We start from the raw sequence: 111,070 nt of genomic DNA on the forward strand, positions 1-111,070 counted from the left end.
GCATCCGCAAATAGGTCCGACGGGAGTTCGCCGACGCGTCGCATCGGCACCGCTACCACCACGATCTCACTTCCCCGCACCACCTCCGCAATCGTCGCGGGCCGAGCACCGGTCTCCCGAGCCAGGTCCGTAAGCGAATCCGGCCCGCGCGAGTTGGCGATGGCGACCTCGTGCCCGGCCTTGCTGAACAGCTCCGTCAGCGCACCGCCGATATTGCCAGATCCGATGATCCCGATTTTGGTCATGACAACGGCCTTTCTAGCATTGGCCCCCAAGGACCAGTCGCAATCTACCTATTGGCTTTCAATTCGGGTATAAACAGCGCTCCGCACAAGGGTGTCACTACCAGGAGTAGGGAATGGATCGCCTCGCCAGCATGGCCGCCTTCGTCAAGGCGGCGGAGGTTGGTTCCTTCGCTGCGGCCGCCAGCGCTCTGCGCATGTCGCCGCAGATGATCGCCAAGCACGTGACATGGCTGGAAACCCGGCTTGGCGCGCGCCTGCTCAACCGCACGACTCGCCGCCAGAGCCTGACGGACATCGGCAAGGCGTACTACGACCGCTGCAAGCTGGTGTTGGCGGATGCCGACTGGGCGGATTCCCTCGCCGACGAGGCAAAGGGAGCTCCCCGCGGGCGCCTGCGGGTCAATGCGCCGTTGTCGTTTGGCGCACAAAGCCTGACGCCGGTCATCGCACGCTACTTGAGGCAGTACCCCGGGGTGGAGGTCGATCTTGTGCTCAGCGATCGCTTCGTTGACTTGGTCGAGGAGGAGTTCGAGGCGGTGTTCCGTATCGGCCCGCTCGCGGACTCCAGCTTCATGGCTCGCGAGCTTGCGCCTTTTCGGCTCGTCGCCTGTGCATCACCCGACTACCTGCGCGAAAGAGGTGTTCCTGCAACGCCGTTCGATCTCGAGGCACACGAGTGCCTGGCGTATGCGTCGACTTCCGGGCCGATTGCCAATACCTGGCGCTTCGTGCGCGACGAGGAAACCTACACGGTCGAGGTCAAGCATCGCTTGCTGGTGAATGACGCCAAGGCGCTCCTCGTCGCCGCCTTGAACGGGTTCGGCATCGCATTCATCGCCGAGGATCTGGCGCGCGAAGGCTTGCGCTCCGGACGTCTCACCAAAGTGTTGCCTGACTACGAGACGCCGTCACGTCCCATTCACTTGATCTACCATCCCGACCGCCGGCAGACGCCAAAGCTCAAGAGCTTCATTTCCGCCGTGGTCAGCGAGTTGGGCTAATATTGCTCCTGCATGTGCGCGTCGGCGACCGCGATAGCTCGTCGGCGGATCACTTATTTTGGACGCGTTTTCTTGACGCGAACCGGCTTCCACTTCGCTCGAAAACGCTACTTCAGAACCTGCACGACCCAATAGGTCGCGGCTGCGACCGCGGCCGAGGCCGGGATCGTGATCACCCAGGCGTAGACGATCGAGCTCGCTACGTTCCAGCGCACGGCGGACAGCCGCCGCGCGGCGCCGACGCCGACGATGGCGCCGGTGATGGTGTGGGTGGTCGATACGGGGACCCCGAGATAGGTCGCGATGAACAGCGTCGCGGCGCCGCCGGTCTCGGCGCAGAATCCCTGCATCGGCGTCAGCTTGGTGATCCGCAACCCCATGGTGCGCACGATCCGCCAGCCGCCCATCAGGGTGCCCAGCGCCATTGCGCTTTGGCAGGCCAGCACCACCCAGAACGGAATTTCGAACTTGTCGCCGAGATGGCCCTGCGAGTAGAGCAGCACCGCGATGATGCCCATGGTTTTCTGCGCGTCGTTGCCGCCATGGCCGAGCGAATAGAGCGACGCCGAGGCGAATTGCAGGATCCGGAAGGCGCGATCGACCGCGAACGGCGTCGAGCGCACCGAGAGCCAGGACACGATCGCAACCAGCACCAGCGCCAGCAGGAAGCCGACCAGCGGCGACAGCACGATCGCGAGCAAGGTCTTGGTGAGCCCGCTCCACACCGCCGCCGAGATGCCCGCCTTCGCCATGCCGGCGCCGACCAGGCCGCCGATCAGCGCATGCGAGCTCGACGATGGAATGCCGAGCGCCCAGGTGATCACGTTCCAGACGATCGCGCCGACCAGCGCGGCGAAGATCACGGTGGCGTCCACCACCGACGGGTCGATGATCCCGGTGCCGATGGTGTTGGCGACGTGCAGGCCGAACACCGCGAAGGCGACGAAGTTGAAGAACGCCGCCCAGAACACCGCATATTGCGGCCGCAGCACGCGGGTCGAGACGATGGTCGCGATCGAGTTCGCGGCATCGTGCAGGCCGTTCAGGAAGTCGAACAGCAACGCGACCGCGATCAGGATGGTCAGGACCGGAAGACCCAGCGTGGCGTCCACGTGATGTCCCCGACTTATCGTGTTTTCTTGAGCATGATCTCCGCGCAAACGCTTCGCGTTTGTCGCAGGGAAAACCGCTGCACACTTTTCCGGATCATGCTCAAACCTGTTCAATCACGATCGAGTTGATCTCGTTGGCGACGTCGTCGAAGCGGTCGGCCACTTTCTCGAGATGATCGTAGATCTCCGCGCCGACGATGAAGTCCATCGTGTTGGCGTCGCGGTGCTTCAGGAACAATTCCTTGAGCCCGATATCATGGAGATCGTCGACCCGCCCCTCGAGCTTAGTCAGCTCCTCGGTGATCTGGGTCAGCATCGAGACGTTCTGTCCGATCGCCTGCAACAGAGGCAGCGCGCGGACGACCAGATTGGCGCATTCGACGATCAGGGTGCCGATCTCGCGCATCGGCGGCTCGAACTCGCGCACCTCGAACAGCATGACCGCCTTCGCGGTCGCCTGCATCTGGTCGACCGCGTCGTCCATCGACGTGATCAGGTTCTTGATGTCGCCGCGGTCGAACGGGGTGATGAAGGTGCGACGAACCGCGGTCAGGACCTCGCGGGTGACGCTATCGGCGTCGTTCTCGAACTGATTGACACGCTGGCAGAAGACCGGGGTCTCCTCGCCGCCCTTCAGCATGTCCTGCAGCGCCAACGAGCACTGCACGGAGGTCTGGGCGTGGCGGGCGAACAAGTCGAAAAATCGCTCTTCCTTGGGCAGAAAGGCGCGAAACCAGCGCAGCATGTCTCAATTCCATCGTTCCGGGACAGCCCTTTTAGCGACTGTCACAGAACTGTCATAGAGCATCTGGCGTGGAAAATACCCGGATCGACCGCCCGAACGGGCGGTCGTCCACCGCTAAGTCGGCAGCAAATCGGCGCCCTGCCCTACAGCGACCGCCGCAGCAGGTGGGCCAGCTCGCCGACCAGGCCGCGCCGAAACAGCAGCACGCAGGCCACGAAGATCACGCCCTGGATCACCGTCACCCACTGGCCGAAACCGGCGAGATATTGCTGCATGGCGATGATCACGAATGCGCCGACCACCGGGCCGAAGATGGTGCCGAGACCGCCGACCAGCGTCATCAGCACGATTTCGCCGGACATCGACCAGTGCACGTCGGTGAGCGAGGCGTTCTGCGCCACGAACACCTTCAGCGAGCCGGCGAAGCCCGCCAGCGTGCCGGACAGGATGTAGGCCAGCATCTTGTACTGGTCGGTCTTGTAGCCGAGCGAGATCGCGCGCGGCTCGTTCTCGCGGATCGACTTCAGCACCTCGCCGAACGGCGAGTTGATGGTGCGGTAGATCAGGAGGAAGCCGGCAAGGAAGCCGACTAGCACGACGTAGTAGAGCACCGTCGGCTTCGACAGGTCGAAGATCCCGAACAGGTGCCCCTGCGGGATGCCCTGGATGCCGTCTTCACCATGGGTGAACGGCGCCTGCAGATAGATGAAATAGAGCAGCTGCGACAGCGCCAGCGTGATCATCGAGAAGTAGATGCCCTGGCGGCGGATCGAGATGAAGCCGGTGACGAGGCCGAGCAAGGCCGCCGCGGCGGTGCCGGCCACGATGCCGAGCTCCGGCGGCAGCCCCCACACCTTCAGCGCATGCGCCGAGACGTAGCCGGCGGTGCCGAGGAACATCGCGTGGCCGAACGACAGCAGGCCGCCATAGCCGATCAACAGGTTGAACGCGCAGGCGAGCAGCGCAAAGCACAGCGCCTGCATCACGAAGAAGGGATAGATTCCCGTGAACGGCACCACGGCCAGCAGCACCGCCATCACGGCGAATACGATCATCTCGTCGCGCATCGCGCGCGGCGTCATCGGAAGTGTATCGTCGGTCAATGCTGACATATCAGGCCGCCCGTCCCGTCAGTCCCGTTGGCTTCACCAGCAACACCACCACCATCAGGACAAACACCACGGTGTTGGAGGCCTCGGGATAAAAATACTTGGTCAGTCCCTCGATCACGCCGAGCGCGAAGCCGGTGATGATCGAGCCCATGATCGAGCCCATGCCGCCGATCACGACCACCGCGAACACCACGATGATGAGATCGGCGCCCATCAGCGGGCGGACCTGGTTGATCGGCGCCGACAGCACGCCGGCGAGCGCGGCGAGACCGACGCCGAGCCCGTAGGTCAGCGTGATCATGCGCGGCACGTTGATGCCGAAGGCCCGTACCAGCGTCGGGTTCTCGGTAGCCGCGCGCAAGTAGGCGCCGAGCTGTGTCTTCTCGATCAGGAACCAGGTGGCAAGGCACACCACCAGCGAGAAGATCACGACCCAGCCGCGATAGATCGGCAGGAACATGAAGCCGAGATTGACGCCGCCCTTGAGCTGATCCGGGATCGAGTAAGGCAGGCCCGAGGAGCCGAAATAGTTCTGGAACACGCCCTGCACGATCAGCGCGATGCCGAACGTCAGCAGCAGTCCGTAGAGGTGGTCGAGCCCGGCGAGCCATTGCAGCATGGTCCGCTCGAGGATCATGCCGAAGATGCCGACGATGACAGGGGCGATCAGCAGCGCCCACCAGTAGTTGATGCCGCCCAGATTGAGCAGGAAATACGCCACGAAGGCGCCCATCATGTAGAGTGCGCCATGCGCGAAATTGATGATGTTGAGCATGCCGAAGATGACGGCGAGCCCCAGACTGAGCAGCGCGTAGAACGAGCCGTTGATCAGTCCCACCAGAAGCTGTGCGTAGAGAGCCTGCATCGAATGAGCTTTCGCTGGATAGATGAAGCCCGCCGGCCACGCCCATGGCCGGCGGGCATGATCGTCACTTCTTCAGGAGCGCACAGGTGCTCTTGTCGAGCGGCGTGAAGGCCTGGTTGCCCGGCACGGTGCCGACCAGCTTGTAGAAGTCCCACGGACCCTTGGACTCCGAGGGCTTCTTCACTTCGAACAGATAGGCGTCGTGGGTGACGCGGCCGTTGGCCTCGATCTCGCCCTTGCCGAACAGCGGATCGTCGGTCGGGATGGTCTTCATCTTCGCGACCACCTTGGCGCCGTCATGCGGATTGCCGCCGAGCGCTTCCAGCGCCTTGAAGTAATGTGTGAGGCCCGCATAGACGCCGGCCTGCACCATGGTCGGGGGAGCGCCGCTCTTCATCTTCTCCGAGAAGCGCTTCGAGAACGCACGGGTCTTGTCGTTGAGGTCCCAGTAGAACGTCTCGGTGAAGTTGAGGCCCTGCGCGGTCTCGAGCCCGATCGCCTTGACGTCGGTGAGGAACAGCAGCAGCGCGGCGAGCTTCTGGCCGCCCTTGACGATGCCGAACTCGGCCGCCTGCTTGATCGAGTTGGTGGTGTCGCCGCCGGCATTGGCGAGACCGATGATCTTGGCCTTGGAGGCCTGCGCCTGCAGCAGGAACGAGGAGAAGTCGGCGGTGTTGAGCGGGTGCTTGACGCCGCCGACCACCTTGCCGCCATTGGCGGTAACGACCGCCGCGGTATCGCGCTCCAGCGCCGCACCGAAGGCGTAGTCCGCGGTCAGGAAGAACCAAGTGTCCCCGCCCGCCTTCACCAGCGCCTGGCCGGTGGCGTGGGCGAGCATGTAGGTGTCGTAGGTCCAGTGCACCGTGTTCGGCGAGCACTGCGCGTTGGTCAGGTCCGAGGTCGCGGCGCCCGAATTGATGTAGACGCCGTTCTTCTCCTTCACGATGTTGTTCACAGCGAGCGCGACGCCGGAATTCGGCACGTCGACGATGGTGTCGACCTTATCGACGTCGAACCACTGGCGGGCGATGGTGGTGCCGATATCGGGCTTGTTCTGGTGATCGCCGGAGATCAGGTCGATGGTCCAGCCCTTGGCCTTGAGGCCGGAATCCTCAATTGCCATCTGTGCCGCCAGCGTCGAGCCGGGGCCGGCAAGGTCGGCATAGAGGCCGGACTGATCCGACAACACGCCGATCTTCACTGTCTTGTCGTCAGCGGAGGCGACGCCTGCGACGGAGAGCACCATCGCGGTGCCAAGCAGAAGCGCTGAAATCGTATTCCTCATGGCGTATTCCCTCAGTTCTTAAATTTTCTGGCTCCGGCGATTTCAAACGCCGAGGTAGGTATGCAGCTTGTCCATGTTGGCCGACAGCTCCGAATTGGCGAAGCCGTCGATCACCTTGCCGTGCTCGACGATGTAGTAGCGGTCGGCAACGGTCGAGGCGAAGCGGAAATTCTGTTCGACCAACAGGATGGTGAATCCCTCCGACTTCAGGCGCGCAATGGTGTGCCCGATCTGCTGAATGATGACCGGCGCCAACCCTTCGGTCGGCTCGTCCAGCATCAGGAAGCGCGCGCCGGTGCGCAGGATGCGCGCAATCGCCAGCATCTGCTGCTCGCCGCCCGAGAGCTTGGTGCCCTGGCTGGTGAGCCGCTCCTTCAGGTTGGGAAACAGCGTGAAGATCTGGTCGAGCGGCAGGCCGCCCGGGCGCACCACCGGCGGCAGCAGCAAATTCTCGCGCACGTCGAGGCTGGCGAAGATGCCGCGCTCCTCGGGGCAGAACGCGATGCCGAGCCGTGCGATCTTGTCGGAGGTGGCGCGGATGATTTCCTTGTTGTCGAAGCGGATCGAGCCCGTGCGCTTGCCGATGACGCCCATCACCGACTTCAGCGTCGTGGTCTTGCCGGCGCCGTTGCGGCCGAGCAGCGTCACCACCTCGCCCGCCCTCACGTTGAAATTGATCCCGTGAAGAATATGGGATTCGCCGTACCAGGCCTGCAGATCGCTGACCGTCAGCACCTCGGCGCCGGCCGCAGCCACGGGCCTCTCCGCCAGTTTTGCCTCAGCCATGACCCGCTCCCAGATAGGCTTCCTTCACGCGCTCGTCCTTGGAGAGGTCGGCGTAGTTGCCCTCCGCCAGCACCTGCCCGCGCGTCAGCACGGTGATGATGTCGGAGAGGTTGGCCACCACCGAGAGGTTATGTTCGACCATCAGGATGGTGTATTTGGCGGAGATCCGCTTGATCAGCGCCGCAATCTTGTCGATGTCCTCGTGGCCCATGCCGGCCATCGGTTCGTCGAGCAGCATCATCTCGGGGTCGAGCGCAAGCGTCGTTGCAATTTCGAGTGCGCGCTTGCGGCCGTACGGCATCTCGACCGCCGGCGTGTTGGCGAATTCGCTCAAGCCGACGTCGTTCAGCAGTTCATGGGCACGCGGATTGAAGCGGTCGAGCACGGTCTTCGAGCGCCAGAAATCGAATGACGAACCGTGCTGGCGCTGCAGCGCCACGCGGACGTTTTCCAGCGCCGTCATGTGCGGAAATACCGCCGAGATCTGGAACGAGCGGACCAGCCCGAGCCGCGCCACGTCGGCCGGCGGCATCGCGGTGATGTCCTGGCCCTTGTAGCGAATCTGCCCGCCCGTCGGCTTCAGGAATTTGGTCAGCAGATTGAAACAGGTCGTCTTGCCGGCGCCGTTCGGCCCGATCAACGCATGGATACTGCCGCGACGCACCTTCAGCGCAACGTCGCGAACAGCAAAGAAACCCGCGAATTCCTTGGTCAATCCGCTGGTTTCGAGAATGAACTCATCGGCCAAAAAGATTCCCCCATACGCCATCGCCGCGAAGCCCGTCGCCCGCGTGGCCAGCCTTTTTCGTGTTCGACAGGTTGTCCGTACGTCTTGGAAACCGTCCGGGGGCCTGTCGCCTCCGGGCCGGAATATGCCGTCATCTGCGGCGGTTACGCAAGGTGGAAAGCTGTGCAGTGCAGTATTCGCACGACCAGTTCCGGTTGATCCTTAGTCGAATGGCCTTCGAGCGCGCTTTGCGCCTCGGAAAGCCGCCGTTAAGGGTGTTTTGCTCCGGTCTTTCCTTTTCATAGAATATTTCCGCCTCTCGCCGAAGCTCCCGCCATTGTATTCTGGACGGCCAGAGCCTTGCATTTCGAGAGCGCCAATTCCTCCGTCATCAAGTCGATCCGGCAACGTGATTTTCTGAACACGTGGCTGCGACTTTATGCCCGTGGCCAAACCATCCCGCGGATCGATGAATTCCAGCCGGAGCGGATCGAGGAAGATCTGCCGGACATCGTGTTCTTCACCGTCGACGCGGCAGCCGAGCCGCCACAACTGACGATCGAGAGCGATGGCACGCGGATGGCCAGCGCCTACGGTCACAGCGGCAAGGGCCGCCTGCTCGACGACTATCTCGGACCGCGGCTCGCGCCGGTCGTGATGCCGGTCTACCACGCATGCATCGCGCGGCGGCTGCCCGCCTACACCATCACCGATATCGACGACATCTACGGTCACGTCGTGGCCTATGAACGGCTGCTGCTGCCGTTCGCGAATGGCGGCGCTGTCACGCATCTTGTCGCCTCGCTGAAGACGATCAGCGAGAGCGGCAGTTTCGAGATCCGCAATCTGATGCGCGGCAACGACGCGCTGCCGAACTTCAAGCTGTGCGCGATCATCGACCGCGACCTGTTCCACCGTGCCCCCGGCCGCATCCCGCCCGGGGATGTGCTTGAGTTCAGCTAGCCCATGCCATTCAGGAGTGCCGATCCATCGGTGGTCAAATCGATCACGCAGCGGGTGCTGCTGAACGCCTGGCTGCGCGCGCGGCGCATGCCGGACGCCCTTCCCTTGCTGTGCGATTTCCACACCGACGGCACCGCCGACGAGCGTGCCGACATGATGGGTTTTGACGTCGTCGGCAGCGGTGACGCCGCCCGCTTCCTGATCACGCAGGAAGGCGCGCGGCTGACGAGCGCCTATGGCAACGAGCATGTCGAGCCGCGGCTGCGCACCAACCGCTACCTCGACGACGCGATCGGCCCGGAACGCTATGCCGGCGTGATCCTGTCCTATCGCGCCTGCCTGGCGCGCAAGCGTCCGACCTACACGGTTGCGGAGGTCACCGACGCCGACGGCAAGGACGTGTCCTATGAACGGCTGCTGCTGCCGTTCGGACGCGGCGATACCGTCGAACACATCATCGGCTCGTACAAGGCGATCAGCATCGAGGGCGGATTTCGGCTGCACAATCTGATGGGCGTAAAGGCGAAGGCCGTGCCTGTCGTCACGGTGCGGGCGGTGATCGACCGCAGGTTCGTGCCCGCGGACCGTCCGGCGAGCCAGGATTCGGTCGAGCTGATCTAGGTCCAGCACTCATACTCATAAACCTTCGCCGATGTCCGGTTCGCCCCGACACCGACCGCCTTTGTGCGATCGCAGCAAATGTCGGGATGGGCTACAAGCCGAAGGTCTGGGATAAGCTACTGAATAAAATCAGCCCAGCGGTTCGGCTCCAAACCGCCGCCAGAGATTCGGATAGCGGCGGGCCAGATGTTCCTGATCTTCCCGGAAGAGCTCACCGGAAGGCCCGGATCCGCCCAATCCGGCTTCGGGCTCGGAATAGTCGCGCACGTCGCCTTTGCCACCTTTCTCCGCAAAGATTCGGTTCGCGACGTAGTAGATCTCCTCGAACTCCCACGTGCCATCAGGACCCGGTCGGAGTTGCAATTGCGCCAAGCTGTCGGAGTCGGCCAGCGCAGGCTCATACACATCCCGTCCCTTCGACACGAGCCAGCGCCGGAAGTATTCGAAGCCATCATCAGAGCAGCCGCCATGGATCACGTATGCTGCTCCCCACAGATCCCAAGTGTATGCTTTATTGAGATAGCGCCGAAACGCCACCTCGAAGGATTTGATTTGATCGGCAGTTAGCCCGCGCAACTCCGAGCGCAGGGCATCTAGGTGAGCGGCCGGATTATCGTCGAATCGCGCAGCGCGCTCCATAATCTCCCAGAACTGATCGGCCAGCATCCCGGATGCAGTCATATGTTCCACCTGTGGCTGCTTTTCACGTTGGTTGCACCCGCTTATACGACCCAGCCCCCAAAGTCTGCAACGGGTCCATAAGCAACCATTGGCCGCGATCCCTCTTTTCTCAACCTGATCGGCATGTCGTTGTGGGTTCGAATGCTGCTTTGCGCGACCGGACTTTGAGTTCTATGGCTTTCCGGGCAGTTTCCCATGGCACCGCAAGCGTGCCCGTCATCCGATCAATTGTAACTTTGCCGTCGAACTGAATATCGCGCGTTATACCTTGATCCCATTCAATCGAAACTGAAAATGATAATTGGCCGGACCCTCGATCGTAGTTAGTGACTTTAGCGGCGACGGGCTGCTTCAGTGCGCCTTCAGACCAACTCAGCCTGATCACCGGGAAAGGCTTACCGTCCGAGACGATGACAATATAGCCGCCGATATCCCCGCTCTCTCGTTCCACGCAACTGTCAGTGTAATAGACGGTCTTGTCTGCAAATGCAGGCGAACAAACCGCTCCGATAACAACCATTGCAGCGGCTGTAAACCAGCACACGTCGCGCTTGCATCGTCTGGTTACCACGGTCGATCTCCTTAAATGTCGAGCTACACGGACCGGGCTTCTGTCGGAGGCCATAGCGATGTGGATGCATCGAATGACTCGGCTGGGTCATTTTCGACGGACTGGTCAGCGATTGTCAGCAGGTTGATGTCCGCTTCTGTCCGTAAGCGCCGAACGGGAGCCGAACGCGAAGTGTCCTGGTTGCCCGGACTCCCGTGATTCACATCCCCAAACTGGGGTTCGCGCAGAACGCGTCAGCCCTTCTTGCGCGCCTTTGCCGGCACTTCCTTGGCATAGATATCCGGCTTGAAGCCGACGACGCGCTTCGGCCCGAGATCGAGCACCGGGCGCTTGATCATCGACGGCTGCTCGGCCATCAGCGCCAGCGCCTTGCGCTCGTTCAACCCTTCCTTGTCGGCATCGGGCAGTTTCTTGAAGGTGGTGCCGGCGCGATTGAGCAGCGTTTCCCAGCCGATCTCGTCGCTCCACTGCTTGAGCTTGTCCTTGGCGATGCCGGCGGTCTTGTAGTCGTGGAAGTCGTAGCCGACGCCGTGATCGTCGAGCCAGGCGCGCGCCTTCTTCATGGTGTCGCAGTTCTTGATGCCGTAGATGGTGATGGTCAAAGCCGTTCCCCGCATGCGATTGCTACGGAGAAACTAGCCTCACTGCAACGGCAGCGCCAGATCAGACCGCGCCGCGAGGATGTGAAGAAGGCGTAGTGCTCATACTCGGTGTCGTCCCCCGGCTCGACCGGGGGACCCAGTACGCCGCGGCGTCTCCGTGATCGGTGCATGGCGCTCGCCAGAAACACCGCCGTCGTCCTGGCGAAAGCCAGGACCCATAACCATCGCAGTTGATTGTGAATGGGATCGCGGCCCCAGCGTCGCGCAATGACTGAGATTTGGGGTAATGGGTCCTGGCTTTCGCCGGGACGACGATGAGGGTGGTAGATCGCACTCAATGCGCATAGTGCGTGAAGACGAAATCGTGATCGCTGGCATGAGCCTCGTGACAGGCGAAACACGTCTCGTGCTGGGCGGCATCGACCGGCTTGCCGTCGATGAAGCGGCCAAAGCCCCAGCCGCCGGTCGAGGCATATTTGGCGGAGTCCTTGACCATGACCTGGACGGTGGTCGCCTGCCCCGTGATGAAGGCGCCATCGAGGCCCGCAACCGGCTTGCGCTTCCAGGCGAGCTTCACCAGCACGGTGCCGTCGGGGAAACGCGCGGCGCCGTCCTGATAGGCCTTCACGGCGGTCGCGTTGCCTAGCACGCTGCGCAGTTCGTCGAGCCCGGTCTCCTCGCCGACCGCGATCAGCTTCCAGTCGCGATAGCCGTCCGGAATTTTCACGCCGAAGATCGGCGATGCCGGCGCCGCGTCATCGGCGTGCCCGACGGCAAACGGCAATGACGCACTGATGCAGGCTGCCGCGATCGCGGCAGCTGCCCATTTCACACCCTGTCTCATGATCCCTGTCCGCGCTCTCGATTCTTGTTTGACGCGTTTTCTTCACGCGAACCGGTATCCACTTCGCTCGAAAACGCTCTAGACCTTGCTGACGTCGATGATGGCCTGGGTGAAGGCCTGCGGCGCTTCCTGCGGCAGATTATGACCGATGCCGCCGGTCAGGGTCCGATGCTCGTAATGCCCGGAGAACTTCTTGGCATAGGCCGCGGGCTCCGGATGCGGCGCGCCGTTGGCATCGCCCTCCATCGTGATGGTCGGGATCGCGATCACGGGCGCCTGGGCCAGCGTCTTCTCGAACGCGTCGTACTTCGCCTCGCCTTCGGCGAGACCGAGCCGCCAGCGATAGTTGTGGATCACGATATCGACATGGTCGGGATTCTCGAACGCAACAGCGCTGCGGTCATAGGTGGCGTCGTCGAACTTCCACTGCGGCGAGGCGAGCTGCCAGATCAGCTTGTTAAAATCGTGCCGGTTCTTGGCATAGCCCTCGCGGCCGCGCTCGGTGGCGAAATAGAACTGGTACCACCATTGCAGCTCGGCCTTCGGCGGCAGCGGCATCTTGCCGGCCGCCTGGCTGCCGATCAGATAGCCGCTGACCGACACCATGGCCTTGCAGCGCTCGGGCCAGAGCACCGCCATGATGTTGGCGGTGCGCGCGCCCCAATCATAGCCGCCGAGCACAGCCTTCTCGATCTTCAAGGCGTCCATCAAGGCGATGATGTCGGCCGCGACCGCGACCGGCTGGCCGCTGCGCATCGTATCGCTGGAGAGGAAACGCGTCGTGCCGTAGCCGCGCAGATGCGGCACGATCACGCGATAGCCGGCCTCGGCCAGCGTCGGCACGACGTCGGCATAGCTGTGGATATCGTACGGCCAGCCGTGCAGCAGGATGACTGCGGGACCCGACGCCGGGCCCATTTCGACATAGCCGGTATCGAGCACGCCGGCATTGATCTGCTTGACCGGACCGATCGTGGTGTGGCTCCCGGCCTTGACCGCTGATAGCGCCGGCTTGGACTGGGCCTCGGCCGATCCGATGAAGCCGAGCCTGGAAACGGCAAGGATCCCGCCGGCGATGCCAAGGAAGCGGCGGCGTTGCTGATTGATGGATTGCGACATGGCGATCTCCTTAAGTCTGGTGTCGGCATCGACTATTGCAGAGACCGACCCCGCCCGCTTTCAGAGGACGTGGATATGTCCTTCAGACCGTCGTGATTTTGGCCCCACGCCGCCTGTGCTAGGTTCCGCCCTGGATTCAGCCGCCGGCCGCCGGACTCTTCGATTTGACCTACCATTTCAACGACTTGACCCTCGACTCCGAGCGCCGGGAGCTGCGCCGCGGCGATGCCCTGGTGGCCGTCGAGCCGCAGGTCTTCGATCTGCTTGAGTTCCTGATCCGCGCCCGCGACCGCGTCGTCAGCCGCGACGAGGTGCTGGCGGCGGTCTGGCACGGCCGGATCGTCTCGGAAGCGACGCTGAGCAGCCGGGTCAATGCGGCGCGGACCGCGATCGGCGACAATGGCGAGGAGCAGCGGCTGATCCGCACCCTGCCCCGCAAAGGCCTGCGCTTTGTCGGCGATGTCAGCGAGCACAGCGCGCCCGATCATTCGATTGTGGACAAGGCCGCCCCGCCGCGGCCGAGCGAAGGTCCGTCGATCGCGGTCTTGCCCTTCACCAATATGAGCGGCGATCCCGAGCAGGATTATTTCGCCGACGGCATCGCCGAGGACATCACCACCGCGCTTGCGCGTTGCAGCCGCCTCACCGTGATCGCGCGCAACTCCGCCTTCACCTACAAGGGCAAGGCGGTCGATATCCGCCAGGTCGGGCGCGATCTCGGTGTCGGCTATGTGCTCGAAGGCAGCGTCCGCCGCGGCGGCGACCGCCTGCGCATCACCGGACAGTTGATCGACGCCGTCTCCGGCGCGCATCTGTGGGCCGACCGCTTCGACGGCGCGGCGACCGACGTGTTCGACCTGCAGGACCGCATCACCGAGAACGTGGTCGGCGCGATCGAGCCGACCTTGCTCGTTGCGGAAGCCGAGCGGGTGCGGACGGCGCCACCGGACAGGCTCGACGCCTACGACCTGCTGCTGCGCGCCTACAGCCTGCGCTACGAGTTCACGCCCGAGGGCATGGTTGCCGCGCTCGATTGCCTCGACCAGGCGCTGGCTCTCGCCCCGGCTTACGCGCCGGCGCTGGCGGCGTCGGCCTATTGCCACGCCATGCGTCACGTCCAGGGTTGGCTGAAGCCGAACGACGCCTACCGGGAACGCGCGGTCACGCAGGCCTGGCGCGCAGTCGAGCTCGCGCCGGGTGACCCGCAGGTCCTCTGGATGGCGGCGTTCGCGATCTGGAACATGGCCGACGAGATCGAACCCGCGCGCGAATTGTTCGAACGGTCGCTTGCGATCAACCCGAATTCGGCGATGGCGCTCGTCCTGTGCGGCTGGATCGAGGCGATGCGCGGCAACCAGCAGGCCGGCCGCGCCATGATCGAGCGCGCACAACGGCTGAACCCGCGCGACCCGCGCGGCTGGTTCGCCTCCGCAGCGCTGGCGATCTGCGCGGTGCTCGACCAGAACTTTGCCGAAGCGGTGATGTGGGCCGACAAGGCGCTAGCGCAGAACCGCCGCTTCGCGGTGGCGCTGCGGGTCTTGATCGTGGCGCTGGTCAAGACCGGCGAGACCGAGCGCGCGACCCAGATCGCGCGCGAACTGCTCAAGGTCGATCCGGAGTTCACGATCTCCGGATTCCTGTCACGGATTCCGTTCCCGGTGGAATCGATGTCCGTGACTTATCGTGAAACCCTCAAGGCCGCCGGCGTCCCGGACTGATACTGCCCGGAGGACGCGACGATCATTCATCCGTGGTGCGCCGGGCGGCTTGTTTGGCAGCATCGGCCTGATGGCAGTGCATCCCTCGTCGTCGAGTTCGTAGCGCATGATTCGGCCCGCTTCGGTCAAAGATTCGAATCATGGCTCGGCAGTCAGGCTCATTGAACCCGTGCCGACGGGAGCGGTCGCGATGTGCCCGGAAGCGGACACGCATTATGCTCACCTTGAGTTTTGTCGAGTTTGACCCATTGCAGACATTTTGCACGGCATCATAGAGGGTTCAGAGCGAACCCTGTTGCCTTTGCGCATTCCGCCTGATGGCTGTACTCTCGGAGCGCGGAAGAAAATCGCCGCGCGGAGGATGCGATGCCACATTCGAGCGAGCAGAACTCTGAGGACCATCCATCACGTCTCAACCGGCGCGACATGCTGCTCGCGGGCACAGCGATGGCGGTGGTTTCCACCGCAACGGTTGCGATGGGGACTGCTCCGACATCCGCACAACAACCCCAAAAGCCAAACGTTGTTTTCATTCTCGCCGATAATGTCGGTTATGGCGATTTGGGGTGCTATGGCGGCGGAGAGTTGCGTGGCGCACCAACACCGCGTCTCGACCAATTGGCGCGCGAGGGATTGCGGCTTACCCAGTTTCTGGTCGAACCGGCCTGTACGCCCTCCCGCGCGGCTCTCTTGACGGGCCAATACTCGATCCGCAACGGCTTATCACTTATAGCTATCGAGGGTTCCCCTAATACGCTTCCCGCCCGCGCCTTCACCATGGGCGAGCTGTTTAAGGGCGCAGGCTATGCCACGGCGATCTTCGGCAAGTGGCATCTCGGCGGCGAACCGCAGAGCTTGCCGACCGCACACGGCTTCGACGAGTACTATGGCATCCCTCCAAATATCTCTTGGGACGCGGCAACCTACGTCAGCACGACGGAACTAACGCATTCAGTCGCGGCCACTCCGGCCGAGCTTCTAGCGCGTGGGCCGCAAATCGTTGAGGCGACTGCCGGGAGAGCGTTGCAGACGGTGAAGCCGTTCACACCAGAAGTGCGCGCAAACATCGATTATGAACTGATCGATAAGTCCATCGACTTCATACGGCGGCAGAAGGCCGCCGCGAAGCCCTTCCTTCTATACCTGCCATTTTCGATGGGACATGTGCCGAACCTGCCTTCTGAGCAGTTCAAGGGCAAATCGCGGATCGGCAATTACGGCGACAAGATCATGGAGGGCGACTATCACGTCGGCCAAATCCTCGACACACTGAAAGAACTTGGAATAGACGACAGCACCCTTGTGGTCTTTGCGTCCGACAATGGACCCTATGGTCAAACCACGCGGGAGTTCGGAAATGATGGGACGCCCGATATGGGCAATGCCGGTCCCTTCCGTGGCGAGTTGGGAGAAGCGACGGAGGGCGCAATCCGGACGGTGGCCCTCATCCGCTGGCCCGGAAAGATCCAGCCAAACACAACCTCCTATGCGATGTTCTCAATCATGGATTTCATGCCGACCTTCGCCCACATTGTCGGTGGCACGATGCCAACTGATCGTCCTATCGATGGCGTAGACCAGACCGACGTGCTGCTAGGCAACAGCGCCGCGGGACATCGCGAAAATCTCCTGAGCTTCATTGGTGCCGATCTGGTCGCCGCCCGATGGAAGCAATGGCGCATCTACTTTACCGACGTTCATCCTACTGGCGACGGACCTCAGCGGCAGCCCGGCATTTTCTCGGCCAGCGCTCGGATGGCGGGCTACCCGAAGGTCTACAACATCGAGATGGACCCGCACGAGGACCTCATCGTGGGAGGCATGTTTAGCTGGGTGTCAGAGCCGGCGCTCAAGCAGGTCGATGAATATTTGGAAACGGTCAAGAAATATCCCAATCCGCCCGCGCCTAACGTCACGCAGTTCCATGGTGGCCGCGGTTAACTTGGAGACTGGTGTCTATTGTCCGTTGTTGGCCCGAATGCGAAGTCCAGCTGGTTGTTAAATTGTCAGCTTATCAGGGTGAAACCGGAAGTGGCCAGTTGAGGCTCGGATAGGCGCTTTTGATCCTGAGCAGACCGCCGCAACTTCCGGTCTAGCCCGTCTCATGGCCGCTAAGTGCTACAGGGCGACCTCATCGACATCGCCGTGTCCGCTTTACTTCTAGGTGGTACTCCTAAAGGTGGACGTGGGGACTGACGCAGGGTCATGTCCGCTTTGTTGCATTGATTTAGATCAACGTCGTCTCTACCGAACGGTCATACTTCCGGTTGCGCTTTAGGAAAGTCTAGACCGCGCTTCGCCGTCCGCAAACACAAAAGCTACCGCACAGATGCCGATATTGGACCATCGTCCGACATCGACCGAGGATTCCGCCAGGTGGCATGCATCGGCTGGGGGGTAACGCATTGAAAGCGAAGCCTGAGCTAACGCACCATATCGCCATTTGTGATGGTGCTTCCGATATCGATAAAATGATCTGGATACCCGGCGGCACATTTCGCATGGGGTCGGACAAGCATTATCCGGAAGAAGCACCTGCGCATCGCGTTACGGCGGACGGCTTCTGGATGGACCACCACCCGGTGACAAACCGGCAATTCAAGGAGTTCACAAAAGCCACCGGGTACGTCACCGTCGCCGAGATCACACCTGACCCCAAGGATTATCCGGGAATGCTCCCGCATATGATCTATGCGGGCTCGCTAGTGTTTTCTCCGCCCAAGCACGCCGTCAGCCTGCGCGACTTCAGCCAGTGGTGGAGCTTCGCCAAGGGTGCACACTGGCGGCGTCCCTACGGACCCAATAGCAACATCCATGCGCTCGACCATCATCCCGTCGTGCATGTGGCCTTCAACGACGCGCTTGCCTACGCGCAATGGGCTGGCAAAGAATTGCCGACCGAAGCGGAATGGGAGTTTGCGGCGCGCGGCGGGCTCGACGGCGCCGAATATGCGTGGGGCGATGAGTTTATGCCGCACGACCGTCACATGGCCAACACCTGGCAGGGTGATTTTCCGCACCAGAACACCAATGCCGACGGCTTCGAACGTACCTCGCCAGTCACCGCATTCCCACCGAATGGCCACGGACTTTACGACATGATCGGCAACGTCTGGGAATGGACGGCCGACTGGTATTCGCCAAAGCATCAGGCGGAAGCGGCCAAGGCCTGCTGCATCCCGAAGAACCCGCGCGGCGGGCGCGAGGCCGACAGCTACGATCCCCGAACGACCAACGTGAAGATTCCACAGAAGGTCATCAAAGGCGGCTCGCATTTGTGCGCGCCGAACTACTGCCGCCGCTATCGGCCAGCTGCGCGGCACGCGCAGCCGATCGACACCTCGACGAGTCACATTGGCTTTCGGTGCGTCAGGCGAGAAGCCTCCAATGCACCACAACCCGGAGAGTGACCATGTTTGATTGTATTCTCAAGAACAAGCCGCGCGCTGCACCAAGCATGCCGCCGAGGATTACCTCGGGTTGGCACAGGCGGGCCGCGACATTCCTCGGAGCAACGACGCTTGTGACGTTGTCGTTGACCGGGCTGACAAGCATGCCCGCTGCGGCTCAGCAGCAGAAGCCCAACATCCTCTTCATCATGGGTGACGACATCGGCTGGATGCAACCAAGCATCTACCACCGCGGATTGATGGTCGGAGAGACGCCGAACATCGATCGCATCGGCAATGAAGGCGCGATGTTCACGAACTATTACGCCGAACAGAGCTGCACGGCGGGGCGTACAGCTTTCCTGACCGGCATGCAGCCGGTTCGCGTCGGCATGGTCTTGCCAGAAATTCCCGGCAGCCCATCCTACCTGCGGACGGGGACGCCGACGCTTGCCAAGTTCCTGCTCGATCTCGGCTACACAACCGGCGAATTTGGCAAGAACCATCTCGGCGACCACACCGAATCGCTGCCGACCGCGCAAGGCTTCCAGGAGTACTGGGGCTATCTCTATCACCTCGACGCCATGCAAGGGGTGAGCTTCCCGGACATCAACAAAACCCCGGCCCAGCAGACCCTTGCCCCGCCATGCCAGAACACGCCGATCCCGGGCGTGGCCGAGGTCCCCGGCGCTGTGGATCCGAAGACCACGGTCTGCCTGACGCCGCCGCGGCCAATGCTGGCGTGCAAGTCCTCGGACGGCACCGCGAAAAATATGATGTGCAAGGATGAGGGCCCGCTGACCCTCGAGCGATCGAAGACCGTGGACGAGGAAATCTCGGCGAAGGTCGTTGACTACCTCGATCGCAATGACCCGAAGAAGACCAACAAGCCTTTCTTCGTCTGGTACAACCCGGCGCGCATGCATATCACGACCGTGCTGCCGGACAAGTACCTGGCTATGGTTGGCGAGCCCGGAGGCAAGGACTGGGGCGTCAACGAAGCCGGCATGAAGCAGATGGATGACAACATCGGCGTCGTGCTGAAGAAGCTCGAAGACATGGGCCAGCTCAACAACACGATCGTCGTATTCACCACCGACAACGGCGCCGAGACCATCACCTTCCCGGACGGCGGCACCACGCCGTTCAAGGGCGGCAAGCTGAGCACCTGGGAGGGCGGCATGCGCGCTCCGATGGTGATCCGCTGGCCTGGCGTCATCAAGCCCGGCACGATCAAGAATGAAATGTTTTCCGCCCTCGACTGGCTGCCGACTCTCGTCGAGATCGCCGGCGGGGCCAAGGGCGACGCACTGAAGCAACAGGTCGAGGCCGGCTATCCCAATATGGTCAAGACCACCCTCGATGGTGTCAATCAGATCGATTATCTGAGCGGCAAATCCGACAAGTCGCCCCGCGACCACTTCTTGTATTACTCCGGCAAGGAGCCGTCTGCGGTCCGCTACAAGAACTGGAAGATGTACTTCGCGATGGTGTCCGACTCTCCTGCGGGCTTCATTAACGGCGTGCGGCCCTATTCCTGGACCCAGATCGTCAACATCAAGCGCGATCCCTTCGAGACCTCCGTTGGCGACCAGCAGAAGACGCTGTTCGGCATGGGCGGAGCGATCGCGTCTCCGTCGACCGCCTATGTCTATGACTGGAACATGCTGCCTATCGGACAGCAGTTGTGGTTGAGGCACCTCGAGACTTTCATCAAATTCCCGCCGCTGCAGGACCCTGCCAGCTACAACCTGGAACAGGTCATGCAGCGAGTGAGGGAATTGAGGAACGCCGGCGCCAGCGACTAGTCGGACGCCTCAAGTCGCGATTTGCGAACAACAGGAGAGGCGGCCGACCTCAAGGACCGGCCGTTTCTCCCAGGGCATCTAGTTCCGCAGGTAGGGGTGAGATGGCCTTTGCAAGGGGCATCGGGGCGACCCTGACCGGGCAGCGACGCGGCCGTAGTTACGCCGGTTCGCTGAATAGCGGGAAAGGTCTGATTGTGGATTGTGGACGGCCGCTTCTGGCCCAGGCTGTGTGGGCCCATAGCTGACGGTCTGGACGACCATCGAGAACGTCGGTTCTCCGGAGTGAACCGGAAGTCCCAATGTTCGGTCGCAATCGGCGGCTTTTGACCCATAACGGTCATTGTGAAGTTGATGGACATATCAAGGTGTTCCTCCACCGATTAAGCCCGTTACCGTCCAGGATCGGAGTGCCCAACCTAACTGAGGCATGCGAACACCTTGGCTTCCGGCTACCCTCGCAGACAATGTCGCAGCCTACTCGCGCCCAGTGTCCGTCGGCACGCTCGCGGCTTTGAAGGGCGCATCAACACGAGATCGTTAGTCGCGCAATCGATCTTAAATAACGTGCCTTCCATCGAAAAAGAGGAAAAGGGGTTGCGATTATAATCACACGCTCAAGGCCCAGTAACTCGATGAAAATAGGGTTTGATGGATGGCTGCCAAGGAAATTCTAGGAAAGCATTTGCCTGCAGTCGCCATCCTCGTGATCGCCGCGGTGATCGCATGGGCTGCCATTATAGTGTTGCGCAACATGCCGCCGTTCACAATCGCTATGGCGACTGGACCCGAGGGAGGCGCCTATTACCAGTACGGTCAACGCTATCGCGAAGAACTCGCGAAGGCAGGCGTGGATGTGCGACTGGTGACCACTGCGGGCTCGCCGGAAAACATAGCTTTGCTGCAGGACCCACGTTCCGGGGTTAATGTGGGTTTTATCCGGGGCGGCACTGCTGGCGCAAGCGCTTCGCGCGAACTCGAATCGCTTGGGACAGTCTCCTATCAACCGTTGTGGCTTTTCCATAAGCGCGAGTTGCTGCTAGCGGACGGGTTCATGGATCTGCGGGGCCGGAAGATATCAATTGGTCCCGTCGACAGCGGCACTCAAACACTATCGCTCGAACTGCTCAAACGTAACAGAATTGATGAGCGGGTTAGCGAATTGCTGAACCTGGCTCCAGAAATAGCGGGCGAAAAGCTCATGGGCGGGGAGATCGACGCGATGCTAACGCTGAACTCTTGGGAATCACCCATTGTTCAGACGCTTCTCGCCGACGACCGCATCGAGATTACAAGTTTCCCACGTGCGGATGCGTATGTCGCGCTGTATCCCTATCTGAATAAGGTTGTGGTACCTAGGGGTGTGGGCAACCTGGCAAAGGATCTGCCACCAGCCGACGTTGTTTTGCTCGCGCCGAAAGCTAGTCTCGTCGTTCGCAAGGATCTGCATTCAGCAATTCAATACTTGCTGCTGAATGCGGCCGTGCAGATCCATTCGGGGCCCGGCATTTTTCAGCACGCTGCTCAATTCCCAGCCGCTCAATCTATCGACGTTCCCCTAAGCAGTGAGGCAAATCGGTTTTACAAGTCTGGGCCGCCATTCCTGCAGAATTATCTTCCTTTTTGGATGGTTGAACTGGTCGGAAGGCTATTAGTACTGCTCATTCCGGTTATCGGCTTGCTTTATCCGATTATAAGATTTCTGCCGTCATTTTACGATTGGCTAATGCGAACAAAGATTTTTCGGCTGTACGGCGAGCTGAGATTTCTGGATGATACTATATCGAGCCCCACCGAACGCGACACGGCTGCAATGATCGCGAAGCTCGATCAGCTTGAAGAACAAGCTGACAGTCTCAAGCTACCGGCCGCCTACGCGAGTATGCTATATATGTTGCGAAATCACATCGATCTTGTGCGGGCCAAACTGCAAAAAAGGCTGACGAATTGACAAATGGCATCCTCCCGCCTTCGGCCCATCGCATCATATTGCACACCACGAGCTCGCACGCACCGATGAGGTGAATCAAATAGCCAGCCGTGAAGTCTCCTATTGGCCCATCGGCGATCTCGGGAGATACCCGCTTTTCCGCCGCTGTTGCGGTTAAGCGGTCATCAGGCGCCGGCCGCTCAATGAGTGCACGGCTTACGCAGTACTACTCCAGTCGCCTGGCTGCTTCGATGAAGCGAGCACTACAATCCCGGTGATCTCGCCGCCCAAGCCTTGGTGGCCTGGCAGCTTTCCATCGCTCGGAGGTAGGCAGGGCGTGCCGTCGTGCGGGCGAGATAGTCCCGTTCGGCAGGACCGGGGACGTAGTTGCCGGTTCGCATGCCGAGCAGGAGGGCGTAGCTCACCGAGATATCGGCAGCAGTGAATCGGTCGCCGGCGAGATAGGGGCAATCCGCGAGGCGGCGGATAACCAACCCCAGCCGGCTCTCGAAGGTCTCGAGAGCCCAGCAGGTAACCCGGGCATCTCGCTCGGCTGCGGGCGCCAGTTGGCGACCGACAATGACGGCGTTCATCGGCCCGGCGAGCCCGGCCTCGCCCAAGTGGAGAAATTGCAGATAGGAAGCGAAGGCGGGATCGTCCGGAGCGACGGCAAGCGAACCTGAGCCGTGGCGGGCGAGCAGATACTCAAGAATCGCGATCGATTCGACCATGATCGTCTCGCCGTCCTGCAGTACGGGAATGAAGCCGGCGGGGTTGACCGCGAGGAAATCGCGATCCTTCTCGGCTGCGAGCAGATCGACCGGGCGCAGCCGATAGGCCAGTCCTAATTCCTCGAGCAGCCAAACAACACGGAAGCCACGACCTTCGCCATAGACGGTGAGCATAGCTAAGCATTCCTGGATTGGGCTGGATGGGACTAGGCCGTGTACCTAAACCCGGCAGGGGCGCTATTTCTTCGTTACGCGGGGGCGGTCTCGGCGACGATCTCAAGCGGCAGCACCTCGACCGAGCCGCCTGCGGCCGCGCGGGTCTGCTCGTTATAGCGCTTGAACCAGTCGCGGCTTTGCAGCGCCTTGACTGCGGCATCGTCCGTTGGCGTCGCAAGGTGCATATATTCGTCGCTGTCGCGCACCTTCATGCACCGGTAGGAGATCCGTCCGCGCAATTCCGGATCGGCCTCGATCTGCGCGATGAAGCGCTTGATGTCCTCGTGCCAGGCGTCGGCGGTCGCGGTCGTGCGGCGATAACGGATGAGGAACTGCTTCATGTATACCTTTCACAATCTCGGCGCCGGCTGCTCGCCACGAAAGATCGCCGCATGCTTCGCTGCGAACTGGTCGAACGACGTCGGCTTCATCTTAAACACCGCGGCGATCGTCGGCCAGACGTGTGACTCGCCGCCCTTGCGCCGCTCGGCGAACAGTTCGCCCAGCGCGTCAACAAGGTAGGGCGGCAGGCCGGCGGCTAGCTGGGCGCGTTTGGCGTCCTCCGGCGGCACGTTGATGTATTTGACCGGTTTGCCGGCGACGACCGACAGCTTTTGCGCCACCTCGGTCATCGTCAGCGCCTCCGGGCCGGTCAGAGGATAGATCTTGCCTTCGTGTCCCGATCCGGTGAGCACAGCGGCGGCGACTGCTGCGATATCGTCGATGTCGACGGAGGCGATCCTCGCGTCTTCCATCGGCAGGAACAGCGCACCCTTGCCGAGGATCATCGGCACCTGCCGGAAATAGGAATGCATGAACTCGCCGGCACGCAGATGCGTGAACGCGAGGCCGGAGTTTTCGAGATATTTCTCGATCTCGCCGTGCATCCGTCCAAAGCGGAACGCCGACTTCACGTCGGGAATGATGCCGGACAGCTTGACGACATGACGGACGCCAGCCTTTTTCGCAGCATCGATAAAGGTCGATTGCACCTCGGTCATGGTCGGCACCGACGACGAGATCAGCATCGCGCGCGTCACACCCTTGAGCGGCGCGGCGAGCGTCTCCGACCTGGCCATGTCGCCGACGGCGATTTCAACGTGCGGCAGGGCGGCCAGCGCCGCGGCTCTTGCGGGATCGCGGACCAATGCGCGCACCGGAACCCCGCGCGCAGACAACAAGCGCACGAGTGCGCTGCCGTTCAGTCCCGTCGCGCCCGAGACAAGGATCACGCCGTTTCCTTTCCGCTCCGCAACTGAATGCGAGTTAGGCACGCAAGTAGCGACAGTGCAAGTATGGACAAAAATGATACTATGGACGTTCGCAACGGTTCGGCGTTAGATGCCGGCCTCGACGGAGATCTCTGTCATGCCGAACCGGAAAGAGTCGCGCGGTCACCGCTGTCCGGTCGCCGCGTTCCAGAAGCTGATCAGCGGCAAATACAAACTGCGGATCATGTGGGACCTCAAGGATGGGCCGCGCCGCTACGGCGAGATTAGGTCCGGCCTGCTGCGCGGCCTTGCCGGCAGCGCCGAGATCGCACCGCGCGTGCTGTCGCGCGAGCTCAAGGCGCTGGCCGCGAGCGGCCTGATCGAACGCAAGGACTTCGGCACTGTACCGCCGAAGGTCGAGTACCGCCTGACCCGCAAGGGCCAGAGCTTCATTCCGGTCGTCGACGCGATCCGGGGCTGGAGTGCGGGGCATCTCGCCAGAGAGACCGAGGAACTTGCGGCCTGACCGCGCCGGGAAGGACAAACAAAAGGGCGCTGCACGCCGTGAAACTCTCCGCACAGGCGGCGTGTCCGGGAAGGATCATTCGCGTCGTATTGATCGTCCGCCGATGACTTCCGATCTACCCCGGCGAGCCGACATTCCTAGAGCTCGACCGCGTGTCTCAACCGGGCCACAAGCAGCAGCCTTCCGCAAGGTGGGGAGGCAATGTGGCGCATTATGCACTCAAAGCTTGGCGCATATTCGTCATCCTGACGTGCGGGCCCTCCCCACTTTACGGGTTCACGACCCAGGCTGCGGCCGCGAATACGGCGCGTTCCCTCTCCCGCCTGCGACGTAGAAGCCTCAGTTGCAGAAGCCCGCAAATGCCTTATGCGACAGCCTTGGCGCGAGGCAACATTTGCGCAATTTCTGAATATTAGAAGAATATCCCTGAGTTGCCCGACATGTCAAGCTGCTGGTCGAACGCCGGCCGCCGCCGGCTACTTTGCATGGGGTTGTTTTCGATATTTTGGCAGCGCCCCCTGCGACGGCCCCATAACTTCATATTGCTCTAGGTGGTGTGGACTCTAAGGATTCCCTTTTAGGAGCAAATCAGATTCAAGGCTGCTTTTGGGAGGCAGCCTTGGGTGCGATGGACCGATTGGTGTTGAGCGACGCGACGTGGGAGCGGATGGCGCCGCTGATCATAGGGCGCCCCGATCAGAAGGGCTCTACCGGTCGCGACAACCGGATGTTCGTGGAAGGTGTGCTGTGGATCGTGCGTACGGGGTCTCCCTGGCGCGATCTCCCTGAGGTCTTTGGGGATTGGAACAGCGTGTTCCGACGCTTCAGCCGATGGAGCATCAAGGGTGTTTGGTGGCGGATATTCGAGGCGATGTCCGATGACCCGGACTTCGAATATCTGATCGTCGATTCCACCATCGTTCGGGCACATCAGCACGCCGCCGGGGCCAAAAAGGGGGGTCTGAAGATCAAGCGATCGGCCGCTCGCGCGGGGGCCTGAGCACCAAGATACATATGGCCGTTCGAGGCTTGGGATGTCCCGTGCGGTTCACGCTTACCGCAGGTCAGAAGGGCGATGCACCGCAGGCCGCCGCATTGATTGAGGGCTTATCCGCCGAGGTCGTCATGGCCGACACGGCCTATGATGCCGATCACTTGCGCCAAGCCATCGCCGCCAAGGGCGCGCTCGCCGTCATTCCCAACAACCCGTCACGCGCGCTCAAATATCCGCTCGACAAGCATCTCTATGCCCAGCGCCATCTCGTGGAATGCTGCTTCTCAAAGCTCAAGCAGTTCCGACGCGTCGCAACCCGCTTCGAAAAGACCGCCCGAAATTATCGCGCCGTCGTCACCCTCGCAGCCATTGTCCTATGGATGCGCTAGTGTCCACACTACCTAGCCCGTCCCGCCCGGCTCGAGCGCCTCGCCGAGCTCAAGCGGATGCGCCATCGTCTCGTGCAGCGCGGCCTTGTCGAGCTCGCCCTCGGAGAGGCTGATCACGACGCAGGCGACGCCGTTGCCGATCAAATTGGTGAGCGCGCGGCACTCGCTCATGAACTTGTCGATGCCGACCAGGATGGCGATCGACTGGATCGGAATGTCGGGCACGATCGACAGCGTCGCGGCCAGCGTGATGAAGCCGGCGCCGGTGACGCCGGAGGCGCCCTTCGAGGTGATCATGGCGATGCCGAGGATGCCGAGCTCCTGCCAGATCGTCAGATGGGTGTTGGTGGCCTGCGCCAGGAACAGCGTCGCCAGCGTCATGTAGATGTTGGTGCCGTCGAGATTGAAGCTGTAGCCGGTCGGCACCACGAGGCCGACCACCGAACGCGAGGCGCCGAGATGCTCCATCTTCTGGATCATCTGCGGCAGCACCGTCTCCGACGACGAGGTGCCGAGCACGATCAGGAGCTCGTCCTTGATATAGGCGATGAAGCGGAGGATCGAAAAGCCCGCCAGCCGCGCGATCGCGCCCAGCACGATCAGCACGAACAGCACGCTGGTGAGATAGAACGTGCCGATCAGCGCCGCCAGATTCACCAGCGAGCCGAGACCGTAGGCGCCGACCGTGAAGGCCATCGCGCCGAACGCGCCGAGCGGCGCGACGCGGACGATCATCCGGATGATGCCGAAGAACATCTTGGACGCCTTGTCGATCGCCTCGGCGATCGGCTCGCCGGGCTTGCCCATCAAGGCAATGGCAAACCCCGACAGGATCGAGATCAGCAGCACCTGCAGCAGGTCGCCGCGCGCAAGCGCGCCGAAGAAGCTGTCGGGGATGATCGCCATCAAATGGGCGACGATGCCCTGCTCTTTCGCCTGCGTCACGTAGGTGGAAACCGACTTCGGATCGATCGTGGAGGGGTCGATGTTGAAGCCGCGACCGGGCTGCAACAGTTCGCCGATCAGAAGGCCAACCGCGAGCGCGACCGTCGACACCGCCTCGAAATAGATCAGCGCCTTCAGCCCGACCCGGCCGACGCGCTTGAGGTCGCCCATCGAGGAGATGCCGTGCACCACGGTGCAGAAGATCACCGGCGCAATCATCATCTTGATCAGCGCGATGAAGCCGTCGCCGAGCGGCTTCAACTGTTTGCCGAGGCCGGGATAGAAATGACCGATCAAGACGCCGGCGGCGATCGCGATCAACACCTGGATGTAGAGGATCTTGTACCAGGGCTGATGTTTGTGATGGACGGCGGGCTTGATCGCGTCTGTGGTCATGAGGTGCCCCGGACTGGAATGAACTCAACTGGTGATGCCATCTTGGCGGAGCCGCGCGCAAGCGACAATGGCCATTCGCGCCCGCCGCGCGCGCACACGAATCTGTCATAGGCTACGGCCGGCTCGCATCCGGAGGCTGAGATGGAATTCACCGCGCTGTTTCTCGCCATCACCATCGCCATGCTGGTGGCCTGGCACGGCCCGCGCCCTGTCGCGATCGGATTGTTCGCGGTGATCCTGGTCGCTTGCGTCGCGACCTTGCTGCACCACGCCACCGACCGCCTCACCCTGTCGTTCTGAGGCCAGCCATGACCGACACGCAGGCCGTGACCCTCAATGCCCTCGCGCTCTATGGCCTCGCGCTGTTGCTGGCCACAGCCTTTGCGGCGCAGCTGCTGCTGCACGAGCTGCCCTGCCCGCTGTGTTTGTTGCAGCGCATCCTTTTCGCCCTGCTGGCGATCGGACCGATCCTGAACATCCGCTTCGGACCGCGGCCGAGCCATTATGCCTTGTCGCTGCTGACAGCCGTGCTCGGCGCCTCGGTCTCGACCCGGCAGGTGCTGCTGCACATCCTCCCCGGCGACGCCGGCTATGGGTCCGTGCTGCTCGGCTACCATTATTATACGTGGGCGCTGGTCGGATTCATCGCCGCCATCGTCCTGCTCGCCACCATGCTGCTGTTCGACCGCCAGTTCGACCACCGCACGGCGCCGGGCACTTCGCCCGGCAAATTCACGCAAGGTGCGGTGTGGCTGGTGGTCGGGCTGACGGCGCTGAACGTGCTTTCAACGTTGCTCGAATGCGGCCTCAGTGCCTGCGCCGACAATCCGATCGTCTACGAGCTGCTGAAGCAGGCCGCTTAGGGCCGCTTCGGAATGTTCAACCCGCGTTCCACGGCCGGCCGCTTGAGACCGCGCTCCAGCCAGGCCGCGACATGCTTGAACTGGTCGAACTCGACGAGCTCGCGCGCGCCGTATAAGCCGATCAGATTGCGCACCCAGCCGAGCATCGAGATGTCGGCGATGCTGTATTCATCGTCCATGAACCACTGCCGCCCGGCGAGATGCGCCTCCATCACGCCGAGCAGGCGCGCGGACTCGGCGACATAGCGCTGCAGCGGCCGCTTGTCCGCATAATCCTTGCCGGCGAATTTGTGGAAGAACCCGACCTGGCCGAACATCGGCCCGATGCCGCCCATCTGGAAGTGCACCCATTGGATCGCCTGGTAGCGGCGCGCCGCATCCGCCGGCAACAGCTTGCCGGTCTTCTCGGCGAGATATTGCAGGATCGCGCCGGACTCGAACAGCGGCAGCGGCTTGGCGCCCGGACCGTTGGGATCGAGGATCGCCGGGATCTTGCCGTTCGGGTTCAGCGACAGGAACTCCACCGTCTTCTGGTCGTCCTTGTTGAAGTCGACGAGATGGACCTCGTAGGGCAACCCGATCTCCTCGAGCATGATCGAGACCTTCACGCCGTTCGGCGTCGGCAGCGAATAGAGCTGCAGGCGGTCCGGATGCTGGGCGGGCCAGCGTTTTGTGATGGGAAAGGCTGACAGATCAGTCATGTCGACATTCTTTGCAGGGTTGTTGCTTTGCAGGGTTGTTGATGGACGGCTAATGTACGGAGCTCATTGAAAGCCGCAAGGTCTGCAACCGGCCATGAACGATCAACAGACAGAGGCAACGCTCGGCCCTTCCGACGACGAACTCGCAACGCACCCGACCGTGTTTGCGGCCGACGCGTTGGCCGGTCAGGTGGTCGTCGTATCGGGCGGCGCCGGCGGCATCGGTCGCGCCATCGCATGGCTGTTCGCCCGGCTCGGCGCACATGTCGTGGTCGCAGGACGCAGTGCCGACAAGCTCGATGCGCTGGTCGATCAGCTCGGCCATCGGGGCCTTAAGGCATCGGCGCACGTTGCCGATATCAGGGATCCCGACGCGGTCAGCGCGATGTTCGACGCACTGTGGACCGCGCATGGCCGTATCGATCATCTCGTCAACAGCGCCGGCGGCCAATTCCCGCAAGCCGCGATCGATTTCTCGATCAAGGGCTGGAACGCGGTCATCAACACCAACCTCAATGGCACCTGGTACATGATGCAGGCCGCCGCGCAGCGCTGGCGCGACCGCAAACATCCCGGCAGCATCGTCAACATCGTGGTGGTCACGACGCACGGCCTCTACGGCATCGCGCACACGATCGCGGCGCGCGCCGGCGTGATCGGGCTGTCGCGCGCGCTTGCGGTCGAATGGGCGCCGCTGAACATCCGCATCAACTGCATCGCGCCCGGCGCGATCGAGACCGAGGGCTGGAACGTCTACAGCGAGGCGGCGCGCGCCGCCTATCCGCGCTCCAACCCGATGATGCGTCCGGGCACGCCCTGGGACATCGCGGAGGCCACCGTCTACCTCGCCGCGCCCTCTGGCAAGTTCATCACCGGCGAGACGTTGACCGTCGACGGCGGCGGCCAGCATTGGGGCGAGACCTGGACCACCGGCAAGCCCGACTACTTCAAGGGCGACGAATGACGCACGCATACGCCGCCCGCCGCTCCCTCGATTACTTGCCGTCGTCGAAGCTGACGATGACGGCGGCGTTCGCGATCAGGATCGGGTCGTTGCCCACATCGGACGGAATCTCGAGCCCGCCCGCGATCGCCTTCACGGTCTTGGTGCCATAGGGCAGTTCCCTGGCGACGGCGTCGGTATCGACCGCTTCGGGATTCGGCACGGCGATCGTGACGTCGACGAACATGTCGTTGGCGGTCTTGCCGAGCATGCGGAAGAAGCCGAGGCTGGAATGGCGGATCGCATCCGAGACCGCCCGCTTGGCGGCCTTGGTGGCATCGCGGCCGTGGACGTCGACGCCCATGCCCATTTCGGTGATACAGCGCACGCGTGTCATGAAGCTTTCCTGTTGTCGTTGGCGTGAGAGACCTTCACTCCTTCGCCCTCCGCGCGCACGGCGTCAAGCCGGGTCTCTCGCCTCGCTGACGCCGTTGTGATCGCCGCGCGCCAGCATCCATGCCGCCAAGCCGGCAAGGATCGCCGCCGCAACCACCATGACGCAGGCCGCGCTCCAGCCCCATGCCGAGACGATAGCGCCAACCGCGATCGGTGCGGTCACCTGGCCGAAATTGCTGCCTGTCATCAAGAGGCCCATCATGACCGGCACCATCGCCGCCGAACGCGCCGCCGCGGGCGCGGTCGCGAGCAATGTCGCCGGGATCAGGCCGCCGGTCGCGGAGAACAGCAGGCACAGGATGAATGCGCCCCAGCCGCCCAGCACCGGCAGGAAGATGCCGAGCGCGGACGCGCCCATCACGAAGGCAGCAACTGCAATCAGCCCAGTCCGGCTCACCCCGCGCGCGAGCAGATTGCCGGCGGCGAGGTTGCCGATGACGTTGGCCGCCGCCGCCAACGCACTGAGCCCGCCGGCGCTCTGGCTGGACACGCCAAGTCGCTCGGTCAAAAGGATCGGCAGGAAGCTGAACACCGCAAAGAACATCAGGCTGTAGAGCCCGAACAGCACCATCAGAAGCGCCAGGGTGCGGCTCCGCGCCAGCGCGGTAGCCTCCTGCATCAAGCCGGCACGCGTCGGGCCGGTCCGCGATGCCACTTCAGGCACGATGACGCCGGCAAGGACGAACAGCAGGGCGGCAAACGCGGCACTGGCCCACCAGATCGCGCGCCAGCCGTCGAACATCGGTCCCGCGACCAGCGCCAATGCGATCCCGAACGGGATCACGCAACTCCACACCGCCATGGTGATGTCACGCGCGCCAATATCGACCACGCGATTGAGCAATGCAGGAGCGGAAACCATCACCAGCAGGAAGCCGAGCCCTTCCAGCAGGCGCGATCCCAGCAGCACCGCAAGCTGCGGCGCCAGCGCACCCGACGCCGCACCGAGCGTGACGGCCGCAAGCCCGCACAGCAGCACCCGGCGCGCGCCGACCGCGGCGATCACGACGCCAGCCGGAACGCTGCCGACAAGCCCCAGCACCGCAAAGATGCCGGCGATTGTTCCGACCGCAGCGAGGTCGATGCCGAGGCCTTGTTGCAGCATCGTTGCGGCAATCGGCACCTTGCCGACCTGGAGCGCGGCGCCGATGCCGCAACCGGTCACGACGGCGACTGTCGCCCATCGTCTTGCCTCGCTCTGCGGCGCCATGGCCGTCTCGATCGTCATGCGTCCACCCGTCCGGCTCAAGCCACCACAGATAGCGTTTCCCGATCATCGACAGGAGTGATATGTTTTGCATCCAGTTGATCGATTTCATAGATCATGCTCGATAACCTCACGCTCGACCAGATCCGGGTGTTCGTCACCATCGCCGAGAGCGGCAGCTTTCGCGCCGCCGCGACCAAGCTCGCGCGGGTGCAGTCCGCGGTCAGCCATGCCATCGCCAACTTCGAGGCTGCGCTCGGTCTCATGCTGTTCGACCGCTCCGGCCATCGCCCGGCGCTGACGGCGGAAGGCAAGGCACTGCTCGGCAACGCCCGCGATCTGCTGCTCCGCGTCGACGCGATGCGCGCGCGGGCGCACGGCTTGGGCGACGGAGTGGAATCGGAACTCTCGCTGGTGGTCGACACGCTGTTTCCGATCGCCGCGGTCGGTGCGGCGCTGACGGAAATGCGGGCGGCCTATCCGTCGGTGAGCGTGCGGCTCGCGGTCGAACCGATGGGCGGGCCGATCGCCGCCCTGACCGAACGGCGCAGCGCGCTCACTGTCACGGTCGGCGAGGATTTTCGCGATCCCCGCCTCGCGCTCGACGCGATCTGCGCCGTGCAGATCGTCGCCGTCGCCTCCGCCAGCCATCCGCTCGCGCGGCGCGGCCGCAAGAGCGTCGCCGACCTTGCCGATTATCTGCAGATCGTGCTGTCGGATCCGACGCCGCTGTCGGAAGGACGCAGCTTCGGCGTGCTCTCGCCGCAAATTTGCAGGGTGAGCAATCAGGATACCAAGCACGCCATGATCCTGGCCGGACTCGGCTGGGGCCGCCTGCCGCTCTGGCAGGTCGCGCGCGACTTGAAAGAGCGCCGCCTGATGCGGGTCGAAACCGGCGCACTCGGCCGCAACGCCACGCTTGCGATGGAGGCGTATCTTGCCCACCGGCTCGATGAGCCTCTCGGCCCTGCGGCACGTGCATTCGCAGATGCATTGAAGCGGATCGCTGCGGGAACCGCTGTGCGGAAGATCAGGGCAAGGGCGACGAAGAAGAGCTGAGTGTCGGTCGTCACTGCCGAGTGCGGATCGAGGGAACGCTGCCGGTCACCGTCAGCGCTCATGCGTCAACAACGCATCACGCCTTTGGCACGACCGCCGAAAATGCCAGGAGCGTCCGCTCGACGGCGGCGCGGTCGATATGGCGGTGCGTGACAAGACGAAGCTGGCTTGCGCCGCTTGCCTGCACCAGAATGCCTTGCGTCTTGAGCCGCGACGCCCAGTCGGCCGCGCTCTGCGTACTGCCCGATACATCGATGCGCAGGATGTTGGTTTGCACATGGCCGGGCTCGGCTATCGCCGGGTCGAGCCACGCCAGCCCGCGCGCGAGTTGTCCGGCGGACTCATGGTCGTCGCGCAGGCGCGCAATCATGGTATCGAGCGCGACGAGACTAGCGGCCGCGATCACGCCGGCCTGGCGCATGTTGCCGCCGACGAAGCGGCGGAACGCCCGCGCCTGCGCGATCAGGGCGGCATCACCGACCAAGAGGCTGCCGACCGGCGCACTCAATCCCTTCGAGACGCAGAACATCAGACTGTCGGCATGCGCGGCGATCTCCTGCGCACTCACCCCCAGTGCCACGGCCGCATTGAACAGGCGCGCGCCGTCGACATGCACGGCAATGCGGTTGTCGCGCCCGAGCGCGTGAACGCGCGCCATATGCGCCAGTGGCGGCACGGTGCCGCCGGCGCCGTTATGGCTGGTCTCCATCCAGATCAACGCCGGTCGCGGCCGGCCCGCCGATGACGCAGCATGGATTGCCTGCCCGAGCGCGTCCTCCTGCATCGCGCCGCGGTAGCTCGGAACCGGTCGCGGCACCAGGCCCGCGATCGTCACCACGCTGCCGATCTCCGAATTGAACAGATGCGCGCCGGCGTCGGAGAACACCTCCCCGCCACGCGCGCCATGCGCAAGCATCGCCAGCAGATTGCCCATGGTGCCGCTCGGCACGAACAGCGCGGCCGCCTTGCCGGTCAAATCAGCCGCACGTTGTTCCAGCGCGCGCACGGTCGGATCGCCGTCGCGGCTGTCGTCGCCGAGCGGCGCACGGCGCATCGCCTCAAACATGGTGTCCGTCGGCGATGTCACGGTGTCGCTGCGCAGGTCGACGATGTCGGCCGCGCATTGTGGATTTCCTGAGTCCATCATGCGTCCTGGGTCTTCAGCGCGAGCGGCGCGGCCTCCGGCGCCTCCACGGGAAACTCGCCGCCAAAGCGCTGCACCAGCTTCACCGCAACCGTGTTGCCGAACACGTTGATCGCGGTGCGGCCCATGTCGAGGAAGGCGTCGACGCCGGCAATGATCGCCAGCGCCTCGACCGGCAAGCCGATCGCCGACAACACCATGGCGATGGCGACCAGCCCACCTGAGGGAACATTGGCGCTGCCCTTGCTGGCGATGGTTGTGACCATCACGATGGTCAGCAGTGTCGACCAGGTCAGCGTCACGCCATAGGCCTCGGCCAGAAAGGTCACGGCGAGAGCGAAATACATGATCGCGCCGTCGCGGTTGAAGGCGTAGCCGAGCGGCAGCACCACCGAGACGATCCGGTTCGGCACGCCCATCGCCTGCAGCTTCTCCATGTGGAGTGGCAGCGTGACCTCCGACGAGCGGGTGGAGAATGCCAGCAGCATCGGCTCCATCACCGCCTTCGTCACCGCGATCGGCTTCTCGCCGATCGCAAGCAGCATCAGCCAGAAGATCACGACCATGATGGCGAGGCCGAGATACATCACGGCCACGAGCTTGGCGAGCGCAACCACCGTCGCGAGGCCCTGGGTCGCGAACAGCCACGACATGATGGCAAACACGGCGATCGGCGCCAGCGCCGTGATCCATTTCGTCATCTTGAACATCGCCGCCATCACGGCTTCGAGCGTCGCCACCATCGGCTCGCCGACCTTGCCGATCGAGGCCAGCGCAAGCCCGAACAGGATCGCGAACACGAGCGCCGGCAGGATCTTTTGCTCGGCCATCGCAGCGACGATGTTCGACGGGATCATGTCCATGAAGAACTTGATCCAGTCGACGGACACCGCGAGGTTCGCCGGCAGCTTGCCGGTCGCCGCCAGCGGCGCGCCGGCGCCGGGATGGAAGATCCCGTTCAGCAGCAGTCCGATCACGATCGAGATCACGGTGGCGAGATAGAAATAGCCGAGGCAGATCACGACGACGCGGCCGAGCACCCTGAGCTCGCTGCCCATCCGATAGATGCCGAGCGCCACCGAGGAGAACACCACCGGAATGACGATCATCTTCACCGCCTCGACGAATGCGGTGCCGAGCGGCCGCAGGCTCGCGCCGACATCCGGCCACAGCAGACCGACGGTAAGTCCCGCGACCAGGCCGACCAGCATCTGAACCGCGAGCGGCAATCCCAGAACGCGCCGCAGGCCCGATCGTCCGCTCATGAGCGCTGGTCTCCAATTGCCGAGATGCGCGGCCGCACGGCGCCGAGCGCCTTCAGCCGCGCCTCGAATGCCGACGACAAATGCCGCCACATAAGCTGCTGCGCCGTGTCGGGGTCCTGCGCCTCGACCGCGGCATGGATGTCGAGATGTTCGTTGACCGCCTGGCGGGTGCGCACGACGTTGTATTGCGGCATCTTTTGCAGCGCGAGCCCGCTTTGCGCGCGCAGATTATCGTAGGCCTGGACCAGCCGGCCGTTGCCGGCGGCGCGGAACAGTTCGTCATGAAAGCTCCAGCCGGCCTGCTGTGCCTCCTCGACATCGATCGCGCTGCGCGACTTGATGCGGCGCAACTCCCTGGCAGATTGCACAAGGCCGCTGGTCGGCCCTCGCGTCGCGGCGAGATAGGCCGCCATGCCCTCGAGCGCGAGCCGCAGTTCGTGGATCTCGCGCAAATCGTCGAACGACAAGTGCCGCACGAAGGTGCCGCGCATCGGATGGATCGTGAGCAGGCCGTCTCTTGCGAGGGCTTTCAAAGCCTCGCGCACCGGCGTCCGCCCGAGCGCGAGCCGGTCCGACAGGCTGCGTTCCGACAATGGCTCATCCGGCGCGAATTCGCCCGACATCACGAGGTCTCGGATGCGCGCATAGGCCTGATCGCGATGAAGAGAGGTTGACATAACTGGCATACCAGCATGATGCCAATGGTATGTCAATCCGCCTCGTACGTCGTGTTGCGCGCGATCCCCCGGCTCTGAGGGACGCACCCGACAGTTCTTGAATTGAACTCTTTCGTCCCAACTACCCCTGCTTCTGCAGCACCGTGATGTGCAGACGGCGGCGGATCTCCATGCCCTGGCGGCGGTAGAGCGCGATCGCCGAAACGTTGCTGGTGAAGACGTGCAGGAATGGAATTTCGCCCCGCGCCACGATCTGGCGGCCGACCGCCGACAGCAGCGCCTGCGCATAGCCGCGGCCGCGATGGTCCGGATGCACGCAGACCGCGGTCATCTCGGTATAATTCCCCGGCTTCATCCGTTCCCCGGTCATCGCGACCAGTTCGCCGCCCACGCGGATACCGAGAAAGGTGCCGAGCTCATGTGTCCGCGCGCTGAACGGTCCGGGCTTTGTCATGTCGGTCAGCGCCATCATCGCGGGAACGTCGGCGGCGCCGAGCGTGACGATCTCGACGCCGGGCAGAGAAAACTCCGCCGGTGGGCCGATCATCTGCTCGCCAGTCTCGGCCAGCAGCGCCTTGAACTCCGGCGGCACAGCAACAGGATCGGGTGTGAACAGCACCGCGATGTCAGGCCCCGACAACAGCGCACCGAGCGCGGCAAAACTCCGCGGCGACATGTCGATCATGTCGGCGAAGGGCGCGATCGCGACCGGAAAGCGCCTTGCCTCGGCGCCGCCTTCCGCATGGTCGCGTTGCCTCGTGGTCAGCGCACTCCAGATTGGACGATCAAGCGGATGGATCGGCGGGGCTTCGGACATGCGGCGCTTCGCTCCTGATTTTCCTCGAACAGAGCAAGAAGCGCCGACAAAATCCAGCGTGGCGTGATGTCATTACAGCTCACAATCGCGCCAGCAGGATTTCGCCGTGCCGAGCCAATCTTTAGGCGACCTTCAGGCAGAGCTCGGTACCGCCCTTGAGCGGCAGCGTGATCGACACAAAGCCATTTTTGGGATCGCGCACGAACTCCAGAAAATCCGCCTCGGCGTTGTCGTTCATGACATAGCCGCCGACGCGAAGCTGCGGAGCAACGATCTCGATCACCTGGCGGGCGAGTGTCGGTCCCTTGTCGCCCGGCCAGCCGTCGATCAGGATGAAGTCCACGGGACCACCGAGATCGCGCAGCGTCTTGCGCGCATCGCCTTCACGGATCTCGGCATAGTCGGCAAGGCCGGCCTCGGTGAGATTGCGCTTCGCGGCTACGACCTTGGCCGGCACGATTTCCGAGCCGATCACGGTGCCGCCGCCATTGTCGCGCATCGCGGCGGCGAGATACAGCGTCGACATTCCGACGGAGGTTGCGAACTCCGCGACGCGTTTGGCGCGCAGGCCGCGGCACAAGAGATAGATCAGCTCGCCCTGCTCCGGGTGGATCGAGAAGCCCTGCTCGGCATAGTCGAGCGGATCGCGGCTCATCGTCGGATTGCCGCGCGGACCGCCGGCGGCCGGCCTGAGGCGCGTGGCCTGCAGGCGCGCGATGACGGCAGCGACGCGGGCGTCAGCAATCGCGCTGTGCGGTTCAGCGTTGTACATGAAGGGTCTCCCTTGCGATTGCGTCATTGCTGCAGGATTTCAGCGACGGCGCGGTCGAGGATTTTCGCGATGCGGCGCGCCTCGGCGGCATCGCAGCCGCGCTTCTGGCGCAGCGCGCTCTTCAGGGCGTGACGGGCACGGTGGACGTCGTCGGAGGATTCGCCATCGAGATCGCTCACGCCGGCGAAGGCTTCGCGCACCTCCTCCATGCGGCCGCCGATCCGTGACAGCGCCTGGAGAATGGTGTCAGCGGTGGCACGGTTCTCGGCGAGATGCGCCTTGCCCTGCTCGGTGATGCTGTAGAGCTTGCGCGCCGCATCCTGGGTGACGCTGGCATGGCCGATCTCCTCGAGGAAGGTCAGCGCCGGATAGATCACGCCCGGGCTCGGGCTGTAGAAGCCGTCCGACCGCTCCTCGATTTTCTTGATCAACTCGTAGCCGTGCGCCGACTGCTCGCCGAGCAGCGCGAGGATGACGAGTTGCAGGTCCTGCGACGAGAGCCGCCGCGACCCCGGAAAGTCGCCGCCGCCACCCCGCCCGAAGAAGCCATGTCCGCCGCGGCCAAAGCGATGGCCGCCCCGGCCGTGCCGTCCCATGGCAAAAAACCCAAACCGGAATCCGTCATCGTCCCGGCCGCCAAACATCGATCGTCTCATTGGTCATTCCTTACTGAAAACATATCTTACGATATATCTACAGATGAAACTGCGACAACCCACGTTTTCGTGAGCTCCCGGGGACGAAGCGACGGCTGGGACGGGCCCGGCATTGCCGGTTCACGCCGGGCTTGCCTGTCTTCGCGCGGCTGCCCTATGGCTTTGAAGCCCTCCAGCCCTCCGACTCATGCGCCCAAAAACCTTCGAAGCTCATTGCCTGCGCCTGCCCGCCGCCACCAAGGTGGTGCAATGGGAAGGCACGTCGGTGTTCAAGGTCGGCGGCAAGATGTTCGCGCTGGCCGGCGGCTTCATCGCGAGCACCGGCGGCTTCATGTTCAAGACCTCGAACATGGCCTATCAGCTTTTGATCGAGCAGGAGCTCGCGCGGCCGGCGCCGTATCTGGCGCGTGCTAAATGGGTGCAATTGATCGGCAATGACGTCCTGCCCGACGCCGAGCTCAAGGCCTATCTCGACCAGGCGCACGGGCTGATCGCCGCGAAGCTGACGCGCAAATCGCGCAAGGCGCTCGGTCTCGACTGATCGGCGCGGCCACAGCGCGGCTCAATTGCCCAGCGGCTCGTCGGAATCGCCCGACAGCAATTTCGGAAACAGCTCCTTGTAGACGAACTTGTCTTCGCCCTTGGCGCGGTGGAAGCGCAGCACGACGTCGAAGCGGCTAGCGTCCCATTTGGTGGGCGGCTTGCCCCTGCTGACCGGTATCAACGGAAGGACGTCGGCGATGATCGCCTTATGCTCCCAGCACAGCAGCACCACGCCGTTCAGCGCCAGCAGCGCCTTGATCAGCGCCGGCTCATGACCCTTGCCGAAATCTTCGTTGGGTGTCGCGCCAAGACGCGCCGCAAGCGCTACGATCGTCTCGGCGGGACGGCTGCTCGGGCCCCGGTTGGGCGTGGTGCCGGGCGTCGCGGCATAGATCGCGTCAGGCTTGGCATAGTCGCCCTTGCCGAGGTCGGTGCCAAACAACGCGGTCCACGCGCCGGCACGCTGCCAGCCGCGCAGGACAAGCGACTCGGTATCGGACACACCGTCCGCGGTGAAGCCGGGCCCCGGCCAGCCATCATCAGGCTTTTCGGCGTGACGGACGATGAAGAGCGTGAGCGCGTCCATGGCGTCCTCTCGAAAGAAGATGTGTTGCTGGCAACGGCGATTTCGATCCTACGCTGACGGCATGCTCCGCTCCATGAACGACGTCACAATTTGCGGAAACTCGCGCGGTACTGCGCCGGCGACACGCCGAGCCGCTCGGTGAACACGATGCGCATCCGGTCCGCCGAACCGAAGCCGCAATCGAACGCAACCGCCTTCAGCGGCCGGTCCGAACCCTCGAGCAGCCGGCGCGCGGCATCGACCCGCGCGCGTTCGACGAACTCGTGCGGCGTGATGCCGGTCTCCTGGGCGAAGGCGCGGCCGAAATTGCGCACGCTCATGCCGACGGCATCGGCCAGCGTTTGCAGCGTGTGGCGCTCGCCGACACGCTGCATGACATGCGCCTGCGCGCGCGCAATCGGCGAATCCTCGTCGACCGGCGCGGTGAGATAGGGGCTGAACTGCGACTGGCCGCCCTGGCGTTGCGCCACCACGACCAGCCGCTTGGCCACCGCGACCGCCACCTGCGGCCCATGACGCTCGGCGACCAGCGCCAATCCGAGATCGATGCCCGCGGTCACGCCGGCGGAGGTCATCAGTCGGCCGTCGCGAATGTAGATCCGGTCGAAGATCACCTCGGCCGCCGGGAAGCACGCCGCCAGACGCTGCGCGTTCTGCCAATGCGTCGTCACCTTGTGCCCGTCGAGCAGCCCGGCATGGCCGAGCGCGAAGGCACCGGTGCAGATCGAACCGTACAGCTCGGCGCGCGCGGGCGCCCCGCGCAGCCACTGCGTCAGCGCCGGATCCGGCTCGGCATCGGGCAATGCCGGCCCGCCGGCAACCAGCAGGATGTCGAATTTCGCTTCTGCCTCATCGAAACTGAGATCGGCCGATATCTTCATGCCGTTCGATGCGCGCAGCGGTTCGCGGCTGGCGCCGACCAGCACGGTCTCATAGCCGTCGCCATCAGCGACAAAGCCGTTGGTTTCCGCGAACACGTCGACAGGACCGGCGACATCGAGCGCTTGAACCCCTTCGTGAATCGCGATCGCCACTTTCTGAACCGCCATGCCTTCTCCCTGCCCGCTGGCGCGAAACGATGTCTCCTTGGCCCGATCCGGCGGCGCACGAGCGTTGCGAGATCAGGCCAAAGCGGGCGACAACCACACCACGGATCACGCGACCAGGCGATCCGAACACACCGCAGAGACGAGCGCCGGCGGCCCGCGTGTTTCGCACGCCACGGCATCGTCTTGCCATATCGAGGAGCGTCTTGAAATGACCGAGATCATCGCCGGCGTCCGTGTACCCGACAGCGCCATGGCGCGTGCCGCCACCCAGCTGGTGCGCGATACCGAGGACGACCTGCTCTACAATCACAGCCGCCGCGTGTTCTTCTGGGGCGCGCTGACCGGCGATCGCCGCAAGCTGAAGTTCGATCCCGAGCTGCTCTATATCGGCGCCATGTTCCACGACATGGGCCTCACCGCCAAGCATGCCAGCCCCGATCTGCGCTTCGAGGTCGACGGCGCCAACGCCGCACGCGACTTCCTCAGGGGTTACGGCGTCGCCGAGCGCGACATCGAGGACGTCTGGGCCTCGATCGCGCTGCACACCACGCCCGGCATCCCCGAGCATATGCGTCCGACCATCGCGCTGGTCACCGCCGGCGTCGAGATGGACGTGCTCGGCATCGCTTATGACGATTTCTCGCACGAGCACCGCGACCATGTCTGCGCGCATCATCCGCGCGAGGCGAACTTCAAGGAGAACATCATCGATCATTTCGCGGCCGGCACCATCAAGAAGCCGCTGACCACCTTCGGCAACGTCAAGGCCGACGTGCTGGCGCTCAAGGACATGAATTACACACGGGTGAACTTCTGCTCGATCATCCTCGGCTCGAAATGGCCGACATGATCGCGCGCCGAATTTCAATCCGAACCGCAAGGGAGAAGACCATGACGATTATCGTCAACACCGGCTTCGCCGAGGCCGAGCGGACGAATATCGCGGCGGCGCTCTCGACCGTCCTCGCCGACACCTGCGCGCTGTATCTGAAGACGCATGGCTATCACTGGAACGTCACGGGTCCGACGTTCCAGGCCCTGCACACGCTGTTCGAAGGGCAATATCGCGAGCAATGGCAGGCGCTCGACGATATCGCCGAGCGTATCCGCGCCCTCGGCGAACTGGTGCCGCAGACCTATTCCGCATTCGCCAAGCTCACCGCGATCAAGGACGGATATGCCAGCCTCGACTCGGAGGCGATGGTGGCCGAACTGCTCCACGACAACGAGACGGCCGTGAGGACCATCCGCGATGCTTTCACAGTCGCCGAGTCCGCCGGCGATCAGGCGACGATGGACATGCTCAACGTCCGCACCACCGCACACGAGAAGCATGCCTGGATGCTGCGCGCGACGCTTGACGTCAAATGAGCGAACCGCCTGAACCGCGCCAGCGTGCCGGTTCAGGCGTGCGGACCGCGGTCGGGGCCTGGAGCTCGCCCCGCGGCCGCGAGCGCGAGCCTGGCAAGGTAGTGCGTCCAACCCCTGCTATGGCTCGCGCACTGCTCGGCGTTCGGCAGGCCGCTATGGGTCATCCGCAACAGCGTGCCGCTGTCCTTGTTGATCAGGTCGATCTCGATCAGGCTCGATCCCGGCGGCACTTCCGCGCCGCCCTCCCAGCCGAAGCTGTAGGCAAGACGATGCACCGGCACGACCTCGCGGAACGCGCCGCGTGCGGCGCGGTCGCGGTCGTTGCCGAGGCCCTTGAGCAGATACAGCCCGCCGGGATGCAACTCGGTCTCGGCCTCGAGCCCCATCCAACTCACGATCTTCTGCGGATCGGTCAGGAAGGCGAACACGGTTGCCGGCGGCGCTGCGATCTGGATCTCGCGTTGAACGATGAAGGCTTCAGTCATCGATCCTTCCTCCATTGACGGTGGGTCTTCAGGGATAATTCGTGACAAGGGTGGCGCATCAACCCCATGATGCGGCGATGCAATTGTCCTCGACTCTGAGTTGGCTGGTCGACGCCGCCGCCGAGACCGCAGGCGCCAACCGGTTGCTGGCGGATCTGGGTAGTCATCTTATCACGGATGGCCTGCCGCTTGCCGGCGGTGCGCTGACGCTCGAAGTTCCGCACCCGCTGATCGCCCGGCGCACCTGGCTGTGGCGCGCCGGCAATGGCGAGGTGATCGAGGCGCTCGGCTTCGCGCCGGAACAACCCTTTGCAATGCCTGATATGATCGGATCCGGCGATGCCGGCCGGCGTTGGCTCAATAGCCTCGCGCCGGGCCCGATCCACGAGGACACGATCGGAACGCGGCCGGATGGCCCGACCCTCGGCTGGAACGGCACCCGCGCCTTCACGCCGGCCGAGGCGGATCAATTGCGCGAGGCGGCGCGCTTCACGGCTGCACCGCTCGCCGCGCTCGCGGCACGGGCGACATTGACGGCGGCGCTGGAGGCCTATCTCGGCCGGCGCAGCGCGGCGCGCGTCCTGGCATCGCCGTTGCGGCGCAACACCGGCGAAACCATCCGCGCGGCGCTGCTGTTTGCCGACCTGCGCGGCTTCACCGCGCTCTCCGAAAGCCATCCACCTGCCGAGGTGATCGCGGCCCTCGACGCCTGGTTCGACCGCATCGCCGGCGCGATCCACGCCTTCGGCGGCGAGGTGCTGAAATTCATCGGCGACGGGCTGCTCGCGATCTTTCCGGTCACGACCAGCGCGCGCAGCGCATGCGAGGCGGCATTGCGCGCGGTGTCGGCGGCCCGCGTCGGCATGGCGCATCTCGACACCGAGCGGCGCAAGCACGGCTTGCCGCCGCTGCCATTCGGCGTGGCGCTGCATCTCGGCGAGGTGCACTGGGGCAATATCGGCGCCGCCGACCGCCTCGACTTCACGGCGATCGGCGCCGCGGTCAATCTGGTCAGCCGGCTGGAAGGCCTGTGCAAGCCGCTCGAGCAGACCGTGCTGGTCTCGGGCGCGCTCGCCGCCGAGACCGAGACGCCGCTGGTCGCGCTCGGCACCCATGAGATGCGCGGCATCGCACGGCCCTGCGCGGTTTTCACCCTGCCGGAGGGATGAGCCGGTCATCGAAACAGGCGCAACCACGGCGCCAGATGGAATGCACTCATCAGCGCGTACATCGGGACCATGCCCTGCAACGACAACGGTCCCTGCATGGCGCCGCAGATCATGTCGGCCGGCGCCAGCGCGGCGACCAGCGCCATCACGGCGAAGGTCGGCGCCGCCGCCAGCGACAACCAGCGCGCGACCACGGCACCGCGGCCACTGATGCGGCCTTTCAACCAATCCTCATGTGTCTCGATTCCGGTCATCATTCGATCTCTCTGGAGAAGATCCATGTCGTCATGTGCTAGGTTAAGACCGGGCCTCGGAGGGCGAGAGTGACAAGTGTGTCGGGATTCGAATGGACTCGCTGATTACCGCTGCGGCGCGCGCGCTCGCGGCGGGTGATCCCCTCGGCGCACTGAAACGGGTAGCCCTGCGCGACGATGCGCCGGCGCTGGCGCTGCGCGGCATCGCGATGGCCCGGCTCGGCGATTTCACCCGTGCCAAGGACCTGTTGCGGCGCGCCGGCCGCGCCTTCGGCCCGCGTGAAGCCATCGCGCGGGCCCGCTGCGTGGTGGCCGAAGCGGAGATCGCGCTGGTGTCGCGCGACCTTTCCTTTCCCAGCAAGAGCCTCGCCGCGGCGCGCGCAACGCTCGCGGCGCGTGGCGACGCGCTCAACGCCGCGCATGCCGGCTATCTCGAGATCCGCCGCCTGCTCTTGATCGGGAGCCTCGATGCGGCCGAGCACATGCTTGATGACCTCGACCCGGCGCCCTTCCCGCCGGCGCTGCTCGTCGGACATGAACTGGTCGTCGCCGGAATCGCGATGCGACGGCTGCGGACCAAGCCGGCACGCGAGGCGCTGGCCCGCGCAAAGGATGCCGCACGCCGCGCCGGCATCGCCGAGCTTGCGGCCGAGGTCGAAAGTACCGCGAACCTGCTCGCCACGCCGGCGGCGCGCCTGATCACGCGCGGTCATGAGCGGCCGCTGCTGCTCGCGGAGGTCGAGGCCCTGATGGCATCGAAGGCGCTCGTCGTCGATGCCTGCCGCTACGTCGTGCGTGATTCCCGGACCACGGTCTCGCTGACGCGGCGACCGGTGCTGTTCGCGCTCGCCCGTGCGCTCGGCGAAGCGTGGCCGCAGGACGTCTCGCGCGCCACGCTGATCGCACGCGCGTTTCGCGGCAAGCATGCCGATGAATCGCACCGTGCGCGGCTGCGGGTCGAGATCGGACGGCTGCGGCGGGCCTTGCTGCCGCTCGCCGATCTCAGCGCGACGCCCGACGGCTTCGTGCTGGAGCCGCATGGCCGCCGCGAGGTCACCGTGCTGGCGCTGCCGGTCGAGGAGGAGCACGCGGCGGTGCTGGCCTTCCTCGCCGACGGCGAGGCCTGGTCGAGCTCGGCGCTATCGGTGGCACTCGGGGCAAGCCAGCGCACCGTGCAGCGCGCGCTCGACGCTCTGGCCGCCACGGGCAAGGTGCAGTCGGTCGGCCGCGCCCGCGCAAGGCGCTGGATGACGCCCCCGGTGCCGGGATTCACGACGACGTTGTTACTCCCTGCCCCGCTGCCGAACGGCTAGAATCAGGGAGCAATCAGCGCGTTTTCGAGCGAAGTGGATACCGGTTCGCGTCAAGAAAACGCGTCAAAACAACAACCAGGAGCGCCGCATGAAGAAGTCCGAGGCCGAGATCATCCGGGAATATGCCTTCGAAGGCGTCGAGAGCGTGGGCGGCGTCAGCTTCGACGGCGAGCAGGTCTGGTTCGCGGCCGGCGGCCGGCTGGTCGCCTTCGATCCCGACAGCGGCAATACCACCCGCACCCTCGACATCGCGGCCCATGCCGGCACCGCCTTCGACGGCAAGCACCTCTATCAGATCGCCGAGGACCGCATCCTGAAGATCGAGCCGAACAGCGGACGCGTGGTGTCGACGATCCCCTCGCCCGGCGGCGGCCGCGACTCAGGTCTTGCCTGGGCGGAAGGCTCGCTGTGGGTCGGCCAGTATCGCGACCGCATGATCGTTCAGGTCGATCCGGAAACCGGCAAGGTTCTGCGCACCATCGAAAGCAACCGGTTCGTCACCGGCGTCTCCTGGGTCGACGGCGAACTCTGGCACGGCACCTGGGAAGAGGACCAGAGCGACATCAGGCGCATCGATCCGCAGACCGGCGAGGTGATGGAACGGCTCGAGATGCCGCAGGGCGTGTTCGTCTCCGGGCTCGAGTCCGACGGCAAGGACCGGTTCTTCTGCGGCAGCGGCTCGACCAACAACAAGGTGCGCGCCATTCGGCGCCCGAAGCGCGGCCGCGCGTGAAGCGATTTGCGATCACCTTTCGGCTAGGGAAAGAATGGAGCGGATGACCTGGCGCTTCTCGTCCGACAAACCCGCAAGCAGCGCTTCGTCGAGATGCTGTTCTCGAATGAGCCGCGCGAAGACAAGTGGGAGCTGCGAATATCGATAGTCGAACATCTCATCGAGCTCCCTCCTTTGTTGGTTCAGATAGTCGCCAACTTCCCACATCTCCGATGGCGTCGCCGCCGCGCCGGCCCTGCTTTTGAATTCGACCATCACCTTGGCGAGTGCGCACTGCACAGCTGAATCATAAGCCGCGCGCGCGATCTTCTTTTCGGCCGGGGACCATTGGAGATCACGGTACATTGTAGGCTCTCGAGGACATCGTTGGCGCTGTGATGGCGGTCGCTGCAATGGCAACGGGGTGTGTGCGCCCGACCGATCCAGCGATGCCACAACGTTGCCCCCTTGCCGGCCGCTCTGCAAGAACAATGCATCTCTCCGAGCGGCGCGCTGTTGACACAGGGGGCAAGCTCACGCCGGCGCGGGCACCGCTGAGGACCGCGCCGCCGCCATCGGCCGGAAGGTCATCATGATCAGGAACGCGCCGAGGCCCACAGCCCAGGAGCCGACATAGAGCCACGTATAGCTCGCAAAGGTGTCGTAGATCAGGCCGCCGGCCAAAGGTCCGGTCGCCATGCCGAGGCTGCCGGCCATCGCGGAGCCGCCGATCACGGTGCCCATCATGCGCAGCGGGAAATTCTCGCGGATCAGCACGGAATACAGCGGCATGGTGCCAGCATAGATGAAGCCGAAGATCGCCGCGACCGCGTAGAATGCGGCCAGCTCGCGCACGAAGACATAACCGAGCGCGCCGAACGCCTGCGCCAGCAGCCCCAGCACCAGCACGCGCTTGGCGCCGAAGCGGTCGCCGAGCAGGCCGAAGGCGATGCGGCCGCCCATCCCGGCGAGCCCTTCCACGCTGTAGATCGTCACCGCGGCGACCATCGGGATGCCGCAGGTGACCGCGTAGCTCACCGTGTGGATGATCGGCCCCGAATGTGTCGCGCAGCAGAAGAAATTGGTCGCGATCAGGATGATGAATTGCGGCGAGCGCAGCGCCTGCGCCAGCGACATCGACGGCTCACCGTTCGTGCTCGCCGCTTCAGCGTGGCCGCCTTGCAGCGCCGGCGGGCGTCGCACCAGGAACGAGACCGGGATCATGATCGCGCCGACCACGCCTGAGACGATCAGCATCGATGTCCGCCAGTCGTGGTGGGAGATCAGCCAGGCGGCGAGCGGCGACATCGTCATCGGCGCCATGCCCATGCCGGCCGACACCAGCGAGACGGCAAGACTGCGATGGGTGTCGAACCAGCCGGTGACGCAGGCCATCATCGGGGCAAAGATCGCGGCCGTTGCCGCGCCGACCAGCGCGCCGAAGAGAAACTGAAATGCCAGCAGCGACGGTGCCTGGCTTGCGAGCGCAAGGCTTGCCGCCAGCACGACCGATCCGGTCAGCACCACCGGGAGCGGTCCGAAACGGTCGGACAGCGTGCCCCAGATCATGCTGGTGAAGGCCATTGCGAGGAAGCCGATCGTCATCGCGCTGGAGATGCCGGTCACCGACCAGCCGGTCTCCCGCGCCATCGGCTGCAGGAACACCGGCAGCGAGAACATGCCGCCGATCGCGACGCAGCCAAGCAGGCCGCCGGCCGCGACGATCACCCAGCGATAGGCTGAATTGGTCATTCCGGAACTCCCATGCAGTGCGTTCTGGCTGAAAGACGAACGAACCGGGGTGGAACCGACAGCGGATGACCGCCCTGGCTCACTTTTTTGCGAGTGTGGCGGCCTTCAAGGCTCATGCCCGGCCGAGCGTCAGCGACCCGCCAAACTGCATCCGGGCTGCGGCGCGATCTCGCCGATCGGCCGGACCTGCACCAGTTCGGTACCTTGCGTCTTGGCGATGAACATGTTCATCGCCGCGTGGTGATCCTGGCCGAGCGTCACCGGCCCGGTCGGCGACGCAATGGTGAGGCCAGCCATCGCGTCGATGATGGCCTCCTTGTCGAGCTTGCCGGCCTTCTCGGCCGCCGCCTTGAGTGCGATCAGGGTGTTGTAGTGCGTCATCACATAGTTCGACACTGCGACGCCCGGGTTCGCCGCGGCGCGCGCCTTGGCGACGAACGCCTTCACGGCCGGATCCTCGCTCGCCGCGACCGCCGGCACGACCGTCACCATGTTCTGGCCCTTGCCGCGGAAGATACCGAGATCGACCTCGGACAATCCGAGGAAAGCGACGGTGATCTCCTTGAGCAATCCGGCCTCGTCGGCCTGCCGGATGAAGTCCATCCCGTCGCCCTTCAGCGCGAACAGCAGCACCTTGGCCTTGCTCGCCGCGACCTCCTTGATCAACGGTGAGAAGTCCGTCTCGGTCCCCAGCGTGTACTTCGTCCCGACCACCCTGCCGCCGAGCTTCTCGATCAAGGGCTGCGCGATGCCGAACATCTGATGCGGCCAGACCCGGTCAGCGCCGAGCAGGAAGTACGTGTTGCCGAAGGTCTGCGTCATATAGGGCAACAGCTGGCCGAGCTCCTGGTTCGGCACCGCGCCGAACGAAAACAGATAGCGACTGCATTTGCCGCCCTCGTAATTGGTGGCGTAGAGCAGCGGCGTCTTCGAGCTCTCGGCAAGCGGCGCCAGCGCGTTCAGATTGCGCGAGGTGATCGGACCGACCACGGCCAGCACGCCCTGCTGCTCGACCAGCGAACGCATCGCCTCAGCGGCCGCCTCCGGCCGCGTCTTGTCGTCGGCATAGACGACCTCGACCGGCCGGCCGAGAATGCCGCCTGCCGCGTTGATGTCCTTGGCAGCGAGATCGAGCCCGACCCTGGCCTGCTCGCCGTACAGCTCGACGCCTCCGGAAAACGGCAGCACGGCGCCGACGCGAATAGGTGCGCTGGTTTCAGCCGCACGTGACGGCTGAAGCGCTGCGCCGCAGATCAGCAACGCAAGCGTGATGCAGGTGATCGAGCGTGATGAAGCGGAACTGATCCTGTTGAAAATCCCTGTAGACAACATGTTCGGTCGCGAATCCTTCACAGGGCGGTCGATGGTCCGCTGCATCGTTCTTCCACCGGCGAGTGACCTCGGCCGCGACACTAGGGAGATCGAACAATGGCACACAACCAACAGCTAAACATCAATAATGCGAGCGAGATCAGGACCTGGACACATGGGCAATTTCCCATGCCGGACTGGGTGCCACCACATATGGCTGGCGGCATTGAAGCGAATGGGACTTTTGCTCTCGCGACTGAACTTGGTCGAGCCAGAGTTCACCCAGGAAACGTCATCATCGAGCGCTGCGGCGACGTCTGGGTTCGCACCGTAGAGGAGGCAGCTGAATTTATTGAAGGTCTCAAGTCGAACTCAGTACCAACAATAACAAGCGTTGGTCCTGGAAAAGTACGGCTATTTGGAACAAGTTCGCGCACCAAGGCGACTGTCATCGCGCGGAACAAGCCCGCCGGCAAACGCCAGCGCCACTACCCACCAGTCGGTTCGCAGCCAACCATCGAATGGATCCATCTCGAGCGCCTCTCGATCGATGGCGCATACCAGCGGTCGACCGACAATGCAGCTTCTCGCCGACTCATCTCGGCCATAGCCGCAAAGTTTGATTGGCGACTATGCGCACCGCTTGTCGTTTCGCGGCGTCCTGACGATACGTTCACAATAATCGACGGTCAGCATCGCTGGATGGCTGCATCTCAGCGGGAGGATATCCCTCAGCTGCCATGCTGTGTCTTCAGGTATCAGAACATCCAGGAAGAGGCCCGCATGTTCATCGTCGCCAATCGAGCGAGAAAACCCGTGAATCGGCTCGATGACTACTTTGCGGCCGTAGCAGCTGCAGATGAGGATGCCCTAGAAATTCATCAGATCGTCGCAGAAGCAGGGCTGCATATCGCCAGGAACACATCGTCAACCGCTTGGCTGCCGGGAGAGGTCGCCTTCACCGCGTCGATCGCGACTTCGATTAGGCGCTTTGGACCAGCTATCACCTCCGCGGTCCTAACAAATATGGCGGTAGCTTTTCCCGACCAAAGGATGCGTCACGGGGGTGCAATTTTTGGTGGCCTTGTTCGGATAATGTCCCGACCAGCGCGCGATTTTGATCCCGATCGTCTCCTGGCAGCATTGCAGACCCGAACAGCCGATGAGTGGGGACAGTGTGCTACGGGACTAAAAGGCGGCGATATGCGTGCAGTTGCTTTGCAAGACGCAATTTTGCGCACCTATGAAGAACGGGTTCCAGCAGGGAGGCTTTAAGAACGCTCATCCAGAACGGTGAGGTCGAGTGCTCCAGCGTTAGGGGCACTCCTCCACCACAATCAAGTTCTCGTTCAACCTGCTAGGTAGTGTGGACACTAGCGCATCCATAGGACAATGGCTGCGAGGGTGACGACGGCGCGATAATTTCGGGCGGTCTTTTCGAAGCGGGTTGCGACGCGTCGGAACTGCTTGAGCTTTGAGAAGCAGCATTCCACGAGATGGCGCTGGGCATAGAGATGCTTGTCGAGCGGATATTTGAGCGCGCGTGACGGGTTGTTGGGAATGACGGCGAGCGCGCCCTTGGCGGCGATGGCTTGGCGCAAGTGATCGGCATCATAGGCCGTGTCGGCCATGACGACCTCGGCGGATAAGCCCTCAATCAATGCGGCGGCCTGCGGTGCATCGCCCTTCTGACCTGCGGTAAGCGTGAACCGCACGGGACATCCCAAGCCTCGAACGGCCATATGTATCTTGGTGCTCAGGCCCCCGCGCGAGCGGCCGATCGCTTGATCTTCAGACCCCCCTTTTTGGCCCCGGCGGCGTGCTGATGTGCCCGAACGATGGTGGAATCGACGATCAGATATTCGAAGTCCGGGTCATCGGACATCGCCTCGAATATCCGCCACCAAACACCCTTGATGCTCCATCGGCTGAAGCGTCGGAACACGCTGTTCCAATCCCCAAAGACCTCAGGGAGATCGCGCCAGGGAGACCCCGTACGCACGATCCACAGCACACCTTCCACGAACATCCGGTTGTCGCGACCGGTAGAGCCCTTCTGATCGGGGCGCCCTATGATCAGCGGCGCCATCCGCTCCCACGTCGCGTCGCTCAACACCAATCGGTCCATCGCACCCAAGGCTGCCTCCCAAAAGCAGCCTTGAATCTGATTTGCTCCTAAAAGGGAATCCTTAGAGTCCACACCACCTAAGCCTACGTGTTAATGGCTCGCCGCAGGCCGTTGCGCACGTCAAACAGCAAGGCTAGCTTAGTCGCGCCCGTCGAGACAGTTCCCGGCAATCTCTCCCAAACTGCGCTTGATAGTGAGGACGCCACGTCCGTGGCAGTTCTCTTCGTCTGCCCCGAGCGTAAGGGTATTCTCTTGAACAGTCGCTTCGTCCTGATCTCCGGCTGCTCCGGCGGCGGAAAATCGACCCTGCTGGCGGAACTGCGCGCACGCGGCTATCCGGTCGTCGAAGAGCCCGGCCGCCGCATCATCGCGGAGGAGCTTGTGTCGGGCGGCAACGCCCTGCCCTGGGTCGATACCGCGGCCTTCCTGCGCCGCGCAATTGACGTCGCGCTGAAGGATATGGCGATCGCCAAGGCCCATTCCGGGTGGGTGTTCTTCGATCGTGGCCTCGTCGACGCGGCGTCGGCGCTGGAGGCGTTGACGGGCGAGCCGGTGCTGCACCCGGTCTGCGCCGACCATCGCTACCACGCGCGCGTGTTCATGACGCCGCCATGGCCCGAGATCTATGTCACCGACACCGAGCGACGGCACGACTTCGAAGCCGCGACGGCGGAGTATCAGCGGCTGACCGAGATGCTTCCCATGCTCGGCTACGACGCCATCGACCTGCCGAAGATATCGCCATCCGCGCGCGTCGATTTCCTGCTTGCGACGCTCGATGGTGTCACCCCGCCTGTGGCCTGATCAGGCCGTCGCTCCGCGGCCTCACGATGCGGAACGCCCTGCTCGACGTCGAGTTGCAAGCGAAACCATCGCCTCAGAACGATGTCCCGCCGCCGAACCTGAACTCCTGCACGATATCGTACTTGCCCTTGGTGATCGGCACGGCGTAGTCGAAGCGCAGCGGCCCAAACGGCGATGCCCAGATCAGACCGACGCCCACCGAGGTTCGCACCACGTTGTTGTCGTCGTATTGCAAGCCGCAGGTCGGGCACGCCGGCGTGTTGACCTCGCCGGTCGCGGTCCACGACGTCGGTCCTTCGTAGCCCCAGAGCGAGCCGGCATCGGCGTAGACCGCCCCCTTCAGCCCAACCTCCGAGGGCAGGAACCAGAATGGCATCTGCAGCTCCATCGACGCCCCCCAATATTTGGTGCCGCCGAGCGCATCGCCGACCGCCCCGAAACTCGCGTAAGTGATGTCACGCGGCCCGATGCCGTTGGTGGCAAAGCCGCGCACGAGGTTCGGCCCCATCTGGAAATGATCCAGCATGCGCAGATCGTTGTCTCCGACCTTGGTGAGCACGCCGCCCTGCAGATGGATCAGGCCGATGAGGTCGGACACCAGCGGCGTGTAGTATTTCGCATCGACCGCACTCTTCAGATACGTCACGTCGCCGCCGACGCCGGCAAAATCCTGCTTGAAGTCGATCAGCAGGCCGTCGGTCGGGCTCTTGGTGTTGTCGAGCGTGTTGTAGGTCAGCGTATAGCCGATCTGCGAGGTCCAGGTCGCGCCCGCAGCCAGCTCCTTGCGCACGGGCAAGGTGGATTCGCCGTCGCCGTAGCAACCATATCCATAGAGTCCTGATGAGACCGAGTTGGTCGGATCGACGCCGCCGAGCACGTCCTTGATGTAAGCCGGCGTCGGATTGAACGCGAGCGAGGCGTTGGAGGCATTGTTGTTGCAGTTGTTATAGGCGCTATCGAGCGAGATCTCCTGCTGATACAGCGAATAGCGTAGCTGGAGGGTCAGGTCCTCGCGCAAGGCGAGACCCAGCCGCGGCGCGAACCCGATCGTCTTCACGCCATAGGTCGTGTAGTCGGTCGGCAGCTGCTCCTTGTAATACGCATCGAGCCCGAGCGCGACGCGGTAGTCGAGCAGATACGGCTCGACAAAGGACAGCGACAGGCCGCGCGAATACTGGCCGTAGCTGACGGTTGCCTTCGCGAACAGGCCACGGCCGAGCAGGTTGCGTTCGGAGACGCTGACCTCGGCGAGCGCGCCGTCGGTCGTCGAGTAACCGCCCGAGACCGAGAAATCGCCGGTCGATTTCTCCTCCAGATCGACGATCAGGATCACACGATCGCTCGATGAGCCGGGCTCGGTGGTGATCTTGACCGTCTTGAAGTAGTCCAGATTCTTCAGCCGCCGCTCGGCACGATCGACCAGCGCACGGTTATACGCATCGCCCTCGGAGAGATCGAACTCGCGCCGGATCACGTAATCGCGCGTTCGGCCGTTGCCGCGAATGTCGATCCGCTCGATATAGGTGCGCGGCCCCTCCTCCACGCGGAACATGATTCCCACCGTGTGGGCCTCGAAGTTCCGGTCGCCGTCCGGACGGACCACCGCGAAGGCGTAGCCGCGGCGCGACGCTTCGATCTGCATATCCTCGACCGACTTCTCGATCGCCTCGACGTTGTAGAGCGAGCCTTCGCTGACCCGCGAAAGCGAGCGCAGGACGCTCGGATCGAAGCCCGCAACAGTCGAGCGGAAGCTCACCGTCGCAACGCGGTACTGCTGTCCCTCATCGATCTTGAAGGTGACCTGAAAGCCCTTGCTCTCGCGGTCATATTCGGCGAGCGCTGCCACCACCTGCACGTCCGCATAGCCATGCTTCAGGTAGAAGCGGCGGATCAGGTCGCGGTCGGCCTCGACACGGTCGGGGTCGTAGATGTTGGCGCTGCCGAGAAAGCTCAGGAAGTTCGTCTCATGGGTCTTGATCACGTCCTTCAGGCGCGCCGCCGTGAAGCTGTTGTTCCCCATGAACTCGATGGTCTTGATACCGGTCTTGGCGCCCTCGTCGACGGTGAAGACGAGGTCGACGCGGTTGTTCGAGCGTTCGATGATCTCGGGCGTGACGCGCACGTCGTAGCGGCCCGAGTGGCGGTAGATCTCGGCGATCCGCAGCGCATCCGACTGCACGAGCGGCCGCGACAGCGTGCCTCGCGGCTTGGACTGCACCTCGGCCGAGAGCTGCTCGTCCTTGACCTTCTTGTTGCCCTCGAACGCGACACGATCGATCACCGGGTTCTCGACGACCGAGACGACGATGCGTCCGCCCGTGTGATTGATCTTGACGTCCTGAAACAACCCGGTCCCGACCAGCTCCTTGAGCCCGTCGTCGATCGCAGCCTGATCGAGATGACCGCCCGGCCCCGGCCTGAAATAGGAGCGGATGGTCTCCGCCTCGACCCGCCGGTTGCCTTCAATCGCGATCGCATCAACCGATTGGGCCGCCGCCGGTGCCAACAACAGCCAGGTCACTGGCCAAGTCACAGGACAAGTCACCGACGTCGCCGGGATCGAAAGGCCCGAGAGCACAATCGCCGCGACAAAGCTTCGCCACGTCTTCATTCCACACCTCGCGAACAAGCCACCCGTTGTGACGGGATCGTGATGGCTGCGGTGTGGCTGCTGGATTGCGGGATTATTTCCAGTGATTGGAGACTGTGAGCGCTGTGCGACGCGGCCGCCGTCCCGGTTTTGTTTCCGGCCGCGAGCGCCGCTTACAGTTCAGAAACACTATGCTTACGAAAAGGCGCAATGCCGCCCACAAGCGATGCGCATGCTGGTCGATTGGTGGCTAAGCCAGCGCGCCGCAATGCGCGCAAATGCCCTGATGACGAGGCCCAGTCGCAAACCATGCTCGCACACACCCCGAAGATCCTGGTCGTCGAGGACGATCTGCCGACCAGAGACTTGATTGCCCGCTACCTGCGCGACCAATCGTGCCTGGTGGCCACCGCCTCGAACGGCAAGGAAATGGATCGTTACCTTGCCGGACACTCGCTCGATCTCGTTGTGCTCGACCTGATGCTGCCGGGAGAGGACGGACTGACGCTGTGCCGGCGCCTTCGCAGCGACTCGACGATCCCGATCATCATGCTCACGGCGAAGGGCGAGGACCTCGACCGGATCCTCGGGCTCGAGATGGGGGCGGACGACTATCTCGCCAAACCCTTCAATCCGCGCGAGCTGCTGGCGCGGATCAACGCGGTGCTGCGCCGCCAGGCCCAGGCCGGTCTTGCCGGACGCTCCGGCCAGAGCGCCGCGCGCCTGCGCTTCCAGGATTGGACCATCGATCTTCGCCTGCGCGAACTGCGCGATCCCGACGGCGCCCAGGTCCCGCTGACCAGCGCGGAGTTCGACCTGCTGCAGGCCTTCTGCGAGCGGCCCGGCCGGATCCTGACGCGGGATGGCCTCCTGACCATGACGCGCAGCCGGCCGGCCAGCCCGTTCGGGCGCAGCATCGACGTGCTGGTCAGCCGGCTTCGCCGCAAGCTCGATACCGGCGAAGGACCGTCGGTGATCAGGACGGTGCGCACCGGCGGCTACATCTTCACGCCGCATGTGGAGGACGCATGAGCTGGACCCGCAGGATTGCCACGCTCTTCAGCTTCCGGCGGATCAGCGGCCAGATCGCCGCGCTGGTCCTGCTTTCGCTGGTGTTGATCCACGCGTTGATCGGGCTTTATTTCACCAGCCAGAAGCCGAGATCGTTTGCGGACAGGCCGATCCATCAGTTCCAGCTGGTGGCAAGGCTTCTCGCCGAGGCCCCTGCGGCCGAGCGCGCAACGCTGTTGCAGGCTGCCGATCGGGCGTTTCCCCGGCTGCACTTCACATTGCGCGACGCAGGTCCAGGCGTGTCTGACGATGCTTCGTCCGGAGTATCAGGCATCGACGATGTCGATCTGGAGTTTTCCACGAAGACCGCGCCGGCGGTGGTTCGATTGCCGGATGGAAGCCTGTTCGGAGCGGCAATCGGCCCGACGAAAATGCCGCCCTTCTTCGGCGTATTCTGGATCAGCACATTCCTGTTCCTGTTCGTCAGCGTCACGCTGCTCGGCGTGTGGGCCGGCCGCGCGCTCAGTGCTCCGCTCTCGGCATTTGCCCGCGCCGCCGAGAATTTCAGCATCAGCCAGGCGGCCGCTCCGCTTGCCGAGACCGGCCCGGAGGAGATCCGCGCCGCCGCGGTCGCGCTCAATCGGATGCGCGAACGCATCACCACGCTGATGAATGATCGCACGCGGATGCTCGCCGCCATCAGTCACGATTTGCGAACGCCGATCACCCGGCTGCGGCTCAGATCCGAATACATCGAGAACGACACCCAGCGCGCGGAGACTTTGCACGACCTCGACCAGATGCAGGCCATGCTGGAATCGGTGCTGTCATTCCTGAGCGGCGGCAGCGCGGCGAAGCCGACCCTGGTAAACGTGGCCGCCCTGCTGCAGACGATCAGCGAGCAGTTCTCCGATTGCGGCCACGTCGTGCGCTACCACGGCCCGCTCAGGGCTTCGCTGTTGATCCGCCCCAGCGATATCAGCCGCACCGTGACGAACCTGGTGGAGAATGCCCTGCGGTTCGGCAGCGAGGTCGATATCCGGCTGACCGCATCCGCCGATCACACCACCATCGACGTATCGGACGACGGCCCAGGGATACCGGAGCACCGCCGGGCCGAGATGTTGAAGCCCTTCGTCCGCGGCGACGAGGCCCGCACCATGGACGAGAAGAGCGGCTTCGGGCTCGGCCTTTCGATCGCTCAGGCCATGGTGTGCGGCCACGGCGGCGAGCTGTCGTTGCACGACAACGCACCGTACGGCCTGCTTGTCCGGATCAGATTGCCAGGCGCCGTGCATCTTGGATCGGATCGAAGCGGGGCAAGCCCCGCTCGCCCCGCAGTTCGCGCGCTCGTATCGGGCTAGCCCCTCAGGATCGCTTGCCCCTGCCGCCGGGCTTCTTCTCCTCCGGCGTCGACCCCTTGAGCTCGTCCGGCGTGACGCGGCAGTCGCCGTTCTTGTCATTCTGCAGAATGAATTCGTTCGGCTTGCCGATGAACTCGCGGCGGGTAATCTTGCCATCCTGGTTCTCGTCGAAGTAACCGAAATCCGCATCGGCGAGCGCGCTGCCGGGCCGGCGAACGCCGCCGAACTCCGCTGGCGTGAGAATTCCGTCGTGATTGCGGTCGGCGCGATCGAACAGCCGCCCGAGATAGGCCTTCCACTCGTCGCAGGTGTAAACGCCATCATGATTGGCGTCCCAAATCTCGGCCGCGGTCGCCGGCGAACGATCGCCGCCCGCGCGCGGCGAAGGCTGCGCTCGATCCGGTGAAGCCGGTTGCGCCAGAGCGATCGGCACTGCCGTCCAAAGCAAACTCGCCGTCGCGATCATCCCGCAGACGAATGGCAACATTCTGCGCAAGCTGAACTCTCCTCCGCGTCATCCAACGCGGAGCGGAGTTGCCGGTTGCGCCGTGGCGAAAGTGCGGAACGGCGCGGCGCGGATACAGCCCGTTACAATTTGGTCCGGCGGCACGTCGTGGGCTACCAGCGCACCGCTGCCGCAGCATCAGCCCTTCTTCGAATCGCCGCGCGTGTGGTGCAGCAGATTGTCACGCAGCCTGACCACGCTCTTCTGCACGATGGGAAATTCGTCTCCGAGCCCGGTGGCGTCGACCAGGGACGCGTTGATCTCCTTGTCGAGCAGGCGCCGGCCCGCCGCCGTCAGGCTCACGCGCACCTGTCGCTCATCCGCGGGATCGCGGACGCGGCTGATGTAGCCGCTCTGCTCCAGCTTCTTGAGGATCGGCGTCAGCGTATTGGATTCCAGGAACAGCTTCTCGCCGAGCGCGCTCACGGTCTGCTCGTCGGCCTCCGACAGCGCAATCATGGCAATGTACTGGGTGTAGGTCAGGCCGACCGCGTCGAGGATCGGCTTGTAGGCGCGGCCAAAGGCCAGATTGGCCGAATAGACCGCAAAGCACAGAAAATTCGAGAGTTTTCGGCCTTTGGTCTCGGCCTTGGCGGTGCGGGTCACGGGCGTCTCCGGAGTTTGTGAAGTCTCGGCCAATATAAATCGCATCCGATTAAATCGGAAGTGCTTGACATGGTCAAACGCGAGGTCTATTTCAACTCGCATCCGATTAGATCGGATACGATCTATATTCAACCAAAGGAGCTCGCCATGACCGCCAATGCAAAGGTTCTCGTCACCGGAAAGACCCACGTCACCGCCGGCCCGAACGGCGCCGCCCGCTCGCGCGACGGCTTCCTCGACGTCAAGCTGCCGCAGCCGCACCCCGCCGCCGAAAACCTGTTCGCCGCCGCCTGGTCGGCCTGCTACATCGGCGCGATCCAGCTCGCCGCCGGACAGCGCAAGATCAAGCTCGCGAGCGAGCCCGAGGTCGATGCCGAGATCGATCTCAACCAGGCCGGTAGCGCCTTCTTCCTGAGCGCGCGCCTCAACGTCCACGTTCCCGGCGTCGAGCGTGAGGTTGCCCAGGAGCTGATCGAAGCCGCGCACGGCATCTGCCCCTACTCCAAGGCGGTCCACGGCAACATCGACGTCACCACCACCCTCGTCTGAGACCATCGCATGACGACCTCCGACGCGGACCGGCCGCCTGCCGGTTCGCGGTCGGACAAGTCCAGAAGACAACCCCGGAGTTCAAGATGACCAGCAAGCTGATGACGGCGACGCGCCTGCTCGCAAGAGCGGCCCTGATCGCCGGAAGTTTCCTGACGATACCAACGGCCCAGGCGCAGCAGCCGGCCGGGTTCACGCGAACCGATTTGCAGCGCCATGATCTCAGCGCGCCCGGACGTGAAGCCGTCCAGGTGCGTGTCGACATCGCGCCCGGCAAGGCATTCGGCCGCCATACGCATCCCGGCGAAGAGATCATCTATGTGCTCGCCGGCACGCTCGAATACGACGTCGACGGCAGACCGCCGGCAACGCTGAAGGCGGGGGACGTGCTGTTCATCCCCGCAGGCACGATCCATGCGGCAAGGAATGTCGGCACGGTCACCGCCAGCGAGCTTGCGACCTATATCGTCGAGAAAGACAAGCCGCTGCTGACCCTCGTGAAGTGAATGCCGCCTGCCCGCCCCTGTCCCGGGGCGGGCGCGGCGGCCTCAGGTTCACTTCGTACCCTGAGCTTCGGCCCGCCGCACCGGCCGAGCGTTGAAGATCAGGAAGCTCAACGCGGCCATGATCCAGACGCCGATGCCGCCATAGAGCATCACCCAGCCAAAGCCGCTCGCCAGCGACTGACGCACGACGGGGCCGGTCAGCTCCGGCGCGGATGCGGCATCACCGGCCGCGATCCGTTCCGCGATGCTGCGGAGCTGCGCGCCGTCCAGCGCGGGCAGCACCGCCTTCAGATGCGCCAGCACGCCGCTCGCCAGGATGAAACCCATCAGGGCGATGTTGACTGACAGCGAGACCATCCGCGCGCTCATGTCGATGCCGGAGGCCATGCCGGCGCGGTCGCTCGAGACCGAGCCCGTCGTCGTGTTGGTGACCGGCGTGTTGGTAATGCCGAGGCCAATTCCGGCAATCAGACAGCCCGGCAGCATCGTCAGCCAGTCGGGCTGTGCTGTGGCGCTGCCGAACTTCATCAGCATGAATCCGATGCCGATGGTGAACAGTCCCGCCGGAATGATCAGGCCCGGCTGGTAGCGCAGCGACAGACGCTCCGCGAAGGGCGGCATCACCAACGTCGGCAGCGTGTAGGCGAGCAGCGCGAGGCCGGCGGACACGCTGTCATAGCCAAGGCCGGCGTGAAACCAGATCGGCAGATAGATCATGAAAGGCCAGTAGCTGAGATTCATCGCGGCCGAGCCGACGATCGAGCCGGAGAAAGCCGGGATCCGAAACACCGAGAAGTCGAACATCGGCCGCCGGCTGATTCTCTCGGCAACCAGGAACGCGATGAAGCTCAGCACGGAGACGCCGAGGATCGCGAGCCCCTTCGGGCTGACGAAGCCGAGATCCGGCCCCTGCGTGATGTAGAAGGCGAGGCAGAACACCGCGAGCGACATCGTCACGATGCCGGCGACGTCGAGGCTGCTCGCTTTCGGATCCTTCGATTCATGCACGCCGCCGATCGTGAGCACGAACGCGACGGCTGCGAACAGCACGTGGACCAGGAACACCCATTCCCAGCTCAGCAGCGCGACCACGGCACCGCCGATGATCGGCCCGAAGCCGAGACCGATGCCGAAGATCACGCCCCACCAGCCCCAGGCGACGGCGCGCAGCCGGCCGCCCTGGAATTCGTGCGACAGCACGGCGATCTGGCAGATCAACAGCGCGCCGCCGCTCAGCCCCTGCAGCAACCGGGCGACAATCAACATTTCGACGCTCTGGGCAACACCGCAGATCAGCGAGGTGATGCCGAACGCCGCGATCGCGACCAGGAAGATGCGCTTGCGCCCGTAGCGGTCCGCCACCGTCCCGATCGCCATCAGCACTGTGGTCACCGCGATCGTGTAGGCGTTCATGATCCATTGCAGCGCCTTGAAGTCGGCATGCAGCACCCGCTCCAGCGTCGGCAGGATCGCCGGAATGCTGGAGATCTCCAATCCAAACATCAGGCAGGCAAGGCATACGGCGGACAACACGACGGCGCCGCGGCGGCTCAGTTCAGTGGACATGATCAGGCCTTTTGTTGTGGCAAGCCAACGGCATACCGCACGCTGTTGCCAGGGTGCTGGCAGCAGCGTCGGTCGATCGACTCACGATGTATTGAGGCAGCAACGGCGGGAATCGGGTGGCCGCGGCGCTTCACAGCCAAAAGCTAGTCACGGCTTGAGCATTGTTGAATTGGATGACTAGATATTTCAGAGACAACAATTCCGGATGACTGACATGACCACACTCGATGTCGATGCCGTCAAGGCGTTCGTGACGATTGCCGAGCTGCAGAGCTTTACCCGCGCAGCCGCCGCGCTCGGCACCACGCAAGGCGCGATCAGCGTGAAATTGAAACGGCTTGAGGATCGGGTCGGCCAGAAACTGGTCGAGCGAACGCCGCGGCTGGTGCGCCTGTCGGCGCAGGGCGCCGTGTTTCTCGAATCAGCTCGCGCGTTCCTTGCCGCGCACGACCGCGCGGTCGCCGGATTGTCGTCAGCGCGCCGCCGTTTCTCGCTGGGAATCGCAACCCATGTCGGGGCGCCCGAGCTTCCCACCTTGCTGGCGCGGCTGAATGCCCATGACCCGGCACTGACGATCGAGGTGCGGCTCGACGATGCCCGCGACCTGCTCAGTTCCTTAGATCGCGGAGCCATTGATGCCGTGATCGTGTTTCGGGAGGACGACCGACGCGACGGCGACGTTCTGGGACCCGACCATTTCGGCTGGTTCGCTACGCCGGATTTCATCCATCGCGCCGGAGAGCCGTTTCGATTGGCAGCCTCATCACCGTCCTGCGGCATCCTCAACATTGCCACGCATGCACTCGACGCGGCGGGACTTGCGTGGACAGAGACCTTCCTTGGTTGCGGCGCCTTCGCCGTCGCCGAGGCGGTCTCGGCCGGCCTCGCCATCTCGGTATTCTCATGCCGCGTTGCCCCGCCCAGCACGATCGAGGTGAGCAGGAAATTCGGACTCCCCGCACTACCGCCGTCCGAAATCGTGCTGTTGTCGACCTTGTCGGACTCAAGATCACGTGCAACGCTGAAAACGCTGGCAAGCGCCTTTCGCGAGCATCATCGTCCGCCGGTGAGCACAGGCAGCGCAGCTAGCGGCACGCGAGCGGTCACCGCGGCGCTCGGGTCCTGACCGATCGACCGCCCGATCATGCTTGCCGGCTATCGCGGCACGCGGCCGGCCCGCTTTCCCTCGAACAGCGCGCGCTCCGATGCAAGCGCCTTGGCCAGGAAATCGAGCGTGGCGCGGATCCGCGCGGTGCGCTTGAGATCGTCATGCGTCAACAGCCACAGCGCCGATCGCGGCTCGGCGAGCGCCTTGGGCGTCAGGCGGCGCAGCGCGGGCACGAGATCGCCGACATAGCAGGGAAGCAATGCAAGCCCCAGTCCGGCAGCCGCGGCATCGCGCAGCGCCGGAAGCGCATCGACGCGGCAGGCGAAGCGCGCCGAGCGCAGCTTCTCGCGCATCCATCCGGCGATGACGGTTCCCGCCAGCGCATCGTCGAGCCCGATCCAGTCGTGTGCCGACAGATCCTTGTCATCATGCCGGACGAGATAGGCCCGCGATCCGTAGACCGCATGGGCAATATCGGCAACGCGCCGCCCGACCAGCAGCTCGGACGGCGCCGGCGTCGGCCGGATCGCGATCTCGGCCTCGCGGCGCGTCAGGTTCGCCATCGCATTCGAGATGATGATCTCCGGCTGGATCTCCGGATGCGCGGCGCGCATTGCGGGCAGATGCCGCATCAGCACCGCGCCGAGCGTATCCGTCGTCGTGATCCGGACCGGGCCTGATGGCCTCAAGTCCTGTCCCGCCAGTCTGCGCTCAAGCGCGAGCACTTCGTCCTCGAGGCGCGCCGCCGACGCCGCCGCGGTCTCGCCCGCCGGTGTCGGCGCGTAACCATCGCGGAAACGCTCGAACAGCCGCGTTCCGATCGCTGTTTCGATCGTGCCCAAGCGACGAAACACCGTCGAATGCGTGACGCCCAGTCTGCGCGCCGCCCCGGAGAGGCTGCCCTCCCGCGCAACCGCGAGGACAAGGCGGAGATCATTCCAGTCGAGCGGGCTGTGCATTCTTGCAAACTCAGTTCACGAAGTTAGCCAGTACCTTATCATAAACAGACAGGCCATCTTCCCGAAAAGTTCGGCCGACGGGCGCACCTGGTGCGCCGCGCCGGCAACGCACAGGAGCTGGCAGGTGACAAGCGAGACCACCGAGACGTTGCAATTGCACGACACCAGGCCAGCAATGGTCGACCCGCGGCGATGGCTGGCGCTGCCCGTGCTGCTCACCGGCGCGTTCCTGCCGATCCTCGACTTCAACGTCGTCAACCTCGCGCTGCCGGCCATTCGCGACAATCTCGGCGCTACGCCGAGCGAGGTGCAGTTCGTGATCTCGGCCTATGCCGCGACCTACGCGGTGTTCCTGATCACGGGCGGCCGGCTCGGCGACCTGCTCGGCCGCCGGCGCATGTTCCTGACCGGCGTTGCCGGCTTTACGATCGCATCGGTACTGTGCGGTGTTGCGTGGTCGCCGGACGTGCTGGTTGCCGGGCGGATCCTGCAAGGCCTCACCGCGACCGTGATGGCGCCGCAGGTGCTCGCCTCGATCCGCGTGCTGTTTCCGGCGGCCGAACAGGGCCGCGCGCTCGGCTTCTACGGCGCGACGTTTGGTCTTGCCAACATCTGCGGCCAGGTGCTCGGCGGCGTCCTGGTCTCGGCCCATCCGTTCGGACTGGCCTGGCAGGCGATCTTCCTCATCAACGTGCCGATCGGCCTCGCCGCGTTCATCGGCGGACTTCTCTTCCTGACCGACTCGCGTGCCGAGCACGCCCAACGACTCGACATCGGCGGCGTCATCCTGCTGTCGCTCACCTTGGGCTTCCTGGTCTATCCGCTGATCGAGGGCCGGGAATCCGGCTGGCCGGCCTGGATCGTCGCGATGCTGCCGGCCTCTCCGCTGATGCTCGTCACCTTCGTCCGCTTCGAGGCGCGCCTGAAGGCGCGCGGCGGCGACCCGCTGGTCGCGCTGCATCTGCTGCGCAACAGCGATTTCGTCATCGGGCTGGTGATGGCGCTCGCCTTCTACATGCTGTCGTCGTTCTATTTGACCTTTGCGGTCTACCTGCAAAGCGGACTACATTTTTCACCGCTGGCGGCCGGCCTCGCCACTCTGCCCTTTGCCATCGGCTTCTTCGTGAGTTCGCTGGTGTCGTCGCTGGTCATGCAATGGCTCGGCGCACGCACGCTGACGCTCGGCTTCGCGCTCCAGGTCATCGGGTTTGGTGTCGTGATGCTGTCGGTCAGTGGCACGCTGCCCCAAAGCCTCGAATTCGGTCTGATTTGCGGCGGGCTCGGCTTCGGCACCGTGATGCCGTCGGTGATCAAGGCCGTGATCGGCAGCATCGATCCGCGCCACGCCGGGCTGGCATCGGGGATGATGATCTCGACCTTCCAGATCGGCGCCGCACTCGGCGTCGCTGTGATCGGCGGCGTCTTCTACAGCCTGCTCGGGCCGCATCCGCAGGCCGACGATTACGCCCACGCCTTCACGGTCGCGCTCGGCTGCAATGTCGCGCTGTTGGCGCTTGGCGGCTGGCTATCGCTGTGGCTGCCGCGCGAGCTGGCGGCTTGAGTTGAGACGAGGACAATTCCATGAACGCCCCGTTATACGACGCCTCCGTTCCGGTGTTCCGGCAGATGCTCGACGCACTCGCCGATCTCCTGCGCAAGGGCGAGGCTCATGCCCGCGAACGCGGCCTCGATCCCGACGCCATGCTCGCGGCGCGGCTGGCGCCCGACATGCTGACGCTGGTCGGCCAGGTGCAACGGGCCAGCGATCACGCCAAGGGCGCCGCCGGGCGGCTCGCCGGTCTCGAGCCGCCGCCCTTTGCCGACGACGAACGGAGCCTCGCCGAGGCCTATGCCCGGATATCGCGAACGCTCGACTACATCGACACGGTCCCGATTCAGGCCTTCGACCGAGCGGCGGAACGCATCGTCACGTTGCCGTTCGGCGTCCCGCCGATGCCGGCAGCGCGCTATCTGTACAGCTTCGCGCTGCCGAGCCTGTTCTTCCACGTCGCCACCGCCTACGTCATCTTGCGCCATCGCGGCGTGCCGCTCGGCAAGCGTGACTTTCTCGGCAACTACATCTCGAACTGAGCCCTATTTCTTCGCAACCTCGCGAAGCGTGTTGTAGACCCACTCCGCCCCCTGCTTGATGGCCTCGACGCCGATCCTTTCGTCATTGCCATGCATCCGGCTCAGGATGTCGTCGTCGAGCGGATAGGGATAGATGCCGTAGACCGGCACGTTGCGCTCGCGCCAGGCGATGGCGTCGGTCCCGGCTTCGAACATCGTCGGCACCAGGACGGCGTCCTTCCAGACCCGCTTCGCGTTGCGGTCCAGCGCCGCATAGAGCTCGGTATTGATGGGTGACGCCGGGATCTTGGAGCGCATCAGATACGCGTCGCGCGCATCTTGTTGCGACAGCGACGTTACGATGCTGACTTCGATGCCGGGATCGCCGATCGCACGTTTGATTTCCTCGATCATCTGATCCGTGGTGGTGCCCGGCAGCAGCCGCGTGTTCACGACCGCCTTGGCATCGCCGGGGATGACGTTGGGCTTGATGCCGGCGTCGATCATGGTGATGACCATGGTGTCGCGCAGCAGCGCGTGCAGCAGCAGGCTGTCCTTGGGATTGTCGGCGACCAGCTTCTTTCCGGCTGCATCGAGATCGCCCTGGTCCTTTGCGGCCAATAGCTGCCTGATATCGGCTGCCGTCTGCTCCGAACTGATCGGAAGCAGCGCCTTGAAATAGGCTTCGGTCGCCGGCACCAGCTTGACGGCGGGATCGTGCACCGCCAGCTTGGCCAGCGCCGCGATCAGCCGATCGTTGGCCATCGCGCCCGCCGGGAACGGCCGCGAGGAATGGCCGGAGGGACCGGTCGCCTTCAAGGCGAAGGTCGCCGAGAGCTTCTCCGCCGTCGTGACATTGATCTGGCGCACCGTGCCGTCGCGCTCCTGCAGCACATAGCCGCCTTCGTTTAGCGCGAATTCGGCGTCTATCTTGTCCCAATGGTCCTTCGCCAGCCACACCGTGCTGTACTGCCCCTGCTCCTCGTCGGCTTCGGCGAGGAAGATCACGTCGCGCGACAACGGCGTTTTCTCCTCCGCGAGCCGCATCACCGCGCCGGCGAAGACGGCGAGGCCGCCCTTGAAATCCATCGCGCCGCGCCCGTAGACGAAGCCGTCCTTCTCGATGCCGGCGAACGGCTCCACGGTCCATTTCTCGCGCTCGACCGGAACGACATCGGCATGTGCGGCCAGCAGCACCGGTTTCCGCGAACCGTCGCCGCGCAGCCGCGCGATGAAATGCGCGGCCTTGCCGTTCGGGGCGACGAAGATATCCACCTCGGCGCCGAGCGGCGCGAATTGCGACTTCAGGTATTCAGCGAGCGCCCGCGTATCGCCGGGGCCATTCGACGTATCGAAGGAGATCAGCTTCTTGAGCAGCGCAACCGTCCGGTCGCCCGGCTGCTCGGCGCGCGCCTGTCCCGCTCCGGCACAGGACAGCAACGCGGCAAGGGCCAACGCAGCGACGCGGGTCTTGGTCGACGGCACCATATTCTTCTTCCTCCCTTATCTGGTTTTGAAACAGGATAGCTTGCGCCGCTCACCGCAGCGAGTCCTTGAACTCAAGAAGTTTCTGGGGAACATCACCTTCAGCATCGCGGCCGCGAGCAACGTCGTTACGGCAAGGCCGGTGGAGAGATAGAGCGCACTGGCATCGCCGTACCGATCGATCACGATCGCATAGACCAGCGGCGCCGCCGCCGGCAGGATGAAGCTCGGAACAATGAGCCGGCCGACCAGCGTGCCATAGCTGCGATGATCGAACAGGATCAGCGGCAGCGTTCCCCTGGTGATGGTCAGAATGCCGTTGCAGGCGCCGTAGAGCAGCGCGAAGGCGATCCCCATCTCCTTCGCCGTTCCGCTGAACAGTCCGGCGATGAACGACAGCGGCATGATCAGGCACGCCATCAAATTGAGTGCGAGCGGATCGAGCCGGGCACCGAACAGGACTTCGCAGAGACGCGCGGCGGATTGCCCGATGCCCCGAAGCGTCGCGATCCATACCGCCACCGTGACGGTGAGCCCGAGCCCGGCGAGCACCGCGATCATGTGCGCGGACATGCCGGCATTCAGGAAGTTCGCGCCGGTCATGATGACGGCATAGAGGGCGCCGGCCGCGGTAAGCTGCCGGCGGCTGGCGGCGCGCGGTTGCTGATGTGTCGGTGCTGCGGAGCTCGGCACGCCGGCAAATCGCTTGTTCGGGATCAGCAGATGCAGCGGGACCGTCAGCAGTGCGAGCCCGGCATAAACCAGCACCGCGATGCGCCAGCCGAACTGTTCCGAGAGCGTGTGGCCGAGCGGCCAGAACACGGTTGCCGCCAGGCCACCGAGCAAGGTGATCCCGGACATCGCGCGGCGCGCCTCCGGTCCGCCGATCCGGGCCAGCGCGGCGAACGCCGCATCGTACAGCGTCAGCCGCATGCCGAGGCCAAGCACGATCCAGGATGCGAAATAGGTCGAGATCTGATGCGAGACCGCGAGACCGGCGCAGCCGAGCGCGTTGATCACAGCACCTGCGACCATGACCTCCCGGCCGCCGCTTCTGTCCACCCATCTCCCCGCAAGCGGTGACGCCACGCCCATCACCAGCAGCGCCGCGGCGAAGCCGCCGTAGACGATGTCGCGCCCCCAGCCGAGATCCGCGGCGATCTGCTCGCCGAAGCCGCCGATCAGATAGTAGGTGGCACCCCACGAGATCAGTTGAGCCAGCCCGAGGGCGGCCACGACGCGGCGGGCGATCACCGTGGCAATTCCCTCTCAGCGGGAAGCGTGGAGGCGCCCGGCCCAAGCGGCCGCTGCATCAGTACGGTGTCGACCCATTGCCCGAGCTTGAAGCCGACCGATCGCAGCGTCCCGACCATCTCAAAGCCCATGCGTCGGTGCAGCGCGATCGATCCGGCGTTGCCGCTGTTGCCGATCACGGCCAGCATCTGCCGCCACGGCCCCGCTTCGGTGCGCGCGATCAAGCCCTGAAGCAGCGTCACGCCGATACCGCGGCCGTGCAGCCCGTCGGACACGTAGACCGAGTCCTCGATGGTGTGGCGATAGGCCGGCCGCGGCCGATACGTTGTCGCATAGCAATAGCCGGCGACCAGGCCATCAACCTCAGCCACCAGATACGGCAAGCCCGCGGCCACCACCGCGTTCCGGCGGCTGCGCATCTCGTCCACCGTCGGCGGCACCTCCTCGAAGGTCGCCAGTCCGTTGAGCACGTGATGGGCGTAGATGCCCTGCACGCCAATCATGTCGTCGTCCGTTGCGTCGCGCACCACGACGCCGTTGCTGCCTGCCGTCATTCCGTCTCTCACCCGAGCCGTCAACATTGCCCGAGCATGCGCCCTCGCGTTATATAAGTGAAGCTTTGGTTGGTTATGCGCCGCATAAGAGATGCTTTGATGAAGAATCTCAATCTCGACTATCTCGAAAGCTTCGCCGTCGTGATCGATTGCGGCAGCTTTTCCGCCGCGGCCGAGCGGCTGCAGCTCACCCAGCCCGCGGTGAGCCTGCAGGTGCGCCAGCTCGAGAAGAGCCTGAATGCAACTTTGATCGAACGGGTCGGACGACGCGCGAGACCGACGGCCGCCGGCGTCGCGTTGCTCTCGCACGCGCAGCAGATCAGCGCGGCGGTGGCATCGGCGGTCGACGCCGTTGCGCAGCAGACCACGGGAACGGCAGGCCGCGTGCGGCTCGGCACCGGCGCGACCGCATGCATCTTCCTGCTGCCGCCGATCCTGAAGGAGCTGCGGACCACACTGCCCTCGCTCGAGATCACGGTCACGACCGGCAACACGGCGGAGATCGCGCGAGCAGTCGAGGACAACACGATCGACATCGGACTGGTGACGCTGCCGGTGTCGGGGCGCAGTTTTGAGATCACGCCTGTCATGAATGACGAGTTCGTGCTGATCGCGCCGCACGACATGAAGCTGCCGGCGCGGATCACGCCGGAGGTGCTGGCGACCAGACCGGTTCTGCTGTTCGAGCCCGGCGGCAACACAAGGCGCACTGCCGACGAGTGGCTGGCGCGTGGCGGCGTGTCGCTGAAGCCGTTGATGTCGCTCGGCAGCGTCGAGGCGATCAAGGAGATGGTGCGCGCCGGCCTCGGCTGCGCGATCCTGCCGGGCATGGCGGTGCCTGCCAAGACCAAGCAGCGCGACCTGATCGTCCGGTCGCTGTCGCCAAAGCTCCACCGCCGGCTCGCCGTCGTGATCCGCCGCGACAAGCGCCTCGACCGCGGACTACGGCAGACGCTGTCGGCGCTGAAGGCACTCGCGGCGGCGAAGGACAACGGCCGATAGAGCACCAGGAGGACGCCGCGCGTCCTCCCTACACTCACCCTTCAAGTCGCCTTGCGTTCCTGCTCGGCGATCTTGCGGAACGCAGCTTCGCCGGCGTCGGTCACCGCCGCCCACTTCGCGTTCGGCGCGGCTTCGGCCTCGTAATTGTCGTGCCAGTTCCACCATTTGTAGGTCGGGCCCTGCGGATAACCCTTGGGCGAGTCCTCCCAGAGCTCCTGGCGGCCGAACGGCGTGATGTCGAGATAGCTCCACACCGTACCCATCGCTTCATCGCCGCGGCTGTTGACGAGATAGGTGCGGAAGATTCGCTCGCCGTCGCGGACGAACACGTTGTGGCCGTGCCATTCGGCGACGCCGAAGTCGGCATCAAAGCTATCGGTGATCGTGTACCACGGCATCTCCCACTCCATCCGTGCCTTCAGCCGCGCGATGTCGGTCTGGGGTGCGCGCGAGGCGTAGGCCAGCGTGGTGTCGCGTTGGTTCAGATGCGAGAGATGGCCGACCTGATCGGCGCCGAGTGAGCAACCGCGGCAGGCGTGATCCGGCCAGCCGAACACGCCAGGCTCGAAGAACGCGCGGTAGATGATCAGCTGCCGGCGGCCTTCGAACAAATCGAGCAGGCTCGCCTTGCCGTTCGGTCCCTCGAAGACATAGGCCTTCTCGACTGCCATCCACGGCATCCGCCGCCGTTCGGCGGCTAGTGCGTCGCGCGCTCGCAGCTGCGCCTTTTCCTTCACCAGCATCTCCAGACGCGCCGCCTCCCACGCCTCCCGCGACACCACGGGCGGGGTTTGCATTGCCGCCAGTCCGCCGCGATCGTTTTCAGCCGGTCTGCTCATGATGATCTCCATCTTTCGAATTGGACGAACTCCGCGACCACGGCGCGGTTCCCGCGCCGAGGCCGTTCGTCATTGGCCATGCCCCAATCTGGCGCGACGGTGACGAATGGTGGGAGTGACAAGTGTGTCGGGATATTCGCGCATGCGCCTCCCACGGCTTCGGCCTGCTTTCTCCTTGCGATACGCTTGCACTTTGCAATTATCTGTGCCAGCCTTTCGATCCATGAAACAAGCTGCTCCCGCGGCCGACGATGGCCTGAAGCTCAGCACCTGGCTGCCCTATCGCTTGTTCCTCGTCGCGGCGCAGGTCGCCCGCCCGCTCGAGAGTTTTTACAGCGAGACGTTCGGACTGAGCCAGGCCGGCTGGCGCATCCTCGCCGTGATCGCCGAGCGCGACGCAGCCAACGCCTCCGAGATCGGCCGCGCCTGCGCACTCGACCCGTTCGCGGTCAGCCGCGGGATCGGTCAGCTTACAGATCTCGGCTTTGCGGTGCGACGTCCCGGCAAGACCGATCGTCGCTTCGCCGCTGTGAGCGTCACCCGCAGCGGGCGAACTGCGTTCAACCGGATCGCCGCATTGGGCAGCGCGATCGAGGCGCGGCTACTGACGCGCCTCACCGAGAGCGAGCGGACAACACTCGATTCCGCCCTCACCCGGCTCGAGGGGGAAAGCGCACGGATCGACGCCGCCGGCTGGCGCGCGCTGCTCGACAACGCCGTAACGCCATGACAGCCGCACTGTTCGCGCTGACTGCGCTGCTGTGGGGCGGCGGCGCGCTGGCAACCGCGATGCAGGCCGGCGTCACGCCGGCGCCGTGGTCAGTGGCGCTGCGCATGGTGCTCGCGGGCCTCATCCTGCTCGGCTACGGCCGGCTGCGCGGCGTACCGCTCGCGATCCCGCGCAAGCATCGACCGGCCGTCGCGTTGCAGGGCCTGCTGTTCTTCGCCATTGCATTCATCGCATTCTATGAAGCGACCGCGCGGATGCCGAGTGGACTTGCGGCGCTGGTGCTGTCGACATCGTCGCTGTTCGCAGCCGTGATCGCGCGGGCCACGCTCGGCGTCACGATATCGTCGAGCTTCGTATGGGGCGCGCTGTGCGGCATCCTTGGCCTTGCGATCATCTTCCTGCCCGGCACCACCGCGCACGGCGCCGCGCCGCTCGCAGGTCTAGCCTGGGCGCTGACGGCGGCGATCGCGACCGGTGCCGGGACGACGGTCGGCGCGCGCAACCAGCGCGCCGGACTGCCCGTCGTCTCCGTGCTGGCCTGGGGCGCATTCGTCGGCGCGGCGGCGAGCGCGCTCTGGGCCGTCGCGACCGGCACGCGCTTCGCGGCCGACATCTCGCCCTCCTACGTGGCGAGCTTTCTCTATCTCGCGGTCGCCGCGTCCTGCATCACCTTCATGCTCTATTTCGAGCTGGTGCGCCGGCTCGGTCCCGGCCGCGCCGCCTATACACTCGCGCTGGTGCCGCTCGTTGCGCTCGTATTGTCGGCGCTGTTCGAGCATCTCGTGCTGGGCTGGCCGGTGCTCGCCGGCGCCGCCGCGATCCTTGCCGGCAATTTGCTGGTGCTGGCGCGGGCGTAGATTCAGTTGGCCTGCCCAGCCGCGCAGCCATCGCAATTGACGCCACGACGATACCTGACTAAAGTCAAATATATGCTCGACCCCGTTTCGCGCGTCCGCCGCTTCAACCGTGCCGTGACCTCCGCGGTCGGCGCGCTCGACACCTCGTTCCTCGGCCGTGGCCGGCCACTCGGGGCGGCGCGCGTGCTGAACGCGATCGGGCACGGCCGCACCGACGTCGGCGACATCAGGGATTATCTCGGGCTCGATTCCGGCCTGATGAGCCGCCTGTTGCGCAGCCTCGAGGACGAAGGGCTGATCGAGACCACGGCGCATGACGACGATGCGCGGCGCCGCATTGCCACGCTGACGGCGGCGGGCAAGCGCGAGTTCAACGCCTATGAGGCGATCTCCAACCGGCAGGCCAAGGATTTTCTTAGCCACCACACCCAGCGCGAGGCGCTGCTGGCGGCAATGGATCTGATCGCCTCGGCGCTCGGGCGCGACGGCACCGCGCTGCAGGAGATGGACCCGCGCAGCGACGAGGCGCGCTACTGCCTCGGCGAATATTACGCCGAGCTGGCGCGGCGCTTCAAACAGGGTTTTGACGTCAAGCTGTCGCGCGACCCTGATGCCAAGGACATGGTCCGCCCGCGCGGCAGCTTCATCGTGGCGATGTCCGACGGCCTGCCGATCGGCTGCGTCGGGCTGAAGGGCAGCGGCAGCGAGTTCGCGGAGATCAAGCGGCTCTGGGTCGCGCCCGCTGCGCGCGGGCTTGGCCTCGGCCGCCGCCTGATGGATGCCGCCGAGCGCGCCGCGCGCGAGCTCGGCATCGCGGTGCTGCGGCTCGACACCAACAGCGCGCTGGCGGAAGCCGGCCAGCTCTATCGCCGGAGCGGCTGGACCGAGATCCCCCGCTTCAACGACGACCCCTACCCCGATCTGTTCTTCGAAAAGCATCTCTGAGCGGCCCGCCGCACGCGGCATCTGCATCCGCGTGTTGTCCGGCGTCCTGCGCTGGCCTATGACGCTCCCATGACCATCCGCCCCATCGTCCGCTATCCCGATCCTCGGCTTGCGCTCCCGGCTAAGCCGGTCGATCTGTTCGACGACGCGCTGCGCGAGCTGGCAGCCGACCTGCTCGAGACCATGCATGCCGCACCCGGCATCGGCATCACCGCGCCGCATATCGGTGTGCCCCTGCGGGTCGTGGTGCTCGAGCTCAACGCCAGCGAAGGGCCGCGGACCTATGTCAATCCGGAGATCATCTGGACCTCGCCGGAAATGATCCTGCACAAGGAAGGCAGCGTCTCGATGCCCGGGGTCAACGACGAGGTCGAGCGCCATGCGCGGGTCCGCATCCGCTATCAGGACACCGACGGCAACATGCAGACCGAGGAGTCGGACGGCCTGCGCGCGGTTTGCCATCAGCACGAGATCGATCAGCTCGACGGCGTGTTCTGGATCAGGCGGCTGTCCCGCCTGAAGCGTGAGCGGCTAATCAGGCGGTTCGAGAAGCTGTCGCGCGCGTAACTCGACCTTACCCTCCCGCCATCAAATCCTTGGCCAGCGCCATATAGGCCGGCAGCGTCACCGGGTCGTTCGCGGCGTTGCCGGCGGCGTGGTGCGAGGCGTAGCGCGCGATCACCATCTCGGCTTTCGGATCGATATAGATGCCCTGGCCGTGCACGCCGCGCGCCATGTAGGCGCCGTGCGCGTTGTGCGTCACCCACCACTGATTGCGGTAGGAGGCCCCTAGCAAGGTGGTGTAGCCGGCCGGCTTGAATTTCTCGGGATCGCCGCCGCGCGCGATGTCCTCGACGACCGTTGACGGCACGATCTGGCGGCCGTTGAAGCGGCCGTGGTTGCGGATGGTCTCGCCGAAGCGGGCGAGATCGCGCAACGTTGTCGACAATCCGCCGCCGCCGCTTTCGGTGCCGATGCGGTCGACGTGATAATGCGCATCTTCCTCTGCGCCCATCGGCACCCAGATCTTCTCGGACAGCAGGTCCGACAAGGTCATGCTGCTGGCGCGCCGGCAGATGAAGGCCAGCACGTCGGTGTTGACGGTCTTGTAGGCGAAGGCCTTGCCGTGCTCGCCCTGCTTGGGCTGCGCGCAGAGGAAATCGAAGATGTTGGTGGCGCCCTCATAGCCTGCCGGGATCGGCGCCATGCCGTTGGCGCGCCGCAGCCCCCAGACGTCGGAGTTCTTGTCGGTATAGACCTCGGTGTATTTGAGGCCCGTGGTCATATCCATCACCTCGTGCACGCGCGCGTCGCCGAACGCGCTTGCCTTCAGCTCCGGCACATAGTCGGTGACCGGCGCCTGCGGATCGATCTTGCCCTCGGCGACCAGCATGCCGGCGAGCACGCCGGTGAACGACTTCGTCACCGACATCGCGATATGCGGCTTGTGCGGCCTCAAGGCGCCGAAATAGCGCTCGTAGATCAGTTTGCCCCGATGCAGCACGGCGATGCCGTCGGCATAGCTGTCCTCGAGCATGCGCGCGAAGGTCTGCGGGCGGCCGTCCATCGTCACCGACGCGGACGCGCCGATGTCGTGATCCTCACGCGGTAGCGCCGACGCCGGCCCCGCCCCGCGCCAGACATTCACGGTCGGCACCAGCTGGCGGATGTTGCTCCAAGCCCAGCGCAATTCGGGGAAGCTGCGGAACGAGCCGTCTTGGAATGTGATCGTCTTGTCCTGCGGCGGCGGAAAGCCCTGCATCCAGCCGAGCGTCTCGGGATCGGACTCGGCGGCGGTAGGATTCTGTTGCTGATTGGCGGCGGCTGCGACGGACATCAAGGCGGGCTCCAGAGCTGCGATGCGAAATCCGTATCACGCGACGGCATGAGACACATCCCGCGTTTGCGCCGGGGTGACCGGCGCCGCGAGCGCGGGCTGCAGCGCGAATAGTTGCGCGACCGCGCCACCAGCTTGATCCGACACATGACTGTCGCGTCCGGGCCAAATCATTCCACCAAGCGGATTACGCCGCGGCCGCCCGCTCGATCGCGGCGATGTCGATCTTCTTCATCGTCATCATCGCCTCCATCGCGCGCCGTCCTGCGGCGCGATCGGATCCGTTGACGAGTTCGAGCAGCCGCCGCGGCGTGATCTGCCAGGTAAATCCCCAGCGATCCCAGCACCAGCCGCACGGCAATTCCTTGCCGCCGTTCGAAGTGACCGCATTCCAGTAACGATCGGTCTCCTCCTGGCTATCGGTGAGCACCATGAAGCTGACCGCCTCGTTCGGCGTGTAGTTGGAGCCGCCATTCAGCCCAACGAAGCGGCGGCCGAGCACGGTGAACTCCACCGTCAATTCATCACCCTGCCCGATGCCAGGTATCGGCGAGACATGCCCCGCATCGACATGTCTGTCGGGAAACGTCGCAGCATAGAATTCCGCCGCAGCGCGCGCCTGGCCCTGATCGAACCAAAGGCATGCGACGAGATCGGTCATTTGCAGTCTCCTGGTTTATGCGAAGGACGCTTGGCGAAGGCGCCAGCCGACAGCACGGCGACGGGCTTATGAGAATAATTTGCAGGATCATGCGTTCCGCTGATCTCAGCCGCATGCGTCCACGTTGCCGCGACGGAAACCGAAAGCGCGGGGTAGGATCACAGTTGCTCCCGGAAACGACCTCCCCCGAGCCTGTAGCCCGGATGGAGCGCAGCGAAATCCGGGACCGGTCCTGCCAGAGGCGAGAAGCCCGGATTACGCTTCGCTACATCCGGGCCACAACTGGTCAAAAGATTCCAGGATCGGCTGTCGGGGCGCACACCGCTCGTTCGTCCTCGGGATGCAAAGACATGGAGTGAAACGATGACCCCCACCATCACCGCCTTCGAACGGTCACCCGATGGTGGCAAGGGACTGGCGCGCGATACGCGCGTTCGCTGGGCGCTGGAAGAAGTGGGCCAGCCCTACGCGGTTCGTCTTGTTTCGTTCCAGGCGATGAAGGAGCCGGCGCATCTGGCGCTGCATCCATTCGGCCAGATACCGACCTATGAGGAAGCTGATCTCGCGCTGTTCGAGACCGGATCGATCGTACTCCATATCGCCCAGCGTCATGCGGGCCTGCTGCCTGATGATGCCAATGCCCGCGCCCGCGCAATCACCTGGATGTTTGCCGCGGTCAACACGGTGGAACCGCCGATCCTCGAACTCGCAACCGCCAGAATTCTGGAGAGCGACAAGCCATGGACAAGGGAGCGCATGCCGCTGGTCGTGGATCGCGTCCGCGACCGGCTGAAGCAGCTCGCCGCCCGCCTCAGCGATGCCGACTGGCTCGACCGCGCGTTCAGCGCGGGCGACCTGATGATGGTGTCGGTGCTGCTCAGGCTGAGACTATCGGGCATCCTGAACGAGTTTCCGAACCTCGCCGCCTACGTCGCTCGCGGCGAAGCACGGCCTGCGTACAAGAGGGCCTTCGAGGCTCAGCTGGCGGTCAACACGGGTAAGCAACCGACCGGCTGAGGTTGGCGAACCGGCGTCCATCCCGGATCAAGTCCGGGACAGGCCTCGCTCAAGAACGCGCTAGTCGAATGGCTCGGGTTCTGCCAGCGGTTCGGTCAGCTCGAACCCTGGATGAAGCTGCGAGATAATCTTTAGCGCGGTGCTGCCCGGCGCCATCCCCGCGGGGTGCACGCCCGACGCATCGAAATACTGGTTGCTCAGCACCGCCACACCGCATTGCAGTTCCGGCACAACGATCACGATTGCCTCGAACCCGCCTTTGCTGGTCGCGCCGTTCTTGGTGAAGACGGTATAGCCTTGCTGGTCGGTGGTGATCTGCCAACCGAGCCCCATGGTTACGCTATTCGTCGCCCCGCAGACGGGGAATGTCCCCTGGTTCTGCTGCGTGAGCGCGATCTGCGAGCCGAGCGGTCCCTTCGGGGCCGCAATCTGCGCCGCAAGAAACCTGAGCATGTCGTCGCCGGTGGATTTCAGATCAAAGGCAGTGCCGCCGGTCGGCGTATTGCGGTCGAAAACGATCGAATATGGCGGCACAGAGCTCTTGCTCCAATGCCCGATACATCCCTGCGCGATCTTCCAGGAAGAATTGAGCACGGCTCCGGTCTGCTTCATGCCGAGCGGACCGGTGACGTATTCGGCCAGGATCTCGTTGTAATTATGACCCGGGTCTTTCCCGTACATCTGCGTGACCGCAAAACCCAGTGTCACGAAACCGATATTGGAATACTGCCAGCATCCCGGCGGCGGCGTATCGTATTGATTCCACCACGCGACGAGTTCGCTGGAGGGCGGCTGATCCGCAAACAATTGCTGGCTGTAGCCGGTCAAGCCGTCCCCCGGCTGCTCCGGCATGCCGGAGGTATGGGTAGCGAATTGCACGAGCTGGATGGCGTCCAGCACCGGCGTCCCGATCGGGTTCGGGCTGAGGTTGTGGCCAGCGTTCAGATAAGGGCCGATCGCGTCGTCAAGACTGGGCCCACCCGCTTTGACCGCCACCGCCAGCAACGTGCTGGTGAACACTTTGGTCACCGATCCGATCTCGAACACCGTGTCTGTCGTGACCGCAAATGGCGCGGGCGAAGAGCCGGGCACGCCTGACAGTCCCTTGGGATAGACGTAGCCCTTGGTACCGAACGACTTTTCGTCGTAGACCGCGATGCAGCAGCCAGGCGCGTTGCTGATACTGAGATAACTTGCGGCCGCCTGCTGAACGATCTGTGCCGGACTTGTCGTCGCTTCGATCATTTGGTCGCTCATTTCGCCCTCTCACAGTGAAGATGCACGATGTTGACCTTTGGTTGCATACTCTCATACAATTTCTCCGAGCGCGAGTGAAAATCACCGTTACTGTTTGTTTCAAAGTTCGGTCATTGGAAGGTTCGTGCGGAAAGCAGCATCATCATTGTCATCTCGCCCGCTCATTCTCATGCAGCGATGGCGGATCGAAGAACGGAACCCCACCATCGCGAGCACAGCTTCAAAACGCGCCGGATGACGCTTCGCCCCCCTCACGCAGCGTTGAGCCAGCGTGAGCAAGGATTGCATTTAAGTGTGCCCTTGCTGCACACATCTATCTGACGAGGCCAGACTCCTTGGCCCCTAAACAAAACGGAGAAACTCAATGACGAACGTCAAACTCCTGTCGGCTGCTTTCATCGCGGTTGCCATGATCGCGTCGCCGGCGATGGCACGTGAAACCCACGCTGTTTCCAGGCATGTTGCCGAAGCCAATGCCGCCGCGCCGGCCGAACCCGTCTATGTCGATGGCCGCGCCTGCATTCCGGCGCCGCGTGTCGGTTCATTCGCGACTGCGCCCTGGACCGGCGGTAATGTCCCCTGCGAACCGGGTCCGTATTGATTGCGCCGCGCGCGCCGATCGGTTGAACTGCTGTTAGCTGCTGAACCGGCTCGATACGCGATCGCGACACATAACGAACACCAGCTCGTAGAGCGGTCAGCGATCGCCTAACCCGCCTTACGGGCTGATGGAGGAACCCCGGATATCTCTGCGCTCATCCGGGCTCCGATCACTTGACGATGCGGTGGATTACGCTTCGCCAACTCCAGTCGCCGACCCGCCGCGCATCAGTCGCGCGATAGGGACAGCCCCGCGAGAAGCGGCGCGTACGCGGCGAGCCTGCGGGATACGAACTCGGTGAAGAGCCGCACGCGCTTCGTCTTGCGTGTATCGCCCTGTGTGAGAAGCCAGAGCGTTCCGTACATGTGCAGGTCGGTGCCCGGCACCCTTACCAGCAGGGGATCGGCATCTCCGACGAAGCACGGCAGTGTCGTGATCCCGAGCCCTTGCCGTACCGCAACGATCTGCGCCCCAGCGTCGGTGGTCCTGAATGGAACCCCCGTGGGGCGAACCTCACCGTCGCTGGCCCAATCCGGAACGCCATGAATGCTGATGACGATCCACCGGATGGGATCAGGCGCGCCGGCACGCCACGCGGCCAGTCGATCGCGGGATATGTAGACGCCGCCGAACAGCTCCGGTCCCTTCAGGCCGTGAAGATTGAGCGGCAGGGTCTTGCGGTCGTAGACGACGCGGATTGCGACGTCAGCCTCTCGGTTGGTCAGATTTGCCAGCTCGCCGAACGACAAGATTTCCATCTCGATGTCCGGATGCAGACGCGCGAAATCGGCGAAGTCCGGCATGAGCAGGTGTGTCGCAAGCGGCGGCGCCAGCGTCACCCGGAGAAGCCCGCGCACGCTCTGGTCGCGGCCGAAGACGCGCGTCTCCAGTTGGTGCGACGACGCTTCCATCTGGTCCGCGAACTCGAGGACCTCCTCGCCCGCAGGCGTCAGGCGGTAGCCCGAAGGCAGCTTTTCGAACATGTGCACCCCGAGCCGCTCCTCGAGCTGGGCGATGCGTCGCAGCACGGTCGAGTGGTTCACCCCGAGGCGCTCGGCGGCAGCCCGCACCGAGCCTCCGCGCGCGACGGCAAGAAAGTAACGAACGTCATCCCAGTCGATCATGGTGCAATCCGGCACCGCGGGGTGTGCCTTCCAAAGCCCGTGTCCAATACATCAAACGGCATCCCGTATGTGGGTAGCACGGGTGGTTATCATAGCCCATGCCGACAAGCGCAGCCCGATTCCGAACGGCGGACACCGATCGTCGCGGCTGGCGTGGTCGTCCAGCCGGATCGATTTCGCACCACCGATGTGCGCGCTTCCGCACTCAACGCCTGACGCCGGCAGACCCATCTCGAGGTTCTCGGGGAGCCTCCCCGAACGACCAAAGACGGAGCTTGAAGGAGAAGTCATGGGAAAGCTTGAGGGTAAGGTTGCAGTCGTCACAGGTGGATCGAGCGGCATGGCGCTGGCGAGCGCCATGCGGTTCGTCGAAGAAGGCGCCTATGTTTTCATCACGGGCCGCAGGCAGGAGGCGCTCGACGCGGCCGTCAAACTGATTGGCCGGAACGTGACCAGCGTGCGCGGCGACGCAGCCAATCTCGACGACCTCGACCGTCTGTTCGACACGGTCAAGCGGGAAAAGGGCAGGATCGACGTCCTCTACGCGAGCGCCGGCATCGGCGAAGCCGTCCCGCTGGGCGAGATTAGCGAGCAGCATTTCGATGCGACCTTCGGCCTGAATACCCGCGGCACGCTGTTCACGGTGCAGAAGGCGTTGCCGCTGCTCAACGATGGCGGATCGATCTTCATGACCGGGTCAGTTGCTTCGGTGAAGGGCTTTTCTGGTTACGGCGTGTATGCGGCGAGCAAGGCGGCGTTGCGCTCATTCGCCCGCACCTGGCTCAACGAACTGAAGGGCAGGAATATCCGGGTGAACGTGCTGAGCCCGGGGCCGATCGCCACGCCGATGCAGGACCAGGTTCTCACCGAGGAGGCAAAGCGGATGTTCGAATCCCTGATCCCGCGGGGAAAGATGGGTCGTCCCGAGGAAATCGCGGCGGCCGCGCTGTTTCTCGCTTCAGACGATTCGAGCTTCGTGAATGGGGTGGAGTTGTCTGTCGATGGCGGCTTCTCGGCGATCTGAAAGGCCGGGAAACAATATCAACACGGATCGGAGAAGTATCATGAGCTATGCGATTGTAGGATTCGGTGCGGTAGGCCAGGCCCTCGCCCGCGCCTTCGCCCGCAAGAACATCGAGGTGGCCGTCGCGAGCCGCCGGCCGCCCGAGGCGTTGGCGCCGCAGGCTCGGGCGATTGGACCCACGGTCGTCGCCAAGTCGTTGCGGGATGCACTCGAGGCCGACACCATCATCCTGGCGGTCCCGTTCGGGGAGCATCGCGAGGTTGCGAAGGCCCTGCCGAGCTGGATAGGCAAGACGGTCATCGACGCGATGAACGCGCTAGTTCCCCTCGAGGAGCTGGACGGCCTGCTGTCCTCCGCCTTCGTCGCGAAGGCGTTCACCGGCGCCCGGCTCGTGAAAGGTTTCAATCACCTGATTGCGGCCAAGCTGGCCGCCGATCCGATCGTCGAGGGCGGCCACCGGGTGATCTTCCTGTCTGGTGACGACGAGGACGCGATCGCTCCCGTGGCGGCCTTGGCCAAACAACTCGGGTTCGCACCCGTCAAGCTGGGAAAGCTCAACGAGGGTGGCGCGCTGGTGCACGCACGCGGCCGCATTTGGGGCCCGCTCATCTTTCAGGATTTGTTCAAGAAGGAGCAGTAAGCGATCTACGACCGTGTGAGTTGGCCCGAGAAGCGAGTAGCCAGCATGAGCGCAGCGATATGCGGGACACCACGTGAGACGCGGACAGGAAGTGCCCCGGATATCGCTTCGCTCATCCGGGCTACGACTGCCAATTGCCTGTAAGCTCATCACTGCTTGAAGCAATGCTCACGATGCCATCTCAGGAAATGTGGATGCGGTCGGTCGGACACGCGCTGCGGTACAAGCGCGTGTCCTGATTTGTTAATTATCGATCGTATGCCTTGCGGATCATTGGTCTGCCGCGAGATCAATATCTCCATATTGTCAGCCAAGCTGATCAAGCCGCGATCGAACATCCAATGCGCCGTCCCTGAGAGCGCGATCCCGTTGCTAACAATATCTGGCCCGCTCGCCTCCACTGGCCGAATGTGTGCGGCAGCGACTTCCGCGCGCCCCCTCCCATTGATCAGCTTTAGTCCTGTGATCGCGCACCGTTCGTCGTAGGCGCGCAGAACCACACGACGAAAGACCCGGTCGCGCATAATCCTCGACATCGTAACGCTCACGCGGTCGCGTTGCTGGTCATATATGAAGGGCGCTTGCGCCCCTTCGCCAATATCGAGCGATGGCACGTCATTATCGGAACGCGGCAACAGAGGTGCATCTTCCTCGAAGCCCAGTCCGACAATTCTGGCAAAATCTTCAGGCGAGAGTGGACGAACCGCAGATTGGGCCCGTCCGGAAATGCGTCCCTGGTCATTAAGGACACCTCGCTCCACCGGTCCCGTTGCACCGTTGAAGGGGACCGGATTTGCGAAGTCAAGATAGGTTCCTGGCTCGATCAGCGCGAGGTACATCCCGGAAATGCCGGGATCGGGGATAACTTGACGAACCTTGGCGAACGCAAAGTAACCTTTTGTCTCGGCCACTTTGCTTGGCTCGTAGTAGACAATCCAGCTACCGACACAGGCCTCGACGCGGCTCAAATACTGGCTGGGGAACTGATACTTTTCCGCAGGACTATCGTCGTAAATAGAGTCCGACCGATGAATGAATACGCCAAATCCCATAGCTTCTTCGGCCCGACCTCCCCGAATCTATTTGGTCTTCGTGACAACGCTCCAAGAAGTCATCATGGGATTGGCTTTCCCGAGCCCCTCACTCCCACTCAATCGTCCCCGGCGGCTTGCTCGTCACGTCGTAGACCACACGGTTCACGCCCTTCACCTCGTTGATGATGCGCGTCGCGGTCTCGGCCAGAAACTTCATGTCGAACTGGTAGAAGTCGGCGGTCATGCCGTCGGTCGAAGTGACGGCACGGAGGCCTACGACGTATTCGTAAGTTCTGCCGTCGCCCATCACGCCGACGGTCTTCACCGGCAAGAGCACCGCAAACGCCTGCCAGATCGCATCGTAGAGGCCGTGCTTGCGGATCTGGTCGATATAGACCGCATCCGCATTGCGCAGGATGTCGAGCTTTTCCCTCGTGATGTCGCCGGGGCAGCGGATGGCGAGGCCAGGACCCGGGAACGGGTGGCGGCCGACGAACACTTCGGGCAGGCCGAGCTCGCGGCCGAGCACGCGTACCTCGTCCTTGAACAGTTCGCGCAGCGGCTCGACCAGCTTCATGTTCATGCGCGCCGGAAGGCCGCCGACATTGTGGTGCGACTTGATGGTCACCGACGGTCCGCCGGTGAAGGAGACGCTCTCGATCACATCGGGATAGAGCGTGCCCTGCGCCAGGAAAGCGGCGCCGCCGATCTTCTTCGCTTCCGCCTCGAACACATCGATGAACAGCCGCCCGATGGTCTTGCGCTTCACTTCGGGATCGGTGACGCCTTCGAGCTCGCCCAGAAACTCTTTCGACGCGTCCACATGGACCAGCGGGATGTTGTAGTGGTTGCGGAACAGGTCGACGACGGTCTTGGCCTCGTCGAGCCGCAGCAGGCCGTGGTCGACGAACACGCAGGTGAGCTGGTCGCCGATCGCCTCGTGGATCAAGACCGCCGCGACGGCGGAATCGACGCCGCCGGAGAGGCCGCAGATCACCTTGCCCTGGCCGACCTGCGCGCGGATCTTCTCGATCGCCTCCTCGCGGAAGGCGCGCATGGTCCAGTCGCCGGTGAGGCCTGCGACCTTGCGCACGAAGTTGCGCAGCAGTTTTGCGCCGTCGGGCGTGTGCACCACCTCGGGATGGAACATCAGGCCGTAATACTTGCGCGTCTCGTCCTGGATGATCGCGAACGGCGCGTTCGGCGAGGTGCCGGCCACCGAGAAACCGGGCGGCATCTTGGTGATGCGGTCGCCATGGCTCATCCACACCTGATGCTTTTCGCCGTGACCCCAGACGCCGTCAAACAGCTGGCTGTCGGTCTTCACCTCCACGTCGGCGCGGCCGAATTCGCGGTGGTGCCCGCCCTCGACCTCGCCGCCGAGCTGGGCGGCCAAGGTCATCTGGCCGTAGCAGATGCCGAGCACGGGAACGCCGGATTCGAAGATCAGCTGCGGGGCGCGCGGCGAGCCGGTCTCGTGCACGGACTCAGGGCCGCCGGAGAGGATCACCGCCTTCGGCTTCATCTCCTTGAAGGCGGCCTCGGCCTTCTGGAACGGCACGATCTCGGAATAGACGCCCATCTCGCGGACGCGGCGGGCGATCAGTTGCGTCACCTGGCTGCCGAAATCGACAATCAGAATCTTGTCATGCGCCGAGGCCACCGTGGGCGCCGACGAGTTATGGGCTGTGTGCTGGGCTGTCATGGCAAGCAGATACGCGACACCGCCCGCCCCCGCAACCGCGCAGCGCGGGGCGCCCACATTCTTCTTTGGGCATGGACAAATCTATATAGGTCAGTATTATTGACCTAATTGGCCGTAACCAATGGGAGGAAACCAATGCCGGATTTTCACGAACCGTCCCGCCTCGCAGCGCTCGGCCGCGACTGGATCGCGGCCTGGAATGCGCGCGACCTCGAGCGCGTGCTGGCGATGTATTCGGAGGATACCGAGATGACCTCGGACCGGATCCCGGCGCTCGGCTTCGGCGCCTCCGGCACCGTGCGCGGCAAGGCGCAGCTGCGCGCCTATTGGAGCGCCGCGCTCGCCAAGCTGCCCGAGCTGCATTTCGAGCTGATCGACCTCTACGTCTCGCCCGACAGCGTCGTCGTGTTCTACCAGAACGAACGCGGCAAGAAGATCTGCGAGTATCTGCGGTGTGACGCCGAGGGCAAGATCCGGCAGGGCTCGGCGAACCATCTGGTGGGTTGAGATGAACCTGGCACGACCAAGCCTGACCGTCACCCCCGCGCAAAGGCTTCGCCTTTGTCGCTGGAGGTGCTCGCGAATCGAGCCTCGAAGGGCGACAGCCCGGCTCCATCCATCCTTCGAGGCTCGCCGAGTGTTGCTCGCGCACCGCTCGACGCGCACCTCAGGATGACGTCAGTATTTTGGGATACAGGCGCGTAGAGCCGCAGAAACTACTCAGGAAGGACACCATGAAAATCCCGACCCTGCCCTTCACCGTCACCGACTGGAGCAACGTCGAGCCTTCAGTGCATCCCGGCGAGACCGGGCAAGCGCTGTGGCGCACGCTCAACATTGGCGAGCTGCGGGTGCGGATGGTGGAGTATTCGCCGGGCTATCTCGCCGATCACTGGTGCGATCGCGGCCATGTGCTCTTTGTCGTCACGGGCGAGCTCGACACCGAGCTGCGCGACGGCCGCAAATTCACGCTGAAGCCGGGCATGAGCTACCAGGTCTCCGATTTCGGCGACGCCGCGCACCGCTCCTCGACGGCGATGGGAGCGACGCTGTTTATCGTGGATTGAACTGACGTAGTCCCCCCGTCATTGCGAGCGGAGCGAAGCAATCCATAGCGCCGCTTGCCGAGACATGGATTGCTTCGTCGCTTCGCTCCTCGCAATGACGTGGAGAGAGTCACGCACTCACCGCCTCCGCGCCGCAACCTTCCTCACCTTGGTATCCGACCAGCTCAGCGGCTTGCCGCTCTTCGACGGCAGCACGAGTTGCCCGACCGCCTGTCCGGCCTGGTCGAGCAGCACCGAATGGGTTTCGCCCCGCGCATAGAGATGCGCCTCGCCCCATTGCCGCAAGGAGACCACGATCGGGAACAGGTCGTGTCCCCGCTTCGTCAGCACATATTCGAGGTAGGCGCTGCCGTCTGACGCCGCGACCTGCTCGAGCACGCCGGTTTCGACCAGCTTGCGCAGCCGCGCCGTCAGCATGCCCTTGGCGATGCCGAGATTCTTCTGGAAGTCGCCGAACCGGCGCAGGCCGTCGAACGCGTCGCGCACGATCAACAGCGACCACCAGTCGCCGATCGCATCGAGCGCGCGGGCCACCGGGCATTCCGCCTTTGCGAATCCGGTCCGCTGCATCGCGCTCCACCTCCCTTCGATCACGATTCCGAACTGGTCTCAAAATAGGACTAGACAGGCTGCGATGCAACTGGTCTCATTATAAGACCAGATTGCGAATTGCAGCGGAGCCAAGATGACGAACCAGACCATGACGGAGGCCGGACCGGCCACGGGCGATCACAAGACGGACGGCAAGCCCCGCGACGCGAAGGCGGGCGCGCTGTCGCCCGCGATCGTGCTGCTGTTTGCGTTCGCCTGCGGGCTGAGCGTTGCCAACATCTATTCCGCCCAGCCGCTGCTCGACACCATGGCGCAGGATCTCGGCATTACACCCGCCGCGATCGGCATCGTGGTGACGCTGACCCAGGTCGGCCTCGCCTTCGGCCTGATGCTGATCGTGCCGCTCGGCGACCTCTGGGACCGCCGCAAGCTGATCGTCGGCCAGATCATGCTGTCCGCGGTCGCGCTCGTCGTGGTCGGCACCGCGCCGAACGCGATCGTGCTGTTTGGCGGAATGGCGCTGGTCGGGCTGCTCGCCGTCGTGATCCAGGTGATCGTCGCCTTCGCCGCGACATCGGCCTCGCCGGCCGAGCGCGGACAGACCATCGGCACCATCCAAAGCGGCGTCGTGTCGGGCATCCTGCTGGCTCGTTTTGCGTCGGGCACGCTGGCCGACATCGGCGGATGGCGCATGGTCTACCTGACCTCGGCGGTGCTGATGCTCGCGATGGCCGCCCTGCTCGCCTATGTGCTGCCGCGGCAGCCGCCGCGCGCATTGACCGGATCATCCTATGCCAAGCTGCTGCGCTCGACGGCCACGCTGTTCGCCGAGGAGCCGGTGCTGCGCGAGCGCGCCGTGTTCGCATTGCTGATTTTTGCGAGCTTCAGCGCGTTCTGGAGCTCGGTCGTGCTGCCGCTCTCAGCTCCGCCGCTGTCGCTGTCGCACACCGCGATCGGCATGCTCGGCATTGCCGGCCTTGCCGGCGCGCTGGCGGCGCGCAATTCGGGCCGCCTCGCCGATCGCGGCTGGGGCCAGCGCACCACCGGATTGTCGCTGCTGCTGATGCTCGCCGGCTGGGCACCGATCGCCTGCCTGCATTCTTCCCTGTGGCTGGTGCTCGCCGGCGTCGTGATGATCGACTTCGCGGTGCAGGCCGTCCACGTCACCAACCAGAGCCTGATCGTAGCTGCCCGCCCCGACGCGTCGAGCCGCCTGATCGGCGTCTACATGGTGTTCTACTCGGTCGGCAGCGGGCTCGGCGCAATCTCTTCGACGATGGCCTATGCCGCCGCGGGCTGGCTCGGCGTCTGCGCGCTGGGCGCCGCGATCAGCGCCTGCGCGCTGCTGTACTGGGTCATCGTCGTGAGCAGGACGCCGGTGCCGCAGAGCGTTTGCACGGTTCCGTCACCCTGAGGAGCGCGCTCTTGCGCGCGTCTCGAAGGGCGACGGCCCGCGTCCATCCCCATCCTTCGAGGCCCGCCGAGCGCTGCTGACGCACCGCTCGGCGTGCACCTCAGGATGACGCCCGCTTGAGGATGCTAACGAAGAACCCGTCCGTGCCGGTGCGGCGCGGCGTCATCAGCAGGCCCTCCGGCGATTGCAACGCAGCTTCCGCAAATGCCTCGGCCTTGTCCCACAACGCCGATGCCGTCTGTTCCGGCGGCTGCACGGAAAACTCCGGATGCCGCGCGATGAACGCCTTGACCTGCTCGCCGTTCTCCTCGGCCAGCACCGAGCAGGTGATGTAGGCGATCCGGCCGCCGGACTTGACCAGCGGCGCGGCGCGCGCCAGCACCTCGGCCTGGTCCTTCAGCCGCACCTCCAGCGCGCCCGGGCGCATCCGCCATTTGGCGTCGGGATTTCGGCGCCAGGTGCCGGTGCCGGTGCACGGCGCGTCGATCAGCACGAGGTCGGCGGAGGCCTTGATGTCGGACAGCACCTCGTCCTCGCCGCGCGGCGTGCGCACGTCGCAATTGTGTACGCCGGCGCGCGACAGCCGCTCATGGATCGGCACAAGCTGGCGCTTGTCGCTGTCGGTCGCGATCAGCCGGCCCTTGCCGTCCATCATGGCGGCCAGCGCCAGTGTCTTGCCGCCGGCACCGGCGCAGAGATCGATCACCTGCTCGCCGGGCTTGGCCGCCGAGAACATCGCTGCGAGCTGCGAGCCCTCGTCCTGGACTTCGATGGCGCCCTTGATGAAATCCTCCTCGGCATGGATGCCGGGATTGCGCGCGTCGGCGCCGAGCTCGATGCGCAGGCCGAGCGGCGACCACGGCGTTTCCCTGGCACCGAGATGCGACAATCGCGGCAGCACCTTCTCGCGCTTGCCGCGCAGCGTGTTGACGCGCAGATCGAGCGGCGCGCGGCTCGCCATCGCGGTCGCTTCCGCGGCGCGGTCATCGCCGAACACTTTTGCCAGATGCGGGTCGAGCCAATCCGGATAATCGCCCGCGACATGCGCCGGCGCATCCTCGAGCGAACGCGAGGCCAATGCAGCCTCCTCGGCCGCGGTCAGCGGCTCCGGCGCAAAGCGGCCGCCGTCGCACAGCGCCGAGATCGTCGGGATGTCCATGCCGCGCTCGAGCCTGAGCATGCCGAGCACCCGCGACCGGGGGCTGCCATCATCCATCAGCCAGGCCGCGGAGGATTGCCGGCGCAGCACGTCCCAGATCAGGCCGGAGATCGCGGCGCGATCGCCGGAGCCGGCATAGCGGTGCGCGGTGCCCCATTCCTTCAGCGCTTTCGCGGCGGGAATGCGCTGTGCGTCGATGGTAGCGATCAGCTCGATCGCGGCGGAAAGCCGGGCAGCGGGGGTCATCGATCTCTTTCGGTTGGGCGCGTCAGATCAGCAGCAGGAGCTTGAGCGCGAAATACAGCCACATCGCCGCCAGCACCAGCACGCCGGCGAACCAGGCGAGCGAGCGCGGCCGCACGTCGTTGGAGGTGACGAATATCCCGGCATGGGCAAATCGCGTCACCACGAAAACCCAGGACATCAGCACGATGAACAGATCGGCACGGCGCAGCGGCAGCGCAATGGCGATCAGGACATAGAACAGCACCGGCAGTTCGAGCTGGTTGGCAAAGCAGTTGCCGAGTTGGGTGGCGCGGGCCGGCCAGTTCGGCTGGCGCAGCGCGATATCGGCCATCTTGGTCTCGCCGCTCGCCAGCGTCCGCGTCCGTGCCGTCGCCATCGCAAACAGCAGCGCGAAGGTGAGGCCAATCTGGATGAAGACCGGCAGCAGAACCATTTGAACCGACATCAAGAATCTCCCTTAAGCGGGCGCTCGGCCGCCCTCTTAGCGGTCGCGGCCGCGCAACACAATGAACCGTCCGCGGTAACCCGTTGAACCATCATCCGAGCCCGGGTGACCAACTCCCAGGAATAATGACGGTTTCAGTTCCCCAGGGATGACGCAATGAGCATCATCACCCCGATCCTGGACGGCGCGGCCCTGGCGGCCGCAGGCCTCGGCGATCTCGTCATCTCCCTATTGAAGGCGATCGACCCCGGCATCGGCTGGTTCGACGACGCGGCGGATGGCGGGCTCGGCATGGTGCTGTCGGGGCTCGCCGGCGTCGCCACAGCGCTCCTGGCCGCCATCCTGCTCTCGGTTTATTTCCGCAGCGGCTATCGCGCGACGCGCGACATCGTCAGGCACAGCCTCGCCACGGCGCTGGTGCTCAGCCTGCTCGGCTATGCGGCCTACGACATGGGGCACGATGCGCTCGCCTATCTCGGGCTCAACGCATCGCCGGCCGTGACGGGAACAAACCCGCCGAACACCGGGCTGCTCGGAGGTCGGGGCGGTCCGCCTGCCCTGCCCATCCGCGCGGACAAGCAGCTTGCGATCTAGCCGCCTGCGCCGCCGGATCAAACAAGACATCAAACAACGCATCAAACAAAGCAGCGAAGAACTCGCTGAAATCGTCATCGTTCCGACTTCGCGCCGACGCTATAATTCGGCCGAAAGGATCGATGCATGCCCCAGTTTCGTCTGACCCAAATCTCCGACACCCACCTCGCGCGCCGCTTCAAGCCGCTCGTGGACAACTTTCATCGCGTCAGCGAGCACATCGACGCGACGCGTCCCGATCTCGTGCTCAACTCCGGCGACGTCGCGTTCGACGGGCCGACCAGCCGCGACGATCTGGTGTTCGCCAAGGAACTGCACAGCGCGCTCCCGGTGGATTGCCTCTATCTGCCGGGCAATCACGACATCGGCGACAATCCGACCGCGGTCGGCCCGGTCCCGGCGCAACTGCCGACCGAAGAGACGCGCCGCGCCTTCACCTCGGTGCTCGGCGAGGATCGCTGGCATTTCGACGCCGCCGGCTGGTGCTTCATCGGCCTCAATTCGCTGATCATGAACACCGGCCTCGACAGCGAGGCCGCGCAATTCGACTGGCTGGCCTCGGCGCTCGACAAGGCCGTCGGCAGGCCCGTCGCGCTGTTCCTGCACAAGCCGCTGTATCTCGACGTGCCCTACGATGCCGAACGCGTCGAGACCGCGATCCGCTTCGTGCCGCAGCCGGCGCGCCGCCGCCTGATCGAGATGTTCGGCAAGGTCGATTGGCGCCTGGTCGGCAGCGGCCACGTGCACCAGCGCCGCGATTACACGTTCGAGCATGTCAGACAGATCTGGGCGCCCTCGGCCGGTTTCATCATTTCAGACGCGCGACAGGAAGTGATCGGCATCAAGGAAACCGGCCTGGTCGAGTACCGCTTCCAGCCGGACAGCTTTGAAGTGCGCCACATCAGAGCCAAAGGTCAGGTCGATGTCGACCTGGACATGCTGCTCGGCAAGCAGCCGGCGTGAGCCGTCTCAGCTCCGCGCCGCGTCGTTCAGGTCCCGCTTGATGACGGTCAGCAACGCCTGCAGCGAGTCCTTGTTCGGCTGTGCCGCCGCCGGCTGCGCACGCGGCATGAAGCGGACCAGCTCGGTAGCCGGTTCGTCCTCGACAAATTTTCCGTGCAAGACGTCGTCGCGGCGGCCCATGACGAACATCGTCGCCCAATAACCGAGGGCGAGGAGAATGACCCCGGAAACAATAGCTTCAAAAACCATGGCTACACCTGAAATATAGCCATATTGAATCAACTGCTCCGGGTCCCCGTCAAGCAAATGGGGACCGAAAGGCCCCCAAAAGCCCGCCATTGTGGCGTTTTTGATACTTTGTTGCGCGGAATGGGAGCTGGAATCGCCCCGTTCAGGCCTTGTCCGGCCCGCCCCGGATCGACCCCTGCCTTCACCTCTCCCTTGGGAGAGGTCGGCGCGAAGCGCCGGGTGAGGGTTGACGGTCCCTCGTCGAGCTGCGGCCCCTCACCCGATTTGCTGCGCAAATCGACCTCTCCCCGTCGCGGAGAGGCAAATCGAATCCGGGGAGGCTTCACGCCTTGTCCGGCCCGATCCGGACCAGCTGCTTGCCGAAATTGGCGCCCTTGAGCAGGCCCATGAAGGCCTCCGGCGCGCTGTCGAGGCCCTCGGTCACGAACTCCTTGTACTTGACCTTGCCCTCGCGCACCCACTGCGACATGTCGCGCAGGAAGTCGCCATGCATGGCGGCGAAGTCGCTGACGATGAAGCCGCGGAAGGTCAACCGCTTGGTCAGGATGTTGCGCATCATCGCGCCGGCCCATTTCGGGGCGTGCGCTTCGGTGTCGTTGTAGTGTGCGATCAGGCCGCAGACCGGAATCCGCGCGAACGCATTGAGCAGCGGAAACACCGCGTCGAACACCGCGCCGCCGACATTCTCGAAATAGACGTCGATGCCCTTCGGGCAGGCTTCCTTCAGCTTCGCCGCAAGATTGGGATCGCGATGATCGAGGCACTCGTCGAAGCCGAGCTCGTTCTTGACGTAGGCGCATTTGTCCTTGCCGCCAGCGATGCCGATCGCCCGCGCGCCCTTGATCTTCGCGATCTGGCCGACCGCCGAGCCGACAGCGCCGGACGCCGCAGCAACCACCACCGTCTCGCCCGCCTGCGGCTTGCCGATCTCGAGCAGTCCCGTATAGGCGGTCATGCCGGGCATGCCGAGCACACCCACCGCGGTCGAGATCGGCGCGATCTTCGGATCGATCTTGGCGAGCCCCTTGCCGTCGGACAGCACATGCGTCTGCCAGCCCGCGCGCGACAGCACGATATCGCCCTTGGCAAAGGCGGGATTGTTGGACGCGATCACCTCGCTCACCGTGCCGCCTTCCATCACGCCGCCGACCGGCACCGGTGCGGCATAGGACGGACCGTCGGCCATGCGGCCGCGCATATATGGATCGAGCGACAGCCAGATGGTGCGGAGCAACACCTCGCCCGCGCCCGGCGTCGGCGGTGTGTAGTCCTCGAGCCTGAAATTGGCCGGCGTGGGCTCGCCATGCGGGCGCGAGGCCAGAACGATGCGCTTTCCTTGGGACATGATTTCCTCTTGGGGTGATTGGTTCGTGGCGCACACGTAGTCACGCAATCCAGCTCCCCGCAAGGGAGATGGATTTGCTCTTTCGCGCGCGCTTGTTTGAAATTCTGTTTGAAATGATGCCCGTCACGCCGGAAGCATGCCGCTCAGCGGACCCGTCGTTGCGCGGCAATCCGCCTGGCTTCCGTACGATCGCTAGTCAGCCGGGATGAAACGGAGGGTGCCTGCGCGACGCGTTGGCTTGCCGGTGTCGTTGGTATGATTGACGCCATCCATCACAGGCACCTCAGGGAAATCGAATGGGCTTACGCCGTCGAGGCACGCCACGTTGACGGCATACAGGCTCTGGTTCGATCGCCGCTGATGATGCGTGTAGATTCCGCAGCGAGAACAGAAGAAGTGCTGGGCCGATCCGGTGTGGAAGCGGTAGCTCGTCAGCGCCTCCTCGCCCTGCAGGAACTTGATCCCACCAATCTCCGCCATGACGACGACGGCACCGCGCATCCGGCAGTAAGAGCAGGTGCAGCGGCGGATCGAATTGAAACCGTCGCTGAGCGTCGCCTCGAAGCGCACCGCGCCGCAATGGCACTGGCCGGCCCGAACGTTCGTGTCACGAACCATATCGCCTGGGTCCCCTGTCAAGAGATTCCGGGATCGGTCCCGTGGACCGACCCGGAATGACGAACGAGGTGCTTACACCCCGCCCGGATAGTTCGGGGCTTCGCGCGTGATGGTCACGTCGTGGACGTGGCTCTCGCGCAGGCCCGCGCCGGTGATGCGGACGAACTCGGCCTTCTCATGGAAATCCTTGATGTCCTTCGCACCGACATAACCCATCGCCGCGCGCAGGCCGCCGGCGAGTTGATGCATCACGTTGCCGACCGGGCCCTTGTAGGGCACCTGGCCCTCGATGCCTTCGGGCACGAGCTTCAGCGTGTCCTTGATGTCCTGCTGGAAGTAGCGGTCGGCCGAGCCGCGCGCCATCGCGCCGACCGAGCCCATGCCGCGATAGGCCTTGTAGGAGCGGCCCTGCCACAGGAACACTTCGCCCGGCGTCTCGTCGGTGCCCGCGAGCAGCGAGCCGACCATCGCGATGTCGGCGCCGGCAGCGAGCGCCTTGGCGAGGTCGCCGGAATATTTGATGCCGCCGTCGGCAATCACCGGCACGTCGGCCTTCTTCGCCGCCGCCACCGCATCCATGATCGCGGTGAGCTGCGGCACACCGACACCGGCAACGATACGCGTGGTGCAGATCGACCCGGGGCCGATGCCGACCTTGATGCAGTCGGCGCCCGCATCGATCAGCGCCTGCGCGCCGCCCTCGGTCGCGACGTTGCCCGCCACGACCTGCACGGCGTTGGAGAGCCGCTTGATGCGGTTGACGGCATTGAGCACATGCCGCGAATGACCGTGCGCGGTGTCGACCACGACGACGTCGACGCCGGCATCGATCAGCCGCTCGGTGCGCTCATAACCGGTCTCGCCGACCGTGGTGGCGGCGGCGACGCGAAGCCGGCCCTGCGCGTCCTTGCAGGCCAGCGGATGGGCGACCGCCTTTTCCATGTCCTTGACGGTGATCAGACCGACGCAGCGATACTGATCGTCGACGACGACCAGCTTTTCGATGCGATGCTGGTGCAACATCCGCTTCGCCTCGTCCTGGCTGACGCCCTCGCGCACCGTGACGAGGTTCTCGTGCGTCATCAGCTCCGAAACCTTTTGCCGTGGATCGGTTGCGAAGCGCACGTCGCGGTTGGTCAGGATGCCGACCAGCTTGCCCGGCACGTTCTTGCCCGCACCGGTTACGACCGGGATGCCGGAGATGCCGTGATCCTTCATCAGCGTCAGTGCGTCCGACAGCGTGGCTTCGGGACCGATGGTGAGCGGATTGACCACCATGCCGGATTCGAATTTCTTAACCAGCCGCACCTGGGCAGCCTGGCCTTCGGGGTCGAAATTGCGGTGGATGACGCCGAGGCCGCCGGCCTGCGCCATCGCAATCGCCATCCGCGCCTCGGTGACGGTGTCCATCGCGGACGCCATGATCGGGATGTTGAGCTGGATCGCGCGGGTGACCCGCGAGCGAATATCGACTTCCGAGGGAAGAACGTCGGACAGACCGGGCTTCAGAAGCACATCGTCGAACGTGTAGGCTTCGCGGATAGCCTGAAATCCCGTGGCCATTGCCAACTCCTTATCTGCGGCCTCAGCCGCGAGGGTCTTACGGATGAACGCTACCTGCGGCGACGCTCGCTGCGTCACCGTCGAATCGGCGCCCATCGGTGGGGTTGACGCTGGTCGATAGCATGGCGGCATGACGAATCAAAGTGTTTGCCAGCCATGCACAGGCTTTTTACGGGCCGATTCAGGGAGCCCTGCAGCCTGCTTAGCGATATCCCTGCGGCGGCCCGTGCCGGCGGATCGCCTCGACCACCTCGCGGTGGCGCCTGTCCTCGCGCTTCATGTGGACCGCGATCACCGCATGGGCCGACGGCACCAGCAGCAAGACGTGGAAAAATAGCCCGAAAATCGCGCAAAACACGATCAGGACCAGATTGAAGATGGCCGAAAACGGCTGTCCGTTCAGGAGCAGCCCGATCGGCGGCAGCAGAGCGGCAAGGACGTAGATCACTGCACACACCTCAACAGCGTTTCGAGCGAAGTGGATTCCGGTTCGCGTGAAGAAAACGCGTCAAAACAAGAAACTTGAGCCCCTTTCCGATCCTATCGGAGCGGAAAGGGGCTCAAACGCTGGCGGATGCATAGCAGCGTCACGCAGGATTTAGGGCGTTTGCCCGGTTCCGCAATAGCGTGGTCCGGGGCAGGATGATATGGCCCCCTCGCCCGCCTTTTCAGCAAAGCTGTCCTATTTTGATGAACAAGCAACGCCTGATCCCGCTCATCGTCGCGACCGCGCTTTTCATGGAAAACATGGATTCCACGGTGATTGCGACCTCGCTGCCGGCGATCGCCGCCGATATCGGCACGAGCCCCCTGACGCTGAAGCTTGCGATCACGTCCTATCTGCTGTCGCTCGCGGTGTTCATCCCGGCCAGCGGCTGGACCGCGGACCGCTTCGGCGCCCGCATCGTGTTTGCCGGCGCTGTCGCCGTGTTCATGCTGGGCTCGATCGGCTGCGCGCTGTCCTCCTCGGTCACCGATTTCGTGTTCGCCCGCATCCTGCAGGGCCTCGGCGGCGCGATGATGACCCCGGTCGGGCGGCTGGTGCTGCTGCGCTCCGTTGACAAGAGCGCGCTGGTCAACGCGATGGCCTGGGTGACGGTGCCGGCGCTGATCGGCCCGGTAATCGGGCCGCCGCTCGGCGGCTTCATCACCACTTATTTCTCCTGGCACTGGATCTTCCTGATCAACATCCCGATCGGGCTGCTCGGCATTTTCCTGGCGCTCAGATATATCGACCCGATCAAGAGCGAGGATCCCGAACGTTTCGATCTGGTGGGACTGGTGCTGGCCGGTATCGGCCTCGCCGGCATCGCCTTCGGGCTGTCGGTCGCAGGCCTCAACCTGTTGCCGTGGCCGATCGTCGCCGCCCTGGTCGGGGTCGGCACGGTGTCGATGACGCTGTACATCCTGCACGCGCGGCGCACCGGTTCGCCGGTGCTCGATTTCGGCTTGCTGCGGCTGCCGACCATGCGGGCGTCGATCGTCGGCGGCTTCCTGTTCCGGCTCGGCATCGGCGCGCTGCCGTTTCTGCTGCCACTGTTGATGCAGGTCGGCTTCGGCCTGTCACCGTTCCAGTCCGGTCTCGTCACTTTTGCCTCCGCAGTCGGCGCCATGGGCATGAAGACGCTGGCGGCGCGCATCATCAAGGCCTTCGGATTCCGCAACATGATGACCGTCAACGCGGTGGTCAGTTCGGCCTTCCTCGCCGCCTGCGCCTTGTTCACGATCTCGACGCCGCTGATGCTGATCTTCACCATCCTGGTGGTCGGCGGTTTCTTCCGCTCGCTGCAATTCACCGCGATCAACACCGTGGCCTATGCCGAGGTCGAGGCGCCGCAGATGAGCCGCGCCACCACCCTCGTCAGCGTCAACCAGCAGCTCGCGGTGTCCGCGGGCGTCGCGGTCGGCGCGTTCTCGGTCGAAACCACCCTGGCGCTGCATCACCAGACCGAGCTGTCCGCCGATGTGTTTGGACCGGCGTTCATCGTGGTGTCGCTGATCTCGGCGGCCTCCGCCTGGTTCTTCTGGCAAATGCCGGTTGACGCCGGCAACGAAATCGCCGGCCGCAAGGCGATCGACATTTCGAGCCGCAAGGGCGCCGAAAAGCGCGCCGCCGCTGATGCCGTCAAGGCAGCGACCGAGGACACGCAGAACGCCAGGGATCAGCGGCTCGGCTAGTTGATCGAACGAGCCGTTTCCGAAGCACGGGCACTGCAAGCCGCCGTCCGGTCACGGCCAACCCCTTAGGGGTGGCCAGTCATCCCGGCTGGCTGTCCTCGATCCGGACGTTCAATAAGTTCGTATGTGGGAACGTGGGTCGCTTCCAGCCACGATTCCAGCGCAGCTCCGCAGACCGTGCAGATCGCGTCACCCGTATGCGGCACCAAGAACTTCTCTTCAGTGCGTCTGTACTCAGCGCCGCAATTGCATTGAACAATGGTCGCCATATGAGAGATATGCGCCTGCGCTCCCCGATTTTCCAGTCCGGGAAGAAACGGCCCCAGTGCGCGAAACCCGACGCTGCACCAAGGCCGCCAACCCGGTGGGGGTTTTCTCCCGGTGGGCTTGGGGGGCATTGGCCGGGAGCAATGGAGTCGACTCCGGCCAGGCGCCAAGGTTCCAACCGGTCGCACTGAAATGTCGTGCCGCGCGCGCGGGATCAGCGGCTCCGGCCTCCCTCCGTCAATGACAATCTCTACGATGACGGCTGCTGCTGTCCACGAAACCCCGTCGCCAGCACATAGCGCTCGGAGGAATCCTGCCGGCTGGCGGATGGCTTGACGTGACGCACGCTGGCGAAATCGCGCTTCAGCTGCCCCACCAGTTCCGCGTCGGCACCGCTCTGGAACACTTTTGCCAGGAACGTGCCGCCGGGATTGAGCACCTCGCCGGCAAAATGCGCGGCGGTCTCGACCAGGCCGATGATGCGCAGCTGATCGGTCTTGCGATGGCCCGTGGTGTTGGCGGCCATGTCGGACATCACGAAATCGGCGCGGCCGCCCATCATCGCGATCAGTTTTTCGGGCGCGTCATGGTCGAGGAAGTCGAGCTGCGCGAACGTCACTCCGGGGATCTCGCCCATCTCGAGCAGATCGATCGCGACCACCTTGCCCTTGCCGTCGGCGGCACCGGTGCGCTTGGCCGCAATCTGGCTCCAGCCGCCGGGTGCAGCGCCGAGGTCGACGACGGTCATGCCCGGCTTGAGCAGGCGATATTTGTCGTCGATCTCGAGCAGCTTGAACGCGGCGCGCGAGCGGTAGCCCATCGCCTTGGCCTTGGCGACGTAGGGATCGTTGAGCTGGCGCTCGAGCCAGAGTTTTGACGACAGTTTTCGCTTGCCGCCGCTCTTGACCGTGACGTGCAGCCGCCCGGTGGTGTCTTTCGCCATGATGGTTCTTGCGTTTCGGTGTGTGCTTCTCCCTCGCCCCGCGCTTGCGGGGAGAGGGTCGGGGTGAGGGGCTGCTTCCGCATACCGAATGTGTGGAAGCGGCCCCTCACCCGGATCTTACGCTTCGCGTAAGATCCGACCTCTCCCCGCAAGAGCGGGGCGAGGTGACTCAGGGTCTAGCACGCCCGCAGCGCGCCGTCCTCGCGCATCATCTCGACCAGCATGCCCTCGCGCAGGCCGCGATCGGCGACGCGGAGCCGCGGCATCGGGAACGCGTTGCGGATCGCGTCGAGGATCGCGCAGCCGGCCAGCACCAGATCGGCCCGCTCGACGCTGATGCAGTTGTTGTTGACCCGCGCCTCGTAGTTCATGCCGAGCAGCTTCTGGATCGTCGCGGTGACGTCGCCATCGTTCATCCAGATGCCGTCGATGCGGCGGCGATCGTAACGCGACAGATTGAGGAACACGCCGGCGAGCGTGGTCACGGTGCCCGACGTGCCGAGCATGTGCATGTCGCGCAGATCCTTGCCGTGCTCGGCCGCGAACGGCGCGACGTGGCGCGCGACCTCATCGATCATCCGCGCATACATGTCCCTGGTGACGTTCTTGCCGCCGAAATGTTCCGCGAGCGTGACGACGCCGAGCGGGATCGACATCCACGCCTTGATGCGCGGCGGCGCATCGGGCACGCCGGGATCGCGCTCGATCCGCACCAGCTCGGTCGAGCCGCCGCCGATGTCGAACAGGATGGCGCCCCGCCCCTTCGGATCGAGCAGCGGCGAGCAGCCGATCACGGCGAGCGTCGCCTCGGTCTCGCGATCGATCACCTCAAGCTCGATGCCGGTCTCGGCTGCGACGCGCGCGCGAAAGCTTTCGGCATTGCCGGCGGCGCGGCAGGCCTCGGTGGCGATCAGCCGCAGCCGGCGGGCCTTGCGATAGCGGATCTTGTCGCTGCAAATGGCGAGCGCGGCGATCGCACGCTCGATCGCAGCCTCGCTGATCGAGCCGGTCGCGGCGATGCCCTCGCCGAGCCGGATGATCCGCGAGAAGGAATCGACCACGCGGAACCCGTCGCCGGTGGGACAGGCGATCAACAGCCGGCAATTGTTGGTGCCGAGGTCGAGCGCGGCGTAGACGCCGCTTTCCGCGGCCGCCGCAATCAGCCCTGACGGGGCTTCGCCGGCCGGAGGGCCGTCACAAAGCCGCACATAGTCATTCATCAAAACACTGTCTTTCCGCAGGACCCCAAGGGCAATCCAGGAGGATTCTTGGGGCCCGCCGAATAATTGTCCGTTCACGGAAACTTTAGCAGCGTCAAAGCCCTGCGCAAACTCCGTTCACATTGGGTCCATGCCCAATCGGGCGTTGTCGTTAAGGGGGGCGTGCGTTATCTCGTCTGCGCCCCCAAACTCCAGCAAATCCGGGCATTTCAGGTCATTTTCGATGCAAGATCATACGCCGCCCGCCTCCCTCGAAAACACTATCGCACTGCAAAAATACGGTGTCGGACAGCCTGTTCGACGAAAGGAGGACGACACCCTGGTGCGCGGCAAGGGCAAATACACCGATGATTTCTCCCTGCCCGACCAGGCCATCTGCTGGATGGTCCGCTCCTCCCATGCCCACGGGATCATCAAGGGGATCGATACGGAAGCCGCCAAGGCGATGCCGGGCGTGCTCGGCGTCTGGACCGGCGCGGACCTTGCGGCCGCGGGCTACAACCCCTTCACATGCGGCCTGCCGCTGAAGAACCGCGACGGCTCGCCGCTCAAGCAGACCAACCGCCCCGCGCTCGTGACCGACAAGGTGCGCTTCGTCGGCGATCCCGTGGCTTTCGTGGTGGCAGAGACCGCGGCGCAGGCCCGCGATGCGGCCGAAGCCGTCGAGGTCGATATCGAACCGCTGCCGGCGGTGACGGATGCGGCCGAAGCGACCAAGCCAGGCGCGCCGCAGCTCTATGACGGCATCCCGAACAATGTCGCGCTCGACTATCACTATGGCGACACCGCCAAGATCGAGGCGGCGTTCGCCGCCGCCGCGCATGTGACGAAGCTCGACATCGTCAACACCCGCGTCGCCGTGGTCTCGATGGAGCCGCGCGTCGCGCTCGCGCATTACGACAACAAGACCGAACGCTTCACGCTGCAGGTGCCGACCCAGGGCGTCTCCGGCAACAAGGCGATCCTGGCGCGCCTGCTCAACGTGCCCGCCGACAAGGTCCGCATCCTCACCGGCAATGTCGGCGGCTCGTTCGGGATGAAGAACCTCAATTATCCCGAGTACACTTGCATCGCGCATGCGGCGCGCGAGCTCGGCCGCCCGGTGAAGTGGCTCGACGAGCGGTCGACCAGCTTCCTGTCCGACAGCCAGGGTCGCGCGCAGCTGATCCATGCCGAGCTGGCGCTCGACGCCGACGGCAAGTTCCTCGCAGTGCGGTTGTCCGGCTTCGGCAATCTCGGGGCCTACATCACCGGCGTCGCGCCAGGCCCGCTGTCGCTCAACACCGGCAAGAACCTCGCGAGCGTCTACCGCACGCCGCTGCTCGGCGTCGACATCAAGACGGTCGTGACCAACACCACGCTGATGGGCGCCTATCGCGGCGCTGGCCGGCCCGAGGCCAATTACTACATGGAGCGGCTGATCGACGCCGCAGCCGACGAGATGGGCATCAACCGCTTCACGCTGCGCAAGCGCAACTTCATCAAGCCGTCGCAGCTGCCGTTCCCGGCGGCCTCCGGCGTCACCTATGACAGCGGCGATTTCGCCGGCGTGTTTCAGAAGGCGCTCGAAATCTCCGACTACGAGAACTTCGCCAAGCGCAAGAAGGAGAGCAGGAAGAGCGGCAAGCTGCGCGGCATCGCCGTCGGCTCCTATCTCGAGGTCACCGCGCCGCCGAGCGGCGAGCTCGGCAAGATCACCTTCGAGCCCGACGGCTCGGTGAAGCTCACCACCGGCACGCTCGACTACGGCCAGGGCCACGCCACGCCGTTCGCGCAGGTGCTGTCCGAGCAACTCGGCGTGCCCTTCGAGAACATCACGCTCGAACAGGGCGACAGCGATTTGGTGCGGTTCGGCAACGGCACCGGCGGCTCGCGCTCGATTACCGCGACCGGACAGGCGATCGTCGAAGCTTCGGCGCTGGTGGTCGAGAAGGGCAAGAAGGCCGCCGCGCACATGCTGGAGGCCTCCGAGGCCGACATCGAATTCGGCCAGGGCCGCTTCACCATCGCCGGCACCGACCGCTCGATCGGCATCATGGAGCTCGCCGAGCGGATGCGCGACAGCAAGATGCCCGAGGGCACGCCTGAGACGCTCGACGTCGATCACGCCACCAAGGAGACGGCGTCGACCTTCCCGAACGGCTGTCACGTCGCGGAGGTCGAGATCGATCCCGACACCGGGGTGACGCGGATCGTGCGCTACTCGGCGGTCAACGATTTCGGCACCGTGGTCAACCCGATGATCGTCGCCGGCCAGCTGCACGGCGGCGTGGCGCAAGGCATCGGCCAGGCGCTGATGGAGGAAGTCAGCTACGACGGCTCGGGCCAGCCGATCACCGGCTCGTTCATGGACTACGCGCTGCCGCGTGCCGGCGACGTGCCGTCGATGCTGGTCGGCGATCACCCCTCGCCGGCGAAATCCAACCCGCTCGGCACCAAGGGCTGCGGCGAAGCCGGCTGCGCCGGCAGCCTCGTCTGCATCGTCAATGCCGTGGTGGATGCACTGTCGGAGTACGGCATCAAGCACATCAACATGCCGCTGACGCCCGAACGCGTCTGGCGCGCGATCCAGGATGCCAAGGCGAAGGCGGCGGCTTGAAGCAGGCGCCGTCGCCGCCAACACCGCTGTCATCGCCCGCGAAGGCGGCCGATCCAGTATCCCAGAGACGATTGTGCTTGAGCCGAAAGGCCCCGGCGTACTGGATCCCCCGCATGCGCGGGGGATGACAGTTGTGGGCGATGCGAGAGCTCACCCCACCTCACATTCGTCATGCCCGGGCTTGACCCGGGCATCCATCGACTTGAAACGACTCTTGCGAAGACGATGGATTGCCGGGTCAAGCCCGGCAATGACGGCCTTCTCTACGCCGCGGCCTGCTCGCGCGGCTGGGTGATCGCGATGTGCCAGCAATGCGCGAGCGGCACGCCGTTGCCGAGCACCAGCGCGTCGAGCTCGACGAAGCGGTGGCCCTTCTTGTCGTAGTTGCCGGTCACCTTGGCGCGCGCGGTCAGCTCGTCGCCGATCTTGCCCGCCGATAGCAGCTGCATGCGGGTGCCGACATGGATCCAGGGCCCGAGGATCGCATTGTCGACCAGGACCTTGTTCATCACCCGCGGCAGCAGGCCGGGATGGCCGAGACCTTCGCGCAAGTAAATCGGGTCGGTCTCGCGGATATCGGCGAGATATTCCTTCGCGGCGTCGCCGGACCAGTCGCGCGGAATGGTGCCGAGCCACTTGCCCTCTTCATAGGACGACGCGCTGACCGGCTTGCGCTCGGCGACGGCGGCAACCTGCGTGTAGTCGTCGAGCACAAATTTCGGCACTGAAGCCGGCAGCGACGCGGTGCCGGTGGCGCAGAGTTCGCCGCGGCTGGTCAGCTCTATCGACAGTCCATTGCCGGTTTCCCGGCCGGTCAATTCGGCGATCTCGCCGTCATAGACCGGCTTCACGAAACGCGCCTCGATCAGGCCGCGTTCCAGGAAATCGCGGCCCCACTTTTCGACCGGCAGGTGCATCATGTAGGCCATCACATCGACGCCGGGGACGAGTCCGCCGGAAAAGCCGAACTTCCGCGCCACCGTGTCGTCGTGGATCTTGTTCTCGGACAGTTTCGAGGTGTTGTACGCCGAGACGCGGTAGGCCTGCGATCCGGTCTGCGAGTTCATGGGGTTTTCCCTTATTTCCGTTGCTTTTCTGGCGACAATGGTAGTCGAACAAAGAGGCATGGCAAGCCTCTCGTTTTGCTCGCAATTTTCCGCACCATGGAGTACACGCAGGCCGCGCCTGCCAACCAATGAATCGATGACTGAAACCCCTGCCCAAACCCGCATCTATGTCGACGCCGACGCCTGCCCGGTGAAGGACGAAATCTACCGCGTCGCAATCCGGCTCGGCGTGCCCGTCAGCGTGGTCGCGGGCAATTTCATCCGCGTGCCGCAGGATCCGCTGATCGAGCGCATCGCTGCCGGTTCCGGCATGGATGCCGCCGATGACTGGATCGCGGAACGCGCGCATGAGGGCGACGTCGTGATCACAGCGGACATTCCGCTGGCGAGCCGCTGCGTCAAGGCCGGCGCCGACGTGATCGCGCCGAACGGCAAGCCGTTCACCGAACAATCGATCGGCATGGCGCTCGCGGTGCGCAATCTCATGACCGATCTGCGTTCGTCGGGTGAGATCACCGGCGGGCCGAAATCCTACTCGCCGCGCGACCGCTCGAATTTCCTGGCGATGCTCGACCAGACCATCCGCCGCATCCAGCGCCGCCGCGCCGAGCAGGCGCCGGCAAACGGGAATTAGCGCGATGGCCCCACCGCTCATCCAGCTCAAGGACATCCGCCTGACGTTTGGCGGCACGCCGCTACTGTCAGGCGTCGAGCTGTCGGTCTCCGCGGGCGAGCGCGTCTGCCTGATCGGCCGCAACGGCTCCGGCAAATCGACCTTGCTGCGGATCGCGGCCGGCCTGGTCGAGCCTGATGCGGGCAGCCGTTTCGTGCAGCCCGGCGCCACCATCCGCTATCTGCCGCAGGAGCCGGATTTCGGCGACCACAAGACGACGCTGGCCTATGTCGAGGCGGGCCTTGGTCCCGGCGACGACCACTACCAGGCGCGCTATCTGCTCGAACAGCTCGGCCTCACCGGCGAGGAAGATCCGGCGCACGTCTCCGGCGGCGAGGCGCGCCGCGCGGCGCTGGCACGGGTGCTGGCGCCCTCGCCCGACATCCTGCTGCTGGACGAGCCGACCAACCATCTCGATTTGCCGACCATCGAATGGCTCGAAGGCGAGTTGGAGAGCCGGCGCTGCGCACTGGTCCTGATCAGCCACGACCGCCGCTTCCTCACCAATTTGTCGCGCACCACCGCCTGGCTCGACCGCGGCCAGATCCGGCAGATCGAGCGCGGCTTTGGCGCTTTCGAGGCGTGGCGCGACGAGGTGCTGGCGGAGGAAGAACGCGAGCAGCACAAGCTCGACCGCAAGATCGTCAACGAGGAGCACTGGCTGCGCTACGGCGTCTCCGGCCGTCGCAAGCGCAACGTCAAGCGACTCGGCAATCTGTTTGCGCTGCGCGACCAGCGCCGCGACTATCGCGGCGCCACCGGCAATGCCACGCTCGCCGCCGCCGAGGCCGAGAAATCCGGCCGCCTCGTGATCGAGGCCAAGACCATCACCAAGGCCTATGGCGAGCGCACGATCGTCGATACCTTCTCGACCCGGATCCAGCGCGGCGACCGCGTCGGCATCGTCGGCCCGAACGGCGCCGGCAAGACCACGCTGGTGCATCTTCTGATCGGCAACGATCCGCCCGACTCCGGCTCGGTGCGGCTCGGGGCCAATATCGAGATGGCGACCCTCGACCAGCATCGCGAGAGCCTCGATCCGAAGCTGACCCTGGCCGAGGCGCTCACCGGTGGCCGCGGCGATCACGTCATGGTCGGCGACAAGTCGAAGCACGTCATCGGCTACATGAAGGATTTCCTGTTCGCGCAGGAACAGCGCGGCACGCCGCTCGAGGCGCTCTCCGGCGGCGAGCGCGGCCGCCTGATGCTGGCGCGCGCGCTGGCCAAGCCGTCGAACCTTTTGATCCTGGACGAGCCGACCAACGACCTCGATCTCGAAACCCTCGACGTGCTCGAGGACATGCTCGGCGACTACGACGGCACCGTGATCCTGATCAGCCACGACCGCGACTTCCTCGACCGCGTGGTGACCTCGGTGATCGTGCCCGAAGGCCAGGGCCGCTGGATCGAATATGCCGGCGGCTACTCAGACATGCTCGCGCAGCGCGGCGCCGACGTGAAACGCGAAACGGTGAAGGCGGACGCCGCGATCGAGGAGAAGAAGGAAGCCAGGGCCGCGGCACCCGAAGCGGCACCCCGGCGCCGGCTGAGCTTCAACGAGAAGCACGCGCTGGAGACATTGCCGAAGACGATCGACGGACTGCACGCCGAGATCGCAAAGCAGCAGAAGCTGCTCGATGATCCCGACCTCTATGCCAAGGATCGCAAGAAATTCGACGCCGCCTCGGCCGCGATCGCCAAGGCGCAGGACGAGCTCGCCACCGCCGAAGACCGCTGGCTCGAGCTCGAAGTGCTCCGCGAAGAGATCGAGCAGGCATGATGCGTATGAAGAATTGTCGTCATTGCGAGGAGCGGAGCGACGAAGCAATCCATGCATCCGCAGATGCGGACAGATGGATTGCTTCGCTTCGCTCGCAATGACGGAAATGCTGAACCGGAGTTGACCCGATGACCACGCCCCTCGCCGCCAAGATCGCCAAGGAATACGGCACGCCCTGCGCCGTGATCGACATGGACCGGGTCGAGCGCAACATCGCGCGCATCCAGAAGGCCTGCGACGAGGCCGGCGTCGCCAACCGGCCGCACATCAAGACGCACAAGAACCCGATGCTGGCGCAGCTGCAGATCAAGGCCGGCGCCAAGGGCATCACCTGCCAGAAGCTCGGCGAGGCCGAGATCATGGCCGATAGCGGCATCGACGACATCCTGATCAGCTACAATCTGCTCGGCGACGAGAAGATGGCGCGGCTCGGCGCGCTGCAGGGCAAGGCCAACGTCACCGTCGCCGCGGATAATTCCGTCGTGATCGGCGAGCTGCCGAAGGCAGCAGCAGCCTCCGGCCGGCCGCTCTCGGTCGTGGTCGAATGCGACACCGGGCGCAAGCGCGCCGGCGTCGAGACGCCCGCCGAGGCGATCGCGCTGGCGCGCGAGATTGCCGGCTCGAAGGGCCTGAGCTTCGCCGGCTTCATGCTGTACCCGACCGAGACCGGTTGGGCGGATGCGCAGAAGTTCTACGACGAGGCGCTCGCCGGCGTGCGCGCCCACGGCCTCGATGCGACTATCGTCTCCACCGGCGGCACGCCGAACCTCGTCAATCTCGGCAAACTGAAGGGCGGCACCGAGCACCGCTTCGGCACCTATATCTACAACGACCGCATGCAGGTCGCGGCCGGCGTCGCCAGCTGGGATGACTGCGCGCTGCACATCTATTCCACCGTGGTCAGCCGGGCCGGCCCCGAGCGCGGCATCCTTGACGCCGGCTCCAAGACGCTGACCTCCGACACCGGCGGCCTCGAAGGCCACGGCCTGATCCTCGAACATCCCGAGGCCAAGATCGCACGCTTTGCCGAGGAGCACGGCTTCCTCGACCTCTCGCGCAGCAACACGCGGCCCAATGTCGGCGACGTCGTGCGGATCGTGCCCAATCACGTCTGCGTCGTCGTCAACATGATGGACGAGGTCGTGATGGTGCGCGGCGACGAGATCATCGGCGCGTTGCCGGTGACGGCGCGCGGCAAGCTGCGCTGAGTGGGCGCCCGCGCATCCTTCGAGGCTCGCTTCGCTCGCACCTCCAGCGACAAAGGCGAAGCCTTTGCGCGGGGATGACGCTCTCTTTACGCGAGATTACTCTCTCGGAGCCGTCACCCTGAGGTGCCGGAGCGCAGCGGAGGCCTCGAAGGGCGGCGGCGGGCATCGAGCCCGTAGGATGGGTAGAGCGCAGCGAAACCCATCATGCTTCCGCGCGGATCGAAGTCGATGGGTTTCGCTGCGCTCTACCCATCCTACGAATCTACCCGCGGATCAGCGCCTGCAGCTCGCGGTCGAGCGCATCGCGAAACACCTCGATCGGCCGTGCCAGGCGGCCGGCCGGCGGGCGATGCACGATCCAGGCGCGCACCGCCGGATTGAAATCTGCGATCTTCACGGTCTTGAGCCGGTTGCGGATCGGGCTTCGTTTCAACGCCACCGGCGTGACTAGGCCGATGCCGAGCCCGCGCGCCACCAGCGACAGGCGTAATTCGCTGTCGAGCGCCTCGACCGCGATGGTGAACGGCAGATGCGCCGCATCGAAATGGCGCTTCAGCGTCTGGCGGAAGCCGCAGCCGTCCTGGTTGATCACCCACCCGGTCCGCGACAGCCATTCGAGGTCGACGAATTTCGGCGTCTTCATCTCGCGCGCGACGACGAACACCACCGGCTGCGCACCGAGATCGGAGGCCGCGAGATCGTCGGGCGGCGCGGTGCCGTCCGGCAGGCAGATCGCCGCGGCGTCGAGCTCGTTGCGGCTCACCCGCTCCATGTGGTTGGGCGACCAGCCCGAGACGACGCGCACCGCAAGCGCAGGGAATTCGCCGCGCACCGCATCGAGCGGACCGGTCAGCCCCGCCTCCGACAGGAACGGCGTCAGGCCGAGCCTGAACTCGCCGCGCACCACGCCGTCATTGGCGACGCCTGACTTGAGGTCGTCGAGCATGCGCAGCACGCGGCGGCCCTGCTCATAGGCCTCATATCCCGCTGCAGTCGGCTTCAGCGGCTTCGACAGCCGGTCGAGCAGCTGCGCACCCAGCATCTCCTCGAGATTCTGGATCCGCCGCGTCACGCCGGGCTGGGTCAGGTTCAGCCGCGCTGAGGCCGCGACGATCGATCCGGTCTCGACCACGGCGACGAACGCCACAAGGTCGTGGGTGTTCATAACAAACTCGCATATTCTTCATCAACTTATTTGAATTGTAGCATATTACGCCGATCCCCTAAAGGGGTCTCGCCACTCCATCGCGAGGTCCCATGACGATTTCCGAAGCCACCAAGCTCTCCCCGGCGCGCACTGTCTCGGTGCGTCCCCTGATCTGGATCGGCGCCATCACGACCGGCACCGTCGTCACCAATCTGTTTGCGCCGCAGATCCTGGTTGGCCTGATGAGCCGATCGCTCGACATGACCGCGCTGCAGGCCGGCCTGATCTCGACGCTGACCCTGCTCGGCTACGCGCTCGGGCTGTTGCTGCTGGTGCCGCTGGTCGACCTCGTCGAGAACAAGCGCCTGATCCTGCGCACGCTGGCCTGCGCCATCGTGGCCGCGATCGGCACCGCGATGGCGCCGACGCCGCTGATTTTGTTGGCCGCCACCTTCATCCTCGGCGCGTCCTGCGCGGCGATCCAGATGGTGGTGCCGCTGGTCGCCTCGATGGTGCCGCCGGAGCGCCGCGGACAGGCGATCGGCGATGTCATGAGCGGCTTGATGATCGGCATCCTGCTGTCGCGGCCGATGGCGAGCCTGATCGCGGACAGCTGGAACTGGCGCGGCTACTATCTCACCTCGGCGGTGCTGATGACGGTGCTCGCCGCCGCGCTGGCGCGCTATCTGCCGACATTGCAGCCTGCGGCGAAGATCAGCTACGGCGCGCTGCTGCGCTCATTCCCCAAATTGCTGCGCGAGGAACCGGTGCTGCGCGTGCGCGCCTGGACCGCGGCGCTGGTGATGGCATCGTTCACCGCATTCTGGGCCGCCGTCGCGCTGCGGCTGCCGGATGCGCCGTTCAAGCTCGACGCCAAGGGGATCGCGCTGATCGGCGTCGCCGGGGCGGCGGCGACCCCGATCGCCGGGCGCTGGGGCGACCGAGGTTTCGCGCGGCCGTTGCTGATCGTCTCGCACCTTCTCATCGTCGGCGCGCTCGCGCTGTGCGCCTGGGCCGGCATGACCGAGTCGCGGATTGCCGCCCTGTCGCTGCTTGGCGTCGGCGCCGTGCTGCTCGATTTCGGTATCACCACCGACCAGACGCTCGGCCGCCGCGCCGTCAATTTGTTGCAGCCGGAAGCGCGCGGCCGGATCAACGGCCTGTTCGTGGCGCTGTTCTTCATCGGCGGCGCAGTCGGTGCAGCGACGGCGTCCGCGGCGTGGAGCTTTGGCGGCTGGACGGCGGTCTGCGCGGTGGCTGCGACGTTCGGTGTGCTTGGGTTCATCACCGATATCGCGACGGAGACGGGATCGGAATGAGTTGTCCGGTCCTGATGTGTGGAACGCCCGCGCATCCTTCGAGGCTCGCTCCGCGAGCACCTCAGGATGACGCTCTCTCGAGGACAGGAGCTCTCTCGAAGCCCTCACCCTGAGGTGCCGTAGCGCAGCGGAGGCCTCGAAGGGCGGCGGCGGGCTACGCGATGCCGACGTGACGCAACGCGCTCTTCCCCGCAGCGGCTCCGGTCGCGAATGACGCCTGCAACAGATAGCCGCCGGTCGGCGCTTCCCAGTCGAGCATCTCTCCGGCGGCGAAGACACCGGGCAATTTGCGCAGCATGAAATGCGCGTCCAGCTCGCTGAAGGCGATCCCGCCCGCGGTCGAGATCGCGCGCGCGATCGGCGCCACGCCCGATATCTCGATCGGCACCGCATTGATCAACCGGGCCAGTTCGGCCGGCGGCAGCGTGGCCAGCGATCGGCCGGAGGCGGCGGCTGCCTCCTGCAACAGCCCGATGCCGACCGGCGAGAGCTGCGCCGCCTTGCGCAGGAAGTTGGAGAACGACTGCTTGCCCTTCGGCGCCGACAGCCGCGCGATCAGTTCGTCGCGCGCAGCGTCAGGCCGCAGCGCCACGCTGAGCGTCGCCGTTCCCTTGGCGAGCACCGCCTCGCGCAATTCCGCCGACAGCGCGTAGATCGCGCCGCCCTCGATGCCGGTGCGGGTGACGATCGCCTCACCGCGCACGGTGTGCGGCCCGATCGTGAGGGCGACGCCCTTGAGCGGCTGGCCCTCAAACCGGTCACGAAAGATATTCGACCACGCGACCGTGAAGCCTGAATTGGCCGGTTTCATCGGCGCCACGGCAATCCCCTTCGCCGTGAGGATCTCGGCCCAGGCGCCATCCGAGCCGAGCCGCGGCCAGCTCGCGCCGCCGAGCGCGAGCACGGCTGCGTCAGCGTTGACCGCGCGCGGGCCGTCCGGCGTCTCAAACAGCAATCCGCCGTGCGCGTCCCAACCAATCCAGCGATGCCGGAATGCGAACGCAACGCCTGCGGCATCGAGCCGCCGCAGCCAGGCACGCAGCAGCGGCGATGCCTTGAACGCTTTTGGAAACACGCGGCCGCTGGTGCCGACGAAGGTCGGCTGTCCCAGCGCCTCGCTCCAGGCGCGCAAGCTGTCGGGCGGAAACGCCTCGACCGCGGCCTTCAGGTGCGGCATCGCCTCGCGATAGCGCCCGAGGAAATCCGGCAGCGGCTCGCTGTGGGTGAGATTGAGCCCGCCGCGCCCGGCCATCAGGAACTTGCGGCCGGCCGACGGCATCGCGTCATAGACGGTGACCTGTGCGCCACCCGCCGCAAGGGTTTCCGCCGCCATCAGGCCGGCGGGACCGGCTCCGATGACGGCGACGGTATGCTGGCTTGCAGACATGAGCCGAGCCTGTCTCGAGCCAAAGGAAGGTGTCATTCCGGGATGCGCCGTAAGGCGCAGGCCCGGAATCCATACTCACGATGGTGGTTATGGATTCCGGGCTCGTCGCTGCGCAACGCCCCGGAATGACGGCTTACAGCTTGATCCCGGCCCGCGCGGCGGCCTGGGCGACATATTTCTGCGTCTGCTCGAACGCGCCCTGCAGCGCCTTCGCGGTCGACATGTCGCTGATCGCGTTGAAGTGCGCGGCAACGCCGTCGGGCGTCCATTCGGATTGCGGCAAGTTGACGCCTTCGGTCTCCAGGACGCGGATCACCGCGAACGAGCCGGCACCGGCGCCCATGATGGTGCGGGTCGGCGCGTCCTCCGAGAGCAGAAACTCCACCGCCGGCGTGATCGCTTCCGGCTTCATCAGCTGCAGCGCCTGCGGCGGCAGCAGTTCCTCGGTCATCCGGGTTGCCGCCGTCGGCGAGACGGTGTTGACCTTGATGTTGTTCTTGCGGCCCTCTTCGGCGAGCACGTTCATCAGGCCGACCATGCCGGCCTTGGCTGCGCCGTAATTGGCCTGGCCGAAATTGCCGAACAGGCCGGACGACGAGGTCGTCAGCACGATGCGGCCGTAGTTGCGCTCACGCATGCCGGCCCACACCGCCTTGCAGCAATAGAAGGTGCCGGTGAGATGCACGTCGAGCACCTTGGCCCAGTCGGCGACCTCGAGCTTGGTGAACGACTTGTCGCGCAGGATGCCGGCATTGGCGCAGAGCAGATCGACGCTGCCCCACTCCTTGGTGGCGCGCTCGACCATCGCGGTGACCTGCTCGAAGTTCGAGACGTCGGCGCCGTCGGCCATCGCGGTGCCGCCGGCCTTGCGGATCTCCTCGACCACGGTCTCGGCCGGCGACAGCGAACCGCCGGTGCCGTCGCGCGCACCGCCGAAATCATTGACCACGACCTTGGCGCCACGGCTGGCGAGCCCCAGCGCATGCGCTCGCCCAAGACCATTGCCCGCGCCGGTGACGATAGCGACGCGTCCGTCGAACCTGATTGCCATGCCGTAATTCCTGCTCTGACTTCCCTTCTCCCCTTGTGGGAGAAGGTGGCGCGAAGCGCCGGATGAGGGGTTCTCTCCACGGATGAGCGCGCGGAGAGAAACCCCTCACCCGGCTCCATCTCGCTCCGCTCGATCGCGCCCCCCTCTCCCACAAGGGGAGAGGGTGAGTGCCCGAGCGGCATGAAAAGGTTGGAGACTTTTGAGCAGCGATGGATGGCCGGGTCAAGCCCGGCCGAGACCCCAGGTGGCCACCCGGCGCGCTATACGGAAGGGGTCATCGATCCGCAGGGTTTCAGGCTTTTGAGCAGGTGCCCGCTCCAGCACTCGTGATGCTCCTGAGCGTAGCTCAGCGAGCCAATCACAATCAAACCGACTACGACAAGTCCGGCGACGATGTTCTGCACCATGGCTGCCACTCCCGGGACCGCACCGCCTCAACGGGGGCATGATGGACACCAGGGATCAAAGCCGTCAATGCGCTATGTGGATCAACGGTGCAACGCACCACCTGTGAAGGCGGGTCGAGGCCGGCTCACTCCACCTCTCCCGCTTGCGGGAAAAGTGGAGCTACTCAACCATCTGCTAGAGCCTCTCCCGTTCCGATTGAATCGGAACGGAGGCTCTAGATTGTTGTTCGGAGCGTTTTCTTCACGCGAACCGGTGTCCACTTCGCTGGAAAACGCTCTAGCTGAAATAGATCAGGCCGAGCCAGTCGGCGACCAGCGCCGGCTTCTCCTCGCCCTCGATCTCGACCGTGACATTGGTGCGCGACAGCAGTTCCTTCGGCTTGCGCAGCGTGGCTTCGGCCAGCACGAAGCGGCCGCGAACGCGCCTGCCCGAGCGCACCGGCGAGATGAAGCGCAGCTTGTCGAAGCCGTAATTGACGCCCATCGCGGTGCCCTCAAGCACCGGCATCACCTCGTAGGACATGATCGACAGCAGCGACATCGTGAGGAAGCCATGGGCGATCGTGGTGCCGAACGCGGTCTCCTCCTTCGCGCGCTCGGGATCGACGTGGATGAACTGATGATCCTCGATCACGTCGGCATA

The 111,070-nt window shown here is 64.5% G+C and carries 113 protein-coding genes and 1 pseudogene (2 of these 114 running past the window's edge); 49 read left to right on the plus strand and 65 right to left on the minus strand.

From position 1 onward, the window contains the following. On the minus strand, positions 1–245 hold the 5' portion of the coding sequence (locus AAFG07_RS24390) for an NAD(P)-binding domain-containing protein (RefSeq protein WP_342722408.1). The gene continues 454 nt to the left of window position 1, outside the view; the window shows 245 of its 699 coding nt (coding positions 1–245); its start codon is at positions 243–245; its stop codon lies off the left edge, out of view. A 113-nt stretch (positions 246–358) separates the two neighbouring features. Here AAFG07_RS24390 and AAFG07_RS24395 point away from each other — a divergent pair, with 113 nt between their 5' ends. Continuing rightward, positions 359–1,246, plus strand: coding sequence for a LysR family transcriptional regulator (locus AAFG07_RS24395; RefSeq protein WP_342722409.1), 888 nt, complete (start codon positions 359–361; stop codon positions 1,244–1,246). A gap of 107 nt (positions 1,247–1,353) precedes the next feature. Here AAFG07_RS24395 and AAFG07_RS24400 read toward each other — a convergent pair whose 3' ends face one another. The 7 genes from AAFG07_RS24400 to AAFG07_RS24430 form a co-directional block, all read right to left on the minus strand. Further along, positions 1,354–2,358: an inorganic phosphate transporter gene (locus AAFG07_RS24400; protein WP_342722410.1), complete on the minus strand. Its 1,005-nt coding sequence runs from the start codon at positions 2,356–2,358 to the stop codon at positions 1,354–1,356. 100 nt (positions 2,359–2,458) lie between these two features. Beyond that, positions 2,459–3,103 (minus strand): DUF47 domain-containing protein, encoded by a 645-nt coding sequence (locus tag AAFG07_RS24405; protein ID WP_342722411.1) that lies wholly within the window; start codon positions 3,101–3,103, stop codon positions 2,459–2,461. 143 nt (positions 3,104–3,246) lie between these two features. Continuing rightward, positions 3,247–4,215, minus strand: coding sequence for a branched-chain amino acid ABC transporter permease (locus AAFG07_RS24410; protein ID WP_342722412.1), 969 nt, complete (start codon positions 4,213–4,215; stop codon positions 3,247–3,249). A gap of 1 nt (position 4,216) precedes the next feature. Next, on the minus strand, positions 4,217–5,080 hold the full coding sequence (locus tag AAFG07_RS24415; RefSeq protein WP_050406473.1) for a branched-chain amino acid ABC transporter permease: 864 nt from the start codon (positions 5,078–5,080) through the stop codon (positions 4,217–4,219). 64 nt (positions 5,081–5,144) lie between these two features. Next, complete coding sequence (locus AAFG07_RS24420) at positions 5,145–6,365, minus strand: ABC transporter substrate-binding protein (protein ID WP_342722413.1); 1,221 nt, start codon at positions 6,363–6,365, stop codon at positions 5,145–5,147. 42 nt (positions 6,366–6,407) lie between these two features. Continuing rightward, positions 6,408–7,151 carry an ABC transporter ATP-binding protein gene (locus AAFG07_RS24425; protein ID WP_342722414.1) on the minus strand — a complete coding sequence of 248 codons (744 nt, stop codon included), beginning with the start codon at positions 7,149–7,151 and terminating at the stop codon, positions 6,408–6,410. Further along, the gene (locus AAFG07_RS24430; RefSeq protein WP_173637121.1) at positions 7,144–7,899 is read right to left on the minus strand and encodes an ABC transporter ATP-binding protein; all 756 of its coding nucleotides are present in this window, start codon (positions 7,897–7,899) and stop codon (positions 7,144–7,146) included. The genes AAFG07_RS24425 and AAFG07_RS24430 overlap by 8 nt, the downstream gene beginning before the upstream one ends. 339 nt (positions 7,900–8,238) lie before the next feature. Between AAFG07_RS24430 and AAFG07_RS24435 the strand changes: the two genes are divergently transcribed. Together AAFG07_RS24435 and AAFG07_RS24440 are read left to right on the plus strand one after the other, a co-directional pair. Next, entirely contained in the window at positions 8,239–8,841 is a 603-nt protein-coding gene (locus AAFG07_RS24435) for a PAS domain-containing protein (protein WP_342722415.1), read from the plus strand. A 3-nt stretch (positions 8,842–8,844) separates the two neighbouring features. Beyond that, positions 8,845–9,462, plus strand: a complete 618-nt coding sequence (locus AAFG07_RS24440) for a hypothetical protein (RefSeq protein ID WP_342722416.1) — start codon at positions 8,845–8,847, stop codon at positions 9,460–9,462. Positions 9,463–9,591: 129 nt separating this feature from the next. Here the strand turns inward: AAFG07_RS24440 and AAFG07_RS24445 are convergent, their stop codons facing one another. The 5 genes from AAFG07_RS24445 to AAFG07_RS24465 all read right to left on the minus strand — a co-directional run bounded on the left by AAFG07_RS24445 (position 9,592) and on the right by AAFG07_RS24465 (position 13,279). Continuing rightward, complete coding sequence (locus AAFG07_RS24445) at positions 9,592–10,143, minus strand: DUF4240 domain-containing protein (protein ID WP_342722417.1); 552 nt, start codon at positions 10,141–10,143, stop codon at positions 9,592–9,594. A gap of 109 nt (positions 10,144–10,252) precedes the next feature. Then, positions 10,253–10,714: a hypothetical protein gene (locus AAFG07_RS24450; protein WP_342722418.1), complete on the minus strand. Its 462-nt coding sequence runs from the start codon at positions 10,712–10,714 to the stop codon at positions 10,253–10,255. A gap of 233 nt (positions 10,715–10,947) precedes the next feature. Beyond that, a complete protein-coding gene (locus AAFG07_RS24455; RefSeq protein WP_342722419.1) occupies positions 10,948–11,316 on the minus strand; it encodes an ArsC family reductase in 369 nt (122 codons plus the stop codon). A gap of 334 nt (positions 11,317–11,650) precedes the next feature. Continuing rightward, positions 11,651–12,160 (minus strand): cytochrome P460 family protein, encoded by a 510-nt coding sequence (locus AAFG07_RS24460; protein ID WP_342722420.1) that lies wholly within the window; start codon positions 12,158–12,160, stop codon positions 11,651–11,653. Between the two features lie 78 nt (positions 12,161–12,238). After that, on the minus strand, positions 12,239–13,279 hold the full coding sequence (locus tag AAFG07_RS24465) for an alpha/beta hydrolase (RefSeq protein WP_342722421.1): 1,041 nt from the start codon (positions 13,277–13,279) through the stop codon (positions 12,239–12,241). A gap of 164 nt (positions 13,280–13,443) precedes the next feature. Between AAFG07_RS24465 and AAFG07_RS24470 the strand changes: the two genes are divergently transcribed. The 5 genes from AAFG07_RS24470 (at position 13,444) to AAFG07_RS24490 (ending at position 22,142) form a co-directional block, all read left to right on the plus strand. Beyond that, positions 13,444–14,997, plus strand: coding sequence for a winged helix-turn-helix domain-containing protein (locus AAFG07_RS24470; protein WP_342722422.1), 1,554 nt, complete (start codon positions 13,444–13,446; stop codon positions 14,995–14,997). A gap of 366 nt (positions 14,998–15,363) precedes the next feature. Next, positions 15,364–16,938, plus strand: a complete 1,575-nt coding sequence (locus tag AAFG07_RS24475) for an arylsulfatase (protein ID WP_342722423.1) — start codon at positions 15,364–15,366, stop codon at positions 16,936–16,938. 530 nt (positions 16,939–17,468) lie between these two features. Then, positions 17,469–18,407 carry a formylglycine-generating enzyme family protein gene (locus tag AAFG07_RS24480; RefSeq protein WP_342729229.1) on the plus strand — a complete coding sequence of 313 codons (939 nt, stop codon included), beginning with the start codon at positions 17,469–17,471 and terminating at the stop codon, positions 18,405–18,407. Between the two features lie 143 nt (positions 18,408–18,550). Next, the gene (locus tag AAFG07_RS24485; protein WP_342722424.1) at positions 18,551–20,194 is read left to right on the plus strand and encodes an arylsulfatase; all 1,644 of its coding nucleotides are present in this window, start codon (positions 18,551–18,553) and stop codon (positions 20,192–20,194) included. A gap of 652 nt (positions 20,195–20,846) precedes the next feature. After that, a complete protein-coding gene (locus AAFG07_RS24490) occupies positions 20,847–22,142 on the plus strand; it encodes a TAXI family TRAP transporter solute-binding subunit (RefSeq protein ID WP_342722425.1) in 1,296 nt (431 codons plus the stop codon). 242 nt (positions 22,143–22,384) lie between these two features. Here the strand turns inward: AAFG07_RS24490 and AAFG07_RS24495 are convergent, their stop codons facing one another. The 3 genes from AAFG07_RS24495 to AAFG07_RS24505 form a co-directional block, all read right to left on the minus strand. Then, entirely contained in the window at positions 22,385–23,026 is a 642-nt protein-coding gene (locus AAFG07_RS24495; RefSeq protein WP_342722426.1) for a glutathione S-transferase family protein, read from the minus strand. A gap of 74 nt (positions 23,027–23,100) precedes the next feature. Beyond that, positions 23,101–23,409: a hypothetical protein gene (locus AAFG07_RS24500; protein ID WP_342722427.1), complete on the minus strand. Its 309-nt coding sequence runs from the start codon at positions 23,407–23,409 to the stop codon at positions 23,101–23,103. A gap of 9 nt (positions 23,410–23,418) precedes the next feature. After that, positions 23,419–24,300 carry an SDR family oxidoreductase gene (locus tag AAFG07_RS24505; protein WP_342722428.1) on the minus strand — a complete coding sequence of 294 codons (882 nt, stop codon included), beginning with the start codon at positions 24,298–24,300 and terminating at the stop codon, positions 23,419–23,421. A gap of 136 nt (positions 24,301–24,436) precedes the next feature. Here AAFG07_RS24505 and AAFG07_RS24510 point away from each other — a divergent pair, with 136 nt between their 5' ends. Together AAFG07_RS24510 and AAFG07_RS24515 are read left to right on the plus strand one after the other, a co-directional pair. Continuing rightward, the gene (locus tag AAFG07_RS24510; RefSeq protein ID WP_342722429.1) at positions 24,437–24,805 is read left to right on the plus strand and encodes a helix-turn-helix domain-containing protein; all 369 of its coding nucleotides are present in this window, start codon (positions 24,437–24,439) and stop codon (positions 24,803–24,805) included. Positions 24,806–25,472: 667 nt separating this feature from the next. Beyond that, positions 25,473–26,188, plus strand: a pseudogene (locus AAFG07_RS24515) (IS5 family transposase). Positions 26,189–26,200: 12 nt separating this feature from the next. Here the strand turns inward: AAFG07_RS24515 and AAFG07_RS24520 are convergent. After that, the gene (locus AAFG07_RS24520) at positions 26,201–27,529 is read right to left on the minus strand and encodes a dicarboxylate/amino acid:cation symporter (protein WP_342722431.1); all 1,329 of its coding nucleotides are present in this window, start codon (positions 27,527–27,529) and stop codon (positions 26,201–26,203) included. A gap of 141 nt (positions 27,530–27,670) precedes the next feature. Here AAFG07_RS24520 and AAFG07_RS24525 point away from each other — a divergent pair, with 141 nt between their 5' ends. Both AAFG07_RS24525 and AAFG07_RS24530 read left to right on the plus strand, forming a co-directional pair. Further along, entirely contained in the window at positions 27,671–27,829 is a 159-nt protein-coding gene (locus tag AAFG07_RS24525) for a DUF5993 family protein (RefSeq protein ID WP_342722432.1), read from the plus strand. A gap of 8 nt (positions 27,830–27,837) precedes the next feature. Then, entirely contained in the window at positions 27,838–28,392 is a 555-nt protein-coding gene (locus AAFG07_RS24530) for a disulfide bond formation protein B (RefSeq protein WP_342722433.1), read from the plus strand. Here the strand turns inward: AAFG07_RS24530 and AAFG07_RS24535 are convergent. Further along, a complete protein-coding gene (locus AAFG07_RS24535) occupies positions 28,389–29,093 on the minus strand; it encodes a glutathione S-transferase N-terminal domain-containing protein (protein ID WP_342722434.1) in 705 nt (234 codons plus the stop codon). The two genes, AAFG07_RS24530 and AAFG07_RS24535, sit on opposite strands and share 4 nt — an antisense overlap. 94 nt (positions 29,094–29,187) lie before the next feature. Between AAFG07_RS24535 and AAFG07_RS24540 the strand changes: the two genes are divergently transcribed. After that, positions 29,188–30,057, plus strand: coding sequence for an SDR family oxidoreductase (locus AAFG07_RS24540; protein WP_342722435.1), 870 nt, complete (start codon positions 29,188–29,190; stop codon positions 30,055–30,057). Positions 30,058–30,088: 31 nt separating this feature from the next. On the opposite strand, the gene AAFG07_RS24545 is transcribed toward AAFG07_RS24540, so the two are convergent. After that, positions 30,089–30,433 carry a Lin0512 family protein gene (locus tag AAFG07_RS24545; protein WP_342722436.1) on the minus strand — a complete coding sequence of 115 codons (345 nt, stop codon included), beginning with the start codon at positions 30,431–30,433 and terminating at the stop codon, positions 30,089–30,091. Positions 30,434–30,496: 63 nt separating this feature from the next. Beyond that, a complete protein-coding gene (locus AAFG07_RS24550; RefSeq protein ID WP_342722437.1) occupies positions 30,497–31,720 on the minus strand; it encodes an MFS transporter in 1,224 nt (407 codons plus the stop codon). Between the two features lie 96 nt (positions 31,721–31,816). On the opposite strand from AAFG07_RS24550, the gene AAFG07_RS24555 reads away from it, so the two are divergent. Beyond that, entirely contained in the window at positions 31,817–32,758 is a 942-nt protein-coding gene (locus tag AAFG07_RS24555) for a LysR family transcriptional regulator (RefSeq protein WP_342722438.1), read from the plus strand. Positions 32,759–32,834: 76 nt separating this feature from the next. Here AAFG07_RS24555 and AAFG07_RS24560 read toward each other — a convergent pair whose 3' ends face one another. The 6 genes from AAFG07_RS24560 to AAFG07_RS24585 all read right to left on the minus strand — a co-directional run bounded on the left by AAFG07_RS24560 (position 32,835) and on the right by AAFG07_RS24585 (position 38,077). After that, entirely contained in the window at positions 32,835–33,902 is a 1,068-nt protein-coding gene (locus tag AAFG07_RS24560; protein WP_342722439.1) for a GntG family PLP-dependent aldolase, read from the minus strand. After that, on the minus strand, positions 33,902–35,167 hold the full coding sequence (locus AAFG07_RS24565) for a dicarboxylate/amino acid:cation symporter (RefSeq protein WP_342722440.1): 1,266 nt from the start codon (positions 35,165–35,167) through the stop codon (positions 33,902–33,904). Before AAFG07_RS24565 ends, AAFG07_RS24560 begins: the two co-directional genes overlap by 1 nt. Then, positions 35,164–35,844, minus strand: a complete 681-nt coding sequence (locus AAFG07_RS24570; protein ID WP_342722441.1) for a GntR family transcriptional regulator — start codon at positions 35,842–35,844, stop codon at positions 35,164–35,166. Before AAFG07_RS24570 ends, AAFG07_RS24565 begins: the two co-directional genes overlap by 4 nt. A 121-nt stretch (positions 35,845–35,965) precedes the next feature. After that, on the minus strand, positions 35,966–36,661 hold the full coding sequence (locus AAFG07_RS24575; RefSeq protein WP_342722442.1) for a GNAT family N-acetyltransferase: 696 nt from the start codon (positions 36,659–36,661) through the stop codon (positions 35,966–35,968). Between the two features lie 121 nt (positions 36,662–36,782). Further along, positions 36,783–37,433 carry a class I SAM-dependent methyltransferase gene (locus AAFG07_RS24580; RefSeq protein WP_342722443.1) on the minus strand — a complete coding sequence of 217 codons (651 nt, stop codon included), beginning with the start codon at positions 37,431–37,433 and terminating at the stop codon, positions 36,783–36,785. 23 nt (positions 37,434–37,456) lie between these two features. Further along, on the minus strand, positions 37,457–38,077 hold the full coding sequence (locus AAFG07_RS24585; protein WP_342729230.1) for a PadR family transcriptional regulator: 621 nt from the start codon (positions 38,075–38,077) through the stop codon (positions 37,457–37,459). Positions 38,078–38,276: 199 nt separating this feature from the next. Between AAFG07_RS24585 and AAFG07_RS24590 the strand changes: the two genes are divergently transcribed. Beyond that, complete coding sequence (locus tag AAFG07_RS24590) at positions 38,277–38,630, plus strand: MmcQ/YjbR family DNA-binding protein (protein WP_342722444.1); 354 nt, start codon at positions 38,277–38,279, stop codon at positions 38,628–38,630. A gap of 21 nt (positions 38,631–38,651) precedes the next feature. Here the strand turns inward: AAFG07_RS24590 and AAFG07_RS24595 are convergent, their stop codons facing one another. Both AAFG07_RS24595 and AAFG07_RS24600 read right to left on the minus strand, forming a co-directional pair. Next, the gene (locus AAFG07_RS24595; protein ID WP_342722445.1) at positions 38,652–39,218 is read right to left on the minus strand and encodes a histidine phosphatase family protein; all 567 of its coding nucleotides are present in this window, start codon (positions 39,216–39,218) and stop codon (positions 38,652–38,654) included. A gap of 83 nt (positions 39,219–39,301) precedes the next feature. Next, positions 39,302–40,267, minus strand: a complete 966-nt coding sequence (locus AAFG07_RS24600; RefSeq protein ID WP_342722446.1) for a GlxA family transcriptional regulator — start codon at positions 40,265–40,267, stop codon at positions 39,302–39,304. A gap of 208 nt (positions 40,268–40,475) precedes the next feature. On the opposite strand from AAFG07_RS24600, the gene AAFG07_RS24605 reads away from it, so the two are divergent. Together AAFG07_RS24605 and AAFG07_RS24610 are read left to right on the plus strand one after the other, a co-directional pair. After that, positions 40,476–41,117, plus strand: coding sequence for an HD domain-containing protein (locus AAFG07_RS24605; RefSeq protein ID WP_342722447.1), 642 nt, complete (start codon positions 40,476–40,478; stop codon positions 41,115–41,117). 41 nt (positions 41,118–41,158) lie between these two features. Continuing rightward, positions 41,159–41,638 (plus strand): Dps family protein, encoded by a 480-nt coding sequence (locus AAFG07_RS24610; RefSeq protein ID WP_342722448.1) that lies wholly within the window; start codon positions 41,159–41,161, stop codon positions 41,636–41,638. Positions 41,639–41,670: 32 nt separating this feature from the next. Here the strand turns inward: AAFG07_RS24610 and AAFG07_RS24615 are convergent, their stop codons facing one another. After that, positions 41,671–42,123: an SRPBCC family protein gene (locus AAFG07_RS24615; protein ID WP_342722449.1), complete on the minus strand. Its 453-nt coding sequence runs from the start codon at positions 42,121–42,123 to the stop codon at positions 41,671–41,673. Positions 42,124–42,200: 77 nt separating this feature from the next. Here AAFG07_RS24615 and AAFG07_RS24620 point away from each other — a divergent pair, with 77 nt between their 5' ends. Further along, entirely contained in the window at positions 42,201–43,292 is a 1,092-nt protein-coding gene (locus AAFG07_RS24620; protein WP_342722450.1) for an adenylate/guanylate cyclase domain-containing protein, read from the plus strand. A 5-nt stretch (positions 43,293–43,297) separates the two neighbouring features. On the opposite strand, the gene AAFG07_RS24625 is transcribed toward AAFG07_RS24620, so the two are convergent. Next, complete coding sequence (locus AAFG07_RS24625; protein ID WP_342729231.1) at positions 43,298–43,546, minus strand: hypothetical protein; 249 nt, start codon at positions 43,544–43,546, stop codon at positions 43,298–43,300. 92 nt (positions 43,547–43,638) lie between these two features. Here AAFG07_RS24625 and AAFG07_RS24630 point away from each other — a divergent pair, with 92 nt between their 5' ends. Further along, on the plus strand, positions 43,639–44,859 hold the full coding sequence (locus AAFG07_RS24630) for a helix-turn-helix domain-containing protein (RefSeq protein WP_342722451.1): 1,221 nt from the start codon (positions 43,639–43,641) through the stop codon (positions 44,857–44,859). 88 nt (positions 44,860–44,947) lie between these two features. Next, a complete protein-coding gene (locus AAFG07_RS24635) occupies positions 44,948–45,592 on the plus strand; it encodes a glutaminyl-peptide cyclotransferase (protein ID WP_342722452.1) in 645 nt (214 codons plus the stop codon). Between the two features lie 12 nt (positions 45,593–45,604). Here the strand turns inward: AAFG07_RS24635 and AAFG07_RS24640 are convergent, their stop codons facing one another. From AAFG07_RS24640 to AAFG07_RS24650, 3 genes are all read right to left on the minus strand, one after another. Then, positions 45,605–45,937 carry a hypothetical protein gene (locus AAFG07_RS24640; protein WP_342722453.1) on the minus strand — a complete coding sequence of 111 codons (333 nt, stop codon included), beginning with the start codon at positions 45,935–45,937 and terminating at the stop codon, positions 45,605–45,607. Positions 45,938–46,105: 168 nt separating this feature from the next. After that, complete coding sequence (locus tag AAFG07_RS24645) at positions 46,106–47,323, minus strand: MFS transporter (RefSeq protein WP_342722454.1); 1,218 nt, start codon at positions 47,321–47,323, stop codon at positions 46,106–46,108. Between the two features lie 129 nt (positions 47,324–47,452). Next, positions 47,453–48,655 (minus strand): substrate-binding protein, encoded by a 1,203-nt coding sequence (locus AAFG07_RS24650; protein WP_342722455.1) that lies wholly within the window; start codon positions 48,653–48,655, stop codon positions 47,453–47,455. A 96-nt stretch (positions 48,656–48,751) separates the two neighbouring features. Between AAFG07_RS24650 and AAFG07_RS24655 the strand changes: the two genes are divergently transcribed. Next, positions 48,752–49,909, plus strand: a complete 1,158-nt coding sequence (locus AAFG07_RS24655) for a DUF6551 family protein (RefSeq protein ID WP_342722456.1) — start codon at positions 48,752–48,754, stop codon at positions 49,907–49,909. Positions 49,910–50,007: 98 nt separating this feature from the next. Here the strand turns inward: AAFG07_RS24655 and AAFG07_RS24660 are convergent. After that, positions 50,008–50,771, minus strand: a protein-coding gene (locus tag AAFG07_RS24660; protein WP_342722457.1) for an IS5 family transposase whose coding sequence is annotated in 2 segments (ribosomal slippage) — positions 50,008–50,433 and positions 50,436–50,771 — 762 coding nt in all. Because the reading frame shifts where the segments join, the coding sequence is not laid out codon by codon here. Positions 50,772–50,972: 201 nt separating this feature from the next. Between AAFG07_RS24660 and AAFG07_RS24665 the strand changes: the two genes are divergently transcribed. Then, a complete protein-coding gene (locus tag AAFG07_RS24665; RefSeq protein WP_342722458.1) occupies positions 50,973–51,566 on the plus strand; it encodes an AAA family ATPase in 594 nt (197 codons plus the stop codon). Between the two features lie 73 nt (positions 51,567–51,639). On the opposite strand, the gene bamA is transcribed toward AAFG07_RS24665, so the two are convergent. After that, positions 51,640–54,177: an outer membrane protein assembly factor BamA gene (gene bamA, locus AAFG07_RS24670; RefSeq protein WP_342722459.1), complete on the minus strand. Its 2,538-nt coding sequence runs from the start codon at positions 54,175–54,177 to the stop codon at positions 51,640–51,642. 288 nt (positions 54,178–54,465) lie between these two features. Here bamA and AAFG07_RS24675 point away from each other — a divergent pair, with 288 nt between their 5' ends. Together AAFG07_RS24675 and AAFG07_RS24680 are read left to right on the plus strand one after the other, a co-directional pair. Further along, complete coding sequence (locus AAFG07_RS24675) at positions 54,466–55,188, plus strand: response regulator (RefSeq protein WP_342722460.1); 723 nt, start codon at positions 54,466–54,468, stop codon at positions 55,186–55,188. Further along, positions 55,185–56,531: an ATP-binding protein gene (locus AAFG07_RS24680; protein WP_342722461.1), complete on the plus strand. Its 1,347-nt coding sequence runs from the start codon at positions 55,185–55,187 to the stop codon at positions 56,529–56,531. The genes AAFG07_RS24675 and AAFG07_RS24680 overlap by 4 nt, the downstream gene beginning before the upstream one ends. A 4-nt stretch (positions 56,532–56,535) precedes the next feature. On the opposite strand, the gene AAFG07_RS24685 is transcribed toward AAFG07_RS24680, so the two are convergent. Both AAFG07_RS24685 and AAFG07_RS24690 read right to left on the minus strand, forming a co-directional pair. After that, the gene (locus tag AAFG07_RS24685; RefSeq protein WP_342729232.1) at positions 56,536–57,018 is read right to left on the minus strand and encodes a hypothetical protein; all 483 of its coding nucleotides are present in this window, start codon (positions 57,016–57,018) and stop codon (positions 56,536–56,538) included. Between the two features lie 156 nt (positions 57,019–57,174). Beyond that, a complete protein-coding gene (locus AAFG07_RS24690; protein ID WP_229170234.1) occupies positions 57,175–57,642 on the minus strand; it encodes a MarR family transcriptional regulator in 468 nt (155 codons plus the stop codon). Positions 57,643–57,789: 147 nt separating this feature from the next. On the opposite strand from AAFG07_RS24690, the gene AAFG07_RS24695 reads away from it, so the two are divergent. Both AAFG07_RS24695 and AAFG07_RS24700 read left to right on the plus strand, forming a co-directional pair. Next, positions 57,790–58,191: an Ohr family peroxiredoxin gene (locus AAFG07_RS24695; RefSeq protein WP_173642333.1), complete on the plus strand. Its 402-nt coding sequence runs from the start codon at positions 57,790–57,792 to the stop codon at positions 58,189–58,191. A gap of 101 nt (positions 58,192–58,292) precedes the next feature. Continuing rightward, positions 58,293–58,697: a cupin domain-containing protein gene (locus AAFG07_RS24700; protein WP_342729233.1), complete on the plus strand. Its 405-nt coding sequence runs from the start codon at positions 58,293–58,295 to the stop codon at positions 58,695–58,697. A 48-nt stretch (positions 58,698–58,745) separates the two neighbouring features. Here the strand turns inward: AAFG07_RS24700 and AAFG07_RS24705 are convergent, their stop codons facing one another. Beyond that, entirely contained in the window at positions 58,746–60,263 is a 1,518-nt protein-coding gene (locus AAFG07_RS24705; RefSeq protein WP_342722462.1) for an MFS transporter, read from the minus strand. Positions 60,264–60,477: 214 nt separating this feature from the next. On the opposite strand from AAFG07_RS24705, the gene AAFG07_RS24710 reads away from it, so the two are divergent. Beyond that, positions 60,478–61,389: a LysR family transcriptional regulator gene (locus AAFG07_RS24710; protein ID WP_342722463.1), complete on the plus strand. Its 912-nt coding sequence runs from the start codon at positions 60,478–60,480 to the stop codon at positions 61,387–61,389. 29 nt (positions 61,390–61,418) lie between these two features. Here the strand turns inward: AAFG07_RS24710 and AAFG07_RS24715 are convergent, their stop codons facing one another. Next, a complete protein-coding gene (locus tag AAFG07_RS24715) occupies positions 61,419–62,330 on the minus strand; it encodes a LysR family transcriptional regulator (RefSeq protein WP_342722464.1) in 912 nt (303 codons plus the stop codon). Positions 62,331–62,454: 124 nt separating this feature from the next. Between AAFG07_RS24715 and AAFG07_RS24720 the strand changes: the two genes are divergently transcribed. Together AAFG07_RS24720 and AAFG07_RS24725 are read left to right on the plus strand one after the other, a co-directional pair. Then, entirely contained in the window at positions 62,455–63,891 is a 1,437-nt protein-coding gene (locus AAFG07_RS24720; protein WP_342722465.1) for an MFS transporter, read from the plus strand. A 20-nt stretch (positions 63,892–63,911) separates the two neighbouring features. Beyond that, positions 63,912–64,421 (plus strand): DUF1993 domain-containing protein, encoded by a 510-nt coding sequence (locus AAFG07_RS24725; protein WP_342722466.1) that lies wholly within the window; start codon positions 63,912–63,914, stop codon positions 64,419–64,421. 3 nt (positions 64,422–64,424) lie between these two features. Here the strand turns inward: AAFG07_RS24725 and AAFG07_RS24730 are convergent, their stop codons facing one another. The 3 genes from AAFG07_RS24730 to AAFG07_RS24740 are packed head-to-tail and all read right to left on the minus strand — an operon-like array spanning position 64,425 to position 67,693. Further along, the gene (locus AAFG07_RS24730; protein WP_342722467.1) at positions 64,425–65,888 is read right to left on the minus strand and encodes a M20/M25/M40 family metallo-hydrolase; all 1,464 of its coding nucleotides are present in this window, start codon (positions 65,886–65,888) and stop codon (positions 64,425–64,427) included. A 15-nt stretch (positions 65,889–65,903) separates the two neighbouring features. Continuing rightward, positions 65,904–67,139 (minus strand): MFS transporter, encoded by a 1,236-nt coding sequence (locus AAFG07_RS24735; protein ID WP_342722468.1) that lies wholly within the window; start codon positions 67,137–67,139, stop codon positions 65,904–65,906. Next, complete coding sequence (locus tag AAFG07_RS24740) at positions 67,136–67,693, minus strand: N-acetyltransferase family protein (protein ID WP_342722469.1); 558 nt, start codon at positions 67,691–67,693, stop codon at positions 67,136–67,138. Before AAFG07_RS24740 ends, AAFG07_RS24735 begins: the two co-directional genes overlap by 4 nt. 99 nt (positions 67,694–67,792) lie before the next feature. On the opposite strand from AAFG07_RS24740, the gene AAFG07_RS24745 reads away from it, so the two are divergent. Then, positions 67,793–68,695, plus strand: a complete 903-nt coding sequence (locus tag AAFG07_RS24745) for a LysR family transcriptional regulator (RefSeq protein ID WP_342722470.1) — start codon at positions 67,793–67,795, stop codon at positions 68,693–68,695. 41 nt (positions 68,696–68,736) lie between these two features. Here AAFG07_RS24745 and AAFG07_RS24750 read toward each other — a convergent pair whose 3' ends face one another. After that, positions 68,737–69,534, minus strand: a complete 798-nt coding sequence (locus tag AAFG07_RS24750) for a DUF899 domain-containing protein (RefSeq protein WP_342722471.1) — start codon at positions 69,532–69,534, stop codon at positions 68,737–68,739. 223 nt (positions 69,535–69,757) lie between these two features. Between AAFG07_RS24750 and AAFG07_RS24755 the strand changes: the two genes are divergently transcribed. The 4 genes from AAFG07_RS24755 to AAFG07_RS24770 all read left to right on the plus strand — a co-directional run bounded on the left by AAFG07_RS24755 (position 69,758) and on the right by AAFG07_RS24770 (position 72,633). Further along, positions 69,758–70,264, plus strand: coding sequence for a MarR family transcriptional regulator (locus AAFG07_RS24755; protein WP_342722472.1), 507 nt, complete (start codon positions 69,758–69,760; stop codon positions 70,262–70,264). Continuing rightward, on the plus strand, positions 70,261–71,121 hold the full coding sequence (locus AAFG07_RS24760; protein WP_342722473.1) for a DMT family transporter: 861 nt from the start codon (positions 70,261–70,263) through the stop codon (positions 71,119–71,121). Before AAFG07_RS24755 ends, AAFG07_RS24760 begins: the two co-directional genes overlap by 4 nt. Before the next feature lie 72 nt (positions 71,122–71,193). Beyond that, positions 71,194–72,066, plus strand: coding sequence for a bifunctional helix-turn-helix transcriptional regulator/GNAT family N-acetyltransferase (locus AAFG07_RS24765; RefSeq protein WP_342722474.1), 873 nt, complete (start codon positions 71,194–71,196; stop codon positions 72,064–72,066). A 69-nt stretch (positions 72,067–72,135) separates the two neighbouring features. Next, complete coding sequence (locus AAFG07_RS24770) at positions 72,136–72,633, plus strand: peptide deformylase (protein WP_342722475.1); 498 nt, start codon at positions 72,136–72,138, stop codon at positions 72,631–72,633. 7 nt (positions 72,634–72,640) lie between these two features. Here the strand turns inward: AAFG07_RS24770 and AAFG07_RS24775 are convergent, their stop codons facing one another. Both AAFG07_RS24775 and AAFG07_RS24780 read right to left on the minus strand, forming a co-directional pair. Next, on the minus strand, positions 72,641–73,903 hold the full coding sequence (locus tag AAFG07_RS24775; RefSeq protein WP_342722476.1) for a serine hydrolase: 1,263 nt from the start codon (positions 73,901–73,903) through the stop codon (positions 72,641–72,643). A 187-nt stretch (positions 73,904–74,090) separates the two neighbouring features. Continuing rightward, complete coding sequence (locus AAFG07_RS24780) at positions 74,091–74,564, minus strand: VOC family protein (RefSeq protein WP_342722477.1); 474 nt, start codon at positions 74,562–74,564, stop codon at positions 74,091–74,093. A gap of 363 nt (positions 74,565–74,927) precedes the next feature. Here AAFG07_RS24780 and AAFG07_RS24785 point away from each other — a divergent pair, with 363 nt between their 5' ends. After that, positions 74,928–75,581: a glutathione S-transferase family protein gene (locus AAFG07_RS24785; protein ID WP_342722478.1), complete on the plus strand. Its 654-nt coding sequence runs from the start codon at positions 74,928–74,930 to the stop codon at positions 75,579–75,581. Between the two features lie 60 nt (positions 75,582–75,641). Here AAFG07_RS24785 and AAFG07_RS24790 read toward each other — a convergent pair whose 3' ends face one another. Continuing rightward, on the minus strand, positions 75,642–76,838 hold the full coding sequence (locus AAFG07_RS24790; protein WP_342722480.1) for a serine hydrolase domain-containing protein: 1,197 nt from the start codon (positions 76,836–76,838) through the stop codon (positions 75,642–75,644). 364 nt (positions 76,839–77,202) lie between these two features. On the opposite strand from AAFG07_RS24790, the gene AAFG07_RS24795 reads away from it, so the two are divergent. After that, a complete protein-coding gene (locus AAFG07_RS24795) occupies positions 77,203–77,439 on the plus strand; it encodes a hypothetical protein (protein WP_342722481.1) in 237 nt (78 codons plus the stop codon). 227 nt (positions 77,440–77,666) lie between these two features. Here AAFG07_RS24795 and AAFG07_RS24800 read toward each other — a convergent pair whose 3' ends face one another. Continuing rightward, on the minus strand, positions 77,667–78,563 hold the full coding sequence (locus tag AAFG07_RS24800) for a LysR family transcriptional regulator (protein ID WP_342722482.1): 897 nt from the start codon (positions 78,561–78,563) through the stop codon (positions 77,667–77,669). Between the two features lie 289 nt (positions 78,564–78,852). Between AAFG07_RS24800 and AAFG07_RS24805 the strand changes: the two genes are divergently transcribed. Both AAFG07_RS24805 and AAFG07_RS24810 read left to right on the plus strand, forming a co-directional pair. Beyond that, on the plus strand, positions 78,853–79,587 hold the full coding sequence (locus AAFG07_RS24805; RefSeq protein WP_342729234.1) for an SDR family oxidoreductase: 735 nt from the start codon (positions 78,853–78,855) through the stop codon (positions 79,585–79,587). Positions 79,588–79,627: 40 nt separating this feature from the next. Further along, positions 79,628–80,227: an NAD(P)-binding domain-containing protein gene (locus tag AAFG07_RS24810; protein WP_342722483.1), complete on the plus strand. Its 600-nt coding sequence runs from the start codon at positions 79,628–79,630 to the stop codon at positions 80,225–80,227. A 149-nt stretch (positions 80,228–80,376) separates the two neighbouring features. Here AAFG07_RS24810 and AAFG07_RS24815 read toward each other — a convergent pair whose 3' ends face one another. Together AAFG07_RS24815 and guaA are read right to left on the minus strand one after the other, a co-directional pair. Further along, complete coding sequence (locus AAFG07_RS24815; protein WP_342722484.1) at positions 80,377–81,279, minus strand: HNH endonuclease; 903 nt, start codon at positions 81,277–81,279, stop codon at positions 80,377–80,379. A gap of 88 nt (positions 81,280–81,367) precedes the next feature. Further along, entirely contained in the window at positions 81,368–82,966 is a 1,599-nt protein-coding gene (gene guaA / locus AAFG07_RS24820; protein WP_342722485.1) for a glutamine-hydrolyzing GMP synthase, read from the minus strand. A gap of 135 nt (positions 82,967–83,101) precedes the next feature. Between guaA and AAFG07_RS24825 the strand changes: the two genes are divergently transcribed. Together AAFG07_RS24825 and AAFG07_RS24830 are read left to right on the plus strand one after the other, a co-directional pair. Next, positions 83,102–83,473, plus strand: a complete 372-nt coding sequence (locus tag AAFG07_RS24825; RefSeq protein WP_342722486.1) for a nuclear transport factor 2 family protein — start codon at positions 83,102–83,104, stop codon at positions 83,471–83,473. 227 nt (positions 83,474–83,700) lie between these two features. Further along, complete coding sequence (locus AAFG07_RS24830) at positions 83,701–84,033, plus strand: DHCW motif cupin fold protein (protein ID WP_342722487.1); 333 nt, start codon at positions 83,701–83,703, stop codon at positions 84,031–84,033. 117 nt (positions 84,034–84,150) lie between these two features. Here AAFG07_RS24830 and AAFG07_RS24835 read toward each other — a convergent pair whose 3' ends face one another. Further along, positions 84,151–84,603 (minus strand): helix-turn-helix domain-containing protein, encoded by a 453-nt coding sequence (locus AAFG07_RS24835; protein ID WP_342722488.1) that lies wholly within the window; start codon positions 84,601–84,603, stop codon positions 84,151–84,153. 115 nt (positions 84,604–84,718) lie between these two features. On the opposite strand from AAFG07_RS24835, the gene AAFG07_RS24840 reads away from it, so the two are divergent. Beyond that, positions 84,719–85,999: an MFS transporter gene (locus AAFG07_RS24840; RefSeq protein ID WP_342722489.1), complete on the plus strand. Its 1,281-nt coding sequence runs from the start codon at positions 84,719–84,721 to the stop codon at positions 85,997–85,999. A gap of 100 nt (positions 86,000–86,099) precedes the next feature. Here AAFG07_RS24840 and AAFG07_RS24845 read toward each other — a convergent pair whose 3' ends face one another. Further along, complete coding sequence (locus tag AAFG07_RS24845; protein ID WP_342722490.1) at positions 86,100–87,404, minus strand: RsmB/NOP family class I SAM-dependent RNA methyltransferase; 1,305 nt, start codon at positions 87,402–87,404, stop codon at positions 86,100–86,102. Positions 87,405–87,426: 22 nt separating this feature from the next. Beyond that, complete coding sequence (locus AAFG07_RS24850) at positions 87,427–87,849, minus strand: MAPEG family protein (RefSeq protein ID WP_342722491.1); 423 nt, start codon at positions 87,847–87,849, stop codon at positions 87,427–87,429. 156 nt (positions 87,850–88,005) lie between these two features. On the opposite strand from AAFG07_RS24850, the gene AAFG07_RS24855 reads away from it, so the two are divergent. Then, complete coding sequence (locus tag AAFG07_RS24855) at positions 88,006–88,443, plus strand: hypothetical protein (protein WP_342722492.1); 438 nt, start codon at positions 88,006–88,008, stop codon at positions 88,441–88,443. 126 nt (positions 88,444–88,569) lie between these two features. After that, positions 88,570–89,406 (plus strand): metallophosphoesterase, encoded by an 837-nt coding sequence (locus AAFG07_RS24860; RefSeq protein WP_342722493.1) that lies wholly within the window; start codon positions 88,570–88,572, stop codon positions 89,404–89,406. A 6-nt stretch (positions 89,407–89,412) separates the two neighbouring features. Here the strand turns inward: AAFG07_RS24860 and AAFG07_RS24865 are convergent, their stop codons facing one another. The 5 genes from AAFG07_RS24865 to AAFG07_RS24885 form a co-directional block, all read right to left on the minus strand. After that, positions 89,413–89,655 (minus strand): hypothetical protein, encoded by a 243-nt coding sequence (locus AAFG07_RS24865; protein ID WP_342722494.1) that lies wholly within the window; start codon positions 89,653–89,655, stop codon positions 89,413–89,415. A gap of 322 nt (positions 89,656–89,977) precedes the next feature. After that, positions 89,978–91,000: an NADP-dependent oxidoreductase gene (locus AAFG07_RS24870; RefSeq protein WP_342722496.1), complete on the minus strand. Its 1,023-nt coding sequence runs from the start codon at positions 90,998–91,000 to the stop codon at positions 89,978–89,980. 192 nt (positions 91,001–91,192) lie between these two features. Beyond that, positions 91,193–91,618 (minus strand): GFA family protein, encoded by a 426-nt coding sequence (locus tag AAFG07_RS24875; protein WP_342722497.1) that lies wholly within the window; start codon positions 91,616–91,618, stop codon positions 91,193–91,195. A 72-nt stretch (positions 91,619–91,690) separates the two neighbouring features. Then, positions 91,691–93,181 (minus strand): IMP dehydrogenase, encoded by a 1,491-nt coding sequence (gene guaB, locus AAFG07_RS24880; RefSeq protein ID WP_342722498.1) that lies wholly within the window; start codon positions 93,179–93,181, stop codon positions 91,691–91,693. A 202-nt stretch (positions 93,182–93,383) separates the two neighbouring features. Further along, positions 93,384–93,629: a hypothetical protein gene (locus AAFG07_RS24885; protein WP_092125564.1), complete on the minus strand. Its 246-nt coding sequence runs from the start codon at positions 93,627–93,629 to the stop codon at positions 93,384–93,386. A 242-nt stretch (positions 93,630–93,871) separates the two neighbouring features. Here AAFG07_RS24885 and AAFG07_RS24890 point away from each other — a divergent pair, with 242 nt between their 5' ends. Continuing rightward, positions 93,872–95,359: a DHA2 family efflux MFS transporter permease subunit gene (locus AAFG07_RS24890; RefSeq protein ID WP_342722499.1), complete on the plus strand. Its 1,488-nt coding sequence runs from the start codon at positions 93,872–93,874 to the stop codon at positions 95,357–95,359. Positions 95,360–95,876: 517 nt separating this feature from the next. Here the strand turns inward: AAFG07_RS24890 and AAFG07_RS24895 are convergent. Both AAFG07_RS24895 and AAFG07_RS24900 read right to left on the minus strand, forming a co-directional pair. Then, complete coding sequence (locus AAFG07_RS24895) at positions 95,877–96,569, minus strand: RlmE family RNA methyltransferase (RefSeq protein ID WP_342722500.1); 693 nt, start codon at positions 96,567–96,569, stop codon at positions 95,877–95,879. Between the two features lie 176 nt (positions 96,570–96,745). Next, complete coding sequence (locus AAFG07_RS24900) at positions 96,746–97,789, minus strand: Ppx/GppA phosphatase family protein (protein WP_342722501.1); 1,044 nt, start codon at positions 97,787–97,789, stop codon at positions 96,746–96,748. Between the two features lie 223 nt (positions 97,790–98,012). Between AAFG07_RS24900 and AAFG07_RS24905 the strand changes: the two genes are divergently transcribed. Next, positions 98,013–100,388: a xanthine dehydrogenase family protein molybdopterin-binding subunit gene (locus AAFG07_RS24905; protein WP_342722502.1), complete on the plus strand. Its 2,376-nt coding sequence runs from the start codon at positions 98,013–98,015 to the stop codon at positions 100,386–100,388. A 263-nt stretch (positions 100,389–100,651) separates the two neighbouring features. Here AAFG07_RS24905 and AAFG07_RS24910 read toward each other — a convergent pair whose 3' ends face one another. Next, the gene (locus AAFG07_RS24910; RefSeq protein WP_342722503.1) at positions 100,652–101,455 is read right to left on the minus strand and encodes a hypothetical protein; all 804 of its coding nucleotides are present in this window, start codon (positions 101,453–101,455) and stop codon (positions 100,652–100,654) included. Positions 101,456–101,591: 136 nt separating this feature from the next. Between AAFG07_RS24910 and AAFG07_RS24915 the strand changes: the two genes are divergently transcribed. The 3 genes from AAFG07_RS24915 to AAFG07_RS24925 all read left to right on the plus strand — a co-directional run bounded on the left by AAFG07_RS24915 (position 101,592) and on the right by AAFG07_RS24925 (position 105,116). Continuing rightward, positions 101,592–102,089 (plus strand): YaiI/YqxD family protein, encoded by a 498-nt coding sequence (locus tag AAFG07_RS24915; protein WP_342722504.1) that lies wholly within the window; start codon positions 101,592–101,594, stop codon positions 102,087–102,089. Positions 102,090–102,093: 4 nt separating this feature from the next. Then, the gene (locus tag AAFG07_RS24920; RefSeq protein ID WP_342722505.1) at positions 102,094–103,908 is read left to right on the plus strand and encodes an ABC-F family ATP-binding cassette domain-containing protein; all 1,815 of its coding nucleotides are present in this window, start codon (positions 102,094–102,096) and stop codon (positions 103,906–103,908) included. Positions 103,909–104,036: 128 nt separating this feature from the next. After that, positions 104,037–105,116 carry a D-TA family PLP-dependent enzyme gene (locus tag AAFG07_RS24925; RefSeq protein WP_342722506.1) on the plus strand — a complete coding sequence of 360 codons (1,080 nt, stop codon included), beginning with the start codon at positions 104,037–104,039 and terminating at the stop codon, positions 105,114–105,116. Positions 105,117–105,378: 262 nt separating this feature from the next. Here AAFG07_RS24925 and AAFG07_RS24930 read toward each other — a convergent pair whose 3' ends face one another. Next, a complete protein-coding gene (locus AAFG07_RS24930; RefSeq protein WP_342722507.1) occupies positions 105,379–106,281 on the minus strand; it encodes a LysR family transcriptional regulator in 903 nt (300 codons plus the stop codon). A gap of 92 nt (positions 106,282–106,373) precedes the next feature. Between AAFG07_RS24930 and AAFG07_RS24935 the strand changes: the two genes are divergently transcribed. Further along, entirely contained in the window at positions 106,374–107,582 is a 1,209-nt protein-coding gene (locus AAFG07_RS24935) for an MFS transporter (protein ID WP_342722508.1), read from the plus strand. Between the two features lie 154 nt (positions 107,583–107,736). Here AAFG07_RS24935 and AAFG07_RS24940 read toward each other — a convergent pair whose 3' ends face one another. From AAFG07_RS24940 to AAFG07_RS24955, 4 genes are all read right to left on the minus strand, one after another. Then, the gene (locus tag AAFG07_RS24940; protein WP_342722509.1) at positions 107,737–108,969 is read right to left on the minus strand and encodes a TIGR03862 family flavoprotein; all 1,233 of its coding nucleotides are present in this window, start codon (positions 108,967–108,969) and stop codon (positions 107,737–107,739) included. Positions 108,970–109,102: 133 nt separating this feature from the next. Continuing rightward, entirely contained in the window at positions 109,103–110,020 is a 918-nt protein-coding gene (locus AAFG07_RS24945) for an SDR family NAD(P)-dependent oxidoreductase (protein WP_223972940.1), read from the minus strand. 260 nt (positions 110,021–110,280) lie between these two features. Continuing rightward, the gene (locus AAFG07_RS24950) at positions 110,281–110,427 is read right to left on the minus strand and encodes a hypothetical protein (protein ID WP_171947537.1); all 147 of its coding nucleotides are present in this window, start codon (positions 110,425–110,427) and stop codon (positions 110,281–110,283) included. A 277-nt stretch (positions 110,428–110,704) separates the two neighbouring features. Next, a protein-coding gene (locus tag AAFG07_RS24955) for a MaoC family dehydratase (RefSeq protein WP_342722510.1) crosses the window boundary here: on the minus strand, positions 110,705–111,070 show its 3' portion. It continues 114 nt past the right edge of the window; 366 of the gene's 480 nt are visible here — the last part of the coding sequence; its start codon lies beyond the right edge, outside the window; the stop codon is at positions 110,705–110,707.

The organism is Bradyrhizobium sp. B097 (assembly GCF_038957035.1).
GTDB lineage: Bacteria > Pseudomonadota > Alphaproteobacteria > Rhizobiales > Xanthobacteraceae > Bradyrhizobium.

Bases quoted from the DNA above. Each gene is read 5' to 3' on its own strand.
- AAFG07_RS24395 (WP_342722409.1), top strand. From the start codon at position 359: ATGGATCGCCTCGCCAGCATGGCCGCCTTCGTCAAGGCGGCGGAGGTT.
- AAFG07_RS24405 (WP_342722411.1), bottom strand. From the start codon at position 3,103: ATGCTGCGCTGGTTTCGCGCCTTTCTGCCCAAGGAAGAGCGATTTTTC.
- AAFG07_RS24410 (WP_342722412.1), bottom strand. From the start codon at position 4,215: ATGTCAGCATTGACCGACGATACACTTCCGATGACGCCGCGCGCGATG.
- AAFG07_RS24415 (WP_050406473.1), bottom strand. From the start codon at position 5,080: ATGCAGGCTCTCTACGCACAGCTTCTGGTGGGACTGATCAACGGCTCG.
- AAFG07_RS24420 (WP_342722413.1), bottom strand. From the start codon at position 6,365: ATGAGGAATACGATTTCAGCGCTTCTGCTTGGCACCGCGATGGTGCTC.
- AAFG07_RS24425 (WP_342722414.1), bottom strand. From the start codon at position 7,151: ATGGCTGAGGCAAAACTGGCGGAGAGGCCCGTGGCTGCGGCCGGCGCC.
- AAFG07_RS24440 (WP_342722416.1), top strand. From the start codon at position 8,845: ATGCCATTCAGGAGTGCCGATCCATCGGTGGTCAAATCGATCACGCAG.
- AAFG07_RS24445 (WP_342722417.1), bottom strand. From the start codon at position 10,143: ATGACTGCATCCGGGATGCTGGCCGATCAGTTCTGGGAGATTATGGAG.
- AAFG07_RS24460 (WP_342722420.1), bottom strand. From the start codon at position 12,160: ATGAGACAGGGTGTGAAATGGGCAGCTGCCGCGATCGCGGCAGCCTGC.
- AAFG07_RS24465 (WP_342722421.1), bottom strand. From the start codon at position 13,279: ATGTCGCAATCCATCAATCAGCAACGCCGCCGCTTCCTTGGCATCGCC.
- AAFG07_RS24475 (WP_342722423.1), top strand. From the start codon at position 15,364: ATGCCACATTCGAGCGAGCAGAACTCTGAGGACCATCCATCACGTCTC.
- AAFG07_RS24480 (WP_342729229.1), top strand. From the start codon at position 17,469: ATGATCTGGATACCCGGCGGCACATTTCGCATGGGGTCGGACAAGCAT.
- AAFG07_RS24485 (WP_342722424.1), top strand. From the start codon at position 18,551: ATGCCCGCTGCGGCTCAGCAGCAGAAGCCCAACATCCTCTTCATCATG.
- AAFG07_RS24490 (WP_342722425.1), top strand. From the start codon at position 20,847: ATGGCTGCCAAGGAAATTCTAGGAAAGCATTTGCCTGCAGTCGCCATC.
- AAFG07_RS24495 (WP_342722426.1), bottom strand. From the start codon at position 23,026: ATGCTCACCGTCTATGGCGAAGGTCGTGGCTTCCGTGTTGTTTGGCTG.
- AAFG07_RS24500 (WP_342722427.1), bottom strand. From the start codon at position 23,409: ATGAAGCAGTTCCTCATCCGTTATCGCCGCACGACCGCGACCGCCGAC.
- AAFG07_RS24510 (WP_342722429.1), top strand. From the start codon at position 24,437: ATGCCGAACCGGAAAGAGTCGCGCGGTCACCGCTGTCCGGTCGCCGCG.
- AAFG07_RS24520 (WP_342722431.1), bottom strand. From the start codon at position 27,529: ATGACCACAGACGCGATCAAGCCCGCCGTCCATCACAAACATCAGCCC.
- AAFG07_RS24525 (WP_342722432.1), top strand. From the start codon at position 27,671: ATGGAATTCACCGCGCTGTTTCTCGCCATCACCATCGCCATGCTGGTG.
- AAFG07_RS24530 (WP_342722433.1), top strand. From the start codon at position 27,838: ATGACCGACACGCAGGCCGTGACCCTCAATGCCCTCGCGCTCTATGGC.
- AAFG07_RS24535 (WP_342722434.1), bottom strand. From the start codon at position 29,093: ATGACTGATCTGTCAGCCTTTCCCATCACAAAACGCTGGCCCGCCCAG.
- AAFG07_RS24540 (WP_342722435.1), top strand. From the start codon at position 29,188: ATGAACGATCAACAGACAGAGGCAACGCTCGGCCCTTCCGACGACGAA.
- AAFG07_RS24545 (WP_342722436.1), bottom strand. From the start codon at position 30,433: ATGACACGCGTGCGCTGTATCACCGAAATGGGCATGGGCGTCGACGTC.
- AAFG07_RS24550 (WP_342722437.1), bottom strand. From the start codon at position 31,720: ATGACGATCGAGACGGCCATGGCGCCGCAGAGCGAGGCAAGACGATGG.
- AAFG07_RS24555 (WP_342722438.1), top strand. From the start codon at position 31,817: ATGCTCGATAACCTCACGCTCGACCAGATCCGGGTGTTCGTCACCATC.
- AAFG07_RS24560 (WP_342722439.1), bottom strand. From the start codon at position 33,902: ATGGACTCAGGAAATCCACAATGCGCGGCCGACATCGTCGACCTGCGC.
- AAFG07_RS24565 (WP_342722440.1), bottom strand. From the start codon at position 35,167: ATGAGCGGACGATCGGGCCTGCGGCGCGTTCTGGGATTGCCGCTCGCG.
- AAFG07_RS24570 (WP_342722441.1), bottom strand. From the start codon at position 35,844: ATGTCAACCTCTCTTCATCGCGATCAGGCCTATGCGCGCATCCGAGAC.
- AAFG07_RS24575 (WP_342722442.1), bottom strand. From the start codon at position 36,661: ATGTCCGAAGCCCCGCCGATCCATCCGCTTGATCGTCCAATCTGGAGT.
- AAFG07_RS24580 (WP_342722443.1), bottom strand. From the start codon at position 37,433: ATGTACAACGCTGAACCGCACAGCGCGATTGCTGACGCCCGCGTCGCT.
- AAFG07_RS24585 (WP_342729230.1), bottom strand. From the start codon at position 38,077: ATGTTTGGCGGCCGGGACGATGACGGATTCCGGTTTGGGTTTTTTGCC.
- AAFG07_RS24590 (WP_342722444.1), top strand. From the start codon at position 38,277: ATGCGCCCAAAAACCTTCGAAGCTCATTGCCTGCGCCTGCCCGCCGCC.
- AAFG07_RS24595 (WP_342722445.1), bottom strand. From the start codon at position 39,218: ATGGACGCGCTCACGCTCTTCATCGTCCGTCACGCCGAAAAGCCTGAT.
- AAFG07_RS24600 (WP_342722446.1), bottom strand. From the start codon at position 40,267: ATGGCGGTTCAGAAAGTGGCGATCGCGATTCACGAAGGGGTTCAAGCG.
- AAFG07_RS24605 (WP_342722447.1), top strand. From the start codon at position 40,476: ATGACCGAGATCATCGCCGGCGTCCGTGTACCCGACAGCGCCATGGCG.
- AAFG07_RS24610 (WP_342722448.1), top strand. From the start codon at position 41,159: ATGACGATTATCGTCAACACCGGCTTCGCCGAGGCCGAGCGGACGAAT.
- AAFG07_RS24615 (WP_342722449.1), bottom strand. From the start codon at position 42,123: ATGACTGAAGCCTTCATCGTTCAACGCGAGATCCAGATCGCAGCGCCG.
- AAFG07_RS24620 (WP_342722450.1), top strand. From the start codon at position 42,201: ATGCAATTGTCCTCGACTCTGAGTTGGCTGGTCGACGCCGCCGCCGAG.
- AAFG07_RS24625 (WP_342729231.1), bottom strand. From the start codon at position 43,546: ATGACCGGAATCGAGACACATGAGGATTGGTTGAAAGGCCGCATCAGT.
- AAFG07_RS24630 (WP_342722451.1), top strand. From the start codon at position 43,639: ATGGACTCGCTGATTACCGCTGCGGCGCGCGCGCTCGCGGCGGGTGAT.
- AAFG07_RS24635 (WP_342722452.1), top strand. From the start codon at position 44,948: ATGAAGAAGTCCGAGGCCGAGATCATCCGGGAATATGCCTTCGAAGGC.
- AAFG07_RS24640 (WP_342722453.1), bottom strand. From the start codon at position 45,937: ATGTACCGTGATCTCCAATGGTCCCCGGCCGAAAAGAAGATCGCGCGC.
- AAFG07_RS24645 (WP_342722454.1), bottom strand. From the start codon at position 47,323: ATGACCAATTCAGCCTATCGCTGGGTGATCGTCGCGGCCGGCGGCCTG.
- AAFG07_RS24650 (WP_342722455.1), bottom strand. From the start codon at position 48,655: ATGTTGTCTACAGGGATTTTCAACAGGATCAGTTCCGCTTCATCACGC.
- AAFG07_RS24655 (WP_342722456.1), top strand. From the start codon at position 48,752: ATGGCACACAACCAACAGCTAAACATCAATAATGCGAGCGAGATCAGG.
- bamA (WP_342722459.1), bottom strand. From the start codon at position 54,177: ATGAAGACGTGGCGAAGCTTTGTCGCGGCGATTGTGCTCTCGGGCCTT.
- AAFG07_RS24675 (WP_342722460.1), top strand. From the start codon at position 54,466: ATGCTCGCACACACCCCGAAGATCCTGGTCGTCGAGGACGATCTGCCG.
- AAFG07_RS24680 (WP_342722461.1), top strand. From the start codon at position 55,185: ATGAGCTGGACCCGCAGGATTGCCACGCTCTTCAGCTTCCGGCGGATC.
- AAFG07_RS24685 (WP_342729232.1), bottom strand. From the start codon at position 57,018: ATGTTGCCATTCGTCTGCGGGATGATCGCGACGGCGAGTTTGCTTTGG.
- AAFG07_RS24695 (WP_173642333.1), top strand. From the start codon at position 57,790: ATGACCGCCAATGCAAAGGTTCTCGTCACCGGAAAGACCCACGTCACC.
- AAFG07_RS24700 (WP_342729233.1), top strand. From the start codon at position 58,293: ATGACGGCGACGCGCCTGCTCGCAAGAGCGGCCCTGATCGCCGGAAGT.
- AAFG07_RS24705 (WP_342722462.1), bottom strand. From the start codon at position 60,263: ATGTCCACTGAACTGAGCCGCCGCGGCGCCGTCGTGTTGTCCGCCGTA.
- AAFG07_RS24710 (WP_342722463.1), top strand. From the start codon at position 60,478: ATGACCACACTCGATGTCGATGCCGTCAAGGCGTTCGTGACGATTGCC.
- AAFG07_RS24715 (WP_342722464.1), bottom strand. From the start codon at position 62,330: ATGCACAGCCCGCTCGACTGGAATGATCTCCGCCTTGTCCTCGCGGTT.
- AAFG07_RS24725 (WP_342722466.1), top strand. From the start codon at position 63,912: ATGAACGCCCCGTTATACGACGCCTCCGTTCCGGTGTTCCGGCAGATG.
- AAFG07_RS24730 (WP_342722467.1), bottom strand. From the start codon at position 65,888: ATGGTGCCGTCGACCAAGACCCGCGTCGCTGCGTTGGCCCTTGCCGCG.
- AAFG07_RS24740 (WP_342722469.1), bottom strand. From the start codon at position 67,693: ATGACGGCAGGCAGCAACGGCGTCGTGGTGCGCGACGCAACGGACGAC.
- AAFG07_RS24745 (WP_342722470.1), top strand. From the start codon at position 67,793: ATGAAGAATCTCAATCTCGACTATCTCGAAAGCTTCGCCGTCGTGATC.
- AAFG07_RS24750 (WP_342722471.1), bottom strand. From the start codon at position 69,534: ATGAGCAGACCGGCTGAAAACGATCGCGGCGGACTGGCGGCAATGCAA.
- AAFG07_RS24755 (WP_342722472.1), top strand. From the start codon at position 69,758: ATGAAACAAGCTGCTCCCGCGGCCGACGATGGCCTGAAGCTCAGCACC.
- AAFG07_RS24760 (WP_342722473.1), top strand. From the start codon at position 70,261: ATGACAGCCGCACTGTTCGCGCTGACTGCGCTGCTGTGGGGCGGCGGC.
- AAFG07_RS24765 (WP_342722474.1), top strand. From the start codon at position 71,194: ATGCTCGACCCCGTTTCGCGCGTCCGCCGCTTCAACCGTGCCGTGACC.
- AAFG07_RS24770 (WP_342722475.1), top strand. From the start codon at position 72,136: ATGACCATCCGCCCCATCGTCCGCTATCCCGATCCTCGGCTTGCGCTC.
- AAFG07_RS24775 (WP_342722476.1), bottom strand. From the start codon at position 73,903: ATGTCCGTCGCAGCCGCCGCCAATCAGCAACAGAATCCTACCGCCGCC.
- AAFG07_RS24780 (WP_342722477.1), bottom strand. From the start codon at position 74,564: ATGACCGATCTCGTCGCATGCCTTTGGTTCGATCAGGGCCAGGCGCGC.
- AAFG07_RS24785 (WP_342722478.1), top strand. From the start codon at position 74,928: ATGACCCCCACCATCACCGCCTTCGAACGGTCACCCGATGGTGGCAAG.
- AAFG07_RS24790 (WP_342722480.1), bottom strand. From the start codon at position 76,838: ATGAGCGACCAAATGATCGAAGCGACGACAAGTCCGGCACAGATCGTT.
- AAFG07_RS24795 (WP_342722481.1), top strand. From the start codon at position 77,203: ATGACGAACGTCAAACTCCTGTCGGCTGCTTTCATCGCGGTTGCCATG.
- AAFG07_RS24800 (WP_342722482.1), bottom strand. From the start codon at position 78,563: ATGATCGACTGGGATGACGTTCGTTACTTTCTTGCCGTCGCGCGCGGA.
- AAFG07_RS24805 (WP_342729234.1), top strand. From the start codon at position 78,853: ATGGGAAAGCTTGAGGGTAAGGTTGCAGTCGTCACAGGTGGATCGAGC.
- AAFG07_RS24810 (WP_342722483.1), top strand. From the start codon at position 79,628: ATGAGCTATGCGATTGTAGGATTCGGTGCGGTAGGCCAGGCCCTCGCC.
- AAFG07_RS24815 (WP_342722484.1), bottom strand. From the start codon at position 81,279: ATGGGATTTGGCGTATTCATTCATCGGTCGGACTCTATTTACGACGAT.
- guaA (WP_342722485.1), bottom strand. From the start codon at position 82,966: ATGACAGCCCAGCACACAGCCCATAACTCGTCGGCGCCCACGGTGGCC.
- AAFG07_RS24825 (WP_342722486.1), top strand. From the start codon at position 83,102: ATGCCGGATTTTCACGAACCGTCCCGCCTCGCAGCGCTCGGCCGCGAC.
- AAFG07_RS24830 (WP_342722487.1), top strand. From the start codon at position 83,701: ATGAAAATCCCGACCCTGCCCTTCACCGTCACCGACTGGAGCAACGTC.
- AAFG07_RS24835 (WP_342722488.1), bottom strand. From the start codon at position 84,603: ATGCAGCGGACCGGATTCGCAAAGGCGGAATGCCCGGTGGCCCGCGCG.
- AAFG07_RS24840 (WP_342722489.1), top strand. From the start codon at position 84,719: ATGACGAACCAGACCATGACGGAGGCCGGACCGGCCACGGGCGATCAC.
- AAFG07_RS24845 (WP_342722490.1), bottom strand. From the start codon at position 87,404: ATGACCCCCGCTGCCCGGCTTTCCGCCGCGATCGAGCTGATCGCTACC.
- AAFG07_RS24850 (WP_342722491.1), bottom strand. From the start codon at position 87,849: ATGTCGGTTCAAATGGTTCTGCTGCCGGTCTTCATCCAGATTGGCCTC.
- AAFG07_RS24855 (WP_342722492.1), top strand. From the start codon at position 88,006: ATGAGCATCATCACCCCGATCCTGGACGGCGCGGCCCTGGCGGCCGCA.
- AAFG07_RS24860 (WP_342722493.1), top strand. From the start codon at position 88,570: ATGCCCCAGTTTCGTCTGACCCAAATCTCCGACACCCACCTCGCGCGC.
- AAFG07_RS24865 (WP_342722494.1), bottom strand. From the start codon at position 89,655: ATGGTTTTTGAAGCTATTGTTTCCGGGGTCATTCTCCTCGCCCTCGGT.
- AAFG07_RS24870 (WP_342722496.1), bottom strand. From the start codon at position 91,000: ATGTCCCAAGGAAAGCGCATCGTTCTGGCCTCGCGCCCGCATGGCGAG.
- AAFG07_RS24875 (WP_342722497.1), bottom strand. From the start codon at position 91,618: ATGGTTCGTGACACGAACGTTCGGGCCGGCCAGTGCCATTGCGGCGCG.
- guaB (WP_342722498.1), bottom strand. From the start codon at position 93,181: ATGGCCACGGGATTTCAGGCTATCCGCGAAGCCTACACGTTCGACGAT.
- AAFG07_RS24890 (WP_342722499.1), top strand. From the start codon at position 93,872: ATGAACAAGCAACGCCTGATCCCGCTCATCGTCGCGACCGCGCTTTTC.
- AAFG07_RS24895 (WP_342722500.1), bottom strand. From the start codon at position 96,569: ATGGCGAAAGACACCACCGGGCGGCTGCACGTCACGGTCAAGAGCGGC.
- AAFG07_RS24900 (WP_342722501.1), bottom strand. From the start codon at position 97,789: ATGAATGACTATGTGCGGCTTTGTGACGGCCCTCCGGCCGGCGAAGCC.
- AAFG07_RS24905 (WP_342722502.1), top strand. From the start codon at position 98,013: ATGCAAGATCATACGCCGCCCGCCTCCCTCGAAAACACTATCGCACTG.
- AAFG07_RS24910 (WP_342722503.1), bottom strand. From the start codon at position 101,455: ATGAACTCGCAGACCGGATCGCAGGCCTACCGCGTCTCGGCGTACAAC.
- AAFG07_RS24915 (WP_342722504.1), top strand. From the start codon at position 101,592: ATGACTGAAACCCCTGCCCAAACCCGCATCTATGTCGACGCCGACGCC.
- AAFG07_RS24920 (WP_342722505.1), top strand. From the start codon at position 102,094: ATGGCCCCACCGCTCATCCAGCTCAAGGACATCCGCCTGACGTTTGGC.
- AAFG07_RS24925 (WP_342722506.1), top strand. From the start codon at position 104,037: ATGACCACGCCCCTCGCCGCCAAGATCGCCAAGGAATACGGCACGCCC.
- AAFG07_RS24930 (WP_342722507.1), bottom strand. From the start codon at position 106,281: ATGAACACCCACGACCTTGTGGCGTTCGTCGCCGTGGTCGAGACCGGA.
- AAFG07_RS24935 (WP_342722508.1), top strand. From the start codon at position 106,374: ATGACGATTTCCGAAGCCACCAAGCTCTCCCCGGCGCGCACTGTCTCG.
- AAFG07_RS24940 (WP_342722509.1), bottom strand. From the start codon at position 108,969: ATGTCTGCAAGCCAGCATACCGTCGCCGTCATCGGAGCCGGTCCCGCC.
- AAFG07_RS24945 (WP_223972940.1), bottom strand. From the start codon at position 110,020: ATGGCAATCAGGTTCGACGGACGCGTCGCTATCGTCACCGGCGCGGGC.
- AAFG07_RS24950 (WP_171947537.1), bottom strand. From the start codon at position 110,427: ATGGTGCAGAACATCGTCGCCGGACTTGTCGTAGTCGGTTTGATTGTG.